At 60.5% G+C, this 114302-nt stretch carries 111 protein-coding genes (2 of these 111 running past the window's edge); 67 read left to right on the top strand and 44 right to left on the bottom strand.

Annotated features, from left to right (window positions below; genetic code table 11):
- On the top strand, positions 1–674 hold the 3' portion of the coding sequence (gene prlC / locus L6D81_RS13315) for an oligopeptidase A (protein ID WP_236180067.1). It extends 1405 nt beyond the left edge of the window; the window shows 674 of its 2079 coding nt (coding positions 1406–2079); its start codon lies off the left edge, out of view; the stop codon is at positions 672–674.
- Positions 671–961 (top strand): YheV family putative zinc ribbon protein, encoded by a 291-nt coding sequence (locus L6D81_RS13310; RefSeq protein ID WP_007953955.1) that lies wholly within the window; start codon positions 671–673, stop codon positions 959–961. The genes prlC and L6D81_RS13310 overlap by 4 nt, the downstream gene beginning before the upstream one ends.
- A 380-nt stretch (positions 962–1341) precedes the next feature.
- Here the strand turns inward: L6D81_RS13310 and L6D81_RS13305 are convergent, their stop codons facing one another.
- On the bottom strand, positions 1342–1986 hold the full coding sequence (locus L6D81_RS13305) for a phosphatase domain-containing protein (RefSeq protein ID WP_236180065.1): 645 nt from the start codon (positions 1984–1986) through the stop codon (positions 1342–1344).
- Between the two features lie 296 nt (positions 1987–2282).
- On the opposite strand from L6D81_RS13305, the gene L6D81_RS13300 reads away from it, so the two are divergent.
- The 3 genes from L6D81_RS13300 to L6D81_RS13290 are packed head-to-tail and all read left to right on the top strand — an operon-like array spanning position 2283 to position 6130.
- The gene (locus L6D81_RS13300; RefSeq protein ID WP_236180063.1) at positions 2283–3029 is read left to right on the top strand and encodes a gluconate 2-dehydrogenase subunit 3 family protein; all 747 of its coding nucleotides are present in this window, start codon (positions 2283–2285) and stop codon (positions 3027–3029) included.
- Positions 3030–3031: 2 nt separating this feature from the next.
- Positions 3032–4816 (top strand): GMC family oxidoreductase, encoded by a 1785-nt coding sequence (locus tag L6D81_RS13295; protein ID WP_236180061.1) that lies wholly within the window; start codon positions 3032–3034, stop codon positions 4814–4816.
- Positions 4817–4828: 12 nt separating this feature from the next.
- Entirely contained in the window at positions 4829–6130 is a 1302-nt protein-coding gene (locus L6D81_RS13290) for a c-type cytochrome (RefSeq protein WP_236180059.1), read from the top strand.
- Positions 6131–6183: 53 nt separating this feature from the next.
- On the opposite strand, the gene L6D81_RS13285 is transcribed toward L6D81_RS13290, so the two are convergent.
- On the bottom strand, positions 6184–6486 hold the full coding sequence (locus L6D81_RS13285) for a hypothetical protein (protein ID WP_007953977.1): 303 nt from the start codon (positions 6484–6486) through the stop codon (positions 6184–6186).
- Positions 6487–6719: 233 nt separating this feature from the next.
- Between L6D81_RS13285 and L6D81_RS13280 the strand changes: the two genes are divergently transcribed.
- From L6D81_RS13280 to L6D81_RS13270, 3 genes are all read left to right on the top strand, one after another.
- A complete protein-coding gene (locus L6D81_RS13280) occupies positions 6720–7778 on the top strand; it encodes a PA0069 family radical SAM protein (protein ID WP_236180057.1) in 1059 nt (352 codons plus the stop codon).
- Positions 7779–8017: 239 nt separating this feature from the next.
- The gene (locus L6D81_RS13275; protein ID WP_127796512.1) at positions 8018–8749 is read left to right on the top strand and encodes a carbonic anhydrase; all 732 of its coding nucleotides are present in this window, start codon (positions 8018–8020) and stop codon (positions 8747–8749) included.
- A 90-nt stretch (positions 8750–8839) separates the two neighbouring features.
- On the top strand, positions 8840–10366 hold the full coding sequence (locus L6D81_RS13270) for a SulP family inorganic anion transporter (RefSeq protein ID WP_236180055.1): 1527 nt from the start codon (positions 8840–8842) through the stop codon (positions 10364–10366).
- Positions 10367–10417: 51 nt separating this feature from the next.
- On the opposite strand, the gene L6D81_RS13265 is transcribed toward L6D81_RS13270, so the two are convergent.
- The gene (locus L6D81_RS13265) at positions 10418–11050 is read right to left on the bottom strand and encodes a hypothetical protein (RefSeq protein ID WP_236180053.1); all 633 of its coding nucleotides are present in this window, start codon (positions 11048–11050) and stop codon (positions 10418–10420) included.
- Between the two features lie 369 nt (positions 11051–11419).
- Between L6D81_RS13265 and coxB the strand changes: the two genes are divergently transcribed.
- From coxB to L6D81_RS13245, 4 genes are all read left to right on the top strand, one after another.
- Positions 11420–12547, top strand: coding sequence for a cytochrome c oxidase subunit II (gene coxB / locus L6D81_RS13260; RefSeq protein WP_236180051.1), 1128 nt, complete (start codon positions 11420–11422; stop codon positions 12545–12547).
- A gap of 82 nt (positions 12548–12629) precedes the next feature.
- A complete protein-coding gene (ctaD, locus tag L6D81_RS13255) occupies positions 12630–14216 on the top strand; it encodes a cytochrome c oxidase subunit I (protein WP_236180049.1) in 1587 nt (528 codons plus the stop codon).
- Between the two features lie 27 nt (positions 14217–14243).
- Positions 14244–14795: a cytochrome c oxidase assembly protein gene (locus L6D81_RS13250; protein ID WP_011331799.1), complete on the top strand. Its 552-nt coding sequence runs from the start codon at positions 14244–14246 to the stop codon at positions 14793–14795.
- Positions 14796–14820: 25 nt separating this feature from the next.
- The gene (locus L6D81_RS13245; RefSeq protein ID WP_236180047.1) at positions 14821–15708 is read left to right on the top strand and encodes a cytochrome c oxidase subunit 3; all 888 of its coding nucleotides are present in this window, start codon (positions 14821–14823) and stop codon (positions 15706–15708) included.
- Positions 15709–15716: 8 nt separating this feature from the next.
- Here L6D81_RS13245 and L6D81_RS13240 read toward each other — a convergent pair whose 3' ends face one another.
- The gene (locus tag L6D81_RS13240; RefSeq protein ID WP_064592503.1) at positions 15717–15920 is read right to left on the bottom strand and encodes a twin transmembrane helix small protein; all 204 of its coding nucleotides are present in this window, start codon (positions 15918–15920) and stop codon (positions 15717–15719) included.
- A gap of 72 nt (positions 15921–15992) precedes the next feature.
- Here L6D81_RS13240 and L6D81_RS13235 point away from each other — a divergent pair, with 72 nt between their 5' ends.
- From L6D81_RS13235 to L6D81_RS13215, 5 genes are read left to right on the top strand one after another with little or no spacing between them, the layout of a single operon-like run.
- On the top strand, positions 15993–16733 hold the full coding sequence (locus tag L6D81_RS13235) for an SURF1 family protein (RefSeq protein ID WP_236180045.1): 741 nt from the start codon (positions 15993–15995) through the stop codon (positions 16731–16733).
- Positions 16699–17292: a hypothetical protein gene (locus tag L6D81_RS13230; RefSeq protein WP_236180043.1), complete on the top strand. Its 594-nt coding sequence runs from the start codon at positions 16699–16701 to the stop codon at positions 17290–17292. The genes L6D81_RS13235 and L6D81_RS13230 overlap by 35 nt, the downstream gene beginning before the upstream one ends.
- Before the next feature lie 10 nt (positions 17293–17302).
- Positions 17303–18382, top strand: a complete 1080-nt coding sequence (locus L6D81_RS13225; protein WP_236180041.1) for a COX15/CtaA family protein — start codon at positions 17303–17305, stop codon at positions 18380–18382.
- Positions 18370–19269 carry a heme o synthase gene (gene cyoE / locus L6D81_RS13220; RefSeq protein ID WP_007953992.1) on the top strand — a complete coding sequence of 300 codons (900 nt, stop codon included), beginning with the start codon at positions 18370–18372 and terminating at the stop codon, positions 19267–19269. Before L6D81_RS13225 ends, cyoE begins: the two co-directional genes overlap by 13 nt.
- Entirely contained in the window at positions 19266–19901 is a 636-nt protein-coding gene (locus L6D81_RS13215; RefSeq protein WP_236180040.1) for an SCO family protein, read from the top strand. The genes cyoE and L6D81_RS13215 overlap by 4 nt, the downstream gene beginning before the upstream one ends.
- Before the next feature lie 84 nt (positions 19902–19985).
- On the opposite strand, the gene L6D81_RS13210 is transcribed toward L6D81_RS13215, so the two are convergent.
- The 3 genes from L6D81_RS13210 to L6D81_RS13200 all read right to left on the bottom strand — a co-directional run bounded on the left by L6D81_RS13210 (position 19986) and on the right by L6D81_RS13200 (position 22515).
- The gene (locus L6D81_RS13210) at positions 19986–20759 is read right to left on the bottom strand and encodes a MetQ/NlpA family ABC transporter substrate-binding protein (protein ID WP_236180038.1); all 774 of its coding nucleotides are present in this window, start codon (positions 20757–20759) and stop codon (positions 19986–19988) included.
- A gap of 74 nt (positions 20760–20833) precedes the next feature.
- Positions 20834–21508, bottom strand: a complete 675-nt coding sequence (locus L6D81_RS13205) for a methionine ABC transporter permease (RefSeq protein WP_011331789.1) — start codon at positions 21506–21508, stop codon at positions 20834–20836.
- Positions 21508–22515: a methionine ABC transporter ATP-binding protein gene (locus L6D81_RS13200; RefSeq protein ID WP_230734522.1), complete on the bottom strand. Its 1008-nt coding sequence runs from the start codon at positions 22513–22515 to the stop codon at positions 21508–21510. Before L6D81_RS13200 ends, L6D81_RS13205 begins: the two co-directional genes overlap by 1 nt.
- A gap of 260 nt (positions 22516–22775) precedes the next feature.
- On the opposite strand from L6D81_RS13200, the gene katE reads away from it, so the two are divergent.
- Positions 22776–24917 (top strand): catalase HPII, encoded by a 2142-nt coding sequence (gene katE, locus L6D81_RS13195; RefSeq protein ID WP_236180036.1) that lies wholly within the window; start codon positions 22776–22778, stop codon positions 24915–24917.
- A 93-nt stretch (positions 24918–25010) separates the two neighbouring features.
- On the opposite strand, the gene L6D81_RS13190 is transcribed toward katE, so the two are convergent.
- From L6D81_RS13190 to zur, 4 genes are read right to left on the bottom strand one after another with little or no spacing between them, the layout of a single operon-like run.
- Complete coding sequence (locus L6D81_RS13190) at positions 25011–25724, bottom strand: PA5502 family lipoprotein (protein WP_236180035.1); 714 nt, start codon at positions 25722–25724, stop codon at positions 25011–25013.
- A 37-nt stretch (positions 25725–25761) separates the two neighbouring features.
- Positions 25762–26550 carry a zinc ABC transporter permease subunit ZnuB gene (znuB, locus tag L6D81_RS13185; RefSeq protein WP_085647186.1) on the bottom strand — a complete coding sequence of 263 codons (789 nt, stop codon included), beginning with the start codon at positions 26548–26550 and terminating at the stop codon, positions 25762–25764.
- Positions 26543–27328, bottom strand: coding sequence for a zinc ABC transporter ATP-binding protein ZnuC (gene znuC / locus L6D81_RS13180; RefSeq protein ID WP_064379570.1), 786 nt, complete (start codon positions 27326–27328; stop codon positions 26543–26545). Before znuC ends, znuB begins: the two co-directional genes overlap by 8 nt.
- On the bottom strand, positions 27328–27810 hold the full coding sequence (gene zur, locus L6D81_RS13175) for a zinc uptake transcriptional repressor Zur (RefSeq protein ID WP_064379572.1): 483 nt from the start codon (positions 27808–27810) through the stop codon (positions 27328–27330). The genes znuC and zur overlap by 1 nt, the downstream gene beginning before the upstream one ends.
- Before the next feature lie 57 nt (positions 27811–27867).
- Here zur and L6D81_RS13170 point away from each other — a divergent pair, with 57 nt between their 5' ends.
- A complete protein-coding gene (locus L6D81_RS13170) occupies positions 27868–28797 on the top strand; it encodes a zinc ABC transporter substrate-binding protein (RefSeq protein ID WP_236180034.1) in 930 nt (309 codons plus the stop codon).
- Positions 28798–28838: 41 nt separating this feature from the next.
- On the opposite strand, the gene L6D81_RS13165 is transcribed toward L6D81_RS13170, so the two are convergent.
- Both L6D81_RS13165 and L6D81_RS13160 read right to left on the bottom strand, forming a co-directional pair.
- Positions 28839–29792: a homoserine kinase gene (locus tag L6D81_RS13165; RefSeq protein ID WP_236180031.1), complete on the bottom strand. Its 954-nt coding sequence runs from the start codon at positions 29790–29792 to the stop codon at positions 28839–28841.
- Between the two features lie 61 nt (positions 29793–29853).
- On the bottom strand, positions 29854–30150 hold the full coding sequence (locus L6D81_RS13160) for a DUF2782 domain-containing protein (RefSeq protein ID WP_236180029.1): 297 nt from the start codon (positions 30148–30150) through the stop codon (positions 29854–29856).
- 74 nt (positions 30151–30224) lie between these two features.
- On the opposite strand from L6D81_RS13160, the gene polA reads away from it, so the two are divergent.
- On the top strand, positions 30225–33029 hold the full coding sequence (gene polA, locus L6D81_RS13155) for a DNA polymerase I (RefSeq protein WP_236180028.1): 2805 nt from the start codon (positions 30225–30227) through the stop codon (positions 33027–33029).
- Positions 33030–33361: 332 nt separating this feature from the next.
- Here polA and yihA read toward each other — a convergent pair whose 3' ends face one another.
- Positions 33362–34012 carry a ribosome biogenesis GTP-binding protein YihA/YsxC gene (gene yihA, locus L6D81_RS13150; RefSeq protein ID WP_085696556.1) on the bottom strand — a complete coding sequence of 217 codons (651 nt, stop codon included), beginning with the start codon at positions 34010–34012 and terminating at the stop codon, positions 33362–33364.
- A gap of 191 nt (positions 34013–34203) precedes the next feature.
- Here yihA and L6D81_RS13145 point away from each other — a divergent pair, with 191 nt between their 5' ends.
- The 7 genes from L6D81_RS13145 to L6D81_RS13115 all read left to right on the top strand — a co-directional run bounded on the left by L6D81_RS13145 (position 34204) and on the right by L6D81_RS13115 (position 41545).
- On the top strand, positions 34204–34509 hold the full coding sequence (locus L6D81_RS13145; RefSeq protein WP_236180025.1) for a c-type cytochrome: 306 nt from the start codon (positions 34204–34206) through the stop codon (positions 34507–34509).
- A 32-nt stretch (positions 34510–34541) separates the two neighbouring features.
- On the top strand, positions 34542–35153 hold the full coding sequence (locus tag L6D81_RS13140; protein WP_236180023.1) for a c-type cytochrome: 612 nt from the start codon (positions 34542–34544) through the stop codon (positions 35151–35153).
- 200 nt (positions 35154–35353) lie between these two features.
- Positions 35354–35995: a thiol:disulfide interchange protein DsbA/DsbL gene (locus L6D81_RS13135; protein WP_236180021.1), complete on the top strand. Its 642-nt coding sequence runs from the start codon at positions 35354–35356 to the stop codon at positions 35993–35995.
- 14 nt (positions 35996–36009) lie between these two features.
- Positions 36010–36888, top strand: coding sequence for an endonuclease/exonuclease/phosphatase family protein (locus tag L6D81_RS13130; protein WP_236180019.1), 879 nt, complete (start codon positions 36010–36012; stop codon positions 36886–36888).
- Positions 36885–38975: a GGDEF domain-containing protein gene (locus tag L6D81_RS13125; RefSeq protein ID WP_236180017.1), complete on the top strand. Its 2091-nt coding sequence runs from the start codon at positions 36885–36887 to the stop codon at positions 38973–38975. The genes L6D81_RS13130 and L6D81_RS13125 overlap by 4 nt, the downstream gene beginning before the upstream one ends.
- Positions 38976–39076: 101 nt before the next feature.
- Positions 39077–39856 carry an N-acetylmuramoyl-L-alanine amidase gene (locus L6D81_RS13120; RefSeq protein ID WP_236180015.1) on the top strand — a complete coding sequence of 260 codons (780 nt, stop codon included), beginning with the start codon at positions 39077–39079 and terminating at the stop codon, positions 39854–39856.
- Between the two features lie 72 nt (positions 39857–39928).
- Entirely contained in the window at positions 39929–41545 is a 1617-nt protein-coding gene (locus L6D81_RS13115; protein ID WP_236180013.1) for an EAL domain-containing protein, read from the top strand.
- On the opposite strand, the gene L6D81_RS13110 is transcribed toward L6D81_RS13115, so the two are convergent.
- Both L6D81_RS13110 and algB read right to left on the bottom strand, forming a co-directional pair.
- Entirely contained in the window at positions 41542–43332 is a 1791-nt protein-coding gene (locus L6D81_RS13110; protein ID WP_236180011.1) for an ATP-binding protein, read from the bottom strand. The genes L6D81_RS13115 and L6D81_RS13110 overlap by 4 nt on opposite strands.
- A gap of 10 nt (positions 43333–43342) precedes the next feature.
- Positions 43343–44689 carry a sigma-54-dependent response regulator transcription factor AlgB gene (gene algB / locus L6D81_RS13105; protein ID WP_236180009.1) on the bottom strand — a complete coding sequence of 449 codons (1347 nt, stop codon included), beginning with the start codon at positions 44687–44689 and terminating at the stop codon, positions 43343–43345.
- A gap of 427 nt (positions 44690–45116) precedes the next feature.
- Between algB and L6D81_RS13100 the strand changes: the two genes are divergently transcribed.
- The 5 genes from L6D81_RS13100 to L6D81_RS13080 all read left to right on the top strand — a co-directional run bounded on the left by L6D81_RS13100 (position 45117) and on the right by L6D81_RS13080 (position 49460).
- A complete protein-coding gene (locus tag L6D81_RS13100; RefSeq protein ID WP_236180007.1) occupies positions 45117–45401 on the top strand; it encodes a hypothetical protein in 285 nt (94 codons plus the stop codon).
- A gap of 67 nt (positions 45402–45468) precedes the next feature.
- Entirely contained in the window at positions 45469–45633 is a 165-nt protein-coding gene (locus tag L6D81_RS13095; RefSeq protein ID WP_003177151.1) for a DUF1328 domain-containing protein, read from the top strand.
- Positions 45634–45635: 2 nt separating this feature from the next.
- The gene (locus L6D81_RS13090; RefSeq protein WP_236180005.1) at positions 45636–46100 is read left to right on the top strand and encodes an inhibitor of vertebrate lysozyme family protein; all 465 of its coding nucleotides are present in this window, start codon (positions 45636–45638) and stop codon (positions 46098–46100) included.
- Positions 46101–46796: 696 nt separating this feature from the next.
- On the top strand, positions 46797–48128 hold the full coding sequence (gene gltP, locus L6D81_RS13085) for a glutamate/aspartate:proton symporter GltP (protein ID WP_236180004.1): 1332 nt from the start codon (positions 46797–46799) through the stop codon (positions 48126–48128).
- A 102-nt stretch (positions 48129–48230) separates the two neighbouring features.
- Positions 48231–49460 (top strand): nucleoside recognition domain-containing protein, encoded by a 1230-nt coding sequence (locus tag L6D81_RS13080; RefSeq protein ID WP_236180002.1) that lies wholly within the window; start codon positions 48231–48233, stop codon positions 49458–49460.
- 3 nt (positions 49461–49463) lie between these two features.
- Here L6D81_RS13080 and L6D81_RS13075 read toward each other — a convergent pair whose 3' ends face one another.
- The 9 genes from L6D81_RS13075 to L6D81_RS13035 all read right to left on the bottom strand — a co-directional run bounded on the left by L6D81_RS13075 (position 49464) and on the right by L6D81_RS13035 (position 59641).
- Positions 49464–50090: an ABC-type transport auxiliary lipoprotein family protein gene (locus tag L6D81_RS13075; protein ID WP_236180000.1), complete on the bottom strand. Its 627-nt coding sequence runs from the start codon at positions 50088–50090 to the stop codon at positions 49464–49466.
- On the bottom strand, positions 50087–51025 hold the full coding sequence (locus tag L6D81_RS13070; RefSeq protein ID WP_236179998.1) for an MlaD family protein: 939 nt from the start codon (positions 51023–51025) through the stop codon (positions 50087–50089). Before L6D81_RS13070 ends, L6D81_RS13075 begins: the two co-directional genes overlap by 4 nt.
- A 1-nt stretch (position 51026) precedes the next feature.
- A complete protein-coding gene (locus L6D81_RS13065) occupies positions 51027–51830 on the bottom strand; it encodes an ABC transporter ATP-binding protein (protein WP_039764888.1) in 804 nt (267 codons plus the stop codon).
- Positions 51827–52975: an ABC transporter permease gene (locus L6D81_RS13060; RefSeq protein WP_179693144.1), complete on the bottom strand. Its 1149-nt coding sequence runs from the start codon at positions 52973–52975 to the stop codon at positions 51827–51829. The genes L6D81_RS13065 and L6D81_RS13060 overlap by 4 nt, the downstream gene beginning before the upstream one ends.
- A gap of 55 nt (positions 52976–53030) precedes the next feature.
- Positions 53031–54059, bottom strand: coding sequence for a DUF5924 family protein (locus L6D81_RS13055; RefSeq protein WP_236179995.1), 1029 nt, complete (start codon positions 54057–54059; stop codon positions 53031–53033).
- Positions 54060–54135: 76 nt separating this feature from the next.
- The gene (locus tag L6D81_RS13050; protein ID WP_236179993.1) at positions 54136–55527 is read right to left on the bottom strand and encodes a M16 family metallopeptidase; all 1392 of its coding nucleotides are present in this window, start codon (positions 55525–55527) and stop codon (positions 54136–54138) included.
- A 94-nt stretch (positions 55528–55621) separates the two neighbouring features.
- Positions 55622–57280, bottom strand: coding sequence for a Na/Pi cotransporter family protein (locus tag L6D81_RS13045; RefSeq protein ID WP_236179991.1), 1659 nt, complete (start codon positions 57278–57280; stop codon positions 55622–55624).
- 214 nt (positions 57281–57494) lie between these two features.
- Positions 57495–58262 carry a TerC family protein gene (locus L6D81_RS13040; protein ID WP_236179989.1) on the bottom strand — a complete coding sequence of 256 codons (768 nt, stop codon included), beginning with the start codon at positions 58260–58262 and terminating at the stop codon, positions 57495–57497.
- A gap of 71 nt (positions 58263–58333) precedes the next feature.
- Positions 58334–59641, bottom strand: coding sequence for a CitMHS family transporter (locus tag L6D81_RS13035; RefSeq protein WP_236179987.1), 1308 nt, complete (start codon positions 59639–59641; stop codon positions 58334–58336).
- A 324-nt stretch (positions 59642–59965) separates the two neighbouring features.
- Between L6D81_RS13035 and L6D81_RS13030 the strand changes: the two genes are divergently transcribed.
- Entirely contained in the window at positions 59966–60367 is a 402-nt protein-coding gene (locus L6D81_RS13030) for a GFA family protein (protein ID WP_236179985.1), read from the top strand.
- Here L6D81_RS13030 and L6D81_RS13025 read toward each other — a convergent pair whose 3' ends face one another.
- Positions 60368–60694 (bottom strand): DOPA 4,5-dioxygenase family protein, encoded by a 327-nt coding sequence (locus tag L6D81_RS13025; protein ID WP_236179983.1) that lies wholly within the window; start codon positions 60692–60694, stop codon positions 60368–60370.
- Between the two features lie 84 nt (positions 60695–60778).
- Here L6D81_RS13025 and L6D81_RS13020 point away from each other — a divergent pair, with 84 nt between their 5' ends.
- Positions 60779–61438, top strand: coding sequence for an NAD(P)-dependent oxidoreductase (locus L6D81_RS13020; RefSeq protein WP_236179982.1), 660 nt, complete (start codon positions 60779–60781; stop codon positions 61436–61438).
- Between the two features lie 4 nt (positions 61439–61442).
- Here the strand turns inward: L6D81_RS13020 and L6D81_RS13015 are convergent, their stop codons facing one another.
- Positions 61443–62393 carry a choline sulfate utilization transcriptional regulator gene (locus L6D81_RS13015; protein ID WP_236179980.1) on the bottom strand — a complete coding sequence of 317 codons (951 nt, stop codon included), beginning with the start codon at positions 62391–62393 and terminating at the stop codon, positions 61443–61445.
- A gap of 114 nt (positions 62394–62507) precedes the next feature.
- Here L6D81_RS13015 and betC point away from each other — a divergent pair, with 114 nt between their 5' ends.
- From betC to L6D81_RS13000, 3 genes are all read left to right on the top strand, one after another.
- Entirely contained in the window at positions 62508–64022 is a 1515-nt protein-coding gene (gene betC / locus L6D81_RS13010) for a choline-sulfatase (protein WP_236179978.1), read from the top strand.
- A gap of 16 nt (positions 64023–64038) precedes the next feature.
- Complete coding sequence (gene choX, locus L6D81_RS13005; RefSeq protein ID WP_236179977.1) at positions 64039–64956, top strand: choline ABC transporter substrate-binding protein; 918 nt, start codon at positions 64039–64041, stop codon at positions 64954–64956.
- Between the two features lie 102 nt (positions 64957–65058).
- A complete protein-coding gene (locus L6D81_RS13000; RefSeq protein ID WP_236179969.1) occupies positions 65059–66627 on the top strand; it encodes a SulP family inorganic anion transporter in 1569 nt (522 codons plus the stop codon).
- A 7-nt stretch (positions 66628–66634) separates the two neighbouring features.
- On the opposite strand, the gene aroE is transcribed toward L6D81_RS13000, so the two are convergent.
- Both aroE and hemF read right to left on the bottom strand, forming a co-directional pair.
- Complete coding sequence (aroE, locus tag L6D81_RS12995) at positions 66635–67456, bottom strand: shikimate dehydrogenase (protein WP_236179966.1); 822 nt, start codon at positions 67454–67456, stop codon at positions 66635–66637.
- 9 nt (positions 67457–67465) lie between these two features.
- Positions 67466–68380 carry an oxygen-dependent coproporphyrinogen oxidase gene (gene hemF, locus L6D81_RS12990; protein ID WP_236179964.1) on the bottom strand — a complete coding sequence of 305 codons (915 nt, stop codon included), beginning with the start codon at positions 68378–68380 and terminating at the stop codon, positions 67466–67468.
- A 147-nt stretch (positions 68381–68527) separates the two neighbouring features.
- On the opposite strand from hemF, the gene L6D81_RS12985 reads away from it, so the two are divergent.
- On the top strand, positions 68528–69505 hold the full coding sequence (locus tag L6D81_RS12985) for a quinone oxidoreductase family protein (protein ID WP_236179957.1): 978 nt from the start codon (positions 68528–68530) through the stop codon (positions 69503–69505).
- A 23-nt stretch (positions 69506–69528) separates the two neighbouring features.
- Here L6D81_RS12985 and L6D81_RS12980 read toward each other — a convergent pair whose 3' ends face one another.
- The 8 genes from L6D81_RS12980 to L6D81_RS12945 all read right to left on the bottom strand — a co-directional run bounded on the left by L6D81_RS12980 (position 69529) and on the right by L6D81_RS12945 (position 77682).
- Entirely contained in the window at positions 69529–70851 is a 1323-nt protein-coding gene (locus L6D81_RS12980) for a phenylacetate--CoA ligase family protein (protein ID WP_236179955.1), read from the bottom strand.
- The gene (locus L6D81_RS12975) at positions 70808–72076 is read right to left on the bottom strand and encodes an aminotransferase class I/II-fold pyridoxal phosphate-dependent enzyme (RefSeq protein ID WP_236179952.1); all 1269 of its coding nucleotides are present in this window, start codon (positions 72074–72076) and stop codon (positions 70808–70810) included. The genes L6D81_RS12980 and L6D81_RS12975 overlap by 44 nt, the downstream gene beginning before the upstream one ends.
- Positions 72073–73167 (bottom strand): DUF3419 family protein, encoded by a 1095-nt coding sequence (locus L6D81_RS12970; protein ID WP_236179950.1) that lies wholly within the window; start codon positions 73165–73167, stop codon positions 72073–72075. The genes L6D81_RS12975 and L6D81_RS12970 overlap by 4 nt, the downstream gene beginning before the upstream one ends.
- A gap of 42 nt (positions 73168–73209) precedes the next feature.
- Positions 73210–73944, bottom strand: a complete 735-nt coding sequence (locus L6D81_RS12965; RefSeq protein WP_236179947.1) for an iron-containing redox enzyme family protein — start codon at positions 73942–73944, stop codon at positions 73210–73212.
- Positions 73922–74593, bottom strand: a complete 672-nt coding sequence (locus tag L6D81_RS12960; RefSeq protein ID WP_236179945.1) for a GNAT family N-acetyltransferase — start codon at positions 74591–74593, stop codon at positions 73922–73924. The genes L6D81_RS12965 and L6D81_RS12960 overlap by 23 nt, the downstream gene beginning before the upstream one ends.
- Positions 74594–74864: 271 nt before the next feature.
- Positions 74865–75422, bottom strand: a complete 558-nt coding sequence (gene tsaC, locus L6D81_RS12955) for an L-threonylcarbamoyladenylate synthase type 1 TsaC (protein ID WP_236179943.1) — start codon at positions 75420–75422, stop codon at positions 74865–74867.
- Positions 75423–75476: 54 nt separating this feature from the next.
- Complete coding sequence (gene dprA / locus L6D81_RS12950) at positions 75477–76577, bottom strand: DNA-processing protein DprA (RefSeq protein ID WP_236179941.1); 1101 nt, start codon at positions 76575–76577, stop codon at positions 75477–75479.
- 79 nt (positions 76578–76656) lie between these two features.
- On the bottom strand, positions 76657–77682 hold the full coding sequence (locus tag L6D81_RS12945) for a LysM peptidoglycan-binding domain-containing protein (protein ID WP_236179940.1): 1026 nt from the start codon (positions 77680–77682) through the stop codon (positions 76657–76659).
- A 169-nt stretch (positions 77683–77851) separates the two neighbouring features.
- Between L6D81_RS12945 and def the strand changes: the two genes are divergently transcribed.
- From def to L6D81_RS12920, 5 genes are read left to right on the top strand one after another with little or no spacing between them, the layout of a single operon-like run.
- The gene (gene def, locus L6D81_RS12940) at positions 77852–78358 is read left to right on the top strand and encodes a peptide deformylase (protein WP_039764933.1); all 507 of its coding nucleotides are present in this window, start codon (positions 77852–77854) and stop codon (positions 78356–78358) included.
- 57 nt (positions 78359–78415) lie between these two features.
- A complete protein-coding gene (fmt, locus tag L6D81_RS12935) occupies positions 78416–79375 on the top strand; it encodes a methionyl-tRNA formyltransferase (RefSeq protein WP_236179938.1) in 960 nt (319 codons plus the stop codon).
- Positions 79372–80682, top strand: a complete 1311-nt coding sequence (rsmB, locus tag L6D81_RS12930; RefSeq protein ID WP_236179936.1) for a 16S rRNA (cytosine(967)-C(5))-methyltransferase RsmB — start codon at positions 79372–79374, stop codon at positions 80680–80682. Before fmt ends, rsmB begins: the two co-directional genes overlap by 4 nt.
- 22 nt (positions 80683–80704) lie before the next feature.
- Complete coding sequence (trkA, locus tag L6D81_RS12925) at positions 80705–82081, top strand: Trk system potassium transporter TrkA (protein WP_236179934.1); 1377 nt, start codon at positions 80705–80707, stop codon at positions 82079–82081.
- Between the two features lie 20 nt (positions 82082–82101).
- Complete coding sequence (locus tag L6D81_RS12920; RefSeq protein ID WP_236179932.1) at positions 82102–82416, top strand: tetratricopeptide repeat protein; 315 nt, start codon at positions 82102–82104, stop codon at positions 82414–82416.
- 51 nt (positions 82417–82467) lie between these two features.
- Here L6D81_RS12920 and L6D81_RS12915 read toward each other — a convergent pair whose 3' ends face one another.
- Both L6D81_RS12915 and tag read right to left on the bottom strand, forming a co-directional pair.
- Positions 82468–83355: a lysophospholipid acyltransferase gene (locus L6D81_RS12915; protein WP_039764942.1), complete on the bottom strand. Its 888-nt coding sequence runs from the start codon at positions 83353–83355 to the stop codon at positions 82468–82470.
- A 40-nt stretch (positions 83356–83395) separates the two neighbouring features.
- Positions 83396–83953 (bottom strand): DNA-3-methyladenine glycosylase I, encoded by a 558-nt coding sequence (tag, locus tag L6D81_RS12910; protein ID WP_039764945.1) that lies wholly within the window; start codon positions 83951–83953, stop codon positions 83396–83398.
- Between the two features lie 80 nt (positions 83954–84033).
- Here tag and glyQ point away from each other — a divergent pair, with 80 nt between their 5' ends.
- From glyQ to L6D81_RS12890, 4 genes are all read left to right on the top strand, one after another.
- The gene (gene glyQ / locus L6D81_RS12905) at positions 84034–84987 is read left to right on the top strand and encodes a glycine--tRNA ligase subunit alpha (RefSeq protein WP_003187265.1); all 954 of its coding nucleotides are present in this window, start codon (positions 84034–84036) and stop codon (positions 84985–84987) included.
- Entirely contained in the window at positions 84984–87038 is a 2055-nt protein-coding gene (glyS, locus tag L6D81_RS12900; RefSeq protein ID WP_236179930.1) for a glycine--tRNA ligase subunit beta, read from the top strand. Before glyQ ends, glyS begins: the two co-directional genes overlap by 4 nt.
- 4 nt (positions 87039–87042) lie before the next feature.
- Entirely contained in the window at positions 87043–87582 is a 540-nt protein-coding gene (gene gmhB, locus L6D81_RS12895; protein ID WP_236180106.1) for a D-glycero-beta-D-manno-heptose 1,7-bisphosphate 7-phosphatase, read from the top strand.
- Between the two features lie 82 nt (positions 87583–87664).
- The gene (locus tag L6D81_RS12890; RefSeq protein ID WP_236179929.1) at positions 87665–88444 is read left to right on the top strand and encodes a lysophospholipid acyltransferase family protein; all 780 of its coding nucleotides are present in this window, start codon (positions 87665–87667) and stop codon (positions 88442–88444) included.
- Positions 88445–88601: 157 nt separating this feature from the next.
- Here the strand turns inward: L6D81_RS12890 and L6D81_RS12885 are convergent, their stop codons facing one another.
- Entirely contained in the window at positions 88602–90143 is a 1542-nt protein-coding gene (locus tag L6D81_RS12885; protein ID WP_236179927.1) for a sensor histidine kinase, read from the bottom strand.
- A gap of 166 nt (positions 90144–90309) precedes the next feature.
- Here L6D81_RS12885 and L6D81_RS12880 point away from each other — a divergent pair, with 166 nt between their 5' ends.
- On the top strand, positions 90310–91026 hold the full coding sequence (locus L6D81_RS12880) for a response regulator transcription factor (protein ID WP_236179925.1): 717 nt from the start codon (positions 90310–90312) through the stop codon (positions 91024–91026).
- Between the two features lie 62 nt (positions 91027–91088).
- On the opposite strand, the gene gyrB is transcribed toward L6D81_RS12880, so the two are convergent.
- From gyrB to dnaA, 4 genes are read right to left on the bottom strand one after another with little or no spacing between them, the layout of a single operon-like run.
- On the bottom strand, positions 91089–93506 hold the full coding sequence (gyrB, locus tag L6D81_RS12875) for a DNA topoisomerase (ATP-hydrolyzing) subunit B (RefSeq protein ID WP_011331734.1): 2418 nt from the start codon (positions 93504–93506) through the stop codon (positions 91089–91091).
- 5 nt (positions 93507–93511) lie between these two features.
- Positions 93512–94615: a DNA replication/repair protein RecF gene (recF, locus tag L6D81_RS12870; RefSeq protein ID WP_236179923.1), complete on the bottom strand. Its 1104-nt coding sequence runs from the start codon at positions 94613–94615 to the stop codon at positions 93512–93514.
- Between the two features lie 14 nt (positions 94616–94629).
- On the bottom strand, positions 94630–95733 hold the full coding sequence (dnaN, locus tag L6D81_RS12865) for a DNA polymerase III subunit beta (RefSeq protein ID WP_011331733.1): 1104 nt from the start codon (positions 95731–95733) through the stop codon (positions 94630–94632).
- Positions 95734–95772: 39 nt separating this feature from the next.
- Complete coding sequence (gene dnaA / locus L6D81_RS12860) at positions 95773–97296, bottom strand: chromosomal replication initiator protein DnaA (protein ID WP_236179921.1); 1524 nt, start codon at positions 97294–97296, stop codon at positions 95773–95775.
- 567 nt (positions 97297–97863) lie between these two features.
- On the opposite strand from dnaA, the gene rpmH reads away from it, so the two are divergent.
- The 19 genes from rpmH to glmU all read left to right on the top strand — a co-directional run.
- Positions 97864–97998, top strand: a complete 135-nt coding sequence (gene rpmH / locus L6D81_RS12855; RefSeq protein WP_003213577.1) for a 50S ribosomal protein L34 — start codon at positions 97864–97866, stop codon at positions 97996–97998.
- Positions 97999–98014: 16 nt separating this feature from the next.
- Positions 98015–98416, top strand: a complete 402-nt coding sequence (gene rnpA, locus L6D81_RS12850) for a ribonuclease P protein component (protein ID WP_236180104.1) — start codon at positions 98015–98017, stop codon at positions 98414–98416.
- Positions 98409–98654 (top strand): membrane protein insertion efficiency factor YidD, encoded by a 246-nt coding sequence (gene yidD, locus L6D81_RS12845; protein WP_010465488.1) that lies wholly within the window; start codon positions 98409–98411, stop codon positions 98652–98654. Before rnpA ends, yidD begins: the two co-directional genes overlap by 8 nt.
- Positions 98655–98656: 2 nt before the next feature.
- Positions 98657–100339 carry a membrane protein insertase YidC gene (gene yidC, locus L6D81_RS12840; protein ID WP_236179920.1) on the top strand — a complete coding sequence of 561 codons (1683 nt, stop codon included), beginning with the start codon at positions 98657–98659 and terminating at the stop codon, positions 100337–100339.
- Positions 100340–100420: 81 nt separating this feature from the next.
- Positions 100421–101791 carry a tRNA uridine-5-carboxymethylaminomethyl(34) synthesis GTPase MnmE gene (gene mnmE / locus L6D81_RS12835; RefSeq protein ID WP_236179919.1) on the top strand — a complete coding sequence of 457 codons (1371 nt, stop codon included), beginning with the start codon at positions 100421–100423 and terminating at the stop codon, positions 101789–101791.
- 551 nt (positions 101792–102342) lie between these two features.
- Complete coding sequence (gene mnmG, locus L6D81_RS12830; RefSeq protein ID WP_236179917.1) at positions 102343–104241, top strand: tRNA uridine-5-carboxymethylaminomethyl(34) synthesis enzyme MnmG; 1899 nt, start codon at positions 102343–102345, stop codon at positions 104239–104241.
- Positions 104238–104882, top strand: a complete 645-nt coding sequence (gene rsmG / locus L6D81_RS12825) for a 16S rRNA (guanine(527)-N(7))-methyltransferase RsmG (protein WP_122604676.1) — start codon at positions 104238–104240, stop codon at positions 104880–104882. Before mnmG ends, rsmG begins: the two co-directional genes overlap by 4 nt.
- 18 nt (positions 104883–104900) lie before the next feature.
- A complete protein-coding gene (locus L6D81_RS12820) occupies positions 104901–105698 on the top strand; it encodes a ParA family protein (RefSeq protein WP_007954142.1) in 798 nt (265 codons plus the stop codon).
- A 9-nt stretch (positions 105699–105707) separates the two neighbouring features.
- Positions 105708–106580: a ParB/RepB/Spo0J family partition protein gene (locus L6D81_RS12815; RefSeq protein WP_011336720.1), complete on the top strand. Its 873-nt coding sequence runs from the start codon at positions 105708–105710 to the stop codon at positions 106578–106580.
- Between the two features lie 148 nt (positions 106581–106728).
- Positions 106729–107136 carry a F0F1 ATP synthase subunit I gene (locus tag L6D81_RS12810; protein WP_201819687.1) on the top strand — a complete coding sequence of 136 codons (408 nt, stop codon included), beginning with the start codon at positions 106729–106731 and terminating at the stop codon, positions 107134–107136.
- A 16-nt stretch (positions 107137–107152) separates the two neighbouring features.
- Positions 107153–108022, top strand: coding sequence for a F0F1 ATP synthase subunit A (atpB, locus tag L6D81_RS12805; protein ID WP_007954148.1), 870 nt, complete (start codon positions 107153–107155; stop codon positions 108020–108022).
- A 134-nt stretch (positions 108023–108156) separates the two neighbouring features.
- Complete coding sequence (atpE, locus tag L6D81_RS12800) at positions 108157–108414, top strand: F0F1 ATP synthase subunit C (protein ID WP_003097235.1); 258 nt, start codon at positions 108157–108159, stop codon at positions 108412–108414.
- Positions 108415–108471: 57 nt separating this feature from the next.
- Complete coding sequence (locus L6D81_RS12795; RefSeq protein ID WP_011336718.1) at positions 108472–108942, top strand: F0F1 ATP synthase subunit B; 471 nt, start codon at positions 108472–108474, stop codon at positions 108940–108942.
- A gap of 12 nt (positions 108943–108954) precedes the next feature.
- Positions 108955–109491: a F0F1 ATP synthase subunit delta gene (locus L6D81_RS12790; protein ID WP_011336717.1), complete on the top strand. Its 537-nt coding sequence runs from the start codon at positions 108955–108957 to the stop codon at positions 109489–109491.
- A gap of 21 nt (positions 109492–109512) precedes the next feature.
- The gene (gene atpA, locus L6D81_RS12785; protein WP_230734420.1) at positions 109513–111057 is read left to right on the top strand and encodes a F0F1 ATP synthase subunit alpha; all 1545 of its coding nucleotides are present in this window, start codon (positions 109513–109515) and stop codon (positions 111055–111057) included.
- A 50-nt stretch (positions 111058–111107) separates the two neighbouring features.
- Positions 111108–111968 (top strand): F0F1 ATP synthase subunit gamma, encoded by an 861-nt coding sequence (gene atpG / locus L6D81_RS12780; protein ID WP_007954161.1) that lies wholly within the window; start codon positions 111108–111110, stop codon positions 111966–111968.
- Positions 111969–111995: 27 nt separating this feature from the next.
- Positions 111996–113372 carry a F0F1 ATP synthase subunit beta gene (atpD, locus tag L6D81_RS12775; RefSeq protein WP_007954162.1) on the top strand — a complete coding sequence of 459 codons (1377 nt, stop codon included), beginning with the start codon at positions 111996–111998 and terminating at the stop codon, positions 113370–113372.
- A 45-nt stretch (positions 113373–113417) separates the two neighbouring features.
- On the top strand, positions 113418–113843 hold the full coding sequence (locus L6D81_RS12770) for a F0F1 ATP synthase subunit epsilon (protein ID WP_007954164.1): 426 nt from the start codon (positions 113418–113420) through the stop codon (positions 113841–113843).
- Between the two features lie 118 nt (positions 113844–113961).
- On the top strand, positions 113962–114302 hold the 5' end (the start) of the coding sequence (gene glmU, locus L6D81_RS12765; protein WP_236179915.1) for a bifunctional UDP-N-acetylglucosamine diphosphorylase/glucosamine-1-phosphate N-acetyltransferase GlmU. 1027 nt of this gene lie beyond the right edge of the window; 341 of the gene's 1368 nt are visible here — the first part of the coding sequence; the start codon lies at positions 113962–113964; the stop codon falls past the right edge of the window.

The following is a 114302-nucleotide window of genomic DNA, read 5'->3' as shown; positions in this document are numbered from 1 at the left end:
TGACCCACGATGAAGTGACCACCCTGTTCCACGAATTCGGCCATGGCCTGCATCACCTGCTGACCCGCGTCGAGCATGCCGGCGTGTCCGGCATCAACGGCGTGGCGTGGGACGCGGTCGAGTTGCCAAGCCAGTTCATGGAAAACTGGTGCTGGGAACCGGAAGGCCTGGCGCTGATCTCCGGCCACTACGAAACCGGCGAGCCGCTGCCGCAGGATCTGCTGGAGAAAATGCTCGCAGCCAAGAACTTCCAGTCCGGCCTGATGATGGTGCGTCAGCTGGAGTTCTCGCTGTTCGACTTCGAACTGCACGCTACCCACGGCGACGGCCGCAGCGTTGCGCAAGTGCTCGAAGGCGTGCGCAACGAAGTCTCGGTGATGCGTCCACCGGCCTATAACCGCTTCCCGAACAGCTTCGCGCACATCTTCGCCGGCGGTTACGCGGCGGGTTACTACAGCTACAAGTGGGCGGAAGTACTGTCGGCGGATGCCTTCTCGAAGTTCGAAGAAGACGGCGTGCTGAATGCCGACACGGGTCGCGCCTTCCGCGAGGCAATCCTGGCCCGCGGCGGCTCGCAGGAGCCGATGGTGCTGTTCGTCGACTTCCGTGGCCGTGAGCCGTCGATTGACGCACTCTTGCGCCACAGCGGCCTGAGTGAGGACGCGGCAGCATGAGTGAGGCACCCGTGAAGACCAAGAAACGCTTTATCGCCGGGGCAGTCTGCCCGGCGTGCAGCGAGCCGGACAAACTGATGATGTGGAGCGAGGACGATGTCCCGCACCGCGAATGCGTGGCGTGCGGCTACAGCGACACGCTCAATGCCCAAGGGCTGTCGGTGCCGAAAGAGCTGGGCACGCGGGTCAACACCAGCGCGCTCAAGCCGGCACCGGACAAGACGGTTCAGGCGGTGCAGTTCTTTCCGAATCCGAAGCTGAAGAAAAAGCCCGACGAGCAGCACTGAGCCACCACGACACCTTCCCCGATTCGTCGGTGGAAGGTGGTATTGGCTTAACACCTGTCCCCCGCACTTGCTTCGTAGGCTGGCCCTTTGCGCCACGCCTCGAAGGCAGTTGCCATGCCCGACACCAATCCCCTCCTGCAACACTGGACGCTGCCACCCTGGCCAGCGATTCGCGCCGAGCACCTGCTGCCGGCCGTCAACGCCATCATGCCGACAACCGTTCGAACGCTTTAATCGCGACTGGGTGTTCAACGCGCAAACCGGCCGCGAGTTTCGCACCACGTTCTTTGCACCCGGGGCGGGGCGTGCGCTGCTGGACGCGGTGGAAGCATTCGTCGGCCGCCCGATTACCGCTCTCGTTGATGGGGAGGCCGGGCGGATCACTTCAGATTGACCGTCTGAAACCAGCTCTTCATCGAGCACGTAGCAAACGCGCTGGTACTGCAATCGCCATTGGCCAGCGCGGTGCGCAACTTGTCCACATCAGCCTGCATCACGTAACGCACGCTGTCCCGGAAGTGCCCACTCTCACCAAAACCGCCCTGGGTCATTTCGTTCAGTGCGTCTTCCTTGCTCCAGCCCTGCACCACGATCCGGTACATCGCCGCCATCAGGCCGGTGCGATCGGAGCCGTGCTTGCAGTGCATCAACACCGGGCCGTCGGCTTCGGCAGCCTGGATTGCACGCAGGGTCTTGAGTACATCACTGTCGTCCACGTGATTGGTGCGATAGGGCAATTGCACCTGATGGATACCGGGCGCTTTCAGCCAGCTGGAATCCGCTTCCGGCAGGAAGTTGATGACCGTGGCCACCTTCAGGTTGTTCAGCAGCGGTACCGCATCGTCATCGGGAAGTGCACTGCGGTACAGCGTGGGCGACATCTGGAACAGGTTGTATTGCACCTCTACCGGTTGCGCCCACTCGACGGGACGGGAAGGCGGTGTTTGCGCAGCCTGAGCTGGAATCCAGCAGATCAGGGCCAGCAGCGACAAACAGAATGCGGAAGAAAAACGCGTCAGGAACATGCTTTACGGCAACCGTGTGAGTTTCGTCAGTGAGGGCCGCAGCTTGCGGGTCACGCAGTCAAATCCCTGTGAGGCGCTCGTAAAAGAATCGTGAATACCCCGGCTCCCTTGTTCGATAAGCAGTCTTTTTTGGCTGAATCGGTTCATCTCGTTGCTTAGCCTGCTACCATTTGTCACATCATGTTGCAGGCGCGTCCCCTTGCTTCCGGTCGTTCCGGCCACGTCGCAGCCAGAAAATTCTTGAGCCGTTCGCAGAAACGGCTGACAACCATCAATGCCTGATGAGGTGCACCCCCATGTCTGATGAAGATCGAGACAACCCGCGGCGTGAGTTTTTGCGCAAATCCCTGACCCTGATACCGGTCGTCACCCTCGCCGGCAGCGGACTCGGCAGCACGGTGCTGCAAGCCGCGCCCGAAAGCACGCCTGCCACAGCCCCGGCGAAACAGGCCGGCGTTGCAGCCAGCCCTTATCAGCCAAGCTACTTCACTGCCGAAGAGTGGGCGTTCATCAATGCCGCCGTCGCGCAGTTGATCCCCAACGATGCGCAAGGCCCAGGTGCACTCGAAGCTGGCGTGCCGGAATACATCGACCGTCAGATGAACACCCCGTACGCCGCCGGCGCCCTTTGGTACATGCAGGGCCCGTTCAATGCCGATGCCGCGCCGGAGATGGGCTGGCAGAGCAAACTGGTGCCCAAAGAGATCTATCGCCTCGGCATCGCCGCCACGGATCAGTGGGCAAAATCCCTCAACGGTAAAACATTTGCCGAGCAAGACAGCGCTACCCGAGACGATCTGCTCAAACAGCTGGAAGCCGGGAAACCGCAATTCGACAGCGTTCCGGCGAAGATTTTCTTCAGTCTTTTGCTGCAAAACACCAAGGAAGGGTTCTTCTGCGATCCGATCCACGGCGGCAATAAAGGCATGGTCGGCTGGACCATGATCGGCTTCCCCGGCGCCCGCGCCGATTTCATGGATTGGGTGGAACGCAACGAGCAGTACCCCTTCCCGGCAGTTTCGATTCGCGGCGAGAGGGCGTGAGCATGGCAACGGTAATGAAGAAGGTCGACGCAGTGATCGTCGGTTTCGGCTGGACAGGCGCGATCATGGCCAAGGAACTGACCGAAGCCGGACTGAACGTGCTGGCGCTGGAGCGCGGGCCGATGCAGGACACCTACCCCGACGGCAACTATCCCCAGGTGATCGACGAACTCACCTACAGCGTGCGCAAAAAACTCTTCCAGGACGTTTCCAGGGAAACCGTCACCATCCGCCACAGCGTCAACGATATCGCCCTGCCAAATCGCCAATTGGGCGCGTTCCTGCCGGGCAATGGCGTGGGCGGCGCCGGGCTGCACTGGTCGGGCGTTCACTTTCGGGTCGACCCGATCGAACTGCGCATGCGCAGCCACTATGAAGAGCGCTACGGCAAAAGCTTCATCCCCAAGGACATGACTATCCAGGACTTCGGCGTCAGCTATGAAGAGCTGGAACCGTTCTTCGACTTCGCCGAAAAAGTCTTCGGCACCTCCGGCCAGGCGTGGACCGTGAAAGGCCAACTGGTCGGCCAGGGCAAGGGCGGCAACCCGTACGCACCCGATCGTTCGAACCCGTTTCCGCTGGAAGCACAGAAAAATACGGTTTCCGCACAGCTGTTCGGCAAAGCAGCCACGGAGGTCGGTTACAAACCCTACAACCTGCCTTCCGCGAATACTTCGGGGCCGTACACCAACCCCTACGGCGCACAAATGGGCCCGTGCAACTTCTGCGGGTTCTGCAGCGGTTACGTTTGCTACATGTACTCCAAGGCGTCGCCGAACGTGAACATTCTGCCGGCCCTGAAACCGCTGCCGAATTTCGAACTGCGGCCCAACGCCCACGTACTGCGGGTCAATCTCGACAGCACGAAAACCAAAGCCACCGGCGTCACCTACATCGACGGCCAGGGTCGCGAGATCGAGCAGCCGGCGGATCTGGTCATTCTCGGCGCGTTCCAGTTGCACAACGTGCGCCTGATGCTGCTCTCCGGCATCGGCAAACCCTACGACCCGGTCAGCGGTGAAGGCGTGGTCGGGCGCAACTTCGCCTACCAGAACATGGCCACCATCAAGGCGTTCTTCGACAAGGACACCCACACCAACAACTTCATCGGTGCCGGCGGCAACGGTGTGGCGGTGGATGATTTCAACGCCGACAACTTCGATCACGGACCGCATGGCTTCGTCGGTGGCTCGCCGATGTGGGTCAACCAGGCCGGCAGCCGACCGATCGCCGGCACCTCCAACCCGCCGGGCACGCCGGCCTGGGGCAGTGCGTGGAAACGCGCGACCGCCGATTACTACACCCATCAGGTGTCGATGGACGCCCACGGCGCGCATCAGTCCTACCGTGGCAACTACCTCGATCTGGATCCGGTGTACCGCGATGCCTACGGCATGCCGCTGCTGCGGATGACGTTCGACTGGCAGGAAAACGACATCAAGATGAACCGCTTCATGGTCGAGAAAATGGGCAAGATCGCCGAGGCCATGGGCCCGAAAGCCATCGCCGTGATCGGCAAGAAAGTCGGCGACCACTTCAACACCGCGTCGTACCAGACCACCCACCTCAACGGTGGCGCGATCATGGGCACCGATCCGAAGACCAGCGCGCTGAACCGCTATCTGCAGAGCTGGGATGTGCACAACGTGTTCGTTCCGGGCGCCTCGGCATTCCCGCAAGGCCTGGGTTACAACCCGACCGGCCTGGTCGCTGCGCTGACTTACTGGTCGGCGAAAGCGATCCGCGAGCAATACCTGAAAAACCCCGGCCCGCTGGTTCAGGCTTAAGGAGCGATGACCATGAAGACTCTCGTTATCGCGACCCTGGCGCTGCTCGGCAGCGTTGCCGTTCATGGCGCCGAAGTTGATCAATCCTTGATCAAGCAAGGCGAATACCTCGCCCGTGCCGGTGACTGCGTGGCCTGCCACACCGCCAAGGACGGCAAGCCGTTCGCCGGCGGCCTGCCGATGCAAACCCCGATCGGCACGATCTACTCGACCAACATCACCCCGGACAAAACCGGGGTCGGTGACTACAGCTTCGAGGACTTCGACCAGGCCGTGCGTCATGGCGTGGCCAAAAATGGCAGTACCTTGTACCCGGCGATGCCGTACCCGTCCTACGCCCGCGTCAGCGAAACCGACATGCAGGCGCTCTATGCCTACTTCATGCACGGCGTGGAACCGGTGGCGCAGGAGAACAAGGCCAGTGACATCCCGTGGCCATTGAGCATGCGCTGGCCGCTGACAGGCTGGCGCTGGCTGTTCGCGCCGAAGGTCGAGGACTACAAACCCGCGTCGGACGATGCCGTCGTCAGCCGTGGGGCGTATCTGGTAGAAGGCCTCGGACATTGCGGCGCCTGCCATACGCCACGGGCCCTGACCATGCAGGAAAAATCCCTGAGCGCAGCCGAAGGCAGCAGTTTTCTGTCAGGCAGTGCGCCGCTGGAAGGCTGGATCGCCAAAAGTCTGCGCGGCGACCACAAGGACGGTCTCGGCAGCTGGAGCGAAGAGCAACTGGTGCAGTTCCTCAAGACCGGTCGCAGCGACCGCAGCGCGGTGTTCGGCGGCATGAGCGATGTGGTCACCCACAGCATGCAGTACATGACCGACGCTGACCTGACCGCGATTGCCCGTTACCTGAAATCGCTGCCGGCCAATGATCCGGCCGATCAGCCGCATCAGTACGACGCGAAAACCGCCAAGGCTTTGTGGAACGGCGATGACAGTCAACGTGGCGCCTCGGTGTACATCGATAACTGCGCCGCCTGCCACCGCACCGACGGCCAAGGCTACACCCGTGTGTTCCCGGCGTTGGCGGGCAATCCGGTGCTGCAATCGGAAGACCCGACCTCGCTGATCCACATCGTGCTCAAGGGCGGCACCCTGCCTGCGACGCACACGGCGCCGTCCACCTTCACCATGCCCGGTTTCGCCTGGCGTCTGTCGGATCAGGAAGTGGCGGATGTCGTGAGCTTTATTCGTGGAAGTTGGGGTAACAAGGCATCCCCTGTCACCGCGAAAGAGGTTGCCAAGTTACGCACCGACGATACGACTACAACTTCGGCCGGTGACCTTGGGCAAGTAACCAGCCACAACTAAGCGCAATAACCCCTGCATGATTAATCATGCAGGGGTTATTCATTCAATCGCTGTTACGGATTGGTAATACTGGCATAGGCCTTGGCCAGGGCAACCAGCTTGGCTCGATCCTGCTCGCCGATTTCACCGTCACGATCCACATCGTGCTCCAGACGGCCGATGCTGAAGGTATGGCCGCCATCCCGGGAGGTCGCGGTGACAAAAATCGGGTCAACCAGCATTTCGGTCTGCACGCCGGCCTCGGCATCCCAGCCCAGTTCCTTACGCGCCAGTTGCATGGAAACCAACGTATTGGGCTCCGATGGGCCGGGCTGCATCAGTTGCAGAAAAATACCGCGCGAATTAAAAAAAGACATCATCAAATCCTTTTGCCATTTATACAGTCAAGTGTTGTGAAGCGGAGTGGATACTACGAACTTGAACAGTAAACGAACAGCCAACTTATGTTTCTTCAATTTGCACAACTGCAACTTTACCGCTAAACAAACTTATAACTAACCGCGGGATTTATTGATGGACGGCTGAACGGTAGTGGATCATCCGCCACCTTGCAGATACTGTATGCATGTACAGACCAAGGACACCCGTGATGACCAGCCCCTTGCCCCCGCGCGGTCGCGGCACCGCCACCAACCCGCACAACCGCTTCGCACCGAGTCGCTCGGCGGCCGAGGACGACGGCTGGTATCAGGAAGTGCCACTGACCCAGGGCACCGAAGTCAGTTTCGAAACCGCGAAGACCATCATTACCCGCAACACTTCGCCGGACCTGCCCTTCGACCGCTCGATCAATCCCTATCGCGGCTGCGAGCATGGCTGCATCTATTGCTATGCACGGCCCAGCCACGCCTATTGGGACATGTCGCCGGGGCTGGATTTCGAAACGAAGCTGATCGCCAAGACCAACGCCGCCCAGGTGCTGGAAGAGCAGCTGGGGAAAAAAGGCTATCAATGCGCGCCGATCAACCTTGGCTCCAACACCGATCCCTACCAGCCGATCGAACGTGAACACCGGATCACCCGCCAGACCCTCGAGGTACTGCTGCGCTACCGGCATCCGGTGACCATCGTCACCAAGGGCTCGCTGATCCTGCGCGACCTCGACCTGCTCACCGAACTGGCCCAACAGCGGCTGGTGGCGGTGATGATCAGCCTGACCACCCTGGACGACGAGCTCAAACGCATCCTCGAACCCCGCGCCGCTGCGCCCAAGGCGCGGTTGCGGGCGATCCGGGTGATGCGCGAGGCGGGGATTCCGGTGGGGGTGCTGTGTTCGCCGATGATTCCGATGATCAATGACAGCGAGATCGAAAGCCTGCTGACCGAAGCCCACGCGGCCGGTGCCCAGAGCGCGGCCTACATGATGCTGCGCCTGCCCCTGGAGGTGGCGCCGCTGTTCGAGGAATGGCTTGAGGCGCACTACCCGCAACGCGCCGCCCATGTCTTGAGCCTGATCCGCCAGAGCCGTGGCGGCGAGCTGTACGACAGCCGTTTTGGCGCGCGAATGCGCGGTGAAGGGCCGTTTGCCGACCTGCTTGCCCAGCGCTTCGCCAAAGCGCTGAAACGCCTGGGGCTCAATCACCGCGAAGGCTTCAACCTCGATTGCACGGCCTTCTGTCCGCCGGGTCGCCAGATGGCGCTGATTTAGAAACTATTGGCCCTCTGATTGAGAGGGAGGAATGCCAGGTCCGGTTTACGCCGGTCACGTTTTTTGTGACCTGGAACACACGTTCTAGAGCGCTTGATTCAGTTTGAGTTAAGTTTCGGCGGTTACCTTGTTCATCGAGTGACTGACGGGTCGGGATGACTCGGATGTTCTAAACAGCCACTGGCTTCACACCGGAATACACGGGAACGACTCCCCGAATCCGCCAATGAGGATGAATCATGAGTGACAAGGATAAACAGCCGTTGGCTGCGTCGGCGCAAGCCGCCCCTGTGGCGGAATCCGCCGATGCAGCGTTGAAGCATATCGTTGACGGCTTTTTGCATTTTCATCATGAGGTCTTTCCGCAGCAGGAAGAACTCTTCAAAAAACTCGCCACGGCCCAGTCGCCACGGGCGATGTTCATCACCTGCGCCGATTCGCGCATCGTGCCCGAACTGATCACCCAGAGCTCGCCCGGCGATCTGTTCGTGACCCGTAACGTCGGCAACGTCGTGCCACCCTACGGCCAGATGAACGGCGGCGTTTCCACCGCCATCGAATACGCGGTACTGGCCCTCGGCGTGCAGCACATCATCATTTGCGGCCACTCCGACTGCGGCGCCATGCGTGCGGTACTCAATCCGGACAGCCTGGAAAAGATGCCGACGGTCAAAGCCTGGCTGCGCCACGCCGAAGTCGCAAAAACCATGGTGCACGACAACTGCAACTGCACCGACGAAAAAGAAAGCATGCCGATCCTCACCGAGGAAAACGTCATCGCCCAACTGCAGCACTTGCGTACCCATCCTTCGGTAGCCTCGCGCATGGCGAACGGTCATCTGTTCATCCATGGCTGGGTCTACAACATCGAAACCAGCGAAATCAAAGCTTACGACGCGGATCAGGGTTGCTTCCTGCCGCTCGACGGCAGCCATCCGATCCCGGTGGCGACGCCCAAAGCGCGCTTCTGAATCCTCCTAAAAATCCGTGTGGTTTGACGCCGGCCGCTGTATCAGCGGCCAGGCCTTGCCACGCCTGAAGAAAACTTCGGGAGAATCGCCATGCGTGCGGCTCAATTGAAAGCTGTGTTGCCACGGGAGCTGCTGGCTTCAGTGGTTGTGTTTCTGGTCGCTCTGCCGCTGTGCATGGGCATTGCGATTGCGTCAGGGCTACCGCCGGCCAAAGGCCTGATCACCGGGATCATCGGCGGTCTGGTGGTGGGCTGGCTGGCGGGTTCGCCGTTGCAGGTCAGCGGGCCGGCGGCGGGTCTGGCGGTGCTGGTGTTCGAGCTGGTGCGCCAGCACGGCATCGAGATGCTCGGGCCGATCCTGCTGCTCGCCGGATTTCTGCAACTGGTAGCGGGACGCCTGAAGCTCGGTTGCTGGTTCCGGGTCACGGCGCCAGCGGTGGTGTACGGCATGCTTGCCGGTATTGGTGTGTTGATCGTGCTCTCACAGGTGCATGTGATGCTCGATGCGTCACCGAAACCTTCAGGTCTCGACAACCTCACGGCATTCCCCGGCGCGGTGGCGCAGGCCTTGCCGTCGTTTGGCTGGCAGGCCGGGCTGCTCGGGCTGTCGACCATCGCGGTGATGTGGCTGTGGGAGAAATTCCGCCCGCATTCGCTGCGCTTCATTCCCGGCGCGCTGCTCGGTGTCGGGCTGGCAACCGGTGCCAGCCTTTTGCTGGCGCTGCCAGTGAAGCGGGTTGAAGTGCCGGCGAATCTGGCCGAAGCCATCGACTGGCTGAAACCGGCGGATCTGCTCAGCCTGGCCGACCCGACGCTGCTGATTGCCGCGTTCGCCGTGGCCTTCATCGCCAGTGCCGAAACCCTGCTGTCCGCCGCTGCGGTGGATCGCATGCACAGCGGCCCGCGTTCGGATTTCGACCGTGAGCTGTCGGCGCAGGGCGTCGGCAACATGCTCTGTGGTCTGGTCGGCGCACTGCCGATGACCGGGGTGATCGTGCGCAGTTCGGCCAACGTCCAGGCCGGCGCCACCACGCGTTACTCGACGATTTTCCATGGCCTGTGGCTGCTGGCGTTCGTGTTGTTGCTGTCGAGCGTGTTGCAGAGCATTCCGGTGGCGAGTCTGGCCGGCGTTCTGGTCTACACCGGTTTCAAACTGGTGGATCTCAAGGCGTTCCGTGGTTTGGGGCGTTACGGCCGGATGCCGATGTTCACCTACGCCGCCACAGCGCTGGCGATCATCTTCACCGACCTCCTGACCGGCGTGCTGATCGGTTTCGGGCTGACCCTGCTGAAACTGGCGTTCAAGGCCTCGCGCCTGAAAATCAGCCTGATCGATCTGCCGCAGGACGGGGAAATGGAGTTGCGTCTGGTGGGCGCGGCGACGTTCCTCAAAGTGCCGGCACTGACTCAGGTGCTGGGCAGCATTCCGCCGGGCACGACAGTGCACGTGCCACTCAACCATCTGAGCTACATCGACCATTCGTGTCTGGAACTGCTCGAAGAGTGGGGCCGGGCGAATGCGGCCAAGGGCGCGAAACTGTTGATCGAGTCGCGCGGGTTGAAGCGACGGCTTGAGGGGCGGATCCGCACCACCACCGGAATCGGCGCGGCAGGCTGAGAACATTTGGGGGAACAGAGCAATCTGTTCCCCCAATCGTTTGCGCACAGATCAAGCCGCAGGCTGATCCAGCTCCAGGCCCACGCCCAGACGGCGACTCATGCACGGCCAGCGTTTCCACGCCGCACCGGTGTCCGGGCTGCTGAGTTTCTCGCGGTAGGCTTCCACCGACTCCAGCGCAAAGCTGTCATCGTCGAGCATGCTGTCCACCGCGTGATGCACCACTTCGTCGAGTTGGTTGGCAAATTCCTCACCGATCAACTGGTGAGCAATCAGATTGGCGACCGTCATGTCCAAGGGGATCAGTGGCTGGCCGAAATGCTTGATGTACAGGTCGTTGACCTCTTCGACAAAACGGTGCGCCAGATAGGCTTCGTCCAGCAGACTGTCCAGGCCCACGGGCGGCTGGATGAAGTACTGCTCGGCGATTCTCAGCACCGGTTTGATCTGCGATTCGATTCCCGCTTCCCTGGCGACTTCATTGGCTGCATCCAGCAGGTCTGGCACTTCGTCGATGTAGGCGGCGACAAAACGCGTCAGCACGCCGTTGGCGTCGGTTTCCGGCAACTGGATCGCCGGGTGCAGGTGTTGCAGTTGGGCTTCCAGCTGACGGGTCAGCTTTCCGGTTTCAATCTCGTGTTGTCGGGCTATGTGGATCTGCTCGCGCAATGCGGCGGTGTTCATGAAAACTCCAGGAAACAAGGCAATGAAATAGGGAAGACATAACTTAGCTGGCTTACGAAAAATGCTAAGACGCATTTGTCATAATTATTTCATCCTTGATGCACCGGCGTTATATCGGTTTGCCACCACTCGTCTGCATCCTTCTCCATTCGTGCCCTGGAACGCAAGTGCCAGCTGTTTCATTCGATTTACGTGCGCACATTGCATTTTCCAGCCGCTGTCTATACTCGCCATTGAATGGAGTTAGCTGATGACGCCCGACTGCCCACGCAGCAAGGCCCGGCGATTCAAGTTCGTAGTCTGATGCAGCCGCTCCCTTGCCTCTGGTGAAAGCCGGCGGGATAACAAGAACGATAAGGGGAACCCGCAATGATGCGACATCCACACGTCTGGATGGGCCTCCTGTTGTGGTCGATTTTCAGCCCGGCCAACGCGGCCTGGACTGTGAATATGGCGCCTGGAGCGACTGAAATCAGTCACGCAGTATTCGACCTGCACATGACCATTTTCTGGATCTGTGTGGTGATCGGGATCATCGTCTTCGGCGCCATGTTCTGGTCGATGATGGTGCACCGCCGTTCCACCGGGCAGGTCGCCGCAAAATTCCACGAAAGCACCACCGTCGAAATTCTCTGGACCGTCGTCCCGCTGCTGATCCTGGTGGCGATGGCCGTTCCGGCGACCGCGACCCTGATCAAGATGTACGACACCAGTGAGCCGGATATCGATATCCAGATCACCGGCTATCAGTGGAAGTGGCACTACAAATACCTGGGCCAGGACGTCGAGTTCTTCAGCAACCTGGCCACCCCCGCCGAGCAGATCCACAACAAGGAAGCCAAGGGCGAGCACTACCTGCTCGAGGTCGACAAGCCGCTGGTGCTGCCGACCGGCGCCAAGGTGCGCTTCCTCGTGACCTCCGCCGACGTGATCCACTCCTGGTGGGTGCCGGCCTTCGCGGTCAAGCGCGATGCGATCCCCGGGTTCGTCAACGAAGCCTGGACCCGTATCGACAAACCCGGCCTCTACCGCGGCCAGTGCGCCGAACTGTGCGGCAAGGATCACGGCTTCATGCCGATCGTGGTCGAGGTCAAAGAGAAGGCCGACTACGAAAAATGGCTCGCCGAGCGCAAGGCCGAAGCGTTGCAGCTCAAAGAGCTGACCAGCAAGGAATGGACGCTGGACGAGCTCAAGGAGCGTGGCGACAAGGTTTACCACACCACCTGCGTCGCCTGTCACCAGGCCGAAGGTCAGGGCCTGCCGCCAATGTTCCCGGCCCTCAAGGGCTCGAAAATCGCCACCGGCCCGAAAGACGCGCACCTGAGCATTGTCTTCCACGGCAAGCCCGGCACCGCCATGGCGGCGTTCGGCAAGCAACTGTCGGAAGTCGATATCGCAGCGGTCGTGACCTACGAACGTAACGCCTGGGGCAACAACAAGGGCGACATGGTCACGCCAAAAGAAGTGCTGGAGCTGAAACAGGCGGAAAGCAAATGAGCCGGTCTATTGCGTACTACGTGAACCGGTCGGAGCCCTGCGCACCGGCCTGCCCAGTCCACTCACTTGAAGGAGACCGGCCATGAGCGCTGTCATCGATGACCACGGTCATGCCGACCACGCCCACGGCCCCGCCAAAGGCCTGATGCGCTGGGTGCTGACCACCAACCACAAGGACATCGGCACGCTGTACCTGTGGTTTGCGTTCTGCATGTTCCTGCTCGGCGGCTCGTTTGCCATGGTGATCCGCGCCGAGCTGTTCCAGCCCGGCCTGCAGATCGTCCAGCCGGAATTCTTCAACCAGATGACCACCATGCACGGCCTGGTGATGGTGTTCGGTGCGGTGATGCCGGCGTTCGTCGGCCTCGCCAACTGGATGATCCCGTTGATGGTCGGCGCGCCGGACATGGCCCTGCCGCGGATGAACAACTTCAGCTTCTGGCTGCTGCCGGCGGCGTTCCTGCTGCTGGTCTCGACCCTGTTCACCGCCGGTGGCGGGCCGAACTTCGGCTGGACGTTCTACGCACCGCTGTCCACCACCTATGCGCCGGAAAGCGTGACGTTCTTCATTTTCGCCATCCACCTGATGGGGATCAGTTCGATCATGGGCGCGATCAACGTGATCGCCACCATCCTCAATCTGCGCGCGCCCGGCATGACCCTGATGAAAATGCCGCTGTTCGTCTGGACCTGGCTGATCACCGCATTCCTGCTGATCGCGGTGATGCCGGTGCTGGCCGGGTGCGTGACGATGATGCTGATGGACATCCACTTCGGCACCAGCTTCTTCAGCGCCGCCGGCGGCGGTGATCCGGTGCTGTTCCAGCATGTGTTCTGGTTCTTCGGCCACCCCGAGGTGTACATCATGATCCTGCCGGCCTTCGGTGCCGTCAGCCAGATCATCCCGACCTTCTCGCGCAAGCCGCTGTTCGGCTACACCTCGATGGTCTACGCCACGGCGAGCATCGCGTTCCTGTCGTTCATCGTCTGGGCGCACCACATGTTCGTGGTGGGCATCCCGCTGGTGGGCGAGCTGTTCTTCATGTACGCGACGATGCTGATCGCGGTGCCGACCGGGGTGAAGGTGTTCAACTGGGCCAGCACCATGTGGCAAGGCTCGATGACCTTCGAGACACCGATGCTGTTTGCCGTGGCGTTCGTGATCCTGTTCTCCATCGGCGGTTTCTCCGGGCTGATGCTGGCCATCGCCCCGGCGGACTTCCAGTACCAGGACACCTACTTCGTGGTCGCGCACTTCCACTACGTATTGGTGCCGGGGGCGATCTTCGGGATCTTCGCGTCGGCCTATTACTGGCTGCCGAAATGGACCGGTCATATGTACGACGAAACCCTGGGCAAATTGCACTTCTGGCTGTCCTTCGTCGGCATGAACCTGACCTTCTTCCCGATGCACTTCGTGGGCCTGGCGGGCATGCCCCGGCGGATTCCGGACTACAACCTGCAGTTCGCCGACTTCAACATGGTGTCGTCGATCGGCGCGTTCATGTTCGGTGCCACGCAGATCTTCTTCCTGTTCATCGTGATCAAGACCATCCGTGGCGGTGAACCGGCTCCGGCCAAACCGTGGGATGGCGCCGAAGGTCTGGAATGGAGCGTGCCGTCACCGGCGCCGTATCACACCTTCACCACGCCGCCGGAAGTGAAATGAACCCTGTAGCCGTTGAGGGCCGCCGCCATGGCTGACTCGATCTCGATGAAGAAGCTGGTCACCCGACTGCTCGGCGTGGTGGTGGCGATGTTCGTCTTCGGTTTTGCCCTGGTGCCGATCTACGACGTGATGTGCAAGGCGTTCGGCATCAACGGCAAGACCGCCGGGCAGTACGAGGGCGAGCAGACCGTCGATGCCTCGCGGCAGGTGCGGGTGCAGTTTCTGTCGACCAACACCGCCGACATGCCGTGGGATTTCTACCCCAAGCATGACGAACTGACGGCCAACCCCGGCGCAGTGAACGAGATGATCTTCATCGCCCGCAACCCCACCGACAAGCCGATGAGCGCGCAAGCGGTGCCGAGCATCGCGCCGAGCAATGCGGCCGCGTACTTCCACAAGACCGAATGCTTTTGTTTTACCCAGCAGGTGCTGCAGCCCGGTCAGCAGATCGAGATGCCGGTGCGTTTCATCGTTGACCGCGACATGCCCAAGGACGTGAAGCACCTGACGCTGTCCTACACGCTGTTCGATATCACCGCCCGACATCCTCCGGTGGCTGCAAACACTGGCGGTTAAGCGTGCCCGATAAGGAGAACAATAAATGGCAACTCATGAGCACTATTACGTCCCGGCCCAGAGCAAGTGGCCGATCGTCGCCACGGTGGGGATGTTGGTCACCGTGTACGGCCTGGCGACCTGGTTCAACGATCTGAAGGCGGCGCGTCCGGAGTCCCACGGCCCGCTGATCTTTTTCGTCGGCGGACTGTTGCTGGCGTACATGCTCTTCGGCTGGTTCGGCACGGTGATCAAGGAAAGCCGCGCGGGGTTGTACAGCGCGCAGCTGGACCGCTCGTTCCGCTGGGGCATGAGCTGGTTCATCTTCTCCGAGGTGATGTTTTTTATCGCCTTCTTCGGCGCGCTGTTCTATGTGCGGCACATTTCCGGCCCGGCGCTGGGCGGTGAAGGCACCAAAGGCATCGCGCACATGCTCTGGCCGAATTTCCAGTTCACCTGGCCGCTGCTGCACACGCCGGATCCGAAACTGTTCCCGCCGCCCAAGGAAGTCATCAGCCCTTGGGGCCTGCCGCTGATCAACACCATCCTGCTGGTGAGTTCCAGCGTGACCATCACCATCGCCCACCACGCGCTGAAGAAAGGTCATCGCGGCGCGCTGAAACTGTGGCTGGCGATCACCGTGCTGCTGGGCTGCGCGTTCCTCGGCTTCCAGGCCGAAGAGTACATCCACGCCTATCAGGAACTGGGATTGACCCTCGGCTCGGGCATCTACGGCGCGACGTTCTTCATGCTCACCGGTTTCCACGGCGCCCACGTAACCATCGGCACGATCATTCTGTTCGTGATGCTGATGCGCATCATGAAGGGCCACTTCGACAACGAACATCAGTTCGGCTTTGAAGCGGCGAGCTGGTACTGGCACTTCGTCGATGTGGTGTGGATCGGCTTGTTCATCTTCGTGTATGTGCTCTGAGGATCCGCTCACCAAGGCGCGTGCGACACCAGTTGGCCGCTGTAGAAACCCCAGGCGATCAGGCCGACGGTGACGGCGGCCAACGTCACCCGAACACTCAAGGCGATTACCAGCCGATTCGAGCTGCTGTCGTCCTTGACCAGGAAAAACAGGCCGCTGAACAGGCTGACCACCGTGGCAATCAGCATCAGGACGATGGCTGCTTTGAGCATGGAAAGAACTCCGGGGGAACAAGCGATGCAGTTGAGTATAGCGATCACGCTCACTGATTTTCTGGCACGGCCATGAAGCGCTTCCGGCCGGGCGTGGTGCCGACCCTGGTGGTCGGCCTGCTGCTGCCGTTGCTGATGTCGCTGGGCTTCTGGCAACTGGGCCGGGGCGCGGAGAAAACTGCCCTGCTCGCCAGCTACGCCGAGCGCCGCGCCGCCGAACCGATGGCCAGCACCGAGTTGCTGCACAGCGCCGAACCGGCCTTCCGCCGGGTGCATCTGCACGGCCGGTTCGATGCCGCCCACAGCCTGTTGCTGGACAACCGTCAGCGCAACGGCAAGGTCGGCGTCGAATTGCTGCAACCGTTTCAGGATCAACGCAGCGGCCAGTGGCTGCTGATCAATCGCGGCTGGCTGCCGTGGCCGGACCGGCGCACGCCCCCGCAATTCAACACGCCGACGGATGACGTGAATCTCGATGCCTGGGTGTACGTCGCCCCCGGCGCCACTTTCCAGCTGCACGCCGACCCGGACAGCCAGACCTGGCCGCAAACCATCACCGCCGTCGATCCCGCAAAACTGTGGAAAACCCTCGAACGCGACGGCTTCGCCTACGAATTACGTGCCGAACCCGGCCCCGCCATCTATCAGGCCGACTGGCCGGTGGTCGCGATGGGCCCGGAAAAACACCTCGGTTACGCCGTGCAGTGGTTCGCCATGGCCACCGCCCTGCTCGGTCTCTACCTCTATCTCGGCTGGCACAACGCAAAGGAGAAACACCATGGGAGCGGCCATGAATCCACCCAGCATGTCTGAAACGAAAGTCCCGGCCAGTCGCCGTCGCGGACGCATCCAGCTGCTGCTGATCGTGCTCGGCGTGGTCGGGCCGATGATCCTCGCCACCGGCATGTACAAGTTGCAGTTCTGGGTGCCGGAAGGTCGCAGCTATCACGGCGAACTGATCGGCAACGGCCAGACCCGCGCCGACCTCGGCATCCAGGCTGACGAAACGCGCTGGCAGATGCTGGTCACCGCGCCGAAGGATTGCGCGGTGGACTGCCAGCAACTGGTGTACCTGGCGCGGCAGATCCAGATCGGCCTCGGCCGCGAAGCCGGGCGCGCCAGTCACGCCCTGGCCGCTGCGCAACCACTGGGCACCGAGTACGAAGCCAAGCTGACCCGCGAATACCCGCAGCTGCAACGTTATCCGCTGGACGCAGCCACCTTCAGCAAAGCCACGGGCGACAAGGCCACGCCGCAACTGTGGATCATCGATCCCCACGGCAACCTCGTGCTGCGCTACGAGCCGAGCGTCAAGGGCAAGGATCTGCTCAACGACCTGCGCCACCTGCTGAAACTGTCGAACATCGGATAAGGGCATCGTCATGGCCAAACCTGGATTTCGCCTCGCGCTGTTTGCCACCCTGCTGGCACTGATCGTGGTGCTGCTCGGCGCCTACACCCGCCTGACCCACGCCGGCCTCGGCTGCCCGGACTGGCCGGGCTGCTACGGGTTCATCAGCGTGCCGAAAAGCGAAGCCCAACTGGCCCATGCCGAACTGCATTACCCGGACTCGCCAGTGGAAGCGCACAAGGGCTGGAACGAGATGATCCACCGCTACTTCGCCGGCACCCTCGGCCTGCTGATCTCGGTGCTGGCCGGTCGCGCCTGGGTCAACCGTCGTCATCCAGGGCAACCGCTGAAGCTGCCGCTGTTCCTGCTGGCGGTGGTGTTCGCCCAGGCGGCGTTCGGCATGTGGACGGTGACGCTCAAGCTCTGGCCGCAAGTGGTGACCGGGCATTTGCTCGGCGGTTTCGCGACCTTGAGCCTGCTGTTTCTGCTGACCTTGAGGCTGTCCGGCGTGCTGCCGGCGCTGACCGTGCCCAAGCGTCTGCAATATTGGGCGACTGCCGGATTGCTGTTGGTGATCGGCCAGATTGCTCTCGGCGGCTGGGTCAGTTCCAACTATGCGGCCGTGGCCTGTATCGACTTCCCGACCTGTCACGGCCAATGGCTGCCGCCGGCGGATTTCGCCAACGGCTTTCACCTGACCCAACACATCGGCCCGAATTACCTCGGCGGGCAACTCGACAGCGATGCCCGCACCGCGATTCACCTGACCCACCGCATTGGCGCGTTGCTGGTGACGGTCGTCCTGCTCGGCCTGGCCTGGCAACTGAAAGGGGTGGGCATGACCCGACTGGCCGGGCTGGTGCTGATCGCCCTCGCCGCGCAGATCACCCTCGGCATCAGCAACGTGCTGTTCCATCTGCCGCTGCCGGTGGCCGTGGCGCATAACGCCGGCGGTGCGGCGCTGCTGCTCACCATGGTGCTGGTCAATTATCACGCGCGGACCAGCCTGGTTCGGGTCAGGCAGCCGATGATCGCGCGCTGGCGCCTCAGCCCGCGTAAGCACTCGGCGGCGCCCATCACTATTAAAGGAGAGACGCCATGGCGATTCTGATCGGCGAACGTCCGGCGCAGGCGCTGTGGCGTGATTACCTGGAACTGACCAAACCGAAAGTCGTGGTGCTGATGCTGATCACCTCGCTGGTGGGCATGTTCCTCGCGACCCGTGCCGGGGTGCCGTGGACGGTGCTGGTGTTCGGCAATCTGGGGATCGCGCTGTGTGCCGGCGGCGCGGCGGCGGTCAATCATGTGGTGGACCGGCGCATCGATGCGGTCATGGCGCGCACCCATAAACGGCCGCTGGCCGAGGGCCGGGTTTCGCCCACAGGAGCACTGACCTTTGCGCTGGTGCTGGCACTGCTCGGCCAGGCTTTGCTGCTGACCTTCACCAACCCGCTGACCGCGTGGCTGACCCTGGCCTCGCTGCTCGGCTACGCGGTGATCTACACCGGTTTCCTCAAGCGTGCGACGCCGCAGAACATCGTCATCGGCGGCCTCGCCGGCGCCGCGCCACCACTGCTCGGCTGGACTGCCGCCACCGGCCATGTCAGCGCCGAACCCTTGCTGCTGGTGCTGATCATCTTCGCCTGGACCCCGCCGCACTTCTGGGCGCTGGCGATCCATCGCAAGGAGGAATACGCCAAGGCCGACATTCCGATGCTGCCGGTCACCCATGGCGAGCACTACACCAAGGTGCACATTCTGCTGTACACCTTCGCCCTGCTGGCGGTCAGCCTGTTGCCGTACGTGATCCACATGAGCGGCTTGCTGTACCTGATCTGTGCGCTCGGTCTGGGCGCGCGGTTTCTGCAATGGGCCGTGGTGCTGTACCGTGGCACTCGGCCGCACGCGGCGATCAACACCTTCAAGTACTCTATCTGGTACTTGTTTCTGCTGTTCATCGCCCTGCTCGTAGACCACTACTTACTGTTGAACCTATGACTCGAACCCAGAAAACCGTCTTCATCCTCGTCGCCGTGATCGCGCTGATCCTCGGCCTGACCGTCAATAAAGTGCTGAGCGGCAAGGGCCAGGGCGACCCGACCGCGCTGATCGACGCCGGCATCATCCTGCTGCCGCAGAGCCGCAACCTGCCGGACGTGACGATGACCAATCAGGACGGCCAACCGGTCACGGTCAACGAGCTCAAGGGCAAGTGGAGCCTGCTGTTCTTCGGCTACACCTTCTGCCCGGACATCTGCCCGACCACCCTCGCCCAGCTGCGCCAGATCAAGAGCGAACTGCCGAAGGACGCGCTGGATAAATTGCAGATCGTGCTGGTCAGCGTCGACCCGAACCGCGACAACCCTGCGCAGTTGAAGCAGTACCTGGGCTACTTCGATCCGCAGTTCATCGGCCTGACGCCGAAGTCGATCGACGAACTGCAAAAAGTGGCGAACGCGGTGAGCATTCCGTTCATCCCGGCCGACACCAGCAAGCCGAACTACACGGTGGATCACAGCGGCAACCTGGCGGTGATCGGGCCGGACGGGACGCAGCGCGGGTTTATTCGGGCGCCGCTGAACAACGCCAAGCTGGTTGCGCAGTTGCCGGTGATGTTGAGCCGCAAGTAAAAACTGAACGCACAAAAAAGGGGACGCCATGGGCGTCCCCTTTTCGTTTAGATCGTTCCCACGCTCTGCGTGGGCACGATCAGATCAGAACGCCGGCAACACCGCGCCTTTGTATTTCTCGGTAATGAATTTCTTCACTTCCGGGCTGTGCAGGGCGGCGGCCAGTTTCTTCATGGCGTCGCTGTCCTTGTTGTCCGCGCGGGACACCAGGATGTTTACGTAAGGCGAGTCGCTGCCTTCGATGACCAGCGCGTCCTTGGACGGATCGAGCTTGGCTTCCAGCGCGTAGTTGGTGTTGATCAGCGCCAGGTCGACCTGGGTCAGCACGCGCGGAATGGTTGCGGCTTCCAGCTCACGGAGCTTCAGGTCTTTCGGGTTCTGGGCGATGTCCTTGACGGTCGACAGGATGTTGCTCGGATCCTTCAGGGTGATCACGCCAGCCTTGGCCAGCAGCAACAGTGCACGGCCGCCGTTGGTGGCGTCGTTCGGGATCACCACGTTGGCGCCGCTTGGCAGCTCTTCGATTTTCTTGAACTTGCTGGAGTAGGCGCCCAGCGGTTCCAGGTGCACACCCGTCACGGACACCAGGCTGGTGCCTTTGGCCTTGTTGAACTCATCGAGGTACGGCTGGTGCTGGAAGAAGTTGGCGTCCAGACGCTTCTCGGCCACCTGGACGTTCGGCTGAACGTAGTCGGTGAAGACCTTGACCTTCAGATCCACGCCTTCTTTGGCCAGCACCGGCTTCACGAACTCGAGGATTTCCGCGTGCGGCACCGGGGTGGCGGCGACGGTCAGGGTTTCGTCGGCGTGGGCCGAGAATGCTGCAACGGCAGCCAGGGCAACGATCAGTTTTTTCATTCAGCTAACTCCTTTTTACGGCGCCCGTCTGGCGCCTGCCAGCGAATGGCCGGCTCATGTCATTACAAAACCGGTTATTTGCGCGAGAAGTGCACAACCAGTCGGTCGCCGACCATTTGCAGCACTTGCACCAGAATCAGCAGCAGCACCACGGTCACGATCATCACGTCGGTCTGGAACCGCTGGTAGCCGAAACGGATCGCCAGGTCACCCAGGCCACCGGCGCCGACCACACCGGCCATCGCCGTGTAGGAAACCAGTGTAATCGCCGTCACCGTAATCGCTGCGAAGATGCCCGGACGAGCCTCCGGCAGCAAGGCGTTCATGATGATCTGGCGAGTGGTCGCACCCATCGACTGGGTCGCTTCGATGATGCCGCGATCGACTTCACGCAGGGCGGTTTCCACCAGCCGCGCAAAGAACGGCGTCGCACCCACCACCAGCGGCGGAATCGCACCGGCCACGCCCAGCGAGGTGCCGGTGATCAGCACGGTGAACGGAATCATCACGATCAACAGAATAATGAACGGCAGCGAACGCAGGATGTTCACCACCAGCGACAGCAGCGCGTACACGCCTTTGGCTTCGAGCAACTGACGCGGGCTGCACAGGAACAGCAATACACCCAGCGGCAGGCCGAGCAGCACCGTAAACAACAGAGAACCGCCAAGCATCATCAGGGTGTCGCCAGTGGCGAGCCAGATTTCGTACCAGTCGATATTGGTGAAGAAACTCATCAGGTCTTCCATTAGCGCAACACCTCCATGTGAACGTCAGCGGCGGTGAAGCGGGCGAAAGCCGCCTCCATGTCGCCACCGGTGACGGCGAGGGTCAATTGCCCGTAAGGAATGTCTTTGATGCGGTCGATGCGACCGGCCAGGATGCTGTAGTCCACACCGGTCTCCCGGGCGACGGTTCCGAGCAACGGCGCGTAGGTCGCTTCGCCCTGGAAGGTCAGACGCACGATGCGGCCCGGCACGTGAGCGAAGTCATCGCGCTGCTCGCTTTCGTCGATCTGTTCGTCTTCCTGCACGAAACGCTTGGTGGTCGGGTGCTTCGGATGCAGGAACACATCGGCCACCGAACCTTGCTCGACGATCACACCGGCATCCATCACGCCGACCTGATCGCACACACGGCGGATCACATCCATCTCGTGGGTGATCAGGACGATGGTCAGTTTCAGTTCACGGTTGATCTCGGCCAGCAGTTGCAGGACCGACGCCGTGGTCTGCGGGTCGAGGGCGCTGGTGGCTTCGTCGCACAGCAGGATTTTCGGCTTGGTCGCCAGGGCGCGGGCAATGCCGACGCGCTGCTTCTGGCCGCCGGACAACTGCGCCGGGTACTTCTTGGCGTGATCGGACAGACCGACCCGCGCCAGTAACTCGGCCACACGCTGGTCGATCTCGGCACGGGACAGTTCACCGGCCAGGGTCAACGGCAGCGCGACGTTGTCAGCCACGGTCTTGGACGCCAGCAGGTTGAAGTGCTGGAAGATCATCCCGACCTGCTGGCGAAAACGGCGCAGGCCGTTGGCGTCCAGCGCGGTGACTTCTTCGCCGTCGACGATGATCTTGCCGCCACTGGATTGTTCCAGGCGATTGATCAGACGCAGCAGGGTACTTTTTCCCGCGCCGGAATGGCCAATCAGGCCGAACACCTGACCGTTCTCGATGGAGAAGCTGGTCGGGTGCAGCGCGGTGATGTCCTTACCGGCGACGCGGTAAGTCTTATGGACGTTTTGAAACTCGATCACGTAGCGAACCTTGTGGGGCGCGTTGGAAAAGGATCAGCGGTTAGCCGGGCGCGCATTTTAGCCTGTCCGTATAGAGGTTCTTAGCATTTATTTCGCGAATAACCTTCGATTTGGCAATAACAAGATCAAAGGTCATAAAAAAGGAACGCCCGAGACCCTCGTCAGTCACTCATTAAGCGACTTGAAAACCCTGGGTGCCGTGCCTGGGAAACACTCAAGCGTCCTGGAGCAATCCCGGGACAAACAGGAGTTCATGACTGATGAGTACCAAGAAACCTGCCAATGACAAAAGCCAACTGGCCGGCACCGATACCCCGGATCGCGCCAACACCAACGCCAAACTCGACAGCCTGGAGAAGTTTCGCTCCGACGCCACGGGCCAGGCTCTGCGCACTAACCAGGGCGTGAAGATCGCGGACAACCAGAACACCCTCAAGGCCGGGGCTCGCGGGCCGTCGCTGCTGGAAGACTTCATCATGCGTGAAAAGATCACGCACTTTGACCATGAGCGCATCCCCGAGCGCATTGTCCACGCCCGCGGCACCGGCGCCCACGGTTTCTTTCAGAGCTACGAGAACCATTCGACGCTGACCAAGGCCGGTTTCCTGCAGGATCCGGGGAAGAAAACCCCGGTATTCGTGCGCTTTTCCACGGTCCAGGGACCGCGCGGCTCCGGCGACACGGTGCGTGACGTACGCGGTTTTGCCGTGAAATTCTTCACCGACGAAGGCAACTTCGATCTGGTCGGCAACAACATGCCGGTATTTTTCATACAGGACGCGATCAAGTTTCCCGATTTCGTCCACGCGGTAAAACCCGAACCGCATAACGAGATCCCTACCGGCGGCTCGGCCCACGACACGTTCTGGGATTTTGTGTCGCTGGTACCGGAATCGGCGCACATGGTCATCTGGGCCATGTCCGACCGGGCCATCCCGAAAAGCCTGCGCAGCATGCAGGGCTTCGGCGTGCACACCTTCCGGCTGATCAACGCCGAGGGTAAATCGCGCTTCGTCAAATTCCACTGGCGCCCTACCGCCGGCACCTGTTCCCTGGTGTGGGATGAGGCGCAAAAGCTTGCGGGTAAGGACACCGACTACCATCGGCGCGATCTCTGGGAAGCCATCGAGATGGGTGACTACCCGGAATGGGAACTCGGCGTTCAGGTCATCGAAGAGGAAAACGAGCACGACTTCGATTTCGACATCCTCGACCCGACCAAACTGATTCCCGAGGAAATCGTCCCGATCACGCCGCTGGGCAAGATGACCCTCAACCGCAACCCGGACAATTTCTTCGCCGAGACCGAACAGGTCGCGTTCTGCCCCGGCCATATCGTGCCGGGGATCGACTTCTCGAATGACCCGCTGCTGCAAGGCCGGCTGTTTTCCTACACCGATACGCAGATCAGCCGACTGGGCGGGCCGAACTTTCATGAGCTGCCGATCAATCGCCCGGTCGCACCGTTCCACAACGGCCAGCGCGATGCCCAGCACCGTACGGTGATCGACAAGGGCCGCGCCTCTTACGAACCGAACTCCATCGATGGCGGCTGGCCGAAAGAAACGCCGCCGGCCGCTCAGGACGGCGGGTTCGAGAGTTATCCGGAGCGCATCGACGCCCACAAGATCCGCCAGCGCAGCGAGTCGTTCAGCGATCACTTCTCCCAGGCGCGGCTGTTCTTCAACAGCATGAGCCCGCACGAGAAAGAGCACATCATCGCAGCCTACAGTTTCGAACTGGGCAAGGTTGAGCGTGAGTTCATCCGGGCGCGGCAAGTCAACGAGATTCTCGCCAACATTGATCTGGAACTGGCCAAACGTGTGGCGGCCAACCTGGGTCTGCCCGCCCCAACCAAAAGTACTGTCGACGTGCCGAAAACCTCACTTGATCGCTCGCCAGCACTGAGTCAGGCCAACCTGTTGCCGGAAAACATCAAGACCCGAAAAGTCGCGATCCTTGCGGCAAACGGTGTCGATGGTGCGGCGATTGAGGCGATGAAGCAGGCGCTGGCGGCAGGGGGTGCGCACGCTAAACTGCTCGGTCCGACTTCGGCGCCAGTGAAGACCGCCGATGGCAAAACCCTCGCGGTGGATGCGTCGATGGAAGGTTTGCCTTCGATTGCGTTCGATGCGGTGTTCGTGCCGGGTGGCGCGGCGTCGGTCAAGGCATTGAGCGGTGACGGCGTGGCGTTGCATTACCTGCTGGAGGCGTACAAGCACCTGAAGGCGATTGCGCTGCATGGCGAGGCCAAACAGTTGCTGGGCGTGTTGAAGCTGGAGACGGATGCGGGGTTGCTGGAGGGCAAGGATGTTGGCGCGCTGACCAAGCCATTCTTTGCGGCAATCGGGCAGCACCGGGTTTGGGCGCGTGAGCCTAAGGTGAAAGCCATTCCGGCTTAAAAGATTGGGCGCCTGGTAGTAAATCATCGCGGGCAAGCCCGCCCCTACAGGATTACGCTGCACCTGTGGGGGCGGGCTTGCCCGTGATGCTTTTTAAGGTTTGCGCGGGCTCAGAACCATCTGCGCCGGCACAGTGCGCAAAATCTGTTTCTCGATCTTCAGATCGAAATCCGGATCAAGCTTCTTAACCCGCTTGGTGATCAACGTCGCCAGCCATGGGTAATCATTGGCGCGCGGGGCCTGAATGCTCACCGCACAATCGTAATTCACCACATCGGCGGCGATCGCATCCAGTTGGCGGCGAAGTTGGCGGCTATCAGTGATGTTCAACGCAACCGTGGTGCTTTCGGCGGTCGGATCGATCACCTTGGCTTTCGGCTTGGCTTCAGCGGCCTGGAGCGCCGCTTCGGCTTTCTCCAGTTCAGCCTTGCGCGCTTCGGTGATCGCGCCATTGACGCCACCGGTCAGCGCCGGGGCCTTGGGCATCAGCACGCGGGCACGGGCCAGCGCGGTCGCGGCCGCATTGACATCGCCCTTCTGCAGGACGATCTGGCTGCGGCGCAGATAGGCTTCGGCCAACTGGCGCTGGTATTGCTCAAGGGATTGATCGTTGGGTGTCTCGGCCTGCAAGGCTGCCAATTGGTCTTCGGCAGTGGCCAGTTCGCTGCTGGCCAGGCTTTGCTCCAGCTGTGCGATGGCCGTGGCCCGCGCATCGGGAACTTCGGCCACCGGCGGCGTGCTTTGGCAGGCGCCCAGCAGCACTGAAAAGGCCACAAGGAGCAGATAACGGGAGGCGAACGGCTTCATTCCTGCGACTCTCTATTTGCGCAAAAAACGAGCAAGTCTACACCCCTCGACGGGGCAGAACAAAACTCAGCAGAAACAGTGCGGCGGCCGTCACAACGATTGACGGGCCGGCCGGGGTGTCCTTGAACCAGGACAGCGCCAGCCCGCCACACACCGCGAGCATGCCCAGCACGCTCGCGCCCAGTGCCATCTGCTCCGGGGAACGGGCGTGACGTTGTGCCGCAGCCGCCGGAATGATCAACAGCGACGTAATCAGCAATACACCGACGATTTTCATCGCCACCGCGATCACTACGGCGATCAACAGCATCAACGCCATGCGCAATCCCGCCACGGGCAGGCCTTCGACCCTGGCCAGTTCTTCGTGCACGGTGATTGCCAGCAGCGGGCGCCACAAGGTCACCAGCAGCACCAGCACCGCCGCGCTGCCGCCGAGGATCCACGCCAGATCGGTCGGGCTGATCGCCAGCAGGTCGCCGAACAGATAGGCCATCAGGTCGATCCGCACTTCATGCATGAAGCTTAGTACCACCAGGCCGAGAGAGAGTGTACTCGGTGCAAGAATGCCCAACAGCGTGTCGGACGCCAGTGGCTGACGCTGCTGCAAGGTCACCAGCAGCACTGCCAGCAGCAGGCAGCCAACGGTAACCGCAACGGTCGGGCTGACATCCAGCAGAAAGCCCAGCGCCACGCCGAGTAGTGCGGCATGGGACAGCGTGTCGCCGAAATAGGCCATGCGCCGCCAGACCACGAACGAGCCGAGCGGCCCCGCGACCACTGCCAGCGCCAGACCTGCAAGCAGGGCGTAAAACAGAAAATCAGCCATGCTTGCAGCTATCTCCGTGAACGTGAGGTTGGCCTGTCACAGGCCCTTTGACCACCGAACCGTGCAGGTCGTGGGCGTGGTCGTGATGGTGGTGATAGATCGCCAGGCTCGGCGCGTTGTTGCCGAACAATTCGACAAAGGCCGGATCGCCGCTGACCTGCTCGGGATGCCCGGAGCAGCAGACGTGACGGTTGAGGCACACCACCTGATCGGTGGTACTCATGACCAGATGCAGATCGTGGGACACCATCAACACGCCGCAGCCGTGACGGTCGCGCAGCCGGGTGATCAGGCTGTACAGCTCGGCTTGCCCGGCGACGTCGACGCCCTGCACCGGCTCGTCGAGCACCAGCAGTTCCGGCTCGCGAAGCAGTGCCCGAGCCAGCAGCACGCGCTGCATTTCACCGCCGGAAACGCTTTGCACCGGGCTGTCGATGACGTGCTCGGCGCCGACTTCCTTGAGTGCCGCCAGCGCACGTGGGCGATCGACGCCCGGCACCAGCCGCAGGAAGCGCAGCACCGACAGCGGCAAGGTGGGATCGACGTGAAGCTTTTGCGGCATGTAGCCGACGCGCAGTTTCGGCTTGCGCCAGACGCTGCCGCTGTCGGGTTTCAACAGCCCGAGCACGGCGCGCACCAGGGTGGTCTTGCCGGCGCCGTTGGGGCCGATCAGGGTGACGATCTGCCCCGGCTCGACGCTCAGGTGAATGTTGTCCAGCACGTTCTGCCCGGCAAACCGGACCGCCACCTGCTCCAGACGGATCAGCGCATCGCTCATCAAGCCCCCCGGCAACCGGAGCAGAGACCGACCACTTCGACGGTCTGGGCCTCGACGATGAAGCCGACGTCCCTGGCGCTGTGGACAATGGCGTCGCTGATGGTTTTTTGCTCAAGTTCGATGGCCGCATGGCATTCGCGGCAGATCAGGAACTGGCCCTGGTGCGAATGTTTCGGGTGAACGCAGCCGACGAAGGCGTTCAGCGAAGAGATGCGGTGCACCAGACCGTTTTCCAGCAGAAAATCCAGCGCCCGGTACACGGTCGGGGGCGCCGCGCGGCGCCCGTCCTGCTCGCTGAGCACGGCCAGAATGTCGTAGGCGCCCAGCGGCTTGTGGCTCTGCCAGACCAGTTCCAGCACCCGCCGGCGCAACGCGGTCAGGCGCAGGCCTTTCTGTGCACACAGGGCATCGGCCTCGGACAGCGCGCTGTGAACGCAGTGCGAGTGGTCGTGGGGACGGCTGGCGATCGGTGTAATAGGCATGAGCGGCGACGAGTTTGGTTAGAGACGTTATTATGTTACCCGTTCTCGCCTCATTGAGTGGTCATCGTGTCCCGACTTTTTTCTGTTTTTGTCGTATTCATCACCGGTTTTCTGCTGATCGGTCCGGCTCAGGCCGAAGTCAGAGTCCTCACCAGCATCAAGCCCCTGCAACTGATCGCCGCTGCGGTACAGGACGGCGTGGCAATTCCGGAAGTACTGCTGCCGCCAGGCGCTTCGCCGCATAACTACGCGCTGCGCCCGTCTGACGTGCGCAAGGTGCAATCGGTGGACCTGCTGTACTGGATCGGCCCGGACATGGAAGGTTTCCTGCCTCGCGTGCTGAACGGTCGTACGCTGCCGAGCGTTGCGGTACAGGACCTGCCGGGCATGCAGCTGCGCCGTTTCGCTGCGGACAGCCACTCCCACGCAGAAGAGGCCGACGAACATGATCACGATCATCGCCCGGGCAGTCTCGATGCGCATTTGTGGCTATCGCCAGTGAACGCGCGAGTTATTGCCGGCAAAATGGCCGCAGATCTGAGCGCTGCAGACCCGGCCAACGCCGAGCGCTATCAGAGCAACGCCAAGGCGTTCGATGAGCGTCTGGATGCGCTGGATCAACGCTTGAAGAAACGTCTGGCCGGTATTGAAGGCAAACCCTACTTCGTCTTCCACGAAGCCTTCGATTATTTCGAAGAGGCCTACGGCTTGAAACACGCCGGTGTGTTCAGCGTCGCGGCGGAAGTACAGCCGGGCGCCCAGCATGTGGCGGCGATGCGTACGCGTTTACAGGAAGTCGGCAAGACCTGCGTGTTCAGTGAGCCACCGCTGCGTCCACGTCTGGCCGAGACCCTGGTGGCAGGCCTGCCGGTGAAACTGGCGGAACTGGATGCGTTGGGCGGGTACACGCCAGCGACGGCTCAGGGTTATGAGCAAGTGCTGGAAAAGCTGGGGAATGATCTGGCGGGATGCCTGGAATCGCTCTGATACAAAAAACCGCAGCCTGCACAAGGCTGCGGTTTTTTCTTTTACAGGGCGAAAGGTAGTGGTGTGCTGACCTGCTGACGCTGCGCCAGCCGTTGCTCGAACTCTTTCGGATCGTGAATCAGCACGTCCTGCCCGGCGAACGATTCCGCTGCAATCAACCGCGACAGCCAGAACCGCACGCACGCCACTCGCAGCATGGTCGACCACAGTTCAGCCTCGGCCGCCGTGAACGGACGCAGTGCCGCGTAAGCACCAAGAAACGCACGCGCACGTGGGCCGTCGATCATTCCGTCATCGTCCGAACACCAGTCGTTCAGGGCAATTGCCACGTCATAGAGCATCGGGCCGGAGCAGGCGTTGTAGAAGTCGATCAATCCGGTCAGGTGCGTGCCTTCGAACATCGCGTTGTCGCGGAACAGGTCGGCATGGATGTTTGCCCGAGGCAGCGCGAGAATTTTCTCTTTCTGTTGAGTGATTTCATCCAGAGACTTTTGCAGCAGCGCGCGCGGTTTGTCGCTCAGGTGCGAAAGAAACTGCGTGCCCTCTTCCAGCATCCAGTCCAGGCCACGATCAGTCTTGCGCTTGATCATGTTGTCGCCCTGGGTTGCCAGGTGCAGATGGGCCTGCAAGTCACCGACCTGGGCGCAATGCTGGGCGTTGGCCTGCTTGATGTGCTTGCCGGACAGACGCGGTTGCAGCAGCGCCGGTTTGCCTTTCAGCTCGCGCAGGGCCACGCCGTCGGTGGTGCGCAGCGCGTAGGGCACTGGCAGATCGGCCTCGTGCAGCACGTCGAGCAGGTCGATGAAGAACGGCATTTCCTGCACCGGGCCGCGCTCGACCAGGGTCAGGACGAACTCGCCCTTTTCCATGCTGATAAAGAAGTTGGTGTTTTCGCTGCCGGCGGCGATCCCCTGGAAATCGAGCAGACGGCCGAGCCCGTAAGGGGCGAGAAAGGTTTCCAGCTCGGGCCGAGCCAGGGGGGTGAACACAGACATGGTTAAAAACTGCTCAGTTCTGGCGCCGCTATCAAACGGCGCCGATTAAAAGTCAGGAAATTCACTTCCAGGTAAAGATTTCCCACGACGGAATCAGCATATCCGGCTGATCGGATCGAATGTAGTTCGCGTCCGTACCATCGGCGCGCACCAGAAAATAGGGTTTGCCGCCCTTCGGTGTGACCTTGATCGCATACACGAATCCACTCCGGCTGTATTCCTGAATGACCTTGTCACCTTCCGTGTGCGTGCTAATGGTAACTTCCGGCTCCGCCGATGGCGCATCATCCGCCGCGATCGCGGCCAGCGGTGAGACAGCAATCAGACTGACCAGCAGCAAGCGATTTAACGTACGCATGATAACCTTGTCCCTTTGTCGTCAACGGTCCCGCTATTCTAGCGCCGGGCCCGCCGAAAAGGTTGATTCTGCTCATGAGCCAAGCCCCCCTCGTCCTGGTGGACGGTTCGTCTTACCTGTACCGCGCCTTTCACGCGCTGCCACCGCTGACCACCTCCAAAGGCCTGCCGACCGGTGCGGTCAAAGGCGTGCTGAACATGCTCAAGAGCCTGCGCAAGCAGTATCCGGACAGCCCGTTCGCCGTGGTGTTCGACGCCAAGGGTGGGACATTTCGCGATGAGATGTACGCCGAATACAAGGCCAACCGCCCAAGCATGCCCGACGACATGCGCGTGCAGATCGAACCGCTGCACCAGAGCGTGATCGCCCTCGGCTTCCCGCTGCTGTGTGTCGAGGGCGTCGAGGCCGACGACGTGATCGGCACCCTGGCCCGCAGCAGTGCGGCCGCCGATCGCCCGGTGATCATCTCCACCGGCGACAAGGACATGGCGCAACTGGTCGACGGCCACATTACCTTGGTCAACACCATGTCCGGTAGTTCGATGGACGTGGAGGGCGTGAAGGAGAAATTCGGCGTCGCTCCGGAACAGATCATCGATTATCTGGCCCTGATGGGCGATTCTTCCGACAACATCCCCGGCGTTCCCGGCATCGGCCCGAAAACCGCGTCCGGCCTGCTGGTGGGCGTCAACGGTGGTCTGACCGAGCTTTATGCACAGCTCGACGTCGTGCCGACCCTGCCGATTCGTGGCGCCAAGACCCTGCCGGCCAAGCTCGAAGAGCACAAGGAGATGGCCTTCCTCTCCTATCAACTGGCGACCATCAAGGTCGACGTACCGCTGGACATCGGTCTCGACGACCTGCAAATGGGCCCGGAAGACCCGGCCAAACTTTACGAGCTGTACACCCTGCTGGAATTCAAGAGCTGGCTGAATGACCTGGATCGCGATGCCAAGCGCCAGGAACTGAGCGCTGCCGCCGAGCCTGCGCCGGCCGGCGATCTGTTCAGCGCGCCTGCGGAACAAGTGCCTGCCGCTCCGGCTGATGCCGCGTACGAAACCATCCTCGACCAGGCGCGATTCGACGTCTGGCTGGAAAAGCTGAAGAACGCCAAGCTGTTCGCCTTCGACACCGAAACCACCGGCATCGACGCGCAGCAGGCGCAACTGGTCGGGCTTTCCTTCGCGGTGCAGGCCAATGAGGCGGCCTATATCCCGCTGACCCACTCCTACATCGGCGTGCCGGAGCAGCTGAATCGCGACACCGTGCTGCGTGCGCTCAAGCCGATCCTCGAAGACCCGAACAAGCTCAAGGTCGGCCAGCACGCCAAGTTCGACATGAACATCCTGGCCAACTGCGCCATCGGTGGCGACCAGAACGAAGGCATCACCGTGCGCGGAATTGCCTTCGACACGATGCTTGAGTCCTATGTGCTCAACTCCACCGCCACCCGTCACGACATGGACAGCCTGGCGCAGAAGTACCTGGACCACACCACCGTGAGCTTCCAGGACATCGCCGGTAAAGGCGCCAAGCAGCTGACCTTCGACCAGATCGCTCTGGAACAGGCCGGGCCGTATGCCGCCGAAGATGCCGACGTGACCCTGCGCCTGCACCAGACGCTGTTCGAGAAACTCAGCGCCATCCCGAGTCTGGCCAGCGTGCTGACCGACATTGAAATTCCGCTGGTGCCGGTGCTTGCTCGCATCGAGCGCCAGGGCGCGTTCGTCGACGCTGAACTGCTCGGCATTCAGAGCATTGAGCTGGGCAACAAGATGGTCGCGCTGGAGCGTGAAGCCTTCGAGATTGCCGGTGAAGAATTCAACCTAGGCTCGCCGAAGCAACTGGGCGTGATCCTCTACGAAAAGCTCGGCCTGCCGGTGCTGAAGAAAACCGCCAAGGGCCAGCCGTCCACCGCCGAGGAAGTGCTGGCGAAACTGGCCGAAGACGACCACCGCTTGCCGAAAGTGCTGATGGAACACCGTTCCATGAGCAAGCTGAAGAGCACCTACACCGATCGCCTGCCGGAGCAGATCAACCCGCGTACCGGGCGTATTCACACTTCTTACCATCAGGCCGTTGCGTCGACCGGTCGTTTGTCGTCAAGCGATCCGAACCTGCAGAACATCCCGGTGCGCACTGCCGAAGGCCGGCGCATCCGTCAGGCTTTTGTCGCACCGAAAGGCTACAAACTGCTGGCGGCGGACTACTCACAGATCGAACTGCGGATCATGGCCCACCTGTCCCGCGACGAAGGCTTGATGAACGCCTTCCGCAACAACCTGGACGTGCACACCGCCACCGCCGCCGAAGTGTTCAAGGTCGAACTGAACGAAGTGACGTCCGATCAGCGCCGTGGCGCCAAGGCGATCAACTTCGGTCTGATCTACGGCATGGGCGCACAGAAGCTGGGCAAGGACATCGGCGTCGACACCAAGACTGCCAAGGCCTACATCGACACCTACTTCGCGCGCTACCCCGGTGTTCGCGATTACATGGATCGCACCCGCGCCCAGGCAGCGGATCAAGGCTATGTGGAAACGATCTTCGGTCGTCGCCTGTATCTGCCGGATATCAACTCCAACAAGCCGCAGGAACGCGCCGCCGCCGAACGCACGGCGATCAACGCGCCGATGCAGGGCACCGCAGCGGACATCATCAAGAAAGCCATGGTGGCAGTGGATAACTGGCTGAGCGCTTCCGGGCTGGACGCCAGGGTCATCCTGCAGGTACACGACGAATTGGTGCTGGAGGTTCGCGAGGATCTGGTCGATCAGGTTCGCGAAGAGATTCGCGTGCATATGAGCGAAGCGGCGAAACTGGACGTGCCGTTGCTGGTTGAAGTGGGGGTTGGCAACAACTGGGACGAGGCGCACTGAGGCCTCTGGAACGGGGTTTTGCCGCGGCACAACGTCGCGGCAAAGGCATCGGAAAGCGCTTAGGTCTGATCGTTCTCGAGCTTATTCCAAAGTTTTTTGAAAAGAATCTGAACTAATCTTGCGCCAGAGCACTCAGAGATACTGAATGGCTGGTGAAGCCCTTCGATGCTCCTATGTTGTGTTAAGTGTTGGCAGATATCTGAACCCCGCCCTAGCGGTTCGGAACTTGAACCCCGGAACTTCTCCCTCCCCATATGAAGTCCGGGGCTTTTTTTGCCTCAAAACTGCCTGTGGCGCAGCCATGCAGCACCACAGACAGTTTTGAAATCCCCTTATTCTGCCTCGGTCGCCGCTTCGGCGCCTTTGTCCGCCAGTTCCATCCAGCCCGCCAACACAGTGTAGGCCTCTTCCAGGCCCATGCGTTTTGGGGCGGAGAACAGCTGGATCGTCACTTGATCGCCCCACCCTTTACGGATTTCCGACTGCACCTTGAGCAGCGTGTTCTTGGCTGCGCCGTAGGTCAGCTTGTCGGCTTTGGTCAGCAGGATGTGCATCGGCATGCCGGCCGCAACGGCCCAATCGAGCATCAGCAGGTCGAAGTCGGTCATTGGATGACGGATGTCCATCATCAGAATCAAACCCTTCAAACTCTCGCGGCCGCCGAGATAAGCCTCGAGGTGACGCTGCCAGTGTTGCTTGAGCGGGATCGGTACTTTTGCATAACCGTAGCCCGGAAGGTCGACCAGACGCCGTTCATCGTCTAGCTTGAAGAAGTTCAACAGCTGTGTGCGACCCGGGGTTTTCGAGGTGCGCGCCAGGCTGGCGTGAGTCAGAGTATTCAACGCGCTGGATTTACCGGCGTTGGAGCGACCGGCGAACGCCACTTCGAAGCCTTCGTCGTCGGGGCACTGATCGACCTTGGCGGCACTGAGCATGAACGTGGACTGTTGGCACAGGCCGAGGATGGGATTCTTGAGTTGCATGGGATTTCCGATGTGGGCGGCGCCGGGATTAGGCGCGGAACGCGGTGTCGCTTCCGTTTCAGTGGCGCCAGTATATAATGCCGCAGATTTTGTGTGTGCTTTGTCCCAGCGAAGGATGAAGTTCACGAGAGCGACAGACCTTGATTGCGCATTAGAACGCAGAACGCTCTCAACCCTGAAAAGGTCGTTTTATGACGAAATGGCTGCTGGCTGCCGGAGTCTTGATGCCGCTTTACAGCGCACAGGCTACACAGGATCCGGAAGCCGTGTACAACCGTGTTTGTGGAGCCTGTCATTCCGGCCAACTCCCCATGGCGCCCAGAAGAGGCGATCAGGCAGCTTGGACGCCGAGGTTGGCGAAAGGTATGGAGACGCTGGTGCAACACGTGACCCAGGGTTTCAAGGCGATGCCGCCGCGTGGTTTGTGCATGGACTGCAGTGCCGAGGATTACCAGGCCCTCATCCTCTGGATGAGCGAGAGTAAGCCCGGTCCATAACTCTTAACCCTTAGCCGTAGTTGGATTAGCTGATGAACAAACTGATCGTGAGTCTGCTGTTGACCGTGGGAATCTCAGGCTTCGCCCATGCCGCCGGTGATGCAGCCGCAGGCCAGGCAAAAGCCGCCGTATGCGGCGCCTGCCATGGCCCGGATGGCAACAGCATGGCGCCAAACTTTCCAAAACTGGCCGGACAGGGTGAACGCTACCTGACCAAGCAGCTCCACGACATCAAGTCGGGCAAGCGCACCGTTCTGGAAATGACCGGCCTGCTGACCAACCTGAGCGATCAGGACATGGCCGATATCGCCGCCTACTTCGCCAGCCAGAAAGGTAGCGTTGGCGCAGCCGATCCGAAGATCGTCGCTCGCGGTGAGGCCCTGTTCCGCGGCGGCAACCTCGAGAAAGGCCTGCCAGCCTGCACCGGTTGCCACTCGCCGAACGGCGCCGGCAACGCAGCCGCCGGCTTCCCGCACCTGGGTGGCCAACACGCTCAATACATCGCCAAACAGCTGACCGATTTCCGCAAGGAAGAAGCCGGCCGTAACAACGACGGCGACGCGATGACCATGCGCACCATCGCCCGTAAGCTGAGCGACGAAGACATTGCGGCAGTCTCCAGCTACATTCAGGGCCTGCACTAAGACGCGCGATCCGAGCGTTGCGTGCGATGGCCAGCGCCTGCCACGTTAACGCTCGATTAATCCGTCGCAGCAAGTATAAAAAGGGTGGCTTTGGCCGCCCTTTTTTGTGGCCGCTGCCGTTACACTACAGAACTCATGCCCGCCAGGATCTGTCTGAAAACAGGTCGCGCGAGGCGACCAAAATTGTCCAGGAGTAAAGCATGCGTAATCTGATCATCAGCGCCGCCCTCGTCGCTGCCAGCCTGTTCGGCGTGACCGCCCAGGCCGCCGAAGCCCCTGCTGCCCCTTACGTCGAACTGAGCAACCCGGTACCGGTCGCCGTGCCTGGCAAGATCGAAGTGGTCGAGCTGTTCTGGTATGGCTGCCCGCACTGCTACGCGTTCGAGCCGGTGATCAATCCATGGGTTGAAAAACTGCCGTCCGACGTCAACTTCGTGCGCATTCCTGCGATGTTCGGTGGCCCATGGGACGCTCACGGCCAGCTGTTCCTGACCCTGGAAGCCATGGGCGTCGAGCACAACGTGCACGCAGCCGTTTTCAACGCAATCCAGAAAGAACACAAGAAACTCACCGACAAGAACGACATGGCTGACTTCCTCGCCACCCAAGGCGTGGACAAGGAGAAATTCCTGGCGACCTTCGATTCGTTCGCGATCAAAGGGCAGATCGTGAAAGCCCGCGAGCTGGCCAAGAAATATGAAATCTCCGGCGTTCCCACCATGATCGTCAACGGTAAGTACCGCTTCGACATCGGCTCCGCCGGCGGCGCCGAACAGGCACTGAAGCTGGCTGACCAACTGGTGGCCAAAGAGCGAGCGGCCAACAAGGCAGCTGCCAACTAAGCGCGGCAATCGCCATGCGCCGCTGGGGGTCCGAACGCGTCGTCGGCCTGCATGATCCGCAGGTCAACGAACATCACCTGGAATCGACGGGCCTGCCCGCAGACAGCCGTCTGCGCTTGCTCAGCTTCAATATTCAGGTCGGCATCAGCACTGAGCGCTATCGGCACTATCTCACCCGCAGCTGGCAGCATCTGCTGCCGCACCCCGGGCGCTCCACCAATCTGCAAAAGATCGGCAATCTGCTCGGCGACTTCGATCTGGTCGCCCTGCAGGAAGCCGATGGCGGCAGCCTGCGTTCAGGCTACGTCAATCAAGTCGAACACCTGGCTCACCTCGGTGCCTTCCCCTACTGGTATCAACAGCTCAATCGCAACCTTGGCCGACTGGCCCAGCACAGCAATGGCGTGCTCAGTCGCCTGCGGCCGTGGGCGATCGAGGACCACCCACTGCCGGGTCCGAAAGGGCGCGGTGCAATTCTGGTGCGTTTTGGCGAAGGCCCGGAAGCGCTGGTGGTGGTGATGATGCATCTGGCGCTCGGCGCTCGCGTGCGCAGCATGCAACTGGCCTACATCCGCGAGCTGATCGGCGGCTACAAGCATCAGGTGCTGATGGGCGACATGAACACCCACGCCAGCGATCTTCTGCAACACTCGCCGTTGCGTGACCTCGGTCTGCTGGCCCCGCAACTCGAAGCGACATTCCCCAGCTGGCGCCCCCAACGCTGCCTGGACCATATTCTGCTCAGCCCGACCCTGACCCTGGAAAAGGTCGAAGTGCTGGCACAGCCGATTTCCGATCACCTGCCGGTCGCGGTAGAGATTCGTCTGCCGGGTTCGCTCACGGCCGATGCATTGCCCGCGTTGAGCACTGCCCTTCGCGGAACCCCTGAATGAGCGACGAAGCCCAACGCTGGAAAGAGAAATACCTCAAAAGCATCGAACAACAGGAAAAGCTCGAACGTCGATGGGACGCCCGGCTCGACCTGCTGCGCCGCGGCCTGGTGCGCAGCACCCTGGCAGCGGAAGGCACCGACCGCGTGGTCGATCAGTGCATGAAAGAGATGCGCGACGTGGTGCGCACCGATGACATGGACGCCGGCCTCGCCGCCCTGCTGCCACGCCTGGAAAAAGCCGTGCTCGATTCCGAGCAGCGCCGGGAAACCCGGATCGAACAGGTCAGCACCGCACTGACGGCGCTGGTCACTCAGTTGCAATCCCTGCCCCTGCCTCGCGATGTGGCTCAGCCGCTGAAGAAATTTGCCAAGCAACTGGACGGCCGGGTGAGTCAGGCCAGAGAGATGCCGCTGCTGCTCAGCGAACTCAGCGGCCTGCAGGGCAAGGCCTTGAGCCAGCTGGCAACGCCGGCGGAACCGGGACGCCCGGGCTTGTTGCAGCGTCTGTTCGGCAGTCGCGACAGCGAGGAAACGCCTGCTCCAGTGGCTCAGGCCGCTGCGGTCGCACCACCAGTGCAGCCAGAGCAAGCGCCCGTCACACATGAAGCTGCACCAGCGCCGCAAGCGCCTGTTACAAGCGCCGAACCGGTTGCCACTGCGAGCATAAGCCAAGCGCCGATCGCCGCCCCCGCGGCCGAACCATCCAACGCTCCAGAGCCAATCCCTGAGGACCATGCGGAGCCGGAGGTGGTCGCATTTGAGCCGGCCAGAATCCTCACCGAAGCACCCACCGCCCCCAGCGAACCAGAACCCGTCGAGCCGGAACCAGAGCACCAAGCCTTCACGCCCCCTCCGGTTTTCGCGCCGGCAGTGCACACGACCATCAACCCCGACGAGTTGATCCACCCCGGCGATAACCCGCCGCCCGCGATCCTCGACAGCCTGCCTCTGCCCGAGCCCATCGCCCAGGCATTGGCCGCCATCGATCCGGAGCAATCCGAGCACGACATTCTCTACGCCCTGCCGGATTCGCCGGAGCCGTCCTACAGCTCGGTCGCCAAACACATCGAAGACACGCTGATCGGATTGCTGGATGACCTGACCCTGCCGGAGCGCCATCGCCCGCAAGCCGAGGCCATGCGCGATCGCTTGAAAAACGGCCTGAACTGGTACGAATTGCTGCCGATCCTCGACGATCTGGCGACCTTGATGCTGGCCATCACCGACAGCGGCCAGCACGAATTCGAAGCCTACCTGCAGCAACTCAACGAGCGCCTCGAAGCGTTCCAGAGCAACTTGCAGGCCGCCAGCGAAGGCCACGCCGACAACAGTTCTGCGGCGCGAGCGATGGACACGCAGATCCGCGAACAGGTCGACGGCCTGCAAAACAGCGTGCAGGAAGCGGCCGATCTGGATGATTTGAAGCAGGTCCTGGAAAACCACCTCGAAGGCCTGCTCGGTACCATGGACCAGCACCGGAAACAGCGCGACGCCCGGGAACAGGAAGTCGCCGCACGCCTGAAAAGCCTGGCCGAGCGCGTCGCGCACATGGAGCAGGAAGCGCAGGGTTATCGCGAACACCTCGAAGAACAACGCCAGAAAGCCCTGATCGATCCGCTCACCGGTCTGCCCAACCGCGCCGCCTGGAGCGAACGACTCGAACATGAAATCGCCCAATGGCAGCAGCACGGCAACACCCTGAGCCTGGCCATGCTCGACCTTGATCACTTCAAGCGGATCAACGACAACTACGGCCACCTGGCCGGTGACAAAGTGTTGAAGATCATCGCCACCGTGCTGCGCAAACGCATGCGTGGCAATGATTTCATTGCCCGTTTCGGCGGTGAAGAGTTTGTCCTGCTGCTGCCAGCAACTCCGCCGGCCGTCGGCGCCAAGCTTCTGGAAACCCTGCGTGCCGCCATCGAAGCCTGCCCGTTTCACTTCAAGGGCGAGCGCGTCACGATCACGGTTTCCATGGGACTGGCAGCGTTCCGGCCAGGAGAACACAGCGATCTGGTGCTCAAAAGAGCCGATCAGGCGCTTTACCGGGCGAAAAACGCAGGGCGTAACCGGGTGGAGCTGGGCTGAGGCAATTGTTCCATATTGTTTAAATCAGTCCTTTGAGCATCGAAGCGCAAGGCGATACGTTACACTGTTGCATTATCGTCTTGCGTGTACTGCCCTCTGCTATGAAATTTTTTACCCTCCTCGCGTCGCTGATCCTCTTGGCCGGTTGTGCCAACGGTCCGCGTTTTGACACCAGCCATCCTTCGGTCAATCACGACAGTCGCGTGCAGTTTGTGATCGTGCACTACACCTCCGCCTCGCTGGAACGCTCACTGCAATTGCTGACCCACGGCGAAGTCAGCAGCCATTACCTGATCGGCGACGACAAGAACGCCACCATCTACAAGCTGATGGACGAAAACCTGCGTGCCTGGCATGCCGGCGAAAGCGAATGGCAAGGCCGCACCTGGCTCAACTCCAGCTCGATCGGCATCGAAATCGTCAATCCGGGCTTCAAAGACACGCCGACCGGTCGCCTCTGGTATCCCTACAGCGAAGCCCAGGTGCAATCGCTGATCGTCCTGCTCAAGGACATCAGCAAACGCCAGGGCATCAGCCCGCGCCACATCATCGGCCACAGTGACATCGCCCCGTTGCGCAAACTCGACCCGGGGCCGTTGTTCCCCTGGAAGCGCCTGGCGGCCGAAGGGCTGGGGCTCTGGCCCGACGAGCAAGCCGTGGCACGCCAGCAGGCGCAGTTCGACGTCGAGCTGCCAAGCATCACTTGGTTCCAGAGCCAACTGGCGCGTCTGGGCTACTCGACGCCACAGACCGGCGAACTGGATGTGGCGACCCGTCATGTGCTCGCGGCCTTCCAGATGCACTACCGCCCTGCGCGTTTTGACGGCACGCCGGATGCGCAAACGGCAGCGTTGCTGCTGGTACTGAATCAGACAAAATAATGACGCCCGCCCGACGGTCAGGGCGAAAACGCAATCAGCAGCTATAACTCATTGGTAATTCTTCGGATATCCATGATGGTTGCTACCCGAGAGACGCTGCGTAGCTGGTTTTATCGCCCCTGGTTTCTGGCGATGATCGCGGCTGTCCTCAGTGCGAGCCTGCTGATCACCGGCGGGCTGTTCGTGGCCATGCGCCAGGTCGAGCAAAGCGAAAGCCAGGAAATGAACGCTCAGGGCGAGCGGTTCCTGGCGCGTCTGGAGCAACTGTTCGGCCAGTTGCGCGAAAGCCTCGATGACCTCGAAGCCCAGCCCCTGCGCAGCTGCGACGACGACATGATCGCCACGTTGCAGCAAGTGACGTTCAACTATCGCTTCGTCTATGAAGCCGCCTATATGGACGCCACGCGGATCTGCTCCAACCGTCCGCGCCAGGATGGCCTGTCGGTGATCCGTCCGCCGGACATCAAAGGTCCGACCTACAGCTACTGGCTGAACACCACCACCGAACCCGATGAAAACCGCGCGGCACTGATGCTCGGGCGCGGCAACTTTCGCGTGGCCACCTCACGCGGGCATCTGACCGACATGGTCGACCTGTCGCCCGGCAGCAGTCTTCTGGTAGTGCTGGATCGCGGGACTCGGGCGATTCCGGTGCTCGGCGTTCCGCAAGCCTGGCCGCCCACCGAGCCCTGGCCGCCGAAAACCCCGAGTGCGCTGCAAGTTACCCAGTCGCACCTGATCTACCGCATGCCCACTGACAGTCCGGAATACCAACTGGTGCTGATCAGCCCGCGCACGGGCATGCACATTCCGCAGCTCTGGTGGTGGATGGTGCCGTTCTGTCTGGTGCTCGGTGCGCTGGTGGGCGTTCTGGTGTTCTGGATCGTACGCCAGCGCCAGTCGCTGGACGCCGAGTTGCACGGCGCGATTCGCCGGGGCGAGTTACAGGTGCTTTATCAACCGATCTTCGATCTCGACAGCCGCAATTGTGTCGGCGCCGAGGCTCTGCTGCGCTGGCGACGACCGGACGGCACGCTGACCAGCCCCGACCTGTTCATCCCGATGGCCGAGAACACCGGGCAGATTCGCCAGATGACCGACTTCGTCCTGCAACGTCTGCTCGAGCAGTTGGGCCAGTTGCTGCGGGCCAATCCGCAGCTGTACATCTCGGTGAACCTGGCCGCCTGCGACGTGATGGTGCCGCGCATCGGCCAGGTCATGGCGCGGCTGCTGACCTTGCACCGGGTTGCCGCGCGGCAGATTGCTTTCGAGGTGACCGAACGCGGTCTGATCGATGTGGTGGTGGCCCGGGAAAACCTGCAGGCGCTGCGGGATGTCGGGCATCAGGTGTTGATCGACGATTTCGGCACCGGCTATTGCAGCCTGGCATACCTGCAAACCTTGCCGGTGGACTGCCTGAAGATCGACAAGTCTTTTATCGACGCCCTCGGCCATGACGCCGCCAGCAGCGGTGTCGCGCCGCACATCATTCACATGGCCCAGGCGCTGGATCTGAAAGTGATCGCCGAAGGCATCGAATATGAGTCCCAGGCCGAACTGCTGAGCAGCGAAGGGGTGAAATTCGGTCAGGGCTGGCTGTTCGCCCACGCCTTGAGCGCTGTCCAGTTCATCGAGCTGATCACCCGCGGACGGCGCCTCGCCGGGCGCCGGCTGGACGACGAAGCCTAGACCGCCAGCGCCATGTAGAACTGCGTGCCCTGCCCCGGCCGCGAATAAACACCCATGCGCCCGCCGTGCAGCTGGACGATTTCCTTGCACAGCGCCAGACCCAACCCGGCGCCACCCTTTTTACGGCCGACCTGGACGAAGGGTTCGAAAATCCGCCCTTGCTGACCGTAGGCAATCCCTTCGCCATTGTCCTCGACGCTGATGATCACTCGCTCGCCATGACGACGGGCCTGCAAGCGAATCAGCCCGTCGCGCGCCGTATGGCGCAGAGCGTTATCGATCAAATTGTCCAGGACACGATCGAGCTGCGCCTGATCCACCTGTAACCGCGGCAAAGGGCCCTGCGTTTCGACATTCAGGGCAACACCCTTCTGCGCCGCCGACTCGGCGAAACGCAAACGCGCCTGTTCCAGCAGATCCTCGATGGAGCACGGCGCCAGCGTGAGCTTCTGCAAACCGCTCTGATAGCGCGAGAAGTTAAGCAGGTCGTTGATCAATTGCATCAGGCGCTGCATCTCTTCGTTGACCGTGTCGAGCAGGTCCGACTCGCGAGACTCCTGTGGAAACTTCGCCCGCTCGCGAAACAGCCCGAACGCCATGTGCATGCCCGTGACCGGCGTGCGCAATTCGTGGGATGCACGCAACACGAACTCGCTGCGCACCCGCTCAAAGGCGCGCTGCTCGGTGACGTCGTGCAAGACCATCACGGCGCCGAGGATATGCCCCTGGGTATGGCTGACCGGCGTCAGGCTGTACGTCAGCAGACGCGATTCGCCATCGACCTCGATGCTCAGGTCTTCCGGCGCCCGTTCAAGGGTGCCGCCGCGCAATACCAGTTGCAGTTGTGCATCCAGCTCCGGACGCTGCAGCGCCGTGCCCAGGCCTTCGCCGAAGCGGTCGCTGTCCCAGCCCAGTTGTCGCTGGGCCACGGGGTTCAAATGCTCCAGACGCCCCTGACGGTCGATCATCAACAAGCCGTCATCGATGCTGTCGAGTACCGCTTGCAGGCGCTGCTGGCCGGCGAGCAATTCGTCGACGTTGGTCGCCTGATGTTGGCGCAGGGCTTCGGCCATCAACCCGAAGCGGCGCGTCAACAGGTTGATCTCCATCGCCGAGGACACCGGCAGGGTCACTTCGAAATTGCCCTGGCCGATATTGTCCGCCGCCTTGGCCAGCGCTTCGATCGGCGCACCAAAACGCCGGGCAATGCCTTGGGCGGTGATGAAACCGATGATTAGCACCGCCAGCCCCACCAGCCCGAGCAGACCGGCGATCAGCAACGCACGGTCGCGGGCGGCATGCTGGACCGCATTGATGTTGTTCAGCGAGTGTTTGTGTTCGGTGATCAATCCGTTGCGCAGGGTGTTGAAGCGCTCGCGCAGGTCACCAGCGCCACTCACCGCGCCGGCCGGGTCTCGGCTGATGTCAAACGCCTCGAGAAAGCTCAGGTAATCGGCTTTGGCCTGACTGAACCCATACTGGCGGTCGTCGCGCTTCTGCTCCTGGGCGATGCCCTCGTCGAGCAGTTGGAAGTAATGCTGTTTGGACGCTTCGAACGCAATGGGATCGGGCTTTTCGGCGAGCATCATGATCAGCTGATCGCCGAGGGTCTTGCGCAGCTTGAGGCCGAGATCGAGGGTGACGAAGTTGTTGCGGACCAGCGCCTCCTGAGTGCTGGCCATTTGCATCACGCTGACCAGCCCGAGCATCAACCCGAGCAAGGCCACGGTGATCAATGCGGAAATGCTCAGGAACAAGCGGGTCCGCAACTTCATCGCCAGTTTCATCGGCGGATGCTCACAGGTTGTACTGCTTGCGCTTGCGATACAGGGTCGAGGCGTCGATCCCCAGGGTCTTGGCGGCCTGATCGAGGGTCCCGGCGGTCGCCAGTACGGCGCCGATGTGAGCCTTTTCCAGCTCGTCTAGGCTCAGCGCGGCGCCGACCCGTGGCGCATTGTTCGCCGGTTGTTCGGCCATGCCGAGGTGGCTGATTTCCACACGCTCCTGCGGGCAAATGATGCTGGCCCGCTCGACCACGTTGCGCAGCTCACGAATGTTGCCGGGCCAGCGATAACCCAGCAACGCTTCGCGAGCCTCGTCACTGAAGCCCCGCGCCGGGCGCGCGTATTCCTTCACGAAGCGGGCGAGGAAACGGTCGGCCAGGGTCAGGATGTCCTCGGCACGTTCACGCAGCGGCGGCAGATGCAGAGTGATGACGTTCAGGCGATAAAGCAGATCTTCGCGAAAACGTCCGTCGCGCACCATGTCCTCCAGGTTGAGGTTGGTGGCCGCCAGAATACGCACATCGGCGCGGCGAGTGACCGGATCCCCTACCCGCTCATATTCCTTGTCCTGAATGAAACGCAGCAACTTGGGTTGCAACGTCAGGGGAAAATCGCCGATTTCGTCGAGAAACAACGTACCGCCATCGGCCTGATTGACCCGGCCCAGCGTGCTTTCACTGGCCCCGGTGAACGCGCCGCGGCTGTGACCGAACAGCTCGCTTTCCATCAGTTCGGCGGTCAGCGACGGGCAATTGATGGTGACGCAGGATTTCTTCTCGCGCTTGCTCCAGCCGTGAATGGCTCGGGCCAGTTCACCTTTACCGGTGCCGGATTCGCCGAGGATCAGGATGTTGGCGTCGGTGCCCGCCACTTGCCGCGCCGTTTCCAGTACGACTTTCATCGCCGGACTGTGGGAATCGAGGCCGTCCCTGGGTTTGCGGATCTCGCCTTCAAGGGCTTCCAGACGCGCCGACAGCTGGCGCACTTCCAGTTGTTTGGCAGTCGCCAGGCGCAATTGATCCGGGCTGCACGGTTTGACCAGATAATCGGCGGCACCGGCCTGAATCGCATCCACCGCGGTGTCGACGGCCGAATGGGCGGTGACGATCACCACCCGCATCCACGGCGCCTGGATGCGCATCTGCGCCAGTACATCAAGACCGTTGTCTTCGCCCAGACGCAAATCCAGAAAGCACAGATCGAACACCTGACGTTGCAACAGCGCGTCAGCCTGGGCCGCGCTGTTGGCGGTGGCGACGGAATAACCTTCGTCTTCGAGGCAATAACGGAAGGTTCGCAGGATGGCGGACTCATCGTCCACCAGCAGAATGCGGCCTTGGTGCTCAGTGGCTGATTCCATTTTTCCTACGCTCCATAAGTGAATGTCTTGGGTTAGTCCCGGAAAAATCGGGCAAGTTGCATGGTCGATTCTGATCGATTCCAGTCATAGCAGGGTAGCTCTCTCCTGCAATCACGGTTAATTCGCTGATTTTGTTGAATTTTTAAACACGGCACAGTTTCAAGGCGGTTTCCTGCCTGCTTTTCTGACATCCACACCCCGCCCTCAATTCAAAAAGAATGATTTCTCCTACGAAATAATCGTGCATTACGCACGACCCCGCGAGGGTCATCGTGCAGGATGCGTCGTCAGGATTTTTCTTATCATCTATAACTATCTGATTTTATTGGATTTTTTCAAACAAAAAAGCTGGCATGCGGGCTGCAATACATCTCTCAGCCCGGGCAGAAATGCACTGCCCCAACCGAACAAGAGTGAGGAACCCAGGATGACTCGCCCACGTGCCGCCCAAATGCGTATCTCGCCACTGCACCTGCAGCAGGCCCTGTTTGGCGCACTTGCGCTGCTGATCACTCTGATCGCCTGCCAGCAGTACCTGCGCTGGGAACACCGTCAGCAACCTGAGCCCCTGATTTCCATGCAACACGCGACGCAGACGCACTTCAGCGCTGTCAGCAGCAGCCAGGCCGACAACGGCGCAATGCGCATGATGGACGTCGACCAGCCACAACCACTGGGTGACATGCCCCGTGAAGAGCGCTGGGTTTTCTGATCAACGAATCTGGGCGCACCCGCGCCGAGACCGGCAACACCCCTAAATAGAAGCAAGGAGAATCACCATGTTGAGCTGGGCAATTACATTCCTGATCATTGCCATCATCGCTGCAGTACTGGGCTTCGGTGGTATCGCGGGCACCGCCACGGGTATCGCCAAGATTCTCTTTGTGGTGTTCCTGGTGATGTTCATCGCTTCCTTCTTCTTTGGCCGTCGCGGTCGAGGTTGAACATGAAGGGTTTAAAGACACTGGCAGCCGCCCTGCTTCTGGGCGGCAGTGCCATGGCGATGGCGGCCAATGACGGCCAGGCGCGGGTCAACGAACTGTTGAGTTCCGACCCGCAATACAGGGAAACCTGGGAAGGCGTGGTGAAGAAGGAAGAACGCCTGCCGGAATGGGTGATGAACCTGTCCGGCACGCCTGATCAGCAGATGAATGCCGTGACTGAAGATGGCGACAAGTATCTGGTCGGCCCACTCTGCGAATCCGCCGACAAGTGCCTGAATCACCGCTTGATCGTCGCGTTCAGTTTCGACAAGAAAGACGCTTACGCCATGCTTGTGGATGTGCCCGAAGGACTGCCGGCCGACAAGTCGCCAACGCGACATGCCACCTACCGCTTCCTCGGCAAGCCTGATCAGGGCATGCAGGATCTGTTGATGGAAACGCTCAAGAAAGATCCGAACTGGTATTGAACAAGAGGACAGCTGAAAGGCTGTCCTCCATTGCACCCGCCCGAGGAAGGCCGGTGCATGACCAGGGGGCCGGGATGTTCTGACTGTTGCAGGGTCGGAGTGACCTACGGGTACAGGGAGTGCCTGCGATGAGGGCCGGGTCAGGGTAAAAGCTGCGACGCAAGTTCGCCAACCGTAGCGGTTCGACGGACTTGCGCTGAGCTTTCTGCGTAACAAAACGTTGATCCAGAGCGTTCTGCTCGTCTTTTTTCCCCTCACACTGCGTGCGAAAGCATTTCGCGGTGTTTCCTGGCGACCGTATATCGAGAAAGAGTCGATCGAGTAAGTCGGACATTTAGCTTCCGAACGTAGGCTTTTTCCTAAATTTTTCGTCGAAATCACTCGTTCAAAAAACAACCAACCTACGCTGTAATGGCCGGTTCACGGCACTTATGCCTGCAGAAATGTCGTATTCGAACCGGTTGGGACGCCAGTTTCATTTGAAAAAACTCATGCCGATTCGGCATAGGGTAGGCGCTTACGGCATTAGACGGCGCAACCTTGCGTCGGAATAGTTGCGCCTTTTTTCGCCCGCCAGAGAGCCGTAAACACGCACTTCGGGGCACCTTATACGGAGGCAGATGCACAGACTTTTCCGCTGATGAGCGTTCCAGTTCCTGCATGTGCCTGAGTCAAACGCAAGTAAGGGTAAAGATAATGAAGAAGGCAAAGCTTAGCCTCGCCTGGCAGATCCTCATCGGTCTGGTATTGGGGATTGCAATCGGTGCGTTGCTCAACCATTTCAGTGCCGAGAAGGCCTGGTGGATCAGCAACGTCCTGCAACCGGCAGGCGATATCTTTATCCGTCTGATCAAGATGATCGTGATCCCGATCGTCATCTCTTCCCTGATCGTCGGCATCGCCGGCGTGGGCGACGCCAAGAAGCTCGGGCGCATCGGCCTGAAGACCATCATCTACTTCGAAATCGTCACCACTATCGCCATTGTCGTCGGCCTGCTGCTGGCCAACCTGTTCCATCCGGGTGCCGGCATCGACATGAGCACCCTGGGTACTGTGGATATCTCCAAGTACCAGGCGACCGCCGCGGAAGTGCAGCATGAACACGCGTTCATCGAGACCATCCTCAACCTGATCCCGTCGAACATCTTCGCGGCCATGGCCCGCGGCGAAATGCTGCCGATCATCTTCTTCTCCGTGCTGTTCGGTCTCGGTCTGTCGAGCCTGCAGTCGGACCTGCGCGAGCCGCTGGTGAAGATGTTCCAGGGCGTCTCGGAAAGCATGTTCAAAGTCACCCACATGATCATGAACTACGCCCCGATCGGCGTATTCGCCCTGATCGCGGTGACCGTGGCCAACTTCGGTTTCGCCTCGCTGCTGCCACTGGCCAAACTGGTGATCCTGGTTTACGTCGCCATCGCCTTCTTCGCCTTTGTGGTGTTGGGCCTGATCGCCAAGATGTTCGGCTTCTCGGTGATCAAGCTGATGCGCATCTTCAAGGATGAGCTGGTGCTGGCTTACTCCACCGCCTCCTCGGAAACCGTGCTGCCACGCGTGATCGAGAAGATGGAAGCCTACGGCGCACCGAAAGCCATCTGCAGCTTCGTAGTACCAACCGGCTACTCGTTCAACCTCGACGGCTCGACCCTGTACCAGTCCATCGCGGCGATCTTCATTGCCCAGCTGTACGGCATCGACCTGTCGATCAGCCAGCAACTGCTGCTGGTCCTGACCCTGATGGTGACCTCCAAAGGTATCGCCGGCGTACCGGGCGTGTCCTTCGTGGTACTGCTGGCCACCCTGGGCAGCGTGGGTATTCCGCTGGAAGGCCTGGCGTTCATCGCCGGTGTCGACCGCGTGATGGACATGGCGCGGACCGCCCTGAACGTGATCGGCAATGCCCTCGCCGTGCTGGTCATCGCCCGTTGGGAAGGCATGTACGACGACGCCAAGGGCCAGCGCTACTGGAACTCGCTGCCGCACTGGCGCAGCAAGGAAAAACTGCCGGCCGGTGAAGTTTCGAAAAACTGATCCCCGCCCGCCAGGTACCCTGACAAACCCCGGAGAAATCCGGGGTTTGTCGTTTCTGGCGACCCCGCTATCATTCGCCGCATCTTCCGGGGGATTTGACTGATGCTTAATGGCCTGTGGCTTGGCTTCTTCATCGTGGCAGCCGTTTCGGCACTGGGGCAGTGGCTGATCGGCGGCAACGCCGGGATCTTCGCGGCGGTGGTGGAAAGCATTTTTGCCATGGCCAAGCTGTCGGTCGAAGTCATGGTGCTGCTGTTCGGCACGCTGACCCTGTGGCTGGGTTTTCTGCGTATTGCAGAGAAGGCTGGCATCGTTGAATGGCTGGCCAAAGTGCTCGGGCCACTGTTCCTGCGGCTGATGCCGGAAGTGCCGGCCGGGCATCCAGCGCTGGGCCTGATCACCCTGAACTTCGCGGCCAACGGCCTGGGCCTGGACAACGCCGCTACGCCGATCGGCCTCAAAGCCATGAAGGCGCTGCAGGAGCTCAATCCCAGCTCGACCATCGCCAGCAACGCGCAGATCCTGTTCCTCGTGCTCAACGCTTCGTCCCTGACGCTGTTGCCGGTGACGATTTTCATGTACCGCGCCCAGCAAGGCGCAGCGGACCCGACGCTGGTGTTCCTGCCAATCCTGCTGGCCACCAGTTGCTCGACCATCGTCGGCTTCCTGTCGGTGGCGTTCATGCAGCGCCTGCGGGTGTGGGACCCGGTGGTGCTGGCTTATCTGATTCCCGGTGCGCTGATCCTCGGCGGCTTCATGGCGCTGCTCGCGACGATGTCGGCCACGGCGCTGGCGGGGCTGTCATCGATCCTCGGCAACCTGACGCTGTTCGGCCTGATCATGTTGTTCCTGGTGATCGGCGCGTTGCGCAAGGTGAAGGTCTACGAGGCGTTCGTCGAAGGCGCGAAGGAAGGTTTCGACGTTGCCAGGAACCTGCTGCCGTACCTGGTGGCGATGCTTTGCGCGATCGGCGTATTGCGCGCGTCAGGTGCGCTGGACTTCGGCCTCGACGGCATTCGCCATCTGGTGGAGTGGGCAGGGTGGGACACGCGCTTCGTCGATGCACTGCCGACCGCCATGGTCAAACCGTTCTCCGGCAGCGCCGCCCGGGCGATGCTGATCGAAACGATGAAGACCTCGGGCGTGGACAGCTTTCCGGCGCTGGTGGCGGCGACGGTTCAAGGCAGCACCGAAACCACCTTCTACGTACTGGCGGTGTACTTCGGCGCGGTGGGCATCCAGCGCGCCCGGCACGCCGTCGGTTGCGCGCTGCTGGCCGAACTCGCGGGCGTGCTCGGCGCTATCGGCGTCTGCTACTGGTTCTTTGGCTGATATTCAGGGCCGGGCGGTCGGCGCGAGCTTCTGGCCTTGCTCCACCGCCCACGCCACGACTTTCGCGGTGAGGCGATCACTGGCCTGGCCAAACCCGGCCACCACCGCCGGCACCTGCACGTCGTTCAGCGGCTGACGTTCTTCGAAACGGCGACTGGCGAGAATCCGCTGGTCGTAACCGCGCACCAGCAACGCATCGACACGCACCACCACGCTGGCCTGAGTGCCCTGATACTCGGTCTGAAATGCCTGCAGGCTGCCGCCCAGTTCCAGATCCGCCTGGAAGTTGCTGTCGTCGGTGCTCAACAGCGATACCCGGCCATCGCGCTGAAAACCATCAAGCAACCGGTTACGCACCAGCACCGGCGCCGGATCGCTCCAGCGCGAGGCCTTGTAGCTGCTGATCACATCACCCTGAGGAATCACAGCGATGCTCGGTCGGTTCAGCGCTTCGCTGGCCTGCAGTTTGTTCAGCCGCAGCGACCAGTGCTGAGCCGCCGCCGAACCGGTCGAGGCGGGCGCCTGTGCCGTCGGCAGGCGGTAGACATCCGACGGTTCGGACTTGGGCAGGATCGAGCACGCGCTGATCAGCGTGAAGCCGGCGAGGAGGGCGAGGTGAGTCAGCTTCATGGCGTGAACTCCTTGTTCTTGTCACTGCCCAGCAGGTAACCGCTGGGGTTGGCCTCCAGGCGTTGAGAAATGGTGCGCAGCGAGTTCAGGGTTTCACGCAGTTCGCGGATCGCCGGGGCCAGACCGTTGAGACCCTGCAGGCCGCTGTCGAGGGAGTTCTGATTCTTGCTGAGCAGGCCGTTGATGGTGACGCTGCTTTGCTCCAGGGATTTCATCGCCTGTTCAGCACTGCCGAGCGCCTGTTTGCCCTGATCGTTGAGCAGGCCGTTGGCATTGCGCATCAGCGCGGACGTCTGTTCGAGCATGTTGCCGGCCTGTTTGCCGACCGTCGCCAGTTGCTGCATGGCCTGACGCAAATCGCCGCGCTGATCGTTGATCGAACCGGTGGTCTGCTCCAGATGCTCGAGGGTCTTGCTCACGCGCTCGATGTTGTCGGCAGAGAACATCTGATTGGCATTATTGAGCAACGTCGTGACCCCGCTCATCAAATCGTTGCTGTCGCTGAGCAGCCGCGAGATGGGCGAGGGCGAGGCGACGATGGTCGGCAGGTTGCCGTCATGCCCCTTGAGTTTCGGGCTTTGCGGCGTGCCTCCACTGAGCTGGATGATCGAGGTGCCAGTGATCCCGGCCAGGGCCAGTTTGGCTTCCGTGTCTTCCTTGACCGGCGTGTCCCCCGCCAGACGAATGCGCGCCAGCACCCGACGCGGGTCCTTCGGGTCGAGGCGCAGACTGACCACATCGCCGACCTTGATCCCGCTGTACTGCACCGGACTGCCCCGGGACAGACCGCTGACCGCCTCGTTGAAGACGACTTCGTAATCCTTGAACTCGGTGTCGACACTGGACTTGGCCAGCCACAGACCGAAGAGCAGGGCGCCTGCCACCACAATCACCGTGAACAGGCCGATCAATACATGATGGGCTCGGGTTTCCATGTCAGACCTCGTTGAGCTGTTTGGCGGCGTCCAGCGCCGAGCGGCCGCGAGGGCCGTGGAAGTATTCGTGAATCCATGCGTCGTCGGTTTCCGAGACCACGTCGATGGGACCGGCCACCAACACCTTCTTCTGCGCCAGTACCGCGACGCGGTCGGTGATGGTGTAGAGCGTGTCGAGGTCGTGGGTCACCAGAAACACGCTCAGGCCCAGCGCATCGCGCAGGGTCAGGATCAATTGGTCGAACTGCGCGGCACCAATCGGATCGAGGCCGGCGGTGGGCTCGTCGAGAAACAGGATGTCCGGATCCAGCGCCAGTGCCCGGGCCAGCGCCGCACGCTTGATCATGCCGCCGGACAGTGAGGCCGGGTACTTGTCCGCCGCCGACAGCGGCAGCCCGGCCAGTGCCAGCTTCACCGCCGCCAGATGCTCGGCGTCGTCGCGGCTGAGCCCGGCGTGTTCGATGAGAGGCAGGGCGACGTTCTCGGTGACGGTCAGCGATGAAAACAGCGCGCCTTTCTGAAACAGCACGCCAAAGCGCCGCTCGATCAGCGAACGCTCATGCTCCGGCAGGCTCGGCAGGTTCTGGCCGAATACCTTGACCATGCCTTCACTGGGCTGGCGCAGGCCGACGATGCTGCGCAGCAACACCGACTTGCCGCTGCCGGAGCCGCCGACCACGGCCAGGATCTCGCCTTTGTACAAATCGAGGTCGAGGTTCTCGTGCACGCTCTGGCTGCCGAAGCGATTGCACAGGCCACGCACTTCGATCACCGCCTCGGAGGGCGCGCGGGGTAGACGACTCACCAGCCCATCTCCATGAAGAACAGCGCAGCAACCGCGTCGAGCACGATCACCACGAAAATCGATTGCACCACGCTGGAGGTGGTGTGGGCGCCGACCGATTCCGCGCTGCCACTGACCTTGAAGCCTTCCAGACAGCCGATGGCGGCGATCAGGAACGCAAAGATCGGCGCTTTGACCAGGCCCACCAGGAAATGTTGAATCCCTATGTCGCTTTGCAGCAGCGACAGGAACATCGCCGGCGAAATATCCAGCGACACCGCACAGACCACCGCGCCACCGACGATCCCGCAGATCATCGCGAGGAAGGTCAGCATCGGCAGCGCCACCAGCAGCGCCAGCACCCGCGGCACCACCAGCAACTCCATGGGATCGAGGCCGAGGGTGCGAATCGCGTCGATTTCCTCGTTGGCCTTCATCGAGCCGATCTGCGCGGTGAAGGCACTGGCGGTACGGCCAGCCATCAGAATCGCCGTGAGCAGTACGCCGAATTCCCGCAGAAAGGCGAAGCCCACCAGATCCACGGTGAACACGCTGGCGCCGAAACTGGCCAGCACCGTCGCCCCGAGAAACGCCACCACCGCCCCCACCAGAAAGGTCAGCAACGCCACGATGGGCGCGGCGTCGAGGCCGGTCTGTTCGATGTGGGCGATCATCGGCGTGATCCGCCAGCGCTTGGGCCGGAACAGGCTGCGGGCGATGGTTTCGAGAATCAGGCCGACGAAGCCGAGCAATTGCAGGGTGTCCTGCCAGACTGTGTCCACGGCCCGGCCGATGCGCGTCAGCAGTTGCACACTGACGCTGATTTCCGGTTCCTTGATCGGCACACAGAAATCGGTCAGCGAGCGATACACGGTTTGCAGCAAGGCGCGGTCGGCATTGGAAATCGTGCAGTCTGGGTGTTCGGCAGACTTGCCCAGCCGCTCCGAGCCGAGCAGTTCCACCAGCAGCGACGCGCCGGCGGTGTCGAGGGCACCAAGGCCGTTGAGGTCGATGGGGGTGTTGGCGTCGTACTGGCCGTGGAGCGTTTCACTCAGTTGCTTGAGGTCGGCGTAATGGGCAAGCGTCCAGTCCCCGGTGACCCGCAGGCGGGCAGGGGTGATCGAGGTGTCCAGGCGGGCACTGCCGGTCATTGGGCTGCTGGTCATAAGCTCCGTGCTTGTTCGGCTATCGAGACGAACCTACGTAATAGCACGAACCCGGTTACTTTTCTTTGGTCGGTGTGCTGTCCGTGACCTCGAAGCGCAGCACGCCGATCACCTGACCGTCCTCGGTCAACACCCGCACCTGCCACTTGCCCGCCGGGTTGCCGGGGAAGTTCTGCTTGTGGGTCCAGGCCCGGTAGCCTTCCTTGCGCCCGCCGTGAATGTCGAGGGCGATGCGGTCGACCTCTTTGCCGTTGAACTGCCACACGTGATAGATCCGCTCGTCGAGCCCGCGCGGCGCGTTGATCGCGGTGTAGGCGTAGAGCCCGCCGCCACGGATCTGCTCGGCACTGACTTCCTTGAGGCTGGCGCCCGGAACCCGGTCCAGCACCTGGGTGCTGATCGCCACGTCAGTCATCCACAACGTCGCCGGCGGCACCCACGAACGCAGGACCCAGCCCACGCCGCCGATACCGATGGTGATGCTGAGGATTGCCAGCGCGTTGCGCACGCTGCGGATCGGGAAGATCGACGCCAGGCTCGGGAACGACAGCAGCACCGCAATCCCCAGCGCCCACTTGAAGCTCTGCGAGGTGGTCAAGTGCATGATCACCGGCAGCGCCGTGAGCAGGGCGGCGAACAGGGTCAGGGTGTGCAGCGCGAGGAACGCCCAGCGCCGTGGCGCCAGCCATTTGTAGTAGAGCGGGTCGACGATCGAGATCAGTGCCGCGATGCACAGCAGCCCGGTGAAAAACAGCTGGCCGCTGTTCCAGGTGGTGGTGATAAAGAAGAACGGCAGGACGAAAAACAGGCTTTCCTGATGAATCATCTGCGTCGCGTAACGCAGCAGCGGCTGGGGGATTTCCCGTTTGAAGATCCGCGTGAACAGCCTGGTCAGGCTGTTTTCCAGCATCAGCCAGATCCAGCTCAGCAGCATGATCGTGGTGATCCAGCTCGCCAGCCCCTGTTGCCGGTCGACCAGAATGAAGCTGCCGACCCCGGAGATGAAACCACCGAACGCAATGACCCCGGGGTAGCGCTTCATCAGTTCGAGAAGGCGCTGGATCAGGAGGGTCAATTTAGACATGGGGGCGGTTCACGACTGGATAGGAAAAAAACCTCGACAGAGTACCGCCCGCCGGGCCCTGTGGCGAGGCTGCCGGTCAGTCTGGATCGACGGACTTGCGCCGATGCAGGCGCCAGCCGAGCAGAATCAGCACCAGCACGCCCAATCCGCCCGCCAACAGCCACAACACCTGATCGTCGCTGAGCAGCGGTTTCTCGATCCGCAGATAGCCCGGTTGCAGCAGCAACTCGCGCATGGCCTTGTTCGCCGCGTCGAGCGTCACGCCTTGCAGCTCCCGCGCAGGATCGGCAAAGCGGCCATCCTCGTAGTCGCCCAGGGCGCTCCAGTAATAGTCGGCCATGGCGCTGGTGCCTTGCACGGCCCAGGCCTGGTGGGCGATGGCGGCTTGTTTCAAGCGATTGAAGGTGTCGGCGTCGAGCCCGTTTTTCAGCAGGTCGGCCTTGAGGTCTTCCAGTACCTGTTCGGCTTCGGCGATATCGCCGCGATCCAGGTCGGCGTTGAGGCTCATGAAACCGACACCGCCGAACACCTCGCGCTCGGCCCACGGCCCGTAGGACAAACCGTGGTTCAGGCGCAATTGGCGGTACAGCGCCCACTCCAGGTACTCCTTGAGCAGGTCGAAGGTTTGGTCGTACTGGTCGTCCAGCACCGGCTCCGGCACCAGCCAGTGCAGCTTGGCGCTGTTGCCGATGAAGCCGCGGGTGATTGTGCGTTCGTGAGCGGCGCTGGCACGGATGTCCGGCAACGGACGGTGCTCGCTCGGCTCAACCGCTTCGAGTGCGCCCCACGCCCGTTCCAGATAGGCCGGCAGCAGTTTGTCGAGGTCACCGACGACGATCAGGGTCATGTTGTTCGGCGCGTACCAGGCCTCGCGCACCTTCTCCAGCTGTTCCCGGGTCAGGCCGTCAACCTCGGCCCGTTGCGGGCATTTGAGGCCCAGTTCGACCGCCAGTTGATTGCTCGCGGTGTGGCCCAGATCCTGGCGGTCGAGGAAGCGTTGCAGACGGGTGTAATGGCCGCCGTCCTCGCGCTCGACCACCCGTTTGGCGGCGTTGATCGCGTTATCGTCGAAGCGGGTCTGGGTCAGCAGGTCCAGCAGCAGGTCGAGCACCTTGCGCTGGTTTTTCGCCGGGGCTTCGATGACGAACGTGGTGTCGGCGTTACTGGTGAAAGCGTTCCAGTCACCGCCGAGGGCCTGCATGCGCTCCTCGAGACCTCCTTCGCCGGTAGCGTCGATGCCGCTGAACAGCAAGTGCTCGAGCAGGTGCGGCAACTCCTTTTCATTGCAGTCGAAATCGTCGAGACCGACGCCGATCACCAGCCGGATCGCCACGTGCCCCCGCTCGGTGCCGGGCTTGAGCAGCAATTGCAGACCGTTGGGCAGCGTATAGCCTTCGACCTGAAAGCGATCCAGGGCGAAGGCGGGCAGGGAACCGAGCAACAGACAGGCGAACAACAGGCAACGCATAACGAGCTTCCATACGGCTGAATTGGAGATCCGTGTCGTCAGTCCGGCCGCGAGGCCGAACCTTGAGTTACTGACTGACCACAACCCCAGACGTTCAAGGCGAATGCGTGATGTCCGCCATATCGTCCGCCGCCAGCGCGCCGGTATCGGAAGTTTCCAGCACCACATAGGCGCTGCTGCAGAACAGCGAATTCAGGCGTTTCATGTCGGCAATCAACTCCAGGTGCAACGAACTGGTCTCGATACTCTGCACGATCTTGCGTTGCAACCGGCTGACATGGGCGTGGGCCAGACGCCGCTCCTGGGCGCGAAAGCGCCGTTTCTCGCGCAGCAACTGGCGGGCGCTTTCCTTGTCACCGCTGAGGAACACCGACAGCCCCAGCCGCAGGTTGGCGATCAATTGCTGGTGCAGACCGGCCAGTTCTTCCAGCCCGTCTTCGGAAAACGACCGGCGTTGCGAAGTCTTCTGCTGCTGCACCTTGCGCAGCATGCGTTCGATCAGGTCGCTGGCGAGTTTGAGGTTGATCGCCAGCTCGATGATCTCCGCCCAGCGCCGACTGTCCTGTTCGCCGAGATCTTCGCGGGGCATCTGCGCCAGGTACAGCTTGATCGCGCTGTACAGCGCTTCGACGTCATCGGTCAGCTTGCGCATTTCCTGGGTGACGGCGGTCTGTTTGCCGCGCAACACGTCGAGGGTCGCGTCGAGCATGTTGTCGATCAGATCGCCCATGCGCAGGGTTTCCCGGGCGGCGTTGGCCAGCGCCAGACTCGGCGTGACCAGTGCGGAGGCATCAAGGTGGCGGGGCTTGGCGGTGCCGTTGACCTCCGGACGCTCCGGCAGCAGCCAGGCACACAGCCGCGCCATCGGCCCGACGCTCGGCAGCAGGATAAGGCAACGCGCGGTGTTGTAGAGCAGGTGGAAGCCGATGACCATTTCCTGAGGGCTGAAATCCAGGCTGTCGATCCAGTGCACCAGCGGATCAAGCACCGGAATGATCAGCAACAGCCCGATCAGCTTGTACAACAGGCTGCCCAGCGCCACCTGCCGGCCGGCGGCGTTCTGCATGCTGGTGCTCATGAACGCCAGCACGCCGCTGCCGATGTTGGCGCCGATCACCAGACCGATCGCCACCGGCAGGCTGATCACCGCCGCGCCGGCGAGCGTGGCGGTCAGCAGCACGGCGGCGAGGCTGGAGTAGGAAATCATCGCGAACAGCGCGCCGACCAGGGCGTCGAGCAGGATATCACCGGTCAGCGAGGCGAAAATCACCTTCACCCCTTGGGCATGGGTGATCGGCGCGGCGGCCTCGACGATCAGTTGCAGCGCCAGAATGATCAGCCCCAGCCCAATGGACACGCGGCCCATCTGCCCGAGCCGCGTCTGTTTGCGCGACAGAAAGAAAATCACCCCAATGAAAATCAGCAGCGGCGACAGCCACGACAGGTCGAACGTCAGCACCCGCGCCATCAGCGCCGTACCGACGTCCGCACCGAGCATGGTCGCCAGGGCCGGGGTCAACGCCATCAGGCCCTGACCGACAAAGGACGTCACGAGCATGGCGGTGGCGTTGCTGCTCTGCACCATCGCCGTGACGAGGATACCGGCAACAAAGGCCAGCCAGCGTCTGGACATGTTCTGGCCGATCACGTGGCGCAGGTTGGTGCCGTATACCCGCAGGATGCCGGTTCGGACGATGTGCGTGCCCCAGATCAGCAGAGCCACGGCAGACAGCAAATTGAGCAGGGTGAGCATGCAGACCCCCTGTAATCGCAGCGCCCCAGAGGGGCAAGTGGACGGTACCGCGCAATTTCTACGTTCTGATACTTAAGCTGTAGTTGGCTAACGGTCTGGGCGCCAGCATTGCACAGCTAAAGCGGGGATTGAAACAAAAGTGTCATGAAAACAGGTTCATGCGGCCATGAAAAAAGGGCCCGAAGGCCCTTTGATCTTTTGCGCAGCGTCCGGGTTACTGACCCGGAATGTCCTTGCGCAGTTTCACCGGATCCTGCTGTTTGCGTTTTTTCGCGATGGCGGTGCGCATCTTGATGTTGATCGCTTCGACCGCCAGCGAGAACGCCATGGCGAAGTAGACGTAGCCTTTCGGTACGTGCACGTCGAACGATTCGGCAATCAGCACGGTGCCGACCACCAGCAGGAACGACAGCGCGAGCATTTTCAGCGACGGGTGCTGGTCGATGAACTCGCTGATCTTGCCCGAGGCCAGCATCATCACCAGCACGGCCACGATGATCGCGGCGACCATCACAGGTACGTGGGACACCATGCCGACGGCGGTGATCACCGAGTCCAGCGAGAACACGATGTCGATGATCGCGATCTGGATGATGGTGTAGAGGAAGTTGCCGCCCTTGCCCGAAGGCTCGTCGCCGGTTTCGTCTTCACCTTCCAGTGCGTGGTACATCTCCTGGGAGCTTTTCCACAGCAGGAACAGGCCACCGAAGAACAGGATCAGGTCGCGACCGGAAATGCCCTGGCCGAACACTTCGAACAGGTCGGCGGTGAGGCGCATGACCCAGGTGATCGACAGCAGCAACAGGATCCGCGTGATCATGGCCAGGCCAAGGCCGAAGATCCGGGTGCGCTGCTGCATGTGTTTGGGCATGCGGCTGACCAGGATCGAAATCATGATGATGTTATCGATGCCCAGAACGATTTCCAGGGCGGTCAGGGTGAAGAAGGCAACCCAGATCTCAGGGTTGGTCAGCCATTCCATGTGTATTCCTTTGAGCGAGTGTTAAACCATGACGCCAGCAATCAGCTGGCGTCATGGTGAGTTGGGTACCGTTACAACGTGCCGAACAGCGGGAAAGTCCCCAGCAGCAAGGCGGCTGCCAGTATGCACAGGCAGACCAGCACTGCCCACTTCAGGGTGAAACGCTGGTGATCGCCGAACTCGATCCCCGCCAGTGCCACCAGCAGGTATGTCGACGGCACCAGTGGACTCAGCAGGTGAACCGGCTGACCGACGATCGAGGCACGGGCCATTTCCACCGCCGTGATGCCGTAATGGCTGGCCGCTTCGGACAACACCGGCAATACACCGTAGTAGAACGCGTCGTTCGACATGAAGAACGTGAACGGCATGCTCACCAACGCCGTGATCACCGCCAGGTACGGGCCGAGGACATCAGGGATCACCGCCAGCAGGCTTTTCGACATCGCGTCGACCATGCCGGTGCCCGACAGGATACCGGTGAAAATGCCTGCCGCGAAGATCAGACTGACCACCGACAGCACGCTGCCGGCGTGGGCCGCGACGCGATCCTTCTGCATTTGCAGGCAAGGGTAATTGACGATCATGGCAATACTGAATGCCACCATGAACAGCACCGGCAGCGGCAACAGGCCGGCGATCAACGTGCACATCAGGGCCAAGGTCAGCAGGCCGTTGAACCAGATCAGTTTCGGACGGCGGGCATCCGGGAATTGCGAGACGCTGATTTCGCTGTGATCGATTTCGTCGCCGATCAGGTGCAGCTCACCCAGACGCGCACGCTCACGTTTGCCGTAGAAGTAGGCAATGATCAGGATCGCCACCACACCGGCAGCCATCGCCGGGATCATCGGTACGAAAATGTCCGACGGGTCGACGTGCAGCGCACTGGCGGCACGGGCGGTCGGGCCACCCCATGGGGTCATGTTCATCACGCCACCGGCGAGGATGATCAGACCGGCCATGATCCGCGGGCTCATGCCGATACGGCTGTACAGCGGCAGCATGGCGGCCACGCAGATCATATAAGTGGTCGCGCCGTCACCATCGAGGGAAACGACGAGCGCCAGTACGGCGGTACCGACCGAAACTTTCAGCGGGTCGCCCTTGACCAGTTTGAGGATCTTGCGCACGGCCGGGTCGAACAGGCCGGAATCGATCATCAGGGCGAAATACAGAATGGCGAACATCAGCATCACGCCGGTCGGCGCAAGCTTGGTAATACCTTCGAGCATCATCGGGCCGATCTTCGGGGCGAAGCCACCGAACAGGGCGAACAGGATCGGGATGATGATCAGAGCGATCAGCGCAGACAGGCGCTTGGTCATGATCAGGAACATGAACGTGATGACCATGGCGAAGCCAAGGAAAGTCAGCATGGGAATACTCCAGGCGTAGCGCGGCTAAGTAAGTGAGCGGATCGGACGGGATCAGCGCAGAACGGGAAGCACGAGGCGTACGGGCGGAGTTACAGCGAAGAGGCGGGTTGCAGAGGACATCAGAATCACCATTGTTGTTGTTAATCGGGCCTGACGTGCGGGCAATCACACGCGTTGGCCAACCGGTCTGGTGCCGGCAGTGGGGGCGATCCTAATCGGGGAACCTTTCGGCTACCTTTCGCGCAGCAAAGCTCTGGGCGAACGGCCAACAGGCCGTCGGATGCGGGCTAGAGTCAATGAACACGGGAAGCGGAGGGCAGGACGATGACTGAGTTGCACGGCGGCGGCTGCCACTGCGGACATATCCGCTATCAGTTCAGCGGAGCATTGCACGACATTGCCCACTGCCATTGTTCGGTCTGTCGAAAGGTCAGCGGCGGCATCGTCACGACCTGGATCACGGTGCCGGCGGCGAACTTCCAGTGGCTGGCCGGGACGCCTTCGCGCTATGACTCATCGACCACCTGCGCCCGGTTTTTCTGCCCGAACTGCGGCGCACAACTGGCGCTGGTGACGTTGCTCAGCCCCGAGAGCATCGATCTGACGGTGGCCACGCTGGATCATCCGGAGCAGGCCGCCGCCGAGCGGCATATCTGGACCGACAGCCAGATACCATGGCTGCATCTGGACGAGCATTTGCCGGGCGAACCCGAAGAAACCATCTGATTAAAAAACAGACAGATCCAGCGGCCGTATCGCGCCCATCCAGATCGCGTGCTCGGTGTGGTCGAGCAAGTCATCGCCGGTGTCCGGGTGCAGGAACACCACCAACCCCTTGCGATTGAGCGCCAGCCACGGCAACACGTCGCCGATCAGTTCAGGGCCGAAGGCCAGCTGGCAGCTCCAGTCCGGGTGCGGGCCGACCGGGCGTTCATGCACGCGACCCATCTTCAATGGAAACAGCGCCGCCGCCTGCTCACACAGCGCCCGCGCCTGTTCGATCGTGCTGGCGTCGTAATAAACGTGGGCGTGATAACCCTTGATCGTCTGCATCGCAAACCCTCTGAATCGGTTCGAACCCTCGGCGTTGCCCGTATGTCACACGCTATACAAGGGAAAACAAAAGGAACCTCAGCCATGAAAAATGCCGAAACCCCGGCGGTGAAAGTGGTGCTCTATGGTGCCATGAGTAGCCTGGGCAGTGCGTTGATGGCTGAACTGCTGCGCCGCCAGCACGAAGTCATTGCCATCCTCGACGATTTGACGGCGCTCGCCCCACGGCCGGGGCTGCGCACTAAAAGTGGTGACCTGCTCGATGCCGAGCGGGTCAATCAGAGCGTGGCCGGCAGCTCGAAAGTGATTTGCCTGCTCAATGCACCGGGCTTGCCGCTGAGCAGCGATCATGTCGAGAAATCCGTGGTGCTGGGGCCGGTGGAACAGGTGCTGGCGGTGGATGCGCTGATCGATGGGCTACAGGCGGCAAACGTCTCGCGGCTGTTTGTCATCGGCGAATTCGAAGCACTGGACGATCCGGAAAACGCCGACCCGCTGCAACGCCACGCCGCCGAAGAAGTGCACGAAGCCCTGCAAAGCAGCCCGCTGCACTGGACGCTGGTCAACGCACCACGCAGCGTCGCCGGGCTGACGATCGAGCATTTCAGTCAGGTCGGCCGCACGCTGGAACCGGGTCTGGCCGAACCGCTGGAACGCCTGAACCGGGTGGCGGTGGGGATTGCCGATGAGCTGCGGCTGAATCTGCATATCCGTCAGCACGTGGATTTTGTCGCCGCCTGCTGATCCTTCAAACCGCAATGGACGGCAGCGGCAGCCCGGCCAGGGATTCGGCGCTGCTGGCCTGTTCGGCCATCAGCCAGTCCACGAAGGTCTGGATCAACGCGCCCCGGCGCTTGCGCTGTGGCAGCACTACGTAATAACCGAGGCGCGACAAGGTGGTTTCGGCGATCGGTCGGCACAACAGACCTTGGGGCAGCAAGTTATCCACAAGGTGCCGCCAGCCGATGGCCACGCCCTGACCGCCAATCGCCGCTTGAATCAGTAAGGTGTAATTGTCGAAGCGCAGCTGTCCCGGCGCGGGCGGCGTGTTGATGCCTAGTTCGCGGAACAGGCCGCTCCACTCGAACCAGTTGCTGCTGTTCTCCCCGCGCAGGTGCAACAGCGCAAACTCCAGCAAAGCCTGGGGCGGCAAAGGCAGAGCGCGATCCTTGAGCAATTGCGGGCTGCACACCGGAAACACTTCTTCGCTGAACAGCCAGTGACTTTCGCCCTGTTTGAAGCGACCGTCGCCGAACAGCACGGCAACGTCGATATCCGGGCGCAGCATGTTGTGATTGCGCTCGCTGGTGACCAGGCTGACATCGACCTGCGGATTGGCTTCGTGAAAACGGTGCAGACGCGGCATCAACCAGTACGCGGCAAAGGCGAAATCGGTGGCGACCTGCAGCACTTCATGTTGCTGTTGTGCGCTGATCGCGCTTAATCCTGCGTCGATATTCTGCAAACCGAGGGTGACTTGCTCGAAAAGGATCGAACCGACCTCGGTCATCTCGATACCTCGGTAGATCCGGTCGAACAGCCGTGTTCCGAGCTGTTCCTCCAGCCGTTTGATCTGCTGACTGATGGCTGGCTGAGTAGTCCCGAGTTCCACCGCCGCAGCGGTAAAACTGTGATGACGGGCCGCCGCCTCGAAGGCGCGCAGCAGATCCAGGGACAAATCACCGAGGGCTTCATACATAAGCTGTGCTTATCCTAGTCATTGCCCGGCGCGGGCTTTACCGGAAAATGCATGGAATCCATGCTCAATCGCAGCAATGTCGCATAAATATTCACTATGGAATGCCGCGATCACATGAAGCGCAAGAACATTCTTTTCATCATGGCCGATCAAATGGCCGCGCCAATGTTGCCGTTCTACGGTCCTTCGCCCATCAAACTGCCGAATCTCAGCCGCCTCGCCGAACAAGGCGTGGTGTTCGATGCCGCGTATTGCAACAGCCCGTTGTGCGCGCCGTCGCGTTTCACCTTGGTCAGTGGCCAGTTGCCGAGCAAGATAGGCGCCTACGACAACGCCGCCGATTTCCCCGCTGACATTCCCACTTATGCCCATTACCTGCGCCGCCTGGGCTATCGCACCGCGCTGTCAGGCAAGATGCATTTCTGCGGCCCCGATCAACTGCACGGCTACGAAGAACGCCTGACCAGCGACATCTACCCGGCCGACTACGGCTGGGCCGTGAATTGGGACGAGCCCGATGTACGGCCGAGCTGGTATCACAACATGTCTTCGGTGCTTCAGGCCGGGCCGTGTGTACGCACCAACCAGCTCGACTTCGATGAAGAGGTGGTGTTCAAGGCTCAGCAATACCTGTTCGACCATATCCGCGAGGACGGCGACCAGCCGTTCTGCCTGACCGTGTCGATGACTCACCCTCACGACCCGTACACGATTCCCAAGGCGTTCTGGGATTTGTACGACGATGCGGATATCCCGCTTCCGACGACCCCGGATCAACATTCACTCGATCCGCACTCCCAGCGTTTGCTCAAGGTTTATGACCTGTGGGACAAGCCGCTGCCTGTGGATAAAATCCGCGACGCGCGACGCGCATACTTCGGTGCGTGCAGCTATATCGACGCCAACGTCGGCAAACTTCTGCAAACCCTCGAAGACTGTGGGCTGATGGACGACACCGTTATCGTGTTTTCCGGTGACCATGGCGACATGCTGGGAGAAAAGGGCCTCTGGTACAAAATGCACTGGTTCGAGATGGCCGCCCGGGTGCCCCTGTTGATAAGTGCGCCCGGTCAGTTCAAATCGGGCCGCGTCAGTGCCGCTGTGTCCACCGCCGATCTGTTGCCGACCTTCGTCGAACTGGCCGGCGGCAGCCTGGAACCTAACCTCCCACTGGACGGACGCTCGTTGGTTCCACACCTGCAGGGGCAGGGCGGTCACGACGAAGTGTTCGGCGAATACATGGCCGAGGGCACCGTCAGTCCGCTGATGATGATCCGTCGCGGCGCCTTCAAATTTATCTACAGCGAAACCGACCCTTGCCTACTCTTCGATGTGGATAACGATCCACGCGAACAGGAAGAACTCAGCCAATCACCACAACATCGCCAGCTGTTCGACGATTTTCTTGCCGAAGCGCGAGCCAAGTGGGACCTCCCGGCGATTCACCGCGATGTCCTCGAAAGTCAACGCCGCCGGCGTTTCGTCGCCGATGCGCTGACGATCGGCAAATTGAAGAGCTGGGATCACCAGCCGCTGGTGGACGCCAGCCAACAATACATGCGCAACCACATCGACCTCGATGACCTGGAGCGCAAGGCCCGTTATCCACAACCCTGCCAAAACCAATAACGTTAAGGGGAAGTCCATGGTCAAGTTATCCACAGTCGTGACGGTCAGTCTGCTGGCACTGGGCAGTGCATCCGCGTTCGCCGAGAGCTGCGACACGGTGAAAATGGCCGATCCCGGCTGGAGCGACATCGCCGCAACCAACGCCATCACCGGATTTCTGCTCGATGGCATGGGCTACAAGGCCAAGGTCGACACCCTCGCAGTGCCGATCACCTTCGGCGGCTTGAAGGATGGCCAGGTCGACGTGTTCCTCGGCAACTGGATGCCGGCGCAGCAGGGTTTCTACGACAAGTTCGTCGCCACCGGTGACGTCACCCAATTGGCGAAGAACCTCGACGGCACCGAATTCACCCTGGCCGTGCCGGATTACGTGTGGGATGCGGGTGTGCATAACTTTGCTGACCTGAACAAATATGCGGACAAGTTCGAGCGCAAGATCTACGGCATCGGCTCCGGCGCGCCAGCAAACATTTCGCTGCAAGAAATCATCAAGAAGAACGACTTCGACATGGGCCAGTGGAAGCTGATTGAGTCCAGCGAACAGGCGATGCTGGCCGAAGTCTCGCGGGCGGTGAAGAAGCAGAAATTCGTCACCTTCCTCGGCTGGACCCCGCACCCGATGAACGTGCAGCTGAAAATGCATTACCTCAAGGGTGGCGAGAAGTACTTTGGCGACACGGGTAGCGTCTACACCCTGACTCGCAAGGGCTACGCCGAGGCCTGTCCGAATGTGGGTAAATTGCTGACCAATCTTTCGTTCACTCAGGAGATGGAGAACAGCATCATGGCCGAAGTGGTGAACAAGAAGGTCAGCAATGCGGAGGCGGCGAAGGCGTGGATCAAGGCCAATCCGGGGGTGTTGGACAAGTGGCTTGAGGGTGTGAAGACCGTGGACGGCAAAGATGCGTTGCCGGCCGTTAAGTCCAAACTGTAACTGCGCGGGCCGATCGTTCCCACGCTCTGCGTGGGAACGCCGCAATGGACGCTCCGCGTCCCGGACTGCGTACAATGCGCAAAATTTCACCCGAGAGGATCCATGGCCCTCCCCAGCCGTCGCTCACTTTTCCCCTTCCTGACCTGGCTGCCCCGGCAGACCCGCGCCAGCGTCGGGCGGGATCTGGTCGTCGGCCTCAGCGGGGCGATTCTCGCGTTGCCTCAGTCGATTGCCTACGCCCTGATCGCCGGTCTCCCACCGGAATATGGTCTCTATGCCGCCATCGTTCCGGTGTTGATCGCCTGTCTGTGGGGCTCGTCTTGGCATCTGATCTGCGGGCCGACGGCGGCGATTTCGATTGTGCTGTTCGCCAGTGTCAGCCCGCTGGCCGTGCCTGCGTCACAGGACTACATCACCCTGATCCTGCTGCTGACCTTCCTTGCCGGGATTTTCCAGTGGCTGCTCGGCCTGCTGCGCTTCGGTGCACTGGTGAATTTCGTCTCGCATTCCGTGGTGCTGGGCTTCACCCTCGGCGCGGCGGTGGTGATTGCCATCGGTCAATTGCCGAACCTGCTGGGGCTGGATCTGCCGGCCAAGGCCACGGCGCTGGACAGCCTGATGGATCTGCTGCGCCATCTAGGGGCGGTGGATAAACCGTCGCTGGTCCTTGGTGTGGCGACGGTTGTGGTTGGCGCCTTGCTCAAACAATGGCTGCCGCGCTGGCCGACGTTGTTGATGACATTAGTGCTCGGCAGTCTGGTGGTGTGGCTGTGGCCGGCGATGTTCGGGCATGTTCAACGGGTCAGCGCGTTTGTCGGGCGCTTGCCGCCGTTCAGTGGATTGCCGCTGGATATGGATCTGATCCTGCGCCTGCTGCCCAGTGCCGTAGCGGTGGGCATGCTCGGGTTGGTCACCAGCCTGTCGATTGCCCGTTCGATTTCCGCACGTTCACAACAGTTGCTCGACGCCAATCAGGAAGTCCGTGCGCAGGGGCTGTCGAACATTGTCGGGGCATTCTTTTCGGGATCGTTGTCCGCCGGCTCGTTCACCCGCTCCGGGTTGAGCCATGAGGCCGGGGCGAGCTCGCCATTGGCCGGAGTGTTTTCGGCGTTGTGGGTGGCGTTGTTCGCGATTTTCGGTGCCGGGCTGATCGCGCACATTCCGATTCCGGCCATGGCCGGCAGCATTTTGTTGATCGCCTGGGGACTGGTGGATCATCGCGGCATCCGTGCACTGCTGCGAGTCAGCCGGGCCGAATTTGTGGTGATGAGTCTGACCTGCGTCGCCACGTTGTTGCTGGAATTGCAGACGGCGATCTATGCCGGCGTGCTGGCCTCGCTATTCTTCTACCTCAAGCGCACCTCACAGCCGAGGGTGCAGCACTGGCGCGATGGCGAAGACGATGTACTGCGGGTCGGCGGGTCGATCTTTTTCGGCGCCAGCCACTATCTGCAAGTGCGCCTGCAACGGATGCACGGTGCGCGGGTGGTGATCGAGGCGCAGCAGATCAACTTCATCGACTATTCAGGCGTGGAAATGCTCCATCAGGAAGCCCGGCGCCTGCTGCGCCAGGATCGCAGCCTGACCTTGCGCCAGGCGCGTCCGCAGGTAGTGGAAGAATTGCGCAAGCTCGAAGGGCCGGAGAAATGCCCGATCCGCTTCGAAGACTGAGGGCGTCTTAAAGCGCCAACTGCCGACGCAATTCCGCCAGAACCGGCGCCGTGTCGGGACGTACGCCGCGCCACAGGAAGAACGCCTCGGCAGCCTGTTCGGCCAACATGCCCAAGCCATCCATCACCACGGCCGCGCCATGCTCACTGGCCCAGCGGCAGAACGCGGTCGGTTCCTTGCCGTACATCATGTCGTAGCACAGCGTCTTGCCGGGTTCTATCAGGCTAGGGGCAATCGGCGGCACGTCGCCAGTGAGGCTGGCAGACGTTGCGTTAATGATCACGTCCACCGGCTCGCGCAACCAGTCGTAACCACTGGCCGATACCGGCCCCAGATCACAGAACAGCTCGGCCAACAGCTCGGCCTTGTCCACCGTGCGATTGGCGATGATGACCGAGGCCGGCTGCTGCGCCAGCAATGGCTCCAGCGCACCGCGCACCGCACCGCCGGCGCCGAGCAGCAGAATGCGTTTGCCGGTGAGGCTGAACCCGGCGTTGACCGTCAGATCCCGCACCAGCCCGGCGCCGTCGGTGTTATCGCCGAGCAGGCTGCCATCGGCCAGTTTGCTCAGAGTGTTCACCGCACCGGCGCGCTGGGCGCGGGCGGTCAGGCTGTTGGCGAGGCGATAGGCGTCTTCCTTGAACGGCACGGTCACGTTGGCGCCGCGACCGTCCTGGAAAAACGCCGTGGCGCAGCCGGAAAAGTCCTCGAGCGGCGCCAGCAGGGTGCTGTAGTCGAGGCTCTGCCCGGTCTGTTCGGCGAACAGTTTGTGAATCATCGGCGATTTGCTGTGACCGATCGGGTTACCGAAAACGACGTAACGATCCATCAGAAATCCTCAGGCCTGGGCCAGCCAGTCGCGATCTTGCAGGAAGTATTCGGTCAGGCGCGCTTCTTCGCTGCCCGGCTCGGCTTTCCAGTCGTAGGCCCAGCGCACTTGCGGCGGCAGCGACATCAGGATCGACTCGGTACGCCCGCCCGATTGCAGGCCGAACAGGGTGCCACGGTCGTAAACCAGGTTGAACTCAACGTAGCGGCCACGGCGGAATTCCTGGAACTCGCGCTGTTTGGCGGTGAAGGCGTCGTTCTTGCGGCGCTGCACGATCGGCAGGTAAGCGTCGATGTACGCATCGCCGATGGCGCGCATGAAGGCGAAACTGGTGTCGAAGTCCCACTCGTTCAGGTCATCGAAGAACAGCCCGCCAATACCGCGTGGCTCGTGGCGATGCTTGATGTGAAAGTAGGTGTCGCACCAGGCCTTGTAGCGCGAGTAGACGTCCGGGCCGAATGGCGCGCAAGCCTGCTCGGCGACACGGTGCCAGTGGATGCAGTCTTCTTCGTTGCCGTAGTACGGAGTCAGGTCGAAGCCACCGCCGAACCACCAGACCGGTTCTTCACCTTCCTTCTCGGCAATGAAAAAGCGCACGTTGGCGTGGGACGTCGGCACATGCGGGTTATGCGGGTGAATCACCAGCGACACGCCGAGGGCTTCGAAGCCACGCCCGGCCAGTTCCGGCCGATGAGCACTGGCGGACGGTGGCAGGCCACTGCCGAAGACGTGGGAAAAGTTGACGCCGCCCTTTTCGATCACCGTGCCGTTCTCGATCACCCGGGTCCGACCGCCACCGCCGGCCGGACGGGTCCAGGCGTCTTCGACGAAGCGCGTACCGCCGTCTTCGGTTTCCAGCGCGGCGCAGATGCGGTCTTGCAGGTCGAGCAGATAGGCCTTTACGGCGTCGGTGCGGGTCGTCATGGCTTCACCTTGGATCGGGCGGAACTGCGCGGCGCCCCGCGCAAATGGGCGCGTAGCATACCATCGCAAACCGGCACGCCGCAGTTGACGAAGATCAAGCATGAGCGTTCGATAGGGACCTTCCCGAATGACCCAAGGAGTAGGCAGATGGCCAAGCGAATCCAGTTCCGCGCCCACGGCGGCCCCGAAGTGCTCGAGTACGTTGACTATCCACCCGCCGAGCCCGGTCCGCAGCAGGTTCGCGTGAGCAACAAGGCCATCGGCCTCAACTTCATCGACACCTACTACCGCAGCGGCTTGTACGCGCCACCGGCGTTGCCTTCGGGCGTGGGTTCGGAAGGCGCTGGCATCGTCGAGGCCGTGGGCAGCGAGGTCACCCGGTTCAAGGTCGGTGATCGCGTGGCCTATGGCAGCGGCCCGTTGGGCGCGTACAGCGACGTCCACGTATTGCCCGAGGCGAATCTGGTGCACCTGCCGAGCGCCATCGACTTCGAAACCGCCGCCGGCGTGATGCTCAAGGGCCTGACCGTGCAGTACCTGCTGCGCCAGACCTACGAACTCAAGGGCGGCGAAACCATTCTGTTCCATGCAGCGGCCGGCGGCGTTGGCTTGCTTGCCTGCCAATGGGCCAAGTCTCTGGGCGTGAAGCTGATCGGCACCGTCAGTTCGCAAGCGAAAGCCAAACTGGCGAAGGCCCACGGTGCCTGGGAAACCATCGATTACAGCCACGAAAACGTTGCTCAACGGGTGCTGGAATTGACCGACGGGAAGAAAGTCCCGGTGGTCTACGACGGCGTCGGCAAGGACACCTGGCCAGCCTCGCTGGACAGCGTGGCACCCCGAGGCCTGGTCGTGAGCTTCGGTAACGCATCGGGCGCGGTGGACGGGGTGAACCTGGGGATACTGGCGGCGAAAGGTTCGCTTTACGTCACCCGGCCAACGCTGGCGACCTACGCCAACAACGCCGAAAACCTGCAGCGGATGGCCGATGAGCTGTTCGGGATGATCACCAGCGGCAAGCTGAAAGTGGATATCAGCCAGCGTTATCCACTGGCTGACGCCGCCCAGGCGCAGACCGAACTGTCGGCACGGCGCACCACCGGCTCGACTGTCCTGCTGCCCTGACCACCGATGACCCCGACGTACTTTCACAACGGTACCGGGGTCTGTTCCAACGTCACAAAAAACGGTGTCTTGCCGGCCTGGGTGGTTTCGAACGCCTGCCGGGCAAGGCGCTTCACCTCCAACCCCAAAACACCCGGCAGCCTGAGCAATGCACTGGCCTGCCCTTCGACCTGCAACGCATCTTCAATGACGCTCTGTGTGTCGGCTGTCAGTGCGTCCTCTGCTATGACCAGACGCATGCGTGCCCCCTCGGGCCGTCGATCAATCTGCACCTGGACATCGGCGGCCTGTAACTGCGGCATAAACTGTCGGAGTATGTGCAACACCTGTGACTGAGTGATGAGCGCGCCCCCCAGTTTGATCGATGTTTCCACCCGCCCCTCAAGCGCCAGCACCGGCAGGGAACTGCCACAGGCGCACTTCGTCACGGTGCGCAGGATTCGCCCACGATCGCCGATCCGGTAACGCAACAACGGCACATGATCGGGGAGCAAGGGTGTCAGCAGAAACTCACCGGTCTGCTCTACGGCCAAGGCTTGCTGGGTCAGAGAATCAACCACCTCGAGCAACATGGCGTCCGCATGCAGGTGATAAAAACCATGCTCCAGATGGGCGCACTGAAAACCGATGGGACCGGTCTCCGTCGAGCTGTATCCCAGCGAGCGGATCTTCAGCATCGGCCAGTCCCGGGCCAACTGGTCGCGCAGCGTTTTACTGCAAGGTTCTCCAATGTAGTAAAGCCACTTCAGACTGCCCAACCCGACTGTTTCATGATTGAACAACGCGGCGGCGAAAGAGGGGGTGCAGATCAACGCATCGGCCATGTGTGCCTGAATCAGCTCGGCGACGCGCTGCACACCCATCTGTGAACCGGCAGGCAACAACCGTGCGCCAACGTGCTGGACGATAGCTGACGCGTATTGAAAGGCTCCCTGCATTTGCGCGGCTGTCAGGCAGTTGATGACCACCTCGGGGCATTCGTCCGTCGCACCGAACATCCTTGCTCCCAAAGGCACAATTGCAGCGTTGAACGCCCAGGAATGGGTGATCTGTTTGCGATTGCCGGTGCTGCCTCCCGAGGTCAGGGTCAGCCCGCCGCCCGGTGCTTGATGTGAAGCTTGAGCGAGCACGGAAAACAGCACGCCGCCGGACTCGTCTTCCACCGCCAGAACCGGCAGTCGATGCAGATCGGCCAATCCCTGCACTTCCTGGATTCGCGGATACAGCGCATGGAGCCAGGGCAGTGAACGCGCGTGGGCCAATTTGCACGCAAACGCCTCGGCCGAGACATCCGCGACGGGGTCATTGTGCATCGCCGCGTCCTCCCCGACGAATGCCCAGCTCATCGAATCCGCTACGGACGGCGTTCGCCAGAGATTCCAACTGGCGCTGACTGTGACTCGCACTGATGGCCAGACGCAAAATGGCCTCGCCCTTGGCGACCACCGGAAACACTGCGGTGGTGACCGCAATTCCCAGCCGGCGCAAATGCTGCCCCAGGCTTATCGCCTCTCTCTCGGCCCCGACGCGGATAAAACGAATGGGGGACGCGACGTGATGATTGCCGAGCACTGGCCCCAGCAAACCGTCGACCGTGGCGATATTTCGCCACAGCAACGCCTGCAATTGACTCAGTTCCGGGGACAAATGGATTTTCCCCGAAGCGACAGCCGCACCTACCCCGCCAACAGACAATGGCCCGCCAAACGTATAAGTCGATGCATGGCGCCGAATCATCTCGGCATCGGCTTCGGTGCGCACAGTGATCGCCCCGCCGGTGGCACCGAACGCCTTGGACAAAGACGACAGGAGGATCAGCCGGCCGTGCTGTCGTTCATCCACCGCGTCCAGCGCGTAACCTCCTCCGGCGACACCATGGATCGAGGTACCGTGGGCGTCATCCGCATAGAGATAACCGTCAAAACGCTCCGCCAGTTGCAGCAGGCGATTTATTGGGTACACACCACGCATCGAACCAATGCTGTCGGTCAGGATAATGGGCGTGTTACCCGCCGCGACTGCAGTTGAACAGGCTTCTTCCACCTGCTCTACATCGCTGCAATCGCGGCGCTGAATCGGGCCGAATTGCCAGAGAATGCCTTGCAGCACTTGCATCGACGCATGAGCGGCACGGTCGACTATCCAGCAGGGACCACGGCGCATGGGATAAGAGGGCATCTCACCGGAACCGAGCAGCGGCAGACAGCCAAGATGCGCACTGCCTACTGAGTTGAAGGTGACTGCGTGTCCCTGAAATATCCGGTTCAGCAGGTCGTCCAGCTCACGCATGGGCGGCAACAGGGCTCGGGTTCGTGCAGCGGCGAACTGCACGCCGAAAGACTCCGCAGCGCTCACCGCTCCTTGAATCAGGCGTGGATCACACTCCAGCCCCAGATAAGAGCAGGAAAGGAACTCGGTCAGCCGTTCGCCGCTGTCGAGTTCGATCTCTTTGCCTTCACGTTTAGCCAGCTTCAAGCCGTTCAGCCCCGCGTCGAATAGCTGTTGCTGATCGTCACGCGCTTGCCGGACACGGTTTTTGACCCAATTGACGGTCGGTTGAAAAGTGTTCATCGGGATACCTGCAAAGAGGGAGTGCGGCGATAGACCTGGACATGCCAGAGCTGGGTTCTTTCGCGTGCGATGTCTGACTGGTACTGGTGGGTGACATTGCAAAAGCCTGCACAATCGGGTTGCACCACATGCAGATGCCCCCGCATGACCACCTGTGCGTTTTCCGACAGAGCCGGAGCCAGGCGCTGCAAAATGTTTTTTCCGGCCGCTTCGGGCATGAAGGAAGGCACGTCCGACAGCGATATGAAATCGATGGCTGTTTCCCCGGCAGCACAGCCAAGGATGTCCGCCTGCACCACGCGTAACTCGCACTGCTGAAGTCCCTCGCGGGCCTGCTGAAAAATGGCCGGATCACACTCCAGCGGAAAGCCTTGCGGATAGCGCAGCTCACCGAAAAACAGCATTTGCAGGAAAAAACTCTCGCGGACCACCTGAGTGGTGAACAACGTATGGAAAATTTCCAGATACGCCGCGCGCGAGCTGATCCCCAGGTTGTTGGGTGGAAACGCGCCCTTGTACAGCAGCGAATTGAGCACTGCTGCATTTCCCAGCAAACCGATCACTGCCTTCCAGCGCTTGAGGGGAAAGCGGTTTCGGTAATATTCCGTTTGTTCGTCAAGCCGGCTGAACTGAAAAATGCCCCGGCCCGCCTTACCGGTAAACAGTGCGGTGATCTTCGCCAACCGCTTCAGGGTCTGCTCGAATGCCCCCATGTAAATCGGTGCTTCCCAACGTCGGGACTGGAAGAACGCGGACAGCCAGCGACGATCCGCCGGCGGTAAGACCAGTTGCTGGAAAATGGAGCGGCGTCGCGCCCTCAGGCTTTCCATTCGATAGCCCATGAACGCCATGAACGACTCGTGATCGGTCTGTTCCAGCAGGGCAAAACGCAATCGGGTGAACGCCAGTTGCGGTGCGCTGATATCGGTACAGGTCATGCGTGACGGGGCAGCGGCCAGCAACGGCAACAGCCGGCCGCCGCATCCGGCGATCCCCAGGACATGTCTGGCATGTCTGGGCAGAATCGCGTACTCGAGCGCGGTGTCCTCATCCCCCAGCGTGTAGTTGAGCCGGTCGAAATAATCAGCCATGTCTGCCTCCAGCCATCAGATATGAAGATGGGTGTAAGGCCTTCATTGGTTGTCCAGGACCTGGAGGAAGTCATAGCGGGGCGCCAACCCGTTTTGCCAGGCCTCAAACTGCTCATAAACCGCCTCAAGCATGGCGCCGGTCAGGCGCAGGCTGGTTTCCATGACAGTGGTGATCGCATCCCAGTCCTCCTGACATTTGCAGGTGCGCTGCAGCATGAGTTTGATTTCGTTGAAATGCTCGATATCAATGTCGGAATGTGCAATGAAAAATGTCAGTTGAGCGGGTTTCAGATCCAGAACTTCACTCAAGTTGTTAATAAGCGGAGTGATGAACTGGTAGGCGTTTTCTGCCCAATAACTATAACCAAGCCGTTGTAACGGGTTACCGGTAAAGGAGACCCAGTATAAATAAGCGATCAGCACATCGGTGGCCGGAAGGGCAGGTGGAATATCGAACACTTCATTCTTCAAACCAAGACTCATGACATCATGCAGTGCCATTTTTTCATGACCGACTTCTTGTGCCGCATGTTCGAAACAGAACTTGGTATACACCGGATTATCCGCGTGCCGAACTCCGACCAATCCTTGATTTCGCGCATTGTGCGCCGTGTAGTGAAAAGTCTGGATCATGTAGATCGCGTATAAGGCTTTTGAAACGCTGCCTTCGCGGATGGCTTTTACCAGTCGCGAACTTTCCAGAATATCGGCCCATGTTTTTTCGATTCGCTCATCGAGCAGGCTTAATTGTTGTTCAAAACTGAGAGGCGCATTCATTAACTGGATTCTCCAATGGGTTGGCGAGCAGGTGGGCGGACTGCAGAAGTGCTGTGAAGATTTGCTGCCATTGAGCCGAGAGCAGCCAGTAATCGCCGCGCTGGCGCTGTTCGATGCGCAGGGCGTCGGTGGTGATCGGCGTCAGGCCGAAGCGCTGGAACAATCGCCGTTGCGGTGTTCGGCAGAGCGCGGTAACGCCCTCATAACCGCGCTTGATCGCCCATTCCGTGGCAGCTGCCAGCAGGCCGTTGATCGACATGGGGAATTGAGTTTGCGAGTGACAGATCAAGCGACTGAATTCGACATGGCGCGACAGCGTTGTGGCAGGAGACAGTTGCTGCTGCGCCAGTGAGGCCCATTCGAACGGCGCAGGGGTCACTCTCAACACGGCCGTGGGCCTGTCATGCTGATACAACAGAAAGTGGGTACTGCGCGAAGTAATCGCCAGACGTGTTTCAAGTAACCTGGCTTTGGGTGTCAACATGTAGTGTTGCAATCGCAGCCGAAAATGACGGGAAACAAACCGTTCAAACTCTCGCGTGTCTGATCCTGCTTCAAGAATAACGATGCGATAGTTCTCATGACGCCTTTTAAGGCTCGCCTGAAGTTCCTGCAGATAATCCGTTAACTGTGAATCCCTGATATCCATTTCTTCTCCGCAGCCGTTAACTTTTCGAAGTTTTCTGAGCGCATTGAAATAATGAATGGTTTTAGAAAAATCGCCACTGTGTGGCTTCTGAGAATAACGTCGGAAAAATTACAATAACTGAATACTTACGGATTGATCTGACGCAGAAAGGAAAAAATCAAATCAAGAACCGGGCTAAAAATTCAGGTATATGAAGGAAAAATCGCAGGCACATGTAGTACTCCTCGCCATGGAAGCCGAGGAGTACGCACTAATTTGACTGAGGGTGATATCAGGCCGGGCGCACAATTTTGCCGGTGGCCAGATCCCGAATCAGGCTCGGGTTCTTGCGACCGCCCAGCGCTCCGCCGAGCACCAGATCGACCTGACCACGGAAATACTGCTCGACCCGCAAGCGACTCTTTGCCGCCGGCCGTCCCTGCGGATTGGCCGACGTCGAAATCAACGGCCCCACCAACGAGCACAGATCCCGCACCTGCGGATGATCACTGACCCGCAATGCCACGGTGTCATGCACCCCGGTCACCCACTCCGGCAACAGGTTCTGATGGGGTACCAGCCAGGTGTTCGGGCCTGGCCAGGTGCTGGCCATGCGATCGATCCAGTCCTGCGGGAAGTCCTCGAACAGAAAATCGAACTGATGAATGTTGTCGGCAACCAGGATCAGCCCCTTGTCCACCGAACGGTTCTTGATCGCCAACAGACGATCCACCGCTTCTTCATTCCAAGGATCGCACCCCAGCCCCCAGACGGCTTCGGTTGGATAGGCAATCACCGCCCCGGCGCGAATCTCTCGTGCGGCTTGTTGCACACGCCAACTGTTGACCATGAAAAACTCTCCGCAAACAGGTTTCGCGCAGTTTACCGATCTTCAATGTAAAACCTAGCTTACGCGCGCAAACCAGCGGCCGTTTTCGCACACCGCGCGACCATCCATCTCCAGTTCGGTCAATGTCGCCAGGACTTTGGGCAACGCCCAGCCACTGCTGTCAGCCAGGCCCTCGCTGGTGTGCGGCGCGGCGTGCAACAGGTCCAGCAGAGGATGATCGGGATCCGGCACTGCAGCGGATGGCGGCAACTGCTGCCAGCCGCGCAGGGCTTCGAGAATGTGCTCGATGTTTTCCACCAGCACCGCTCCGTCACGGATCAGTTGATGACAGCCCCGAGCGCCGGGGTGATGGATCGAACCCGGGATGGCGTACACCTCGCGCCCCTGTTCTGCCGCCAGCCGCGCGGTGATCAGGGAACCGCTGGCCACGCTGGCCTCGACCACCAGCACGCCGAGGGACAAGCCGCTGATGATCCGGTTGCGTCTTGGGAAGTTGCTCGCCGTCGGCCCGGTGTCCAGAGGGAATTCCGAAAGCACCGCACTGCCGGACGCAATCATCGCATCCGCCAATCGCCGATTGCGCTGTGGATAAAAGTTTTCCAGACCGGTACCCAGCACGCCGACCGTTTGCCCGCCGACGTCAACAGCGGCTTGATGCGCCGCCGCGTCGATACCCAGCGCCAGACCACTGGTGATCACAAATCCGGCACCCGCAAGGCTGCGGGAAAATGCAGCGGCGGTGTCCATGCCGGGGCGGGAAGCGCGGCGACTGCCGACCATCGCCAGTTGCGGTTTTTCCAGTATCTGCGGATCGCCCGCGACGAACAGCAAGGGTGGCGGGTCGGGAATCTGCGCCAGCAAGGCCGGGTAATCCGCTTGGTCCCACATCAGTAAATGTTGATCCGGACGCTCTAACCAGCGCAATGCGTGGCTGGCGCCGTCGCGAACGTCAGGGCAGCGCCGGGCCTCGGCGCAAGCCGCCGGCAAACCCAACGAGCGCCAGGCGCTGGCCGGCGCGCTGATCGCCTTCGAGGCGCAGCCGAAGGCTTCGAGCAATTTGGTGAAACGTTTGGGACCGATTTCCGGCAAGCGGTGCAGGCGCAGGCGCGCTTCCAGTTCTGCCGGCGAGACCGACGGGGAGACAGGCATCATCATGGATCATCCTTGATCGTTATAAGGCCCGAACCTTTCGGAACAAGCTGTGGATAACTCTGTTGGTAACTTGTGAAGTCAGCTAAGGATTTCGTACCTTGTCCAGCACCGCCAGTGAGCGCGATGCGTTCAGCACAAGGCCGTAACTGAGTTTGTCGTAAGTGCGGAACACCATCAGCAAGCCTGCGCGTTCATCGGGAATTTTCAGCGGTTGACCGGTGATCCGGTCGCGTACGGTTTCCCCGGTTTTCATTACCACCAGCACGTTGCCTTCAGCCAGACCGTCGCGTTTGCCCTTGTTCAGTGTCACCACGTCCATCGCGCCGATCTGCGTGACGCCGCGCGGCACATCGATAATCAGGCCGTTGATGTCGGTGGAGGGCGCGCTGGGCATGAAGGTCGAGTTGATCGAACGCTCTTCACCGCTGAACAAGCGGTCGCCGAGGCGCACTTCCTGGGTCGTGCGTTGCAGCGCGAGGGTGGCGACGTCGCCTTCGGTGGCGACGATTTCACCACCGCCGATGTCATCGGCGTTGATCCCCAGGAACTCCTTGCTCTGCGGATCGGTGTAGACCTTGCCCTGGCGGAAGATCCCGTAGACCGGCTGGTTCGGGTCGAAGTGGCCTCGGGCGAAAATCCGGTCGCCGGTGCCGCTGAGCACCCGTTCGGCGTCGCCGGCAACGATATAAGGCGCCTTGTCGAAGTCCTCGACCTTGTCGACGATGCGGTTGCTCAGCAGAAAGCTGTTGATCGATTTGAGCGGAATGCTCGGAATCGCCTCGGCCACCGGGCTTGTACGAATGCGCGGCGACAGCTTGATGGTGCCGCGCGACTCGCCGCGATTGACCGTGAGGCGCGGCTGGCCGTTGACGTAACTGAGCGTCAGTGTGTCGCCCGGATAGATCAGGTTGGGGTTTTCGATCTGCGGATTGGCCCGCCACAACTGTGGCCACTGCCAGGGTTCGCGCAAATATTTACCGGAGATGTCCCAGAGTGTATCCCCCGAAACCACCGTGTATTGCTGTGGAAAACCTTCCTTGAGTTGCACTTGCCCGTGCGCGGCGCCGGCCGAGGCCAGAAACAGCAGGGCGAGTAGTGATTTCCTCATGCGGTGAATCCCTTTATCATGTGCGTTCGCGTGAAACGCCAGAGCCCCCGTGGCTCGCTCCCTGCTCTATGCTGAAAAGCAGGGCGCTACGTTTCACAACGGTAGCCTGCATCTTCGGACCCGCCAGGCCATCGCCCGACTTTACCTCACACGTGCAGCAATCAAGCTTATGGCCATTTTGAACATCCTCGAATTTCCGGACCCGCGTCTGCGCACTATCGCCAAACCTGTGGCTGTAGTGGACGACGAAGTGCGTCAGCTGGTCGATGACATGTTTGAAACAATGTATGAAGCGCCGGGCATCGGCCTTGCCGCGACCCAGGTCAATGTGCACAAACGTATCGTCGTGATGGACCTTTCCGAAGACCGCACCGAACCGCGGGTGTTCATCAATCCCGAGTTCGAGCCGCTGACCGACGAAATGGAGCAATACCAGGAAGGCTGCCTCTCGGTGCCGGGCTTCTACGAAAATGTCGACCGCCCGCAAAAGGTCAAGATCAAGGCACTTGATCGTGACGGCAAGCCTTACGAACTGATCGCCGAAGGCCTGCTCGCGGTGTGCATCCAGCACGAATGCGACCACCTCAACGGCAAGTTGTTCGTCGATTACCTGTCCACGCTCAAACGCGACCGGATCAAGAAGAAACTGGAAAAGCAGCACCGCCAGAACGCTTGATGCCCCTCTTCAAAGGCTTGCTGCGGCAAGCCTTTTTCTTTTTATGAGACTCCCCCCATGACTGAGCCACTGCGCATCGTTTTTGCCGGCACCCCGGAATTCGCCGCCGAACACCTCAAGGCCCTGTTGGACAGCCCTCACGAGATCGTTGCGGTCTACACCCAACCAGATCGTCCGGCCGGTCGTGGGCAAAAACTGATGCCGAGCCCGGTCAAACAGCTCGCCCTGGAAAACAATATCCAGGTGTTGCAGCCGCCGACCCTGCGCAACGCTGACGCTCAAGCCGAGCTCGCCGCGTTGAAGCCTGACTTGATGGTGGTAGTCGCCTACGGCCTGATCCTGCCGCAAGCGGTGCTGGATATTCCGCGTCTGGGTTGCATCAACAGTCACGCCTCCCTGCTGCCGCGCTGGCGCGGTGCGGCGCCGATCCAGCGCGCTGTGGAAGCAGGCGATGCCGAGAGCGGTGTGACCGTGATGCGTATGGAAGCCGGCCTCGATACCGGGCCGATGCTGCTCAAGGTCGTGACTCCGATCAGCGCCGGCGACACCGGCGGCAGCCTCCACGATCGCCTCGCCGAGATGGGCCCGCCCGCCGTGGTGCAAGCGATTGCCGGTCTGGCCGCTGGCACGCTGGAAGGCGAAGTGCAGAACGACGAGCTCGCCACCTACGCGCACAAACTGAACAAGGACGAAGCACGCATTGACTGGAGCCGTCCGGCCGTTGAGCTGGAACGTCTGGTCCGCGCCTTCAACCCATGGCCGATCACCCACAGCACGCTCAACGGCGAAGCGCTGAAAGTGCTGGCGGCGACACTGGCCGAAGGCAAAGGCGCACCGGGCACGATTCTCGGCGCCAGCAAGGACGGTCTGCTCGTCGCCTGTGGCGAACAGGCGCTGTGCCTGACTCGCCTGCAATTGCCCGGCGGCAAGGCGCTGAACTTCAGCGATCTGTTCAACAGTCGTCGTGAGAAATTCGCCACCGGCATCGTGCTGGGCGCAGCGGTGGACGCGCAATGAATCCGCGTCTGGCCGCCGCCAAGGCACTCGCCGCTGTCCTGAGCGGCAAGGCTTCGCTCAACAGTTCCCTGCCGACGCAACTGGACAAGGTCGAGGATCGCGATCGCGGCTTCACCCAGGACCTCGCGTTCGGCACCGCACGCTGGCAGCCGCGTTTATCGGCGCTGGCGGAAAAGCTGTTACAGAAACCGTTCAAGGCGGCGGACGCCGATGTCGAGGCGTTGCTGCTGATCGGTCTCTACCAGTTGCTCTACACCCGCGTCCCGCCGCACGCCGCCATCGGCGAAACCGTCGGTTGCGCCGACAAGCTGAAAAAACCGTGGGCCAAGGGCCTGCTCAACGCCGTGTTGCGCAATGCCCAACGGGAAAGTGAGGCGATCTTCGCCGAACTGGAACGCGATCCGGTGGTGCGCACTGCCCACCCGCGCTGGCTGCAAAAATCCCTCAAGGCCTTCTGGCCCGAGCAATGGGAAACCATCTGCGAAGCCAACAACGCGCATCCGCCGATGATCCTGCGGGTCAATCGCCGTCATCACAGCCGCGATGCCTACCTGAGTCTGCTGACCGAAGCGGGTATCGCCGCACAGCAGTGCACCTTCAGCCGCGACGGCATTGTCCTCGACGCTGCCACCGACGTGCGCAGCCTGCCGGGTTTCGCCGAAGGCTGGATCAGCGTGCAGGACGAAGCCGCGCAACTGGCCGCCGACCTGCTCGACCTCGCGCCGGGTCAGCGAGTGCTGGACGCCTGCTGCGCGCCGGGCGGCAAGACGTGCCATATCCTCGAAGCCGAACCGGCGCTGGCCGGTGTGGTGGCGGTGGACCTGGAAGCCAAACGTCTGGTGCGGGTAAAGGAAAACCTCGAACGTCTCGGTTTGAGTGCCGAACTGATTGCCGCCGACGGTCGCGACACGGCAGCGTGGTGGGATGGCAAACCGTTCCAGCGCATCCTGCTCGACGCACCGTGCTCGGCCACCGGGGTGATTCGCCGTCATCCGGACATCAAACTGACCCGTCAGGCCGACGACATCGCTGCCCTCGCGCAACTGCAAGGCGAGTTGCTCGACGCGATGTGGAAAACCCTCGAGGTGGGCGGCATCCTGCTCTACGCCACCTGCTCGACCTTGCCGACCGAGAACACCGAAGTGATCGCCGCTTTCCTTGGGCGCACACCGGGCGCACGGGAGCTGGATCTGGCCACCGCCGCCGGGATCAAGCAGCCCCATGGTCGCCAATTGCTGGCCCAGCAGGGCGGGCACGACGGGTTCTACTACGCCAAGCTGATCAAGATCGCTGCCGCGCGCAGCTAAACGGATTCAATGGAGTGACTGGATGAAAATCATCATCCTCGGTGCGGGACAGGTCGGCGGTTCGCTGGCTGAACATCTGGCCAGCGAGGCCAATGACATCACGGTGGTCGACACTGACGGCGACCGTCTCCGCGATCTTGGCGACCGCCTCGACATCCGCACCGTGCAGGGTCGTGGCTCACTGCCGACCGTGCTGCGTCAGGCCGGCGCCGACGACGCCGACATGCTGGTGGCGGTGACCAACAGCGACGAAACCAACATGGTCGCCTGCCAGGTTGCTCACACCCTGTTCCACACCCCGACCAAGATTGCCCGGGTGCGCGAAGCGTCGTACCTGACCCGCGAGGAGCAACTGTTCCAGAACGAGGCGATTCCGGTCGACGTGCTGATCAGCCCCGAGCAAGTGGTCACCAACTACATCAAGCGTTTGATCCAGCACCCCGGCGCCTTGCAGGTGATCGATTTCGCCGAAGGCCAGGCGCAACTGGTGGCGGTGCGCGCCTACTACGGCGGGCCGCTGGTGGGTCAGCAACTGCGCCAGTTGCGCGAACACATGCCGAATGTGGAAACCCGAGTGGCCGCAATTTTCCGCCGCGACCGACCGATTCTTCCCCAGGGCGACACGGTGATCGAGGCGGACGATGAAGTTTTCTTCATCGCCGCCCGTGCGAATATTCGCGCGGTGATGAGCGAAATGCGCCGGCTCGACGAAAGCTACAAGCGCATTGTCATCGCCGGTGGCGGGCAGATCGGCGAACGGCTGGCCGAGGCCATCGAAAGCCGCTATCAGGTGAAGATCATCGAGATGAACCCGGCTCGCTGCCGTTATCTCTCCGACACCCTCGACAGCACCGTGGTGCTGCAGGGCAGCGCGTCGGATCGCGACTTGCTGATGGAAGAGAACATCGCCGACGCGGATATCTTCCTCGCCCTGACCAACGATGACGAAGCCAACATCATGTCATCGTTGCTGGCCAAGCGTCTGGGCGCGAAGAAGGTCATGACGATCATCAACAACCCGGCCTACGTCGACTTGATCCAGGGCGGTGATATCGACATCGCCATCAGCCCGCAACTGGCGACCATCGGCACCTTGCTGGCCCACGTACGGCGCGGCGATATCGTCAGCGTGCACTCACTGCGCCGGGGCGCGGCGGAAGCCATCGAAGCGGTAGCCCATGGCGATTCGAAGTCGAGCAAAGTCATCGGCAAGGCCATTGAAAACATCGCGCTGCCTCCGGGCACCACCATCGGCGCGATCATCCGCGATGAAGAAGTGATCATCGCCCACGACGACACGGTGATTGCCGCGGGCGACCATGTGATTCTGTTCCTTGTGGATAAAAAGCACATTCGCGATGTGGAGAAGCTGTTCCACGTGGGCCTGAGTTTCTTCTGACCGACCAAGAGGCGAGAGCGATGATCGAATCCCTGGAAAAAATGCTCGCCAAGGGTGTGGATAACTCATTGCTGCGCTTTGGCCTCGGCAAGGGCTATCTGGATCGGGGGGAGAACGCGAAGGCGGCCGAGCATTTCCAGCAGTGTGTCGGTTTCGACCCGAAGTATTCGGCCGCGTGGAAACTGTTGGGCAAGGCGCAACTGGCACTGGGTGATCTGGTGGCTGCGCGACAGGCGTGGGAGCAGGGACTGGAAGCGGCCCGGGCCCATGGCGACAAGCAGGCCGAAAAGGAAATGACGGTGTTTCTGAAGAAACTCGAACGGCAGAAACCGTGACGGCTGTGGATAACCCGTTGGGTCAGGTTATCCACCTATGTACATCGCCGATCAGTACCAGCGCGCCTCGCCTGGCGGACGCTTCTTGAAGCGTTTCATGCTCCACATGTACTGGCTCGGATAAGCCGCCACATAACGCTCGACCACCTGACTCATCGCCGCGCAGGACGTTTCGGTGTCGGTGCTGTACATCGCTTCCGGCGCTGCCTCAAGGATCACCTTATAGCCGGAACCGTCCGGCAGACGCAGCGCATGCAGGAATACGCCGACGGCCTTGCCACCGGCGAGCATGTTCGGCACGAACTTGCTGGTCAGGGCCTGAGTGGCGAAGAACGGCACGAAAATCCCGGCCGACTCCGCCGGCTCCGGATCCGCGGGAATCCCCACCTGACCACCCTTGCGCACTTCCTTGATGACGCTGAGGATGCCTTCTTTGGTCGACGCAGCCACCTTGTTGCCCAGTTGCACGCGCTGTTTGCGCAGCAATTCATCCACCGCTTTGAGCTTCGGCGGCCGGTAGAAAATGATCGGTTTGCACTGGCTGCAGTAGAAGTGGTTGAGCACTTCCCAGTTGCCCAGGTGACTGGTGATGCCGACCACGCCCTTGCCCGAGGCCAGCGCGTCTTTCAGCACTTCAAGGCCTTCGACTTCGCGCACCAGGTCGATGGAGCGCTGGGCCGGCCAGATCCAGGCGCAGGCGCTTTCGGTCAGAGACTTGCCGATGTCTTTCAAGCTTTGACCGACCAGACGCTCGCGTTCGGCCGGGTCCATCTGTGGAAAACATTTGGCCAGGTTGATCCGCACCACATCGCGGGAACGGTTGGGGGTTTTCCACATGATCCAGCCGATTGCCGAACCCACGGCCTGCACGGCCCGCCACGGCAGCAGGGCAAACAGCCGCAGAGCGCCAACCAGCATGGCGCCTTTAAACTTTTCCACAGGTCACTCCTGATCTTGTGCTGTGCGCGAGGCGGCCATTCTAACCGCCGTTGGCGAGCTGCGCGTAGCGATCGCAGTCCTGAGTGTGATCCATGACCATGCCCGAGGCCTGCATCAGTGCGTAGCAGATGGTCGGACCGACGAAGGTGAAACCGGCCTTTTTCAGGCCTTTGCTCATGGCCACAGCCTGCGGGGTGATGGCCGGGACTTCGCTGCGATCCTTGAAATGATTGATCACCGGGCGGTTATCCACAAACGACCAGAGGAAGGCCACCGGATCTTCCAGCGCCAGCCAGGCCTGGGCATTGCGCCGAGCGGCATTGAGCTTGAGGCGGTTGCGGATGATCCCCGGATCGAGCATCAATTCGTCGATTTCCGCGTCGCTCATCTGCGCCACGCGCTGTACGTCGAAGCCGAACAACACCTCGCGATATCGCTCGCGCTTGCGCAGCACGGTGATCCACGACAGCCCGGCCTGGAACCCTTCGAGCAAAAGCAACTCGAACAAACCCTGCGCATCGCGTAGCGGCGTACCCCACTCCTGATCGTGGTAAGCCATGTACAGCGGATCTTCGTTGCACCAAAAGCAGCGTGGCATAAGGCTCCAGGGGTGGAGGTGCGACTGAATCGGGTATACTCCCGCTCTTTAAATCGCAGCCCAAGAAACAGGTGAATTTCGTGAGCCAGCCTACGCCAGCCGTGCGTACCTTCCAAGACTTGATCCTCGCGCTCCAGCAATACTGGGCCGAGCAAGGTTGTGTGGTACTTCAGCCCTACGATATGGAAGTAGGCGCCGGCACTTTCCACACCGCGACATTCCTGCGCGCCATCGGCCCGGAAACCTGGAACGCCGCCTACGTGCAGCCAAGCCGCCGTCCGACTGACGGCCGTTACGGCGAAAACCCGAACCGTCTGCAGCACTACTACCAGTTCCAGGTGGTCCTGAAGCCGAACCCGGACAACTTCCAGGAGCTGTACCTGGGCTCCCTCAAGCATGTCGGCCTGGACCCGCTGGTCCACGACATCCGCTTCGTCGAAGACAACTGGGAATCGCCGACCCTCGGCGCCTGGGGTCTGGGCTGGGAAGTCTGGCTGAACGGCATGGAAGTGACTCAGTTCACCTACTTCCAGCAAGCGGGCGGCATCGAGTGCTACCCGGTGACCGGCGAGATCACCTACGGTCTCGAGCGTCTGGCCATGTATCTGCAAGGCGTGGATTCGGTCTACGACCTGGTCTGGGCTGACGGTCCGTTCGGCAAAGTGACTTACGGCGACGTGTTCCACCAGAACGAAGTGGAGCAATCCACCTATAACTTCGAACACGCCAACGTCGACAAACTGTTCGAACTGTTCGACTTCTATGAAAGCGAAGCCAAGCGCCTGATCGAACTCGACCAGCCGCTGCCGTTGCCAAGCTACGAAATGGTTCTGAAGGCCTCGCACACCTTCAACCTGCTGGATGCGCGCCGGGCTATCTCGGTGACCGCGCGTCAGCAATACATTCTGCGCGTTCGCACCCTGGCGCGTTCCGTCGCCCAAGCCTACCTGCTGGCCCGTGCCAAGCTGGGCTTCCCGATGGCAACCCCGGACCTGCGTGACGAAGTACTGGCCAAGCTGGAGGCTGCACAATGAGTGCTCAAGATTTTCTGGTTGAACTGGGCACCGAAGAACTGCCACCCAAAGCCCTGAACACCCTGGCCGAAGCGTTCCTGGCCGGTATCGACAAGGGCCTGCAGGCTGCCGGCCTGAATTACGAGAGCAAAACCGTCTACGCCGCGCCGCGTCGTCTGGCTGTGCTGATCACTGCGCTGGCCACCCAGCAGCCGGATCGCAGCATCAACCTCGACGGCCCGCCGCGTCAGGCCGCGTTCGATGCCGAAGGCAACCCGACTCAAGCGGCACTGGGTTTTGCCAAGAAGTGCGGCGTCGAGCTGAGCGAGATCGACCAGAGCGGTCCGAAACTGCGCTACAGCCAGAACATCGCCGGCAAGCCGACCGCCAGCCTGCTGCCGACCATCGTCGAAGACTCGCTGAACGACCTGCCGATCCCGAAACGCATGCGTTGGGGTGCGCGCAAGGAAGAGTTCGTGCGTCCGACCCAGTGGCTGGTGATGCTGCTCGGCGACCAGGTCATCGACTGCACGATCCTCGCGCAGAAGGCTGGCCGTGAATCCCGTGGCCACCGCTTCCACCACCCGCAAAGCGTGCGCATCGGTTCACCGGCGAGCTACCTGGCCGACCTGCGTGCCGCCTACGTGCTGGCCGACGCCAACGAGCGTCGCGAGATCATCAGCAAGCGCACCGAAGAGCTGGCGACCCGCCAGGAAGGCACCGCGATCGTGCCGCCGGCGTTGCTCGACGAAGTGACCGCGCTGGTCGAGTGGCCAGTGCCGCTGGTGTGCTCGTTCGAGGAACGTTTCCTCGACGTGCCGCAGGAAGCGCTGATCACCACCATGCAGGACAACCAGAAGTACTTCTGCCTGCTGGATGCCGACGGCAAGTTGCTGCCGCGTTTCATCACCGTGGCCAACATCGAATCCAAAGACCCGCAGCAGATCATCGCCGGTAACGAGAAGGTGGTTCGCCCACGTCTGACCGACGCCGAGTTCTTCTTCAAGCAGGACAAGAAGCAGAAGCTCGAAGCGTTCAACGATCGCCTGCAGAACGTGGTGTTTCAGGAAAAACTCGGCAGCGTCTACGACAAGGCCGAACGCGTCTCGAAACTGGCCGCGTACATCGCCGCACGCATCGGCGGCAACGCTTCGTGGGCTGCCCGTGCAGGCTTGCTGTCCAAGTGCGACCTGGCGACCGAAATGGTCGGCGAGTTCCCGGAGATGCAAGGTGTCGCCGGCTACTACTACGCCCTCAATGACGGCGAACCGGAAGACGTCGCCCTGGCGCTGAACGAGCAGTACATGCCACGCGGTGCCGGCGCTGAACTGCCTGCCACCCTGACCGGTGCGGCCGTGGCCATCGCCGACAAGCTCGACACCCTGGTCGGCATCTTCGGCATCGGCATGCTGCCGACCGGCAGCAAAGACCCGTATGCCCTGCGCCGCGCGGCACTGGGCGTGCTGCGGATCCTGATCGAGAAACAACTGGACCTGGACCTGAACGACGCCGTGGCGTTCGCCGTGAATGCCTTCGGTGCCAAGGTCAAGGCTGCCGGCCTGAACGACGCCGTGCTGGAGTTCATCTTCGACCGTCTGCGTGCCCGTTACGAAGACGAAGGCGTGGATGTGGCCACCTACCTGTCGGTGCGTGCCCTGAAGCCGGGTTCGGCGCTGGACTTCGACCAGCGTGTACAAGCGGTTCAGGCCTTCTGCAAACTGCCGGAAGCGGCGGCGCTGGCGGCGGTGAACAAGCGCGTATCGAACCTGTTGAGCAAGGTGGAAGGCTCGGTGCCGACCGAAGTCCAGGCCAAGTACTTCGACAACGCCAACGAGTTCTCGCTGTACTCGGCGATCCAGCAAGCAGACCAGGCTGTACAGCCAATGGCTGCGGCGCGTCAGTACAACGAATCGCTGGCACGTCTGGCCGCCCTGCGCGAGCCGGTGGACGCGTTCTTCGACGCGGTGATGGTCAATGCCGAAGACGCCAACGTGCGGGCCAACCGCTATGCACTGCTGGCGCGTCTGCGTGGCCTGTTCCTGGGCGTTGCCGACATTTCGCTGCTGGGTTGAGGGACTGCTGTTGAAACTGCTGATTCTCGATCGGGACGGAGTGATCAATCACGACTCCGACGCTTACATCAAGTCGGTGGAGGAGTGGATTCCGCTGCCCGGCTCGATCGAAGCGATTGCGCAGTTGAGCAAGGCCGGCTGGACGGTGGCAGTCGCCACCAACCAGTCGGGCATTGCTCGCGGCTACTACGACCTCGCCACCCTCGATGCCATGCACGCGCGCCTGCGCGAACTGGTGGCGGAGCAGGGCGGTGAAGTCGGGCTGATCGTTTATTGCCCGCATGGGCCGGATGAGGGTTGCGACTGCCGCAAGCCGAAACCGGGGATGTTGAAAACCATCGCACAGCATTACAACGTCGCGCTGACGAATGTCTGGTTCGTCGGCGACAGCCTTGGTGACCTGGAGGCCGCCAAAGCCGTCGATTCACAGCCCGTTTTGGTAAAGACCGGGAAAGGCGAAAAGACTCAGGCCAAGACCTTGCCGGTGGACACCCTGATTTTTGACGATCTCGCGGCGATTGCCGCAGAACTTATCCACAACTAGAGTGCTTCTGAAGTTCCTGACCAGGGATTGATCGGGAGTGCGCTTGAACAGTCGGGCATTGCCCGTAACGGTAAACGTCGCCATGTCGATACTGCAGGCCATCAGAATCTTCCTCTTTTACCTGCTGCTGGGTACCACCGCTCTGCTGTGGTGCAGCCTGAGCTTTTTTATCGCGCCCTTCCTGCCGTTCAAGGCGCGCTATCGTTTCATCAACGTGTACTGGTGCCGCTGCGCCTTATGGTTGACCAAGGTGTTCCTCGGTATCCGTTACGAAGTCAAAGGCGCCGAAAACGTGCCTGACCGGCCCTGCGTGATTCAATCGAACCACCAGAGCACCTGGGAGACATTCTTTCTCTCCGCTTATTTCTCGCCCTTGAGCCAGGTGCTCAAGCGCGAATTGCTCTACGTGCCGTTCTTCGGCTGGGCGATGGCCATGCTGCGGCCGATCGCGATTGACCGCGACAACCCGAAAGCCGCCCTCAAGCAGGTGGCGGCGAAAGGTGACGAACTGCTCAAGGACAATGTCTGGGTGCTGATCTTCCCCGAAGGCACCCGTGTTCCTCACGGCACCATCGGCAAATTCTCGCGCAGTGGCAGCGCCCTGGCGGTGAATGCGGCGCTTCCGGTGCTGCCGATTGCACACAATGCCGGCAAGTTCTGGCCGAAAATCGGTTGGGGTAAAAAGCAGGGTGTGATTACCGTGGTCATCGGTGAGCCGATGTACGCCGAAGGCAGTGGCCCGCGTGCCATCGCCGATCTGAACGATCGAGTGCAAGCGTGGAACGAGAAAACTCAACGGGAAATGGGCTCGCTGCCTCCGGCCCCCCAGGCACCGGTTTCAAACGATCAGATCGCTGTCTGAGATTTGTGGATAACCTGTGTACGGTTTGTTCGCAAAATCCCCATTTTTTCAATTAACTTACTGATTTACTTATATATTTCAGAAGCTGATAAAACACCCAGAAAGGTGCATAAGTTTTTTTCGGAAGTAAGGAAACCGGCTGATATAGCCGGTTTTTTTATACCTGCTCTTCGGCAATCAGCGGCAGTTGCAGACGAAAAGTCGTGCCTTGATCGACCACGCTCAGGCATTCGATTTGACCGCCATGGTGATCCACGACGGCTTTGACCATCGACAACCCCAGCCCCACGCCATCGATACCCTGCGCAGAGGAAAAACGTCGGTACTGACTGAACAGGTCAGGCAGTTCCTCTGCAGCGATTCCTTTGCCTTGATCGGACAATTCACAACGCAGCCAGTCGTCGTGACAACTGACACGCAGATCGACTGTGGATCCGGCAGGGCTGTACTTGATCGCATTTTCCAGCAGGTTGAACAGTGCGCGGGTCAACAATCCCTGATCGGCGAGGATCAGACGCTCCTGTGATTGTTCGTCCATGTCGCTCACGAGCTCGATGCGTTTTTGCTGAGCGATGGGCAACGCCTGATCCAGAACGTCCATGACCAGCATCCCGAACAGGCTTGGTTGAAACTGATACGTCTCGGATTCGGCGCGCGCCAGCAGAACGAAGCCGTCGGTGAGTTCCAGGGCCCGGCGTACCTGGCGCTCAATCTGTTCGAACAGCGGCGAATCCATTCCCGCCTGGTGCCGGTGCACATCGAGCAGGGCGAGAATCGCCGAATGAGGGGCACGCAGGTCATGGGACAGAAAACGCAGCAAGACACCGCGCTGTTCCTCGGCGGCGCGTTCGGCGCTGAGGTCCGTCAGGCTCAGCAACCAACCGATTGGCGTATCGCCATCCACTGGCAACAACGCGGCGCGCTCCAGGCGCAGGCTACGTTCCTTGTGGTCACGAAACTCCAGCAGTGGCAGCTCGGATAGCGGCGGGCGCAACTCTGTGGATAACTCCGGGTAGCCCAGGCTCGCCAGTTGATCGAGCACATCCTCGCCCACCAGATTGTGATCGAACAGGCTCCGGGCCTTGCGATTGCCCAACAAGACTTGTCCCCGTGGATCGCTGATCAGAGTCGCGACCGGCAGATACTCAAGACCATCAGCGATGAAGCGGCGGGTATCACGGGTGCGGCTCATGGCTTGCTCAAGCGCCATGATTTGCCCCTGCAAACGGTCGGCGCTGGGAAACTGCGCCCGACGTCGTTCGGGGAAGACTTTCGGTTCACTGTCCAGCCGCGCCAGCTCCCAGCCGAAGTAAGTCAACACCACACTCAGGCGTCGCCAGTTCCAGATCAGATAACCGAACAGCATGCCCAGCACCGCCGGTGTCGGCGACCACCAACGCCTCATCTCCGCCAGACCCGCACTGGTCAGCAGCACGCCGGCCATCCCGCCCAATGTCAGCCAGAGCGCCAGGCGCGGGCGCCACAGCAGCAACCCAAGTACACACGCGACCAGGGCAACCGAGAGCCCCGCGCCCATCAAGGGTGCCGGGTCATGCAAATTGATCTGCGCACGCCAGGAAAGCAGTGCAGTCAGCGGCAACAGCACTAAACTTATCCACACCCACTCGCGCACCAGTTGCCGGAACAAGCGTTGAACCTGGCTGGGTACGCGGCTTTCGTGTCGGCGGTGGTTATTCATGAGAAACAGGGCAGGGCGGGTTGAATGGTTTCATAGGCAACCGGTCTGAGGACGTAGACCCGAAGAATCATAGCGGCTCACCCCACGGCGTGCCGCTTACTTTCACTGCATGGAGTGAGCCGATCCGGTCGGCACCCATTGCCCGAGCGACAAGGAACCACCGCGTATGCGCGTTGCGATACTGGACGATGAACCCGCCGAATTGCGCCGGGTCGAGCAGACCCTGCAACAAATGGCCGAGGCCGGAGGACAGCCGTGGTCACTGCACAGTTTCGAAAGCGGTGAAGACTTGCTGCGACAGCTGCGCCGGGAAACCTTCGATCTGCTGATCCTCGACTGGCAATTGCCCGACCTGACCGGCCTGGCCCTGTTGCGCTGGACCCGCGAACACTTGGAAGCCCCGCCGGCGGCGATCATGCTGACCAGCCGCGATGGCGAGAGCGATATCGTCCAGGCGTTGAACGCGGGAGCCGACGATTACGTCAGCAAGCCGTTTCGGCCCAATGAACTGAAGGCCCGCGTTGCGGCAGTATTGCGTCGGCACAGCCCGCAACGTAGCGCCCCGGCCGACGCCCTGCGTTTCAACGATCTGGTGTTCGACGACGCCGAACTGACCGTCACCCGCGACGGTAAACCAATCGTCATGACCGAGCGCGAGTATCGTCTCGCCCATTGCCTGTTCAGCAACCTCGGCCGACCGCTGTCACGGGATTACCTGTACGAACGATTCTGGCCCCACGAGGAGATGTCCACATCGCGACCGCTGGACACCCATATCTATCGCCTGCGCAACAAGCTTGGACTGACGGCGGATCGGGGTTGGCAGTTGCTGACGATTTACGGGTATGGGTATCGGTTGGAGTGTGTGGCGGCGGGGGAGTGAATCGCAGGCAATAAAAAAGGCCAACGCTTGTGCGTTGGCCTTTTTATTGGCGCTGACCGGGATCAGAAGTCCAGGTTGGACACCGCCAGAGCATTGCTCTCGATGAAGTCACGGCGAGGTTCGACCGCATCACCCATCAGGGTGTTGAAGATCTGGTCTGCGCCAATGGCGTCTTCGATGGTGACTTTCAGCATGCGGCGCACGCTTGGGTCCATGGTGGTTTCCCACAGCTGATCCGGGTTCATTTCGCCCAGACCTTTGTATCGCTGGATGGTGTGGCGCTTGGTGCTTTCGGCCATCAGCCAGTCCAGGGCTTCCTTGAACTCGGTGACCGCTTTCTTGCGCTCGCCACGCTGGATGTACGCGCCTTCGTCGAGCAGGGTGCTCAATTGAGCGCCGAGAGTGACGACAGTCTTGTAGTCGTTGCTGCCGAAGAAGTCGCGGTTGAAGGTGACGTAGTTCGACAGGCCGTGGGAGATCAGCTCGACCTCTGGCAGCCACACGCCACGTTCGCGGTCTTCACGCAGGCTGGCCTTGTAGACCAGACCCGACTTCTCGACAGTGCGCAGACGGACTTCGTACTGGGCCAGCCAGTCTTGCATCTTGGCGTGGTCGCCGAGCATTTCCAGGCTGACGGCCGGCAGGTAGATGAAATGCTCGGTCAGTTCCTGCGGATACAGACGCGACAGACGCTTGAGGGTCTTCATCACCATACGGAAGTCATTCACCAGACGCTCCAGCGCTTCGCCGGAAATGCCCGGGGCGTCTTCGTTCAGGTGCAGGCTCGCATCTTCCAGGGCCGACTGCGTCATGTACTCTTCCATGGCGTCGTCGTCTTTGATGTATTGCTCTTGCTTGCCTTTCTTGACCTTGTACAGCGGCGGCTGGGCGATGTAGATGTAGCCGCGCTCGATCAGCTCCGGCAACTGACGGAAGAAGAAGGTCAGCAGCAGGGTACGGATGTGCGAACCGTCGACGTCAGCATCGGTCATGATGATGATGTTGTGATAGCGCAGCTTGTCGATGTTGTACTCTTCGCGCCCGATGCCGCAGCCCAGCGCGGTGATCAGGGTGCCCACTTCCTGGGACGAGATCATCTTGTCGAAACGGGCTTTCTCGACGTTGAGGATCTTGCCCTTCAGCGGCAGGATAGCCTGGGTCTTGCGGTTACGTCCCTGCTTGGCAGAGCCGCCCGCGGAGTCACCTTCCACGAGGTACAGTTCAGACAGTGCCGGGTCTTTTTCCTGGCAGTCAGCGAGCTTGCCCGGCAGGCCGGCGATGTCCAGCGCGCCTTTGCGGCGGGTCATCTCACGGGCCTTGCGCGCCGCTTCACGGGCACGGGCAGCGTCGATCATCTTGCCGACGACCAGTTTGGCTTCGTTCGGGTTTTCCAGCAGGAAGTCGGAGAAGTACTTGCCCATTTCCTGTTCGACCGCGGTCTTCACTTCGGAAGACACCAGCTTGTCTTTGGTCTGGGAGCTGAACTTCGGATCCGGCACCTTCACCGAGATGATCGCGGTCAGGCCTTCACGGGCATCGTCACCGGTGGTGGCGACTTTGTGTTTCTTCGCCAGACCTTCTTGCTCGATGTAGTTGTTCAGGTTACGCGTCAGTGCAGAACGGAAGCCCACCAGGTGGGTGCCGCCGTCGCGCTGCGGAATGTTGTTGGTGAAGCACAACAGGTTCTCGTTGAAGCTGTCGTTCCACTGCAGGGCAATTTCCACGCCGATGCCGTCTTCACGCTGGATGTTGAAGTGGAACACCTGGTTGACCGCAGTCTTGTTGGTGTTCAGGTATTCAACGAACGCACGCAGACCGCCTTCGTACTTGAACAGTTCTTCCTTGCCGCTGCGCTCGTCCTTGAGGACGATACCGACACCGGAGTTGAGGAAGGACAGTTCACGAATGCGCTTGGCCAGGATGTCCCAGCTGAAGTGAATGTTCTTGAAGGTTTCGCTGGAAGCCTTGAAGTGAATCTGGGTGCCGGTGGTTTCGCTGTCGCCAACGATCGCCATCGGTGCCTGAGGTACACCGTGGACGTAGGTCTGTTCCCAGATCTTGCCGCTGCGGCGAACGGTCAGGACCAGCTCTTCGGACAGCGCGTTCACTACCGAAACACCTACACCGTGCAGACCGCCGGATACCTTGTAGGAGTTGTCGTCGAACTTACCGCCGGCGTGGAGGACGGTCATGATGACCTCGGCGGCGGAAACGCCTTCCTCTTTGTGCACGTCTACCGGGATGCCACGGCCGTTGTCTTTAACGGTGATGGACTCATCCGGGTGGATGATGATGCTGATGTCGTCGCAGTGGCCGGCGAGGGCTTCGTCGATCGAGTTGTCGACCACCTCGAACACCATGTGGTGCAGACCGCTGCCATCATCGGTGTCACCAATGTACATACCGGGACGTTTGCGCACGGCATCCAGGCCTTTCAGCACTTTAATGCTCGATGAGTCGTACGTATTTTCTTCGCTCAATGCCTTCACTCCCGATGGTCGTGGGTCTGGGTGATACGGCCCTGTTCCACGTGGAACAGAGCGACTGGCGTTTCCGTCTGCCAGCCTTCCCTCAATAATTCGTGATCTACACAGGTAATAAAAACCTGGCAGCGTAAGTCTTCCAGCAAGCGGCACAGCGCGCGACGGTGGCTCTCGTCCAGCTCGGACGGCAAGTCATCCACCAGATAAATACACTGGCCGCGTCGGGCCTGGCTCACCAGATGCCCTTGGGCAATCCGCAAGGCGCAGACCACCAACTTCTGCTGACCCCGGGACAAGATGTCCGCGGCGTTGTGTGCGCCCAATCTAAGACGCAAGTCAGCCCTTTGTGGCCCGGCCTGGGTATGCCCCATCTGCTGGTCCCGTTGCACGGATCCGGCGAGTACAGCACTCAATTCCCGGTCCTTGTCCCAGCCTCGGTAATAGCTGAGCGTCAAACCCTCGAGCTCAACCAGTTCGCTCAAGGTTTGTTCAAAGACTGGTTTCAAGGCTTTGATGTAAGCACGGCGGTATTCATCGATTTCAGCGCTGGCCTGACACAGTTCCCTGTCCCAAACCGCTTGCGAAACGGCGTCAAGTGTACCATGCCGCAGCCAGGAGTTTCTCTGGCGCAAGGCCTTCTGCAAACGCTGCCAGGTGGCCATGAACCGCGGCTCGACGTGGAACACGCCCCAGTCGAGGAACTGCCGGCGAATCTTCGGCGCGCCCTCCAGCAATCGGAAGCTGTCGGGGTTGATCAACTGCAGCGGCAGGATCTCCGCCAGTTGCGCGGCGCTGCGAGCGTTCTGACCGTCAATGCGTATCTGGAACTCGCCCTGACGGTTGCGAGAGATGCCCAATGCACTGTGCCCCCCCTCAGCGAGTTCGACCTGACCGAATACGGTGCAGGCAAGCTGCTCATACTGGATGACCGGCAACAACCGCGTGCTACGAAACGAACGGGCAAGCCCCAGCAGGTGAATGGCTTCCAGAACACTGGTTTTGCCGCTGCCGTTGGCGCCGTAAAGAATGTTGATTCGGGGGGAGGGGGAGAAGGTCACCGGGTGCAGATTGCGCACCGCGGTGACCGAGACGCGACTTAGCGACATCCAGAGTCAGCTGATTACAGACGCATCGGCATGACAACGTAAGCCGAATCGTCGTTGTCGGACTCTTGCACCAGCGCGCTGCTGTTGGAGTCGGACAGGATCAGACGAACCTGCTCGGTGGTCATCACGCCCAGCACGTCGAGCAGATAGCTGACGTTGAAGCCGATTTCAAGGGAGCCGCCGTTGTATTCCACGCCTACTTCTTCTTCCGCCTCTTCCTGCTCCGGGTTGTTGGCCTGGATCTTCAACTGACCGCTGGCCAGTTGCAGACGGATGCCGCGGTACTTCTCGTTGGACAGAATCGCGGTACGGCTGAACGCTTCACGCAGCGCCTGACGATCGCCCAGTACCAGTTTGTCCCCGCCCTTCGGCAGAACGCGCTCGTAGTCCGGGAACTTGCCGTCGACCAGTTTCGAGGTGAAGGTAAATTCGCCCGTGGTCGCGCGGATGTGATGCTGACCCAGGACGATGCTGACGTTACCGTCCGGCTCGGTGAGCAGACGCGCCAGTTCGAGAATACCTTTGCGCGGCACGATCACCTGGTGGCGATCCTGCTGACCGATGTCGGCCTGCATCGAGCACATGGCCAGACGGTGACCGTCAGTGGCCACGGCGCGGATCACACCGGTCGAGACTTCCAGCAACATGCCATTGAGGTAGTAACGCACGTCCTGTTGAGCCATGGCGAAACTGGTTCGCTCGATCAGGCGACGCAGCTTGCTCTGTTCCAGGCTAGTGGTCAGCGAACCCGGGCCTTCTTCCACCGTCGGGAAGTCGTTGGCCGGCAGGGTCGACAGAGTGAACCGGCTACGGCCGGCTTTCACCACCAGCTTCTGCTCGTCGACCTTGATGTCGATCAGCGCATCGTTCGGCAGGCTCTTGCAGATGTCCATCAGCTTGCGCGCCGGCACGGTGATGGAACCCGTTTCAGCCGGCTCCTCAAGTTGCACGCGCCCGACCAGCTCGACTTCCAGGTCGGTACCGGTCAGCGACAGTTGCTGGCCATCGACAACCAGCAGCACGTTGGACAGTACCGGCAAGGTCTGTCGGCGCTCGACGACGCCTGCGACCAGTTGCAGGGGTTTCAACAGGGCTTCGCGTTGAATGGTGAAATGCATGGTCTAGTCCCTTGCCTTAATAAGCTGCGCTGGTGTTCATCAAGTGGTCAGTGTACGCAGCAGGTTCTTGTAGTCCTCGCGGATGTCCGCGTCGGATTCCTTAAGTTCGTTGATCTTGCGGCAGGCGTGCAACACGGTCGTGTGGTCGCGACCGCCAAACACATCGCCGATTTCCGGCAGGCTGTGGTTGGTCAGTTCCTTGGACAATGCCATGGCCACCTGACGCGGACGAGCGACCGAACGCGAGCGGCGTTTGGACAGCAGGTCGGAGATCTTGATCTTGTAGTACTCGGCGACGGTGCGCTGAATGTTATCCACAGAGACCAGTTTGTCCTGCAGCGCCAACAGGTCTTTCAGGGATTCGCGAATCAACTCGATGGTGATATCGCGGCCCATGAAGTGCGAGTGGGCGATCACGCGTTTCAGCGCGCCTTCCAGCTCACGGACGTTGGAGCGAATGCGCTGGGCAATGAAGAACGCCGCATCGTGTGGCAACTCGACTTTGGCCTGGTCGGCCTTCTTCATCAAGATGGCGACGCGGGTTTCCAGCTCCGGCGGCTCGACGGCAACTGTCAGGCCCCAGCCGAAGCGGGATTTGAGGCGCTCTTCAAGGCCTTCGATTTCCTTCGGGTAGCGGTCACTGGTGAGAATGACCTGCTGGCCACCTTCAAGCAGGGCGTTGAAGGTGTGGAAAAACTCTTCCTGGGAACGCTCCTTGCGGGCGAAGAACTGAATGTCGTCGATCAGCAGCGCGTCCACCGAACGGTAGAAACGCTTGAACTCGTTGATCGCGTTCAGTTGCAGCGCCTTGACCATGTCGGCCACGAAACGCTCGGAATGCAGGTAAACGACCTTGGCATTCGGGTTCTTCTTCAATAGGTGGTTACCCACCGCGTGCATCAAGTGCGTCTTACCCAGACCTACGCCCCCATAAAGGAAGAGCGGGTTGTAGCCATGCTTCGGGTTGTCTGCCACCTGCCAGGCCGCCGCACGGGCGAGCTGGTTGGATTTACCTTCGACGAAGTTCTCAAAGGTGAAGGTGCGATTCAGGTAGCTCGTGTGTTTGAGCGCGCCTTCGACCTGAACGGTGCGCTGTTCGGCACGAACCGGGGCCTGTTGCGAAGCAGCACCGGCCATCGGATCGAAGCTGTCACGGGACGGCTCTTCACTGACTTCTTCGGTTTTCTGCGTCGAGCGCTTGGTTGGTGCAGGTGTCGGAGCCGGTGCCGGCGCGCTGGCCGTCGCGGCATTGGCCTGAGCCTGGGACACTTGTGCAGCAGCCAACGGTGCATTAGGAGCCGCACGCGGCGCCGAACTGCGTTTGCTGCCTATTAATAAGGAAAGCGACGGCGCCAGGCCGTTGCCATGCTCATCCAGCAGTTCAAGGACGCGCCCCAGGTACTTTTCGTTGACCCAGTCCAGAACAAAACGGTTCGGTGCGTAGACGCGCAACTCGTCGCCTTCGGCTTCGACCTGTAGTGGACGGATCCAGGTGTTGAATTGTTGGGCAGGCAGCTCTTCGCGCAAAAGCTCCACGCACTGCTGCCAAAGTTCCACTGACACGGATATCCCCTAAGTTGAAAGCCGGTGAGGCAAAAACAAGCGGCCATTGTAGCGGCCAGTCGTCCACTTATCCACATGCAGGTTGCCCGGTGGACATGATTTATCAATGCGTTAAACGAGAAAAAGGCGACCGACGGTGTGTGCATAAGCTCTGTGGATAACCCTATCTGAGCACACTGGACAACTGGGGGCGAAAGTCGGTGGATAACCAGCCTGTGGATAACAACCCGTTTCACGCACAGGTTATCCGACCGTGCAGCACAGGTTGAACACGGTTTTCCACTGTAGTTGTCATTCTCTGTACATGACGGAATACAAGGCTTTGAATCACTTATCCACAGACGACCCCGTTCCTAGCTTTTACAAGCTTTACAGAAAAGCTTTAAATAATTCCCTTCTTTATTTTTATCTTTGGCAAACAGGTCATAGGGTCCTCGCAGCTCCGAAGATCTATTTATAAGGAAACGTTGGTTGGAAATTGACCTGAAGGCTTGCTTTCTCTAGAATCCCCGGTCTCTTAAAACGGGGGCCATTCCGGCCCGTTGTGGACGAACCAGGTAACACGACATGAAACGTACTTTCCAACCAAGCACTATCAAACGCGCTCGTACCCACGGTTTCCGTGCTCGCATGGCTACCAAGAACGGTCGTGCCGTCCTGTCGCGTCGTCGCGCCAAAGGTCGTGCGCGTCTGGCAGTTTGATAATCCGGCACTGGAGGTGAGTCAGGACTTCAGTCGGGAAAAGCGTCTGCTTACACCCCGGCATTTCAAGGCAGTCTTTGACTCCCCTACCGGCAAGGTTCCGGGGAAAAATCTCCTGCTCCTTGCGCGCAACAACGATCTCGATCACCCCCGTCTCGGGCTGGTTATCGGGAAAAAGAGCGTCAAGCTCTCCGTCGAGCGCAATCGCCTCAAACGTCTTATGCGCGAATCGTTTCGGCTGCACCAGGATTCACTGGTCGGTTGGGACATCGTTATCGTCGCGCGCAAAGGTTTGGGTGACGTAGATAACCCCGAATTGATTCAGCATTTCGGCAAACTCTGGAAACGTCTGGCACGCAACAAGCCGGTACCAGCAGTCAAAACCGAAACTGTAGGGGTAGACAGTCCAGATGCGTAAACTGGCACTCGTTCCGATCCAGTTTTATCGCTACGCCATTAGTCCCCTGATGGCCAGTCACTGTCGTTTCTACCCCAGTTGTTCTTGCTACGCGTATGAAGCCATCGAAAATCATGGCCTTCTGCGCGGTGGCTGGCTGACCTTTCGTCGTTTAGGTCGCTGTCATCCGTGGAATCCCGGTGGTTATGACCCGGTTCCACCTATCCCTACCTCCCGTTCTTCTTCGATGGCCGAGTAATCATGGATATCAAACGCACGATCCTGATCGTCGCCCTGGCAATCGTGTCCTACGTCATGGTCCTTAAATGGAACCAGGACTATGGCCAGGCTGCCCTGCCGACTCAGAATGTTGCTTCCAGTACGACTACATCCGGTTTGCCGGACACCGCCACTGGCAATAATGCTGCTGCCAGTGACGATATTCCGCGCGCCGCAAGCGATACCAGCGCACCTGCCGAAACGCCGGTCGCCGTCAGCAAGGATCTGATCCAGATCAAGACCGACGTGCTCGATCTCGCGATCGATCCACAAGGTGGTGATGTTGCCCAACTGACCTTGCCGCTGTATCCACGCCGTCAGGATCGTCCGGACGTTCCATTCCAGCTATTCGACAACGGTGGCGAACGTACCTATCTGGCACAGAGCGGCCTGATTGGCACCAACGGCCCGGATGCAAACCCGGCCGGTCGTCCGATCTACTCCTCGGAGAAGAAGACTTATCAACTGGCTGACGGCCAGGATCAACTGGTCGTCGACCTGAAGTTCAGCAAGGACGGCGTCAATTACATCAAGCGTTTCACTCTGAAACGTGGCCTGTATGACGTGACCGTGACCTATCTGATCGATAACCAGAGCGCTCAGCCTTGGTCCGGTTCGATGTTTGTCCAGCTGAAACGCGACGCCAGCGCCGATCCTTCGTCCACAACTGCTACCGGTACCGCGACTTACCTGGGTGCCGCCCTGTGGACAAGTTCCGAGCCGTACAAGAAAGTGTCCATGAAAGACATGGACAAGGCTCAGCTTAAGGAAACCGTGACCGGTGGTTGGGTAGCCTGGCTGCAACACTACTTCGTGACGGCATGGGTTGCTCCGAAGGGCGAAAACAACATCGTCCAGACCCGTAAAGACAGCAAAGACAACTACATCATCGGTTACACCGGTCCGTCGCTGACCGCTGCACCGGGTGCGAAAGTCGAAACCAGTGCTGTTCTGTACGCCGGTCCGAAAAGCCAGGCGGTGCTGAAAGAGTTGTCCCCAGGTCTGGAACTGACCGTCGACTACGGCATTCTGTGGTTCATTGCCCAGCCAATCTTCTGGCTGTTGCAACATATCCACAGCATCGTCGGCAACTGGGGCTGGTCGATCATCTTCCTGACCATGCTGATCAAAGGGATTTTCTTCCCTCTGTCGGCCGCCAGCTACAAGTCGATGGCCCGCATGCGCGCCGTGGCTCCGAAACTGGCTGCACTGAAAGAGCAACATGGCGATGACCGGCAGAAAATGTCGCAAGCCATGATGGAGCTGTACAAGAAAGAGAAGATCAATCCACTGGGTGGCTGCTTGCCGATCCTGGTGCAGATGCCGGTTTTCCTTTCCCTGTACTGGGTTCTGCTGGAAAGCGTGGAAATGCGTCAGGCGCCATTCATGCTGTGGATTACCGACCTGTCGATCAAGGATCCGTTCTTCATCCTGCCGATCATCATGGGCGCAACCATGTTCATCCAGCAGCGTCTGAACCCTACACCTCCGGATCCGATGCAGGCCAAGGTGATGAAAATGATGCCGATCATCTTCACCTTCTTCTTCCTGTGGTTCCCGGCTGGTCTGGTGCTGTACTGGGTTGTGAACAACTGCCTGTCGATTGCCCAACAGTGGTACATCACGCGTAAGATCGAAGCGGCGACGAAAAAAGCCGAGGCGTAACTTACTCTGTGGATAACACCACTCAAAACGCCCCCTAGTGGGGCGTTTTGCTATCTGCCATTTTTGTCTGGATACCGGTTTATGAGCGCTCCTCGTGAAACCATCGCTGCCGTCGCTACCGCCCAGGGCCGTGGCGGCGTTGGCATCGTTCGAATTTCCGGGCCGCTGGCCAGCGTTGCGGCCAAAGCCATCAGCGGCCGCGAGCTGAAACCGCGGTTTGCCCACTACGGCCCGTTCTTCAGTGACGATCAACAGGTGCTGGATGAAGGTCTGGCGCTGTATTTCCCCGGGCCGAACTCGTTCACCGGCGAAGACGTACTGGAACTGCAGGGCCACGGCGGCCCGATCGTTCTCGATATGTTGCTCAAACGTTGCCTGGAACTGGGCTGTCGTCTGGCACGCCCTGGAGAATTCAGCGAACGCGCCTTTCTCAATGACAAACTCGACCTGGCCCAGGCCGAGGCGATCGCCGACTTGATCGAAGCCAGTTCTGCACAGGCCGCGCGCAATGCCCTGCGTTCATTGCAGGGTGCATTTTCCCAACGTGTGCATAACCTTACCGAACAGCTGATTGGCCTGCGGATCTATGTCGAAGCAGCTATCGACTTCCCGGAAGAAGAAATCGACTTCCTCGCCGATGGCCACGTCCTGAGCATGCTCGACAAGGTTCGTAACGAGTTATCCACCGTATTGCGCGAAGCCGGGCAGGGCGCGTTGCTGCGTGACGGCATGACCGTGGTGATTGCCGGTCGTCCGAATGCCGGAAAATCCAGCCTGCTGAACGCACTGGCCGGTCGTGAAGCCGCGATCGTGACCGAAATAGCCGGCACCACTCGGGACATCCTGCGCGAACATATCCACATCGATGGCATGCCGCTGCATGTTGTGGACACCGCCGGTCTGCGTGATACCGATGATCATGTGGAAAAGATCGGCGTTGAACGAGCGTTGAAAGCCATTGGCGAAGCTGACCGAGTGCTGCTGGTCGTCGATGCCACTGCGCCAGAGGCCGCCGATCCGTTCGCCCTGTGGCCGGAATTCCTTGAAACCCGGCCAGATCCGGCGAAGGTCACGCTGATCCGTAACAAGGCCGATCTTTCCGGTGAGCCCATTGCCTTGGAAGTCAGTGACGATGGCCATGTGACCATCAGCCTGAGCGCCAAGTCTGCCGGTGAAGGTCTGGACCTGCTACGTGATCACCTCAAAGCCTGCATGGGCTATGAACAAACATCGGAAAGCAGCTTCAGCGCACGCCGCCGGCACCTGGAAGCCCTGCGTCATGCCAGTGATGCCCTGGAACATGGACGTGCTCAGCTGACATTGGCGGGAGCGGGTGAATTACTGGCCGAAGACCTGCGCCAGGCCCAGCAGTGCCTTGGGGAAATCACCGGCGCCTTCAGCTCCGATGATTTGCTGGGACGAATTTTTTCCAGCTTCTGCATCGGTAAGTAGTCCTTCCGTTGTCCACAGGCAGGTCCGTTCGCGACCTGTCTGTCCTCTTTCCTCGTATTTCCTTCCTCCATTGCCGGACAGATTTCTGTTCCTGAGCGGATTTTCCGTGTCCGCGATTCCTTCATTCATCCGATTTCTGTGGATTAAGCCCTGTGAATAACTGTCGCTAAGGGCAGTTGATAACAGGGCCTGAAAACTGGACATAACTGCCTCTGTGGATAACAGCCCCTTTCATCCACAGGCTTACACCGGTTATCCAAGGGCCTCATGCCGACATGGCCACAGGGTTTTGAATCGCTGTACATATTGAAAACAAAGGCTTGTATGGATCTATCCACAGAAATCTAGGGCAGTAAGAATAAGCTTTAAAACAAAGGTTTTATAAATTTCTCTCTTTTTTATTCTTTTAACCGCGAGTTCTCCACAGCTGGTTAAATTTTGTGCAAAGGGTTCTTTAGAAAGGGCGAAGTCCCTATACTTGCCGACCAGGTCCAGAAACCTGATCTCAAACTATTCCTGAATGACCTACTTAAGCAGGCACGAGGTGCGTGGTGGATTTCCCTTCCCGTTTTGAAGTGATCGTCATCGGCGGCGGTCATGCCGGTACCGAGGCAGCACTGGCCTCAGCACGCATGGGTGCAAAAACCCTTCTGCTGACGCACAACGTGGAAACCCTCGGTGCCATGAGTTGCAACCCGGCCATCGGTGGCATTGGCAAAAGCCATCTGGTCAAGGAAATCGACGCCCTCGGTGGTGCGATGGCCATGGCTACCGATAAGGGCGGCATCCAGTTTCGCGTGCTGAACAGCCGTAAAGGCCCGGCCGTACGAGCGACTCGTGCGCAAGCCGACCGGATTCTGTACAAGGCCGCTGTGCGCGAAATCCTGGAAAACCAGCCGAACCTGTGGATATTTCAACAAGCCGCAGACGACCTGATCGTCGAGCAGGAACAGGTACGCGGTGTTGTCACGCAAATGGGCCTGCGCTTCTTCGCGGATTCCGTAGTGTTGACCACCGGTACGTTCCTCGGCGGACTTATCCACATCGGGTTGCAGAATTTTTCCGGCGGTCGTGCCGGCGATCCGCCGTCGATCGCCCTGGCGCACCGTCTGCGTGAACTGCCGTTGCGTGTCGGTCGCCTGAAAACCGGTACGCCGCCACGTATCGACGGCAAGTCTGTGGATTTCTCGGTGATGACCGAACAACCAGGTGATACGCCGATCCCGGTGATGTCGTTCATGGGCAACAAAGAACAGCATCCACGGCAAGTCAGTTGCTGGATCACCCACACCAACGCCCGTACCCACGAAATCATCGCTGCGAACCTCGACCGCTCGCCGATGTATTCCGCTGCAGGCGAAATCGAGGGCGTCGGTCCACGTTATTGCCCGTCGATCGAAGACAAGATCCATCGCTTTGCCGACAAGCAAAGCCATCAGGTGTTCATCGAGCCGGAAGGCCTGACCACCCATGAGCTGTATCCGAACGGGATATCCACAAGCCTGCCGTTCGACGTGCAATTGCAGATCGTGCAATCGATCCGCGGCATGGAAAACGCACACATCGTGCGTCCGGGTTATGCGATTGAGTACGACTACTTCGATCCGCGCGACCTGAAATACAGCCTGGAAACCAAAGTCATTGGCGGTCTGTTCTTCGCTGGCCAGATCAACGGCACCACCGGTTACGAAGAAGCCGGTGCCCAGGGTTTGCTTGCCGGTGCCAACGCTGCACTGCGTGCGAAAGGCAAAGAAGCCTGGTGCCCGCGTCGCGATGAGGCGTACATCGGGGTATTGGTCGACGACCTGATCACCCTGGGTACCCAAGAGCCGTACCGCATGTTCACTTCCCGTGCCGAGTACCGCCTGATCCTGCGTGAGGACAACGCTGATCTGCGTCTGACCGAAAAAGGTCGCGAACTGGGTCTGGTCGATGACGCGCGCTGGGCGGCGTTCTGCAAGAAACGCGAAAGCATCGAGCTCGAAGAGCAACGCCTGAAAAGCACCTGGGTTCGCCCGGGCACTGCTCAGGGCGATGCGATCGCGGAAAAATTCGGCACGCCACTGACTCACGAATACAACTTGCTCAATCTCTTGAGCCGTCCGGAAATCGACTACGCTGGTCTGGTCGAAGTGACCGGGCAGGGCGCAGAAGATCCACAGGTCGCCGAACAGGTCGAAATCAAGACCAAATACGCCGGTTACATCGACCGCCAACAGGACGAAATTGCCCGTCTGCGGGCCAGTGAAGACACGAAACTGCCTGTGGATATCGATTACGCCAACATTTCCGGTCTCTCCAAGGAGATCCAGAGCAAGCTGGGCGCCACGCGTCCCGAGACGCTGGGCCAGGCTTCGCGGATCCCGGGCGTTACCCCGGCAGCGATTTCGCTGTTGATGATTCACTTGAAAAAACGCGGCGCGGGCCGTCAGTTGGAGCAAAGCGCTTGAGTTCTAAGGTCACTTCGCAACACGCCGAAGAGTTATCCACAGGAGCCCGCGCGCTCGGTGTCAATCTCACTGAAACCCAGCACGAATTACTGCTGGGTTATCTGGCCCTGTTGATCAAATGGAACCAGGCCTACAACCTGACTGCCGTTCGCGATCCGGACGAAATGGTTTCCCGCCACTTGCTCGATAGCCTCAGCGTGATGTCGTTCATCGAAAACGGTCGCTGGCTGGACGTCGGCAGCGGCGGCGGCATGCCGGGGATCCCTCTGGCAATCCTGTATCCGGACTCGCAGGTGACCTGCCTGGACAGCAACGGCAAGAAAACCCGCTTCCTGACCCAGGTCAAACTCGAACTCAAACTGGATAACCTGCAAGTTATCCACAGTCGCGTCGAAGCCTTCCAGCCTGCACAGCCGTTCAACGGGATCATTTCCCGGGCGTTCAGCAGCATGGAGAACTTCACCAACTGGACTCGCCACCTCGGCGACGCCGATACGCGCTGGCTGGCAATGAAGGGCGTCCATCCGGCGGATGAGCTGGTAGCATTGCCGGCAGACTTCAAACTCGATAGCGAACACGCCCTGGCCGTACCCGGTTGCCAAGGCCAACGCCATCTGCTGATACTGCGCCGCACGGCATGATTGGGAACACAAGCAAGAATGGCTAAGGTATTCGCGATAGCGAACCAGAAGGGTGGTGTGGGCAAGACCACCACCTGTATCAACCTCGCAGCATCCCTGGTCGCGACCAAGCGCCGGGTGCTGTTGATCGATCTCGATCCACAGGGCAACGCCACCATGGGTAGCGGTGTGGATAAGCATGGCCTGGAAAACTCGGTCTACGACCTGCTGATCGGTGAATGCGATCTGGCCCAGGCCATGCACTACTCCGAACACGGCGGTTATCAACTGCTGCCGGCCAACCGCGATCTTACGGCGGCCGAAGTGGTGCTGCTGGAAATGCAGATGAAAGAAAGCCGTCTGCGCAGCGCGCTGGCGCCGATCCGTGAAAACTACGATTACATCCTGATCGACTGCCCGCCGTCGCTGTCGATGCTCACACTGAACGCCCTGGTCGCTGCTGACGGGGTGATTATCCCCATGCAGTGCGAGTACTTTGCGCTTGAAGGTCTGAGCGACCTTGTGGATAACATCAAGCGCATCGCCGAACTGTTGAACCCGAACCTGAAAGTCGAAGGCTTGCTGCGGACCATGTACGACCCGCGCCTGAGCCTGATGAACGACGTTTCGGCCCAGCTCAAGGAACACTTTGGCGATCAGCTGTACGACACGGTGATCCCACGCAACATCCGACTGGCCGAAGCGCCAAGCTATGGCATGCCGGCGCTGGCTTACGACAAGCAATCGCGTGGCGCGCTGGCCTATCTGGCCCTGGCGGGCGAGATGGTTCGCCGTCAGCGCAAAAATTCACGCATCGCCGCTGCCCAGCCAACTTAAGGAATCCCCATGGCCGTCAAGAAACGAGGTCTCGGACGAGGACTGGATGCGCTATTGAGCGGTCCGACTGTCAGTTCGCTGGAAGAACAAGCGGCGCAGGCTGACAGCCGCGAGTTGCAGCACTTGCCGCTGGATCTGCTCCAGCGCGGCAAGTATCAGCCACGCCGGGACATGGATCCGCAGGCGCTGGAAGAGCTGGCGCAGTCGATCAAGGCCCAGGGGGTGATGCAGCCGATCGTGGTTCGCCCGATTGGCGGTGGTCGTTTTGAAATCATTGCCGGCGAACGTCGCTGGCGCGCAAGCCAGCAGGCCGGGCAGGAAACCATCCCGGCGATGGTGCGTGATGTGCCGGATGAAACGGCAATCGCCATTGCGCTGATCGAGAACATCCAGCGCGAAGACCTGAACCCGATCGAAGAAGCGGTAGCCCTGCAGCGCTTGCAGCAGGAATTCCAGCTGACACAACAACAGGTTGCCGAGGCTGTGGGTAAGTCCCGCGTCACCGTGGCCAACCTGTTGCGCCTGATTGCGCTGCCGGAAGTCATCAAGACCATGCTGTCCCACGGCGACCTGGAAATGGGCCATGCCCGTGCATTGCTCGGTCTGCCGGACAATCAGCAGGTGGAAGGGGCGCGACATGTTGTCGCACGCGGTCTCACCGTGCGCCAAACTGAGGCACTGGTTCGCCAATGGTTGAGTGGCAAACCGGAGCCGGTAGAGCCTGCCAAGCCTGACCCGGATATCGCCCGCCTCGAACAGCGTCTGGCCGAGCGCCTGGGCTCTGCGGTGCAGATCCGCCACGGGAAGAAGGGTAAGGGTCAACTGGTGATCGGTTACAACTCCCTCGATGAGCTTCAAGGTGTGCTCGCACACATTCGCTGAAACAATTCCTCTTGTAGCGCGCAGTCGGAAATCACTACCTGACAGTTGAATAGGGGCAGAACCGCCCCTATACTCTGCGCGCATTTTGTCGGCACAAATTATGCCAAGTTATTGAATTTCGGCAGCCGACCATTGGAGAGCAATAGTGATGGAAACCCGCAAGCCAAACCGCCTGCCGTTCCATCGCCTGGCGGTTTTTCCGGTGTTGATGGCTCAATTTGTCATTTTGCTCATTGGCGCTTTGGCGCTCTGGCAATGGCACGGAGTCGTTGCCGGATACTCGGGACTTTGCGGAGGCCTGATAGCCTTGCTGCCCAATGTTTATTTCGCTCACAAGGCATTTCGGTTTTCCGGCGCCCGAGCAGCCCAGTCCATCGTCCGGTCTTTCTATGCCGGCGAGGCAGGCAAACTGATTTTGACGGCAGTGCTGTTTGCACTGGTGTTTGCAGGTGTGAAGCCACTGGCGCCGATCGCTGTATTCGGCGCCTTCGTGCTGACTCAGTCGGTCAGCTGGTTCGCTCCCCTGCTGATGAGAACAAGACTTTCGAGACCTTAGGGCGTTTGAGGCAACCATGGCAGAAACAACCGCTTCGGGCTATATCCAGCACCACTTGCAGAACCTGACCTTCGGTCAGCTACCCAACGGCGGCTGGGGCTTTGCCCACACCGCAGCAGAAGCCAAGGAAATGGGCTTCTGGGCTTTCCACGTCGATACTCTCGGCTGGTCGGTCGCGCTGGGTCTGATCTTCGTTCTTCTTTTCCGCATGGCGGCCAAGAAGGCGACTTCCGGTCAGCCGGGTGCACTGCAGAACTTCGTTGAAGTCCTGGTCGAATTCGTCGATGGCAGCGTGAAAGACAGCTTCCATGGCCGTAGCCCGGTGATCGCACCGCTGGCACTGACCATCTTCGTCTGGGTGTTCCTGATGAACGCCGTCGACCTGGTACCGGTCGACTGGATTCCTCAGCTGGCCATCCTGATCTCCGGCGACCACCACATCCCGTTCCGCGCGGTGTCGACTACCGACCCGAACGCGACCCTGGGCATGGCGTTCTCGGTTTTCGCACTGATTATTTTCTATAGCATCAAGGTCAAGGGCCTCGGCGGCTTCATCGGCGAGCTGACCCTGCACCCGTTCGGCAGCAAGAACATCTTCGTTCAGGCCCTGCTGATCCCGGTGAACTTCCTGCTGGAATTCGTGACCCTGATTGCCAAACCGATCTCTCTGGCTCTGCGTCTGTTCGGCAACATGTATGCCGGCGAGCTGGTGTTCATCCTGATCGCTGTGATGTTCGGCAGCGGCCTGCTCTGGCTCAGCGGCCTGGGTGTTGTCCTGCAGTGGGCGTGGGCTGTGTTCCACATCCTGATCATCACCCTGCAGGCGTTCATCTTCATGATGCTGACCATCGTCTACCTGTCGATGGCGCACGAAGAAAACCATTAAGACCAGTCTCGACTAGTCTGATGTCCTTCCCGGTCAAACGGGAAGGGGCTCCTCACGGGGCACCATGAAACGATTTGTTTTACCGCTTTAATCTAAAAAACCTAAACCATACGACGTAAAAGTCGGGAGGAAAGATGGAAACTGTAGTTGGTCTAACCGCTATCGCTGTTGCACTGTTGATCGGCCTGGGCGCACTGGGTACCGCAATTGGTTTCGGCCTGCTGGGCGGCAAGTTCCTGGAAGGCGCAGCGCGTCAGCCAGAAATGGTTCCAATGCTGCAAGTTAAAATGTTCATCGTTGCCGGTCTGCTCGACGCCGTAACCATGATCGGTGTTGGTATCGCTCTGTTCTTCACCTTTGCGAACCCGTTCGTTGGTCAGATCGCTGGCTAATCATTCGTACCTTCGAATGATTTGGTGTGATGGACAACGTAACTGCGAGGTGTTGGCGTGAACATTAATGCGACCCTGATTGGCCAGTCCGTTGCGTTCCTGATTTTTGTACTGTTCTGCATGAAGTTCGTATGGCCTCCGGTCATCGCGGCTCTGCACGAACGTCAAAAGAAGATCGCTGATGGTCTGGACGCTGCCAGCCGAGCAGCTCGCGACCTGGAGTTGGCCCAAGAGAAAGCGGGTCAGCAACTGCGCGAAGCGAAAGCTCAGGCAGCTGAAATCATCGAGCAAGCCAAGAAACGCGGTAACCAGATTGTCGAAGAGGCCGTTGAAAAGGCCCGCATCGACGCTGACCGTGTGAAGGTTCAGGCTCAAGCCGAGATCGAACAGGAACTGAACAGTGTCAAAGACAAGCTGCGCGCCCAAGTGGGCTTGCTGGCTGTCGGCGGCGCCGAGAAGATCCTGGGTGCCACAATCGATCAAAACGCGCACGCAGAGCTGGTTAACCAACTGGCTGCTGAAATCTAAGCGAGGGCGATCATGGCAGAACTGACCACGTTGGCCCGACCTTACGCTAAGGCGGCCTTCGAGCACGCTCAGGCCCACCAGCAACTGGCCAATTGGTCAGCCATGCTCGGCCTGGCAGCAGCGGTGTCGCAAGACGACACCATGCAGCGCGTGCTCAAGGCCCCGCGACTGACGAGCGCAGAAAAGGCCGCCACGTTCATTGACGTGTGCGGCGACAAGTTTGATGCCAAGGCACAGAACTTCATCAATGTCGTTGCCGAAAACGACCGTCTCCCGCTTCTGCCGGAGATCGCCGCTCTGTTCGACCTGTACAAGGCCGAGCAAGAGAAATCGGTAGACGTTGAAGTGACCAGTGCTTTTGCATTGAACCAAGAACAGCAAGACAAACTCGCCAAGGTTCTCAGTGCACGACTCAACCGGGAAGTGCGCCTGCAAGTCGAGGAAGACAGCTCCCTTATCGGGGGGGTGGTCATCCGCGCCGGCGACCTGGTTATCGATGGCTCGATTCGCGGCAAAATCGCGAAACTTGCCGAAGCATTGAAATCTTGAGTTTGAAGGGGCAGCAGAGCAATGCAGCAACTCAATCCTTCCGAAATAAGTGAAATTATCAAGGGCCGCATCGAAAAGCTCGATGTGACCTCTCAAGCCCGTAACGAAGGCACTGTCGTCAGCGTATCTGACGGTATCGTGCGGATTCACGGTCTGGCCGACGTCATGTACGGCGAGATGATCGAGTTTCCGGGCGGCGTCTACGGTATGGCCCTCAACCTGGAGCAAGACTCCGTAGGTGCCGTTGTACTGGGCGCGTACACCAGTCTGGCTGAAGGCATGAGCGCCAAGTGCACCGGCCGCATCCTCGAAGTTCCGGTTGGTAAGGAACTGCTGGGTCGCGTTGTCGACGCACTGGGTAACCCTGTTGACGGCAAAGGTCCACTGGGCAACACCGAGACCGACGCGGTCGAGAAAGTTGCTCCGGGCGTGATCTGGCGTAAGTCGGTAGACCAGCCTGTACAGACTGGCTACAAGGCTGTCGATGCCATGATCCCTGTCGGCCGTGGCCAGCGTGAGCTGATCATCGGTGACCGTCAGATCGGTAAAACCGCTCTGGCGATCGACGCGATCATCAACCAGAAAGACAGCGGCATTTTCTGCGTCTACGTGGCCATCGGTCAGAAGCAATCGACCATCGCCAACGTGGTTCGCAAGCTGGAAGAAAACGGTGCACTGGCTAACACCATCATCGTTGCAGCGAGCGCCTCGGAATCTGCAGCACTGCAATTCCTGGCTCCGTACTCCGGTTGCACCATGGGTGAATTCTTCCGCGACCGCGGTGAAGACGCGCTGATCGTTTATGACGATCTGTCCAAGCAAGCAGTGGCTTACCGCCAGATTTCCCTGCTGCTGCGCCGTCCACCAGGCCGTGAAGCTTATCCAGGCGACGTGTTCTATCTCCACTCCCGTCTGCTGGAGCGCGCATCCCGCGTTTCGGAAGAGTACGTAGAGAAGTTCACCAACGGCGCAGTGACCGGCAAAACCGGTTCCCTGACCGCACTGCCGATCATCGAAACCCAGGCGGGCGACGTTTCCGCGTTCGTTCCGACCAACGTGATCTCCATCACCGACGGTCAGATCTTCCTGGAATCGGCCATGTTCAACTCGGGCATCCGCCCTGCAGTGAACGCCGGTGTTTCGGTATCCCGTGTGGGTGGTGCCGCTCAGACCAAGATCATCAAGAAGCTGTCCGGTGGTATCCGTACCGCTCTGGCTCAGTACCGTGAACTGGCGGCATTCGCCCAGTTCGCTTCTGACCTGGACGAAGCGACCCGCAAGCAACTTGAGCATGGTCAGCGCGTTACCGAGCTGATGAAGCAGAAGCAATACGCGCCAATGTCGATCGCCGACATGTCGCTGTCGCTGTATGCCGCTGAGCGTGGGTTCCTGACCGACATCGAAATCACCAAGATCGGCAGCTTCGAACAAGCGCTGATTGCTTTCTTCAACCGCGATCACGCCGATTTGATGGCCAAGATCAACGTTAAAGGTGACTTCAATGACGAAATCGACGCTGGCCTGAAGGCTGGTATCGAGAAGTTCAAGGCCACCCAAACCTGGTAAGCCGCAGCGGGAGCCGCAAGGCTCCCGCTTGCTAACCTGATAGGTGTTACATGGCAGGCGCAAAAGAGATTCGCAGTAAGATTGCGAGCATCAAAAGCACGCAAAAAATTACCAGCGCCATGGAAAAAGTGGCGGTCAGCAAAATGCGCAAGGCACAAATGCGCATGGCTGCTAGCCGTCCTTATGCGGAGCGTATCCGCCAGGTAATTGGGCATCTGGCCAACGCCAACCCGGAATACCGCCACCCGTTCATGATCGATCGCGAAGTAAAGCGCGTCGGTTATGTCGTCGTGAGCAGTGACCGTGGTCTGTGCGGCGGCTTGAACACCAACCTGTTCAAGGCCCTGGTCAAGGACATGGCGGTAAACCGCGAAAACGGCGTCGAGATCGATCTGTGTGTCGTTGGTAGCAAGGGTGCGGCCTTTTTCCGCAACTTCGGCGGTAACGTCGTTGCAGCTATCAGCCACCTGGGTGAAGAGCCGTCGATCAATGATCTGATCGGCAGCGTCAAGGTGATGCTGGATGCCTATCTGGACGGCCGGATTGACCGCCTGTCCGTGGTATCCAACAAGTTCATCAACACCATGACGCAACAGCCTACCGTGGAGCAGTTGATTCCACTGGTGGCGACCCCGGATCAAGAACTCAAGCACCACTGGGACTACCTCTACGAACCAGACGCCAAAGAGCTGCTTGACGGCTTGATGGTGCGTTACGTGGAGTCGCAGGTGTACCAGGCGGTGGTCGAGAACAACGCAGCTGAACAGGCTGCGCGGATGATCGCGATGAAGAACGCTACCGACAACGCCGGTGATTTGATCAGCGATTTGCAGCTGATCTACAACAAGGCGCGTCAGGCTGCGATCACCCAAGAGATCTCGGAAATCGTCGGCGGCGCTGCCGCGGTTTAACGGTTCAAATATTCAGAGGATCCAGCTATGAGTAGCGGACGTATCGTTCAAATCATCGGCGCCGTTATCGACGTGGAATTTCCACGCGACAGCGTACCGAGCATCTACGACGCCTTGAAGGTTCAAGGCGCCGAAACCACTCTGGAAGTTCAGCAGCAGCTGGGCGACGGCGTGGTTCGTACCATTGCGATGGGCTCCACCGAAGGCTTGAAGCGCGGTCTGGACGTCAACAACACTGGCGCTGCCATCTCCGTACCGGTCGGTAAAGCGACTCTGGGCCGGATCATGGACGTACTGGGCAACCCGATCGACGAAGCTGGCCCGATCGGCGAAGAAGAGCGTTGGGGTATCCACCGCGCCGCTCCTTCCTTCGCTGAGCAGGCTGGTGGCAACGAGCTGCTGGAAACAGGCATCAAGGTTATCGACCTGGTTTGCCCGTTCGCCAAGGGCGGTAAAGTCGGTCTGTTCGGTGGTGCCGGTGTAGGCAAGACCGTAAACATGATGGAACTGATCCGTAACATCGCGATCGAGCACAGCGGTTATTCCGTGTTCGCCGGTGTGGGTGAGCGTACTCGTGAGGGTAACGACTTCTACCACGAGATGAAGGACTCCAACGTTCTCGACAAGGTAGCCCTGGTCTACGGTCAGATGAACGAGCCACCGGGAAACCGTCTGCGCGTAGCGCTGACCGGTCTGACCATGGCCGAGAAGTTCCGTGACGAAGGTAACGACGTTCTGCTGTTCGTCGACAACATCTATCGTTACACCCTGGCCGGTACCGAAGTATCCGCACTGCTGGGCCGTATGCCTTCGGCAGTAGGTTACCAGCCGACTCTGGCTGAAGAGATGGGCGTGCTGCAAGAGCGCATCACTTCGACCAAGCAAGGTTCGATTACTTCGATCCAGGCCGTATACGTACCAGCGGACGACTTGACTGACCCGTCGCCAGCGACCACGTTTGCTCACCTGGACGCCACCGTCGTTCTGTCCCGTGACATCGCTTCCCTGGGTATCTACCCGGCGGTAGACCCACTGGACTCGACTTCGCGTCAGCTGGACCCGAACGTGATCGGCAACGATCACTACGAGACCGCCCGTGGTGTTCAGTACGTGCTGCAGCGTTACAAAGAGCTGAAGGACATCATCGCGATCCTGGGTATGGACGAGCTGTCGGAAGCCGACAAGCAGTTGGTAAACCGTGCTCGTAAGATCCAGCGCTTCTTGTCGCAGCCGTTCTTCGTGGCTGAAGTCTTCACCGGTGCTTCGGGTAAATACGTTTCCCTGAAAGACACCATTGCTGGCTTCAAAGGCATCCTCAACGGTGACTACGACCACCTGCCAGAACAAGCGTTCTACATGGTCGGCGGCATCGAAGAAGCGATCGAGAAAGCCAAGAAACTGTAATCCAGGCGCCCGGCAACGGGCGCTAATTTAGGTTGAGGCAATCAGATGGCTATGACAGTCCATTGCGACATCGTCAGCGCGGAAGGAGAAATCTTTTCCGGCCTGGTCGAGATGGTGATTGCGCACGGTGCTCTGGGTGATCTTGGTATCGCTCTGGGCCACGCGCCGCTGATCACTAATCTGAAGCCAGGTCCGATCCGCCTGATCAAGCAAGGCGGGGAAGCCGAGGTGTTCTACATCTCCGGTGGTTTCCTCGAGGTTCAGCCGAACATGGTCAAGGTGCTTGCCGATACCGTGCAACGTGCCGCCGACCTGGATGAAGCTCAGGCTCAAGCAGCTCTCAAGGCTGCCGAAGCTGCTCTGCATGAGAAGAGCGCAGATTTCGACTACGGAGCTGCGTCCGCACGTCTGGCCGAGGCTGCAGCTCAGCTGCGCACCGTCCAGCAGATCCGCAAGAAGTTTGGCGGTTGATCCGTCAGTAACTTGTTGTGCGATTGATAAAAAAGGGTAGCCTCGGCTACCCTTTTTTCTTTCCAGAATTCTACAAACCCGGTCGCAGTTGCTGACCACCCAGGATTGGTAGCCAGTCATGTCTCTTGAAATCGTAATCCTCGCGGCCGGTCAAGGCACCCGCATGCGTTCCGCGCTGCCAAAAGTGCTGCACCCGATTGCCGGTGATTCCATGCTCGGTCATGTTATCCACAGCGCACGTCAACTTGATCCACAGCGCATTCACGTGGTCATCGGCCACGGCGCCGATGTGGTGCGCGAGCGTCTGGCCGCTGACGACCTGAATTTCGTGCTGCAGGACAAGCAACTGGGCACTGGCCACGCCACGGCCCAGGCGGTTCCTTTCATCACGGCCGATACCGTACTGATTCTCTACGGCGATGTACCGTTGATCGAAGTCGAGACCCTGCAGCGTCTGCT

The sequence above is a fragment of the Pseudomonas sputi genome (assembly GCF_021603585.1).
Taxonomy (GTDB): Bacteria; Pseudomonadota; Gammaproteobacteria; order Pseudomonadales; family Pseudomonadaceae; genus Aquipseudomonas; species Aquipseudomonas sputi.
The sequence above is the reverse complement of the archived record's forward strand: the minus strand, read 5'-3'. Positions and strand labels throughout refer to the sequence as shown.

Coding starts and splice junctions, on each gene's coding strand:
- L6D81_RS13310 (WP_007953955.1), top strand. CDS start 671: ATGAGTGAGGCACCCGTGAAGACCAAGAAACGCTTTATCGCCGGGGCA.
- L6D81_RS13305 (WP_236180065.1), bottom strand. CDS start 1,986: ATGTTCCTGACGCGTTTTTCTTCCGCATTCTGTTTGTCGCTGCTGGCC.
- L6D81_RS13300 (WP_236180063.1), top strand. CDS start 2,283: ATGTCTGATGAAGATCGAGACAACCCGCGGCGTGAGTTTTTGCGCAAA.
- L6D81_RS13295 (WP_236180061.1), top strand. CDS start 3,032: ATGGCAACGGTAATGAAGAAGGTCGACGCAGTGATCGTCGGTTTCGGC.
- L6D81_RS13290 (WP_236180059.1), top strand. CDS start 4,829: ATGAAGACTCTCGTTATCGCGACCCTGGCGCTGCTCGGCAGCGTTGCC.
- L6D81_RS13285 (WP_007953977.1), bottom strand. CDS start 6,486: ATGTCTTTTTTTAATTCGCGCGGTATTTTTCTGCAACTGATGCAGCCC.
- L6D81_RS13280 (WP_236180057.1), top strand. CDS start 6,720: ATGACCAGCCCCTTGCCCCCGCGCGGTCGCGGCACCGCCACCAACCCG.
- L6D81_RS13275 (WP_127796512.1), top strand. CDS start 8,018: ATGAGTGACAAGGATAAACAGCCGTTGGCTGCGTCGGCGCAAGCCGCC.
- L6D81_RS13270 (WP_236180055.1), top strand. CDS start 8,840: ATGCGTGCGGCTCAATTGAAAGCTGTGTTGCCACGGGAGCTGCTGGCT.
- L6D81_RS13265 (WP_236180053.1), bottom strand. CDS start 11,050: ATGAACACCGCCGCATTGCGCGAGCAGATCCACATAGCCCGACAACAC.
- coxB (WP_236180051.1), top strand. CDS start 11,420: ATGATGCGACATCCACACGTCTGGATGGGCCTCCTGTTGTGGTCGATT.
- ctaD (WP_236180049.1), top strand. CDS start 12,630: ATGAGCGCTGTCATCGATGACCACGGTCATGCCGACCACGCCCACGGC.
- L6D81_RS13250 (WP_011331799.1), top strand. CDS start 14,244: ATGGCTGACTCGATCTCGATGAAGAAGCTGGTCACCCGACTGCTCGGC.
- L6D81_RS13245 (WP_236180047.1), top strand. CDS start 14,821: ATGGCAACTCATGAGCACTATTACGTCCCGGCCCAGAGCAAGTGGCCG.
- L6D81_RS13240 (WP_064592503.1), bottom strand. CDS start 15,920: ATGCTCAAAGCAGCCATCGTCCTGATGCTGATTGCCACGGTGGTCAGC.
- L6D81_RS13235 (WP_236180045.1), top strand. CDS start 15,993: ATGAAGCGCTTCCGGCCGGGCGTGGTGCCGACCCTGGTGGTCGGCCTG.
- L6D81_RS13230 (WP_236180043.1), top strand. CDS start 16,699: ATGGGAGCGGCCATGAATCCACCCAGCATGTCTGAAACGAAAGTCCCG.
- L6D81_RS13225 (WP_236180041.1), top strand. CDS start 17,303: ATGGCCAAACCTGGATTTCGCCTCGCGCTGTTTGCCACCCTGCTGGCA.
- cyoE (WP_007953992.1), top strand. CDS start 18,370: ATGGCGATTCTGATCGGCGAACGTCCGGCGCAGGCGCTGTGGCGTGAT.
- L6D81_RS13215 (WP_236180040.1), top strand. CDS start 19,266: ATGACTCGAACCCAGAAAACCGTCTTCATCCTCGTCGCCGTGATCGCG.
- L6D81_RS13210 (WP_236180038.1), bottom strand. CDS start 20,759: ATGAAAAAACTGATCGTTGCCCTGGCTGCCGTTGCAGCATTCTCGGCC.
- L6D81_RS13205 (WP_011331789.1), bottom strand. CDS start 21,508: ATGGAAGACCTGATGAGTTTCTTCACCAATATCGACTGGTACGAAATC.
- katE (WP_236180036.1), top strand. CDS start 22,776: ATGAGTACCAAGAAACCTGCCAATGACAAAAGCCAACTGGCCGGCACC.
- L6D81_RS13190 (WP_236180035.1), bottom strand. CDS start 25,724: ATGAAGCCGTTCGCCTCCCGTTATCTGCTCCTTGTGGCCTTTTCAGTG.
- znuB (WP_085647186.1), bottom strand. CDS start 26,550: ATGGCTGATTTTCTGTTTTACGCCCTGCTTGCAGGTCTGGCGCTGGCA.
- znuC (WP_064379570.1), bottom strand. CDS start 27,328: ATGAGCGATGCGCTGATCCGTCTGGAGCAGGTGGCGGTCCGGTTTGCC.
- zur (WP_064379572.1), bottom strand. CDS start 27,810: ATGCCTATTACACCGATCGCCAGCCGTCCCCACGACCACTCGCACTGC.
- L6D81_RS13165 (WP_236180031.1), bottom strand. CDS start 29,792: ATGTCTGTGTTCACCCCCCTGGCTCGGCCCGAGCTGGAAACCTTTCTC.
- L6D81_RS13160 (WP_236180029.1), bottom strand. CDS start 30,150: ATGCGTACGTTAAATCGCTTGCTGCTGGTCAGTCTGATTGCTGTCTCA.
- polA (WP_236180028.1), top strand. CDS start 30,225: ATGAGCCAAGCCCCCCTCGTCCTGGTGGACGGTTCGTCTTACCTGTAC.
- yihA (WP_085696556.1), bottom strand. CDS start 34,012: ATGCAACTCAAGAATCCCATCCTCGGCCTGTGCCAACAGTCCACGTTC.
- L6D81_RS13145 (WP_236180025.1), top strand. CDS start 34,204: ATGACGAAATGGCTGCTGGCTGCCGGAGTCTTGATGCCGCTTTACAGC.
- L6D81_RS13140 (WP_236180023.1), top strand. CDS start 34,542: ATGAACAAACTGATCGTGAGTCTGCTGTTGACCGTGGGAATCTCAGGC.
- L6D81_RS13135 (WP_236180021.1), top strand. CDS start 35,354: ATGCGTAATCTGATCATCAGCGCCGCCCTCGTCGCTGCCAGCCTGTTC.
- L6D81_RS13130 (WP_236180019.1), top strand. CDS start 36,010: ATGCGCCGCTGGGGGTCCGAACGCGTCGTCGGCCTGCATGATCCGCAG.
- L6D81_RS13125 (WP_236180017.1), top strand. CDS start 36,885: ATGAGCGACGAAGCCCAACGCTGGAAAGAGAAATACCTCAAAAGCATC.
- L6D81_RS13120 (WP_236180015.1), top strand. CDS start 39,077: ATGAAATTTTTTACCCTCCTCGCGTCGCTGATCCTCTTGGCCGGTTGT.
- L6D81_RS13115 (WP_236180013.1), top strand. CDS start 39,929: ATGATGGTTGCTACCCGAGAGACGCTGCGTAGCTGGTTTTATCGCCCC.
- L6D81_RS13110 (WP_236180011.1), bottom strand. CDS start 43,332: ATGAAACTGGCGATGAAGTTGCGGACCCGCTTGTTCCTGAGCATTTCC.
- algB (WP_236180009.1), bottom strand. CDS start 44,689: ATGGAATCAGCCACTGAGCACCAAGGCCGCATTCTGCTGGTGGACGAT.
- L6D81_RS13100 (WP_236180007.1), top strand. CDS start 45,117: ATGACTCGCCCACGTGCCGCCCAAATGCGTATCTCGCCACTGCACCTG.
- L6D81_RS13095 (WP_003177151.1), top strand. CDS start 45,469: ATGTTGAGCTGGGCAATTACATTCCTGATCATTGCCATCATCGCTGCA.
- L6D81_RS13090 (WP_236180005.1), top strand. CDS start 45,636: ATGAAGGGTTTAAAGACACTGGCAGCCGCCCTGCTTCTGGGCGGCAGT.
- gltP (WP_236180004.1), top strand. CDS start 46,797: ATGAAGAAGGCAAAGCTTAGCCTCGCCTGGCAGATCCTCATCGGTCTG.
- L6D81_RS13080 (WP_236180002.1), top strand. CDS start 48,231: ATGCTTAATGGCCTGTGGCTTGGCTTCTTCATCGTGGCAGCCGTTTCG.
- L6D81_RS13075 (WP_236180000.1), bottom strand. CDS start 50,090: ATGAAGCTGACTCACCTCGCCCTCCTCGCCGGCTTCACGCTGATCAGC.
- L6D81_RS13070 (WP_236179998.1), bottom strand. CDS start 51,025: ATGGAAACCCGAGCCCATCATGTATTGATCGGCCTGTTCACGGTGATT.
- L6D81_RS13060 (WP_179693144.1), bottom strand. CDS start 52,975: ATGACCAGCAGCCCAATGACCGGCAGTGCCCGCCTGGACACCTCGATC.
- L6D81_RS13055 (WP_236179995.1), bottom strand. CDS start 54,059: ATGTCTAAATTGACCCTCCTGATCCAGCGCCTTCTCGAACTGATGAAG.
- L6D81_RS13050 (WP_236179993.1), bottom strand. CDS start 55,527: ATGCGTTGCCTGTTGTTCGCCTGTCTGTTGCTCGGTTCCCTGCCCGCC.
- L6D81_RS13045 (WP_236179991.1), bottom strand. CDS start 57,280: ATGCTCACCCTGCTCAATTTGCTGTCTGCCGTGGCTCTGCTGATCTGG.
- L6D81_RS13040 (WP_236179989.1), bottom strand. CDS start 58,262: ATGGAATGGCTGACCAACCCTGAGATCTGGGTTGCCTTCTTCACCCTG.
- L6D81_RS13035 (WP_236179987.1), bottom strand. CDS start 59,641: ATGCTGACTTTCCTTGGCTTCGCCATGGTCATCACGTTCATGTTCCTG.
- L6D81_RS13030 (WP_236179985.1), top strand. CDS start 59,966: ATGACTGAGTTGCACGGCGGCGGCTGCCACTGCGGACATATCCGCTAT.
- L6D81_RS13025 (WP_236179983.1), bottom strand. CDS start 60,694: ATGCAGACGATCAAGGGTTATCACGCCCACGTTTATTACGACGCCAGC.
- L6D81_RS13020 (WP_236179982.1), top strand. CDS start 60,779: ATGAAAAATGCCGAAACCCCGGCGGTGAAAGTGGTGCTCTATGGTGCC.
- L6D81_RS13015 (WP_236179980.1), bottom strand. CDS start 62,393: ATGTATGAAGCCCTCGGTGATTTGTCCCTGGATCTGCTGCGCGCCTTC.
- betC (WP_236179978.1), top strand. CDS start 62,508: ATGAAGCGCAAGAACATTCTTTTCATCATGGCCGATCAAATGGCCGCG.
- choX (WP_236179977.1), top strand. CDS start 64,039: ATGGTCAAGTTATCCACAGTCGTGACGGTCAGTCTGCTGGCACTGGGC.
- L6D81_RS13000 (WP_236179969.1), top strand. CDS start 65,059: ATGGCCCTCCCCAGCCGTCGCTCACTTTTCCCCTTCCTGACCTGGCTG.
- aroE (WP_236179966.1), bottom strand. CDS start 67,456: ATGGATCGTTACGTCGTTTTCGGTAACCCGATCGGTCACAGCAAATCG.
- hemF (WP_236179964.1), bottom strand. CDS start 68,380: ATGACGACCCGCACCGACGCCGTAAAGGCCTATCTGCTCGACCTGCAA.
- L6D81_RS12985 (WP_236179957.1), top strand. CDS start 68,528: ATGGCCAAGCGAATCCAGTTCCGCGCCCACGGCGGCCCCGAAGTGCTC.
- L6D81_RS12980 (WP_236179955.1), bottom strand. CDS start 70,851: ATGAGCTGGGCATTCGTCGGGGAGGACGCGGCGATGCACAATGACCCC.
- L6D81_RS12975 (WP_236179952.1), bottom strand. CDS start 72,076: ATGAACACTTTTCAACCGACCGTCAATTGGGTCAAAAACCGTGTCCGG.
- L6D81_RS12970 (WP_236179950.1), bottom strand. CDS start 73,167: ATGGCTGATTATTTCGACCGGCTCAACTACACGCTGGGGGATGAGGAC.
- L6D81_RS12965 (WP_236179947.1), bottom strand. CDS start 73,944: ATGAATGCGCCTCTCAGTTTTGAACAACAATTAAGCCTGCTCGATGAG.
- L6D81_RS12960 (WP_236179945.1), bottom strand. CDS start 74,593: ATGGATATCAGGGATTCACAGTTAACGGATTATCTGCAGGAACTTCAG.
- tsaC (WP_236179943.1), bottom strand. CDS start 75,422: ATGGTCAACAGTTGGCGTGTGCAACAAGCCGCACGAGAGATTCGCGCC.
- dprA (WP_236179941.1), bottom strand. CDS start 76,577: ATGATGATGCCTGTCTCCCCGTCGGTCTCGCCGGCAGAACTGGAAGCG.
- L6D81_RS12945 (WP_236179940.1), bottom strand. CDS start 77,682: ATGAGGAAATCACTACTCGCCCTGCTGTTTCTGGCCTCGGCCGGCGCC.
- def (WP_039764933.1), top strand. CDS start 77,852: ATGGCCATTTTGAACATCCTCGAATTTCCGGACCCGCGTCTGCGCACT.
- fmt (WP_236179938.1), top strand. CDS start 78,416: ATGACTGAGCCACTGCGCATCGTTTTTGCCGGCACCCCGGAATTCGCC.
- rsmB (WP_236179936.1), top strand. CDS start 79,372: ATGAATCCGCGTCTGGCCGCCGCCAAGGCACTCGCCGCTGTCCTGAGC.
- trkA (WP_236179934.1), top strand. CDS start 80,705: ATGAAAATCATCATCCTCGGTGCGGGACAGGTCGGCGGTTCGCTGGCT.
- L6D81_RS12920 (WP_236179932.1), top strand. CDS start 82,102: ATGATCGAATCCCTGGAAAAAATGCTCGCCAAGGGTGTGGATAACTCA.
- tag (WP_039764945.1), bottom strand. CDS start 83,953: ATGCCACGCTGCTTTTGGTGCAACGAAGATCCGCTGTACATGGCTTAC.
- glyS (WP_236179930.1), top strand. CDS start 84,984: ATGAGTGCTCAAGATTTTCTGGTTGAACTGGGCACCGAAGAACTGCCA.
- L6D81_RS12890 (WP_236179929.1), top strand. CDS start 87,665: ATGTCGATACTGCAGGCCATCAGAATCTTCCTCTTTTACCTGCTGCTG.
- L6D81_RS12885 (WP_236179927.1), bottom strand. CDS start 90,143: ATGAATAACCACCGCCGACACGAAAGCCGCGTACCCAGCCAGGTTCAA.
- L6D81_RS12880 (WP_236179925.1), top strand. CDS start 90,310: ATGCGCGTTGCGATACTGGACGATGAACCCGCCGAATTGCGCCGGGTC.
- recF (WP_236179923.1), bottom strand. CDS start 94,615: ATGTCGCTAAGTCGCGTCTCGGTCACCGCGGTGCGCAATCTGCACCCG.
- dnaN (WP_011331733.1), bottom strand. CDS start 95,733: ATGCATTTCACCATTCAACGCGAAGCCCTGTTGAAACCCCTGCAACTG.
- rpmH (WP_003213577.1), top strand. CDS start 97,864: ATGAAACGTACTTTCCAACCAAGCACTATCAAACGCGCTCGTACCCAC.
- yidD (WP_010465488.1), top strand. CDS start 98,409: ATGCGTAAACTGGCACTCGTTCCGATCCAGTTTTATCGCTACGCCATT.
- yidC (WP_236179920.1), top strand. CDS start 98,657: ATGGATATCAAACGCACGATCCTGATCGTCGCCCTGGCAATCGTGTCC.
- mnmE (WP_236179919.1), top strand. CDS start 100,421: ATGAGCGCTCCTCGTGAAACCATCGCTGCCGTCGCTACCGCCCAGGGC.
- L6D81_RS12820 (WP_007954142.1), top strand. CDS start 104,901: ATGGCTAAGGTATTCGCGATAGCGAACCAGAAGGGTGGTGTGGGCAAG.
- L6D81_RS12815 (WP_011336720.1), top strand. CDS start 105,708: ATGGCCGTCAAGAAACGAGGTCTCGGACGAGGACTGGATGCGCTATTG.
- L6D81_RS12810 (WP_201819687.1), top strand. CDS start 106,729: ATGGAAACCCGCAAGCCAAACCGCCTGCCGTTCCATCGCCTGGCGGTT.
- atpB (WP_007954148.1), top strand. CDS start 107,153: ATGGCAGAAACAACCGCTTCGGGCTATATCCAGCACCACTTGCAGAAC.
- atpE (WP_003097235.1), top strand. CDS start 108,157: ATGGAAACTGTAGTTGGTCTAACCGCTATCGCTGTTGCACTGTTGATC.
- L6D81_RS12790 (WP_011336717.1), top strand. CDS start 108,955: ATGGCAGAACTGACCACGTTGGCCCGACCTTACGCTAAGGCGGCCTTC.
- atpA (WP_230734420.1), top strand. CDS start 109,513: ATGCAGCAACTCAATCCTTCCGAAATAAGTGAAATTATCAAGGGCCGC.
- atpG (WP_007954161.1), top strand. CDS start 111,108: ATGGCAGGCGCAAAAGAGATTCGCAGTAAGATTGCGAGCATCAAAAGC.
- atpD (WP_007954162.1), top strand. CDS start 111,996: ATGAGTAGCGGACGTATCGTTCAAATCATCGGCGCCGTTATCGACGTG.
- L6D81_RS12770 (WP_007954164.1), top strand. CDS start 113,418: ATGGCTATGACAGTCCATTGCGACATCGTCAGCGCGGAAGGAGAAATC.